The organism is Chitinophaga sp. (genome assembly GCF_039596455.1).
In the GTDB taxonomy this organism is placed as follows: domain Bacteria; phylum Bacteroidota; class Bacteroidia; order Chitinophagales; family Chitinophagaceae; genus Chitinophaga.
The window spans coordinates 173,015-288,357 of record NZ_JBCNJR010000003.1; the positions used below are offsets into that span (position 1 = coordinate 173,015).

The window sequence follows — 115,343 nt, forward strand, 5'->3', positions numbered from 1 at the left end:
GGCGCAGGGCTGGCAACCGCCGTTGAACTCATTGGTCAGCATGCCTTCCGCCTTGCTGTAGTAAAAATAATAGACATCAGGCTGCGTTCCGTCTGCATATGCCAGCAGGTCTTTCCGTGCCGCCTGGAACAGTCCCTTGTTGGTGGTGATCCAGTAGTACCCCCTGTTATCCGCGGTGATACAATGCGCGGTTTTCAGGTACTCCAGCCGGTCTGCCGGCATGGCCGTCCAGCGCCCGTGGCGGTAGAGGAAAAAACCTTTATCGTACGTAGTGACCCATACCTCCCCCGGCCGGGGGATGAACAGGCTGCGGAAATAACTATCGCCGAAGCCCGGTATGGTATCTATGCGCAACGGAGACAGCTGCACGCGGTACAGCCCGTTGCCTGCGCATGCCCACAAGATGCCCGGCGCTTCCTGCATCATGTAAACGGCGTTCTTTATTTTATTGCTGAACAGCAGGGGCACGGGAGAAGCGGCGCCGGTATCCAGGTAGTACAGCCCTTCCTGCTCGGTGCCTATCCACAAGCGGTTATCAGGCCCTGCGTACAGCTGGGAAATATTGTTGCCGAAAGAGCGCTGCCAGAGCAGCTTTGTAACGTCCGCATTGTATTTGTACACGGTATCCGCATGCCGGTACCAGTAATTACCGGCGGCATCCTGCACCAGGTTGTAGCGGTTGGCCTTTTTAAGATACTGCAGCAGCGGTATGCGGCCGGTTTCACCGTTCCCTTCAAACACAATGCCTTGCGCCGTTAAAATGCCGTTGTTACCGAAGGGCGCCTGTGCGTAGAAAACATTGTCTTCGTCTCCGGGTGAAACCAGCGGGCGGAACTGTTTTTTTGTAACCACAAACAATCCCCTGGAGCGGCTTCCCAGGAAGAGGCGTTCACAGGCTGCATCATAATAAAGCGAAATGATATTGTTCTTCTCGCAATCCAGGCCAGACATGATAAGCTTTGCCTGCAACATGCCGCCAGCGCCTGCAGTGAGATAATAACACCGGTCATCCTGGTAAATGAACAGCTGCTCCGCAGCGTAGTTCCAGAACAGTTGCCGCGGTTGCAGCCGCTCTGCGGGCACTTCCCCGGAAAGCTTCACTTCCTGCGGAACTGCTCCCTGAAACAGGAATATCTTCCCGTCTTCTCCCAGGTGATATAAATTACCGCCTATCGTGAAAAAACCCCAGGGGTCGCAATTGGGCCAGCTGAAACTGTATTGCGGCCGGCCGTTTTGCAGGAAGGTAACGGAATCCCTGGTGAGGGAAAAATACGCCTGCGGCCCTGCCGGCATCATGTATTTTTCCGTCAGCACCACTTCCGCGTACACATTGGGCAAGCCGGTAACGGGAACCGTGCGGGCCACTGTATCATTCAATACATAATATTCATAATCATTAAAGCGGAGCTGCGGCGAATCAGGGAGTGCCGTTGCCTGCCCGTTGTGCATGCGTATCACTTCATGCTCCTGCGTACAGGCATAGAGGTTATTACGCCCGTTACCGGGGTATATGTAACGGATGCGGCTGCTGTTGAACCGGCTGAACCGGTTGCCGTCAAACCTCACCAGGCCATTTTCCGTGGCCAGCCACAAAAAACCGGCATTATCCGGCGCAATAAACCGTACGCTGTTCTGGGGCAGCCCGTTCTCATCCGTAAAATGCCTGACATGAAAAGCATCCGTATCTATTTCATGGGCCAGGACCGTTACATGGAGTAATAACAATAAAAGGATAGGGCGCAATCGCATCCTCATGCAAGATTTACACTTAGACAGTAACACTTATAAACAGGACCTCATTAAAGATATGCCCATGTGGTTTCCATATACAATAATGTTGCTTATATAGCGGATAATAAAAGCATCATCATGCAAATATATAAACGGTTATTCGGATTCCTAATTTTTTTAACAGCAATGAGGGTTTGGGCCTGGCGCACGATACGCGGCGCGGCTGCATACCTTATTGCCGCAACACTTATTTGCGCATAAACCCTACCTTTGCCGCATGCAGCAAATTTTAGCTTCGCTTGGCATTCAAACGCTCAATGAGATGCAACAGGCGGCCATTGCCGCCGGGAAAACCGGGCAAGACGTAATTTTATTATCAGACACCGGCTCCGGCAAAACGCTGGCCTTCCTCCTGCCCCTGCTGGAGCGCCTGCAGCAGGGCGTTACCACCACGCAGGCCCTCGTGATCACGCCCACGCGCGAGCTGGCGCAGCAAATTGAAAAAGTGTTCCGCAGCATGAGAACGGGCTTTAAAGTGACCAGCTGCTACGGCGGCCACCTGCGCGAAACGGAAGAGAACGCCCTGAAAGAAGCGCCGGCCCTCATTATTGGTACTCCCGGCCGCCTGGGAGACCACATCCGCCGCGGCAGCATCAACACCGCCGGCATACACACGCTGGTGATGGATGAATTTGACAAATCTTTCGAGCTGGGTTTCCGCGAAGAAATTGCCTTTGTGGTCAATTCCCTGCCCGCGGTCAATAAAAGGATGCTCACCTCCGCCACCGAAGCCGCGGAAATCCCGGACTTCATCCGGCTGCAGGAACCGGTCACCCTCAACTTCCTGTCAGGGGAAGCGCCTGCCGCCCTCAGCATCAAAACGCTGCAAAGCCCGGAGAAAGACAAGGCAGACACCCTCTTCCGTCTTATCTGCATGCTGGGCAACCGCCCCACCATAGTATTCTGCAACCACCGGGAGTCAGTAGAGCGCACCAGCGGCCTGCTGCAAGACAAGGGCATTACCACCGTGTTCTACCACGGCGCGCTGGAGCAGGCAGACCGGGATGTGGCCCTCTGCAAGTTCAGGAACGGCACGGCCAACCTGCTGGTCACCACAGACCTGGCCGCCCGCGGGCTGGATATCCCGAACATCCGCTACATCATCCACTACCACCTGCCGCAGAACGAAGAAACCTTCATTCACCGCAACGGCCGCACCGCCCGCATGGACGCCAGCGGCACCGCCATCATCATTACCGGCCCGGAAGAAACCCTTCCCCCCTACATCCCCGCAGACGCGGAAACCATCACCCTGCCTGAAAAAGCCGTTCTGCCGGACAGGCCGCAATGGAGCACGCTCTATATTTCCGCCGGCAAAAAAGACAAGGTGAACAAGGTGGACATTGTAGGGTTCTTCTCCAACAAGGGGAAGCTGAAAAAAGAAGACCTGGGGCTGGTGGAAGTGAAAGATTACATTGCGTTTGCGGCCGTGCGGAAAACAAAGGTGAGCCAGGTGCTGCAGCTGATCAAAAATGAAAAGGTGAAGAATAAAAAGGTAAGGATAGAGGTGGTGAAGTAAAGAAACCATTTATCTTTATATACATGAAAAGAAACGCCGCAGACCTCCTCAATAAAATGCACCCCCTGCAGCGTGTGCTGATCAGCCTGGCGCTGGCTGCCGTTACCTTTTTCACCATCCTGCGCGCGCCCATGAACCCGTGGGTAAAATACATGCTGATATGGAACACCTTCGCGTTTTCGTATATTGCTACCAGTTGGGTCATTTTCCTGAAACGCACTACCGCGGAGATCCGCCACTTTGCGCGGATAGATGACGGCAGCCGCACCTTCGTAACATTGCTGGTGCTGATCACTTCCTTTTCCAGCATGTTTGCCGTGCTGCTGGTGATGCTTACCAAAAATGAGGCGGACAGGGCGCTGTACCTGCCCGTAGCCATCACCGGCATGATGGCTTCCTGGAGCATGGTGCATACCATCTATACCGCCCACTACGCCCACCTCTTCTATGACGATGCGGAAGACGATACCAACCGCCATGCCGGCGGCCTGGAGTTTCCCGGAGAAAAAAAGCCCAACTACATCGACTTTGCCTACTTCGCTTTTGTGATCGGCATGACGTTCCAGGTGTCTGACGTAGAGATATCCTCCCACAAAATTCGCCGGGTGGCGTTGTTACACGGCATCCTTTCTTTTTTGCTCAACACTTTTGTGGTGGCCCTGACCATCAACCTGGTGAGCGGGCTGCTGAACGGCTGATGCACAATACACGGCCGCCCCTGCACAAGTGTATGATTTCCATTCATTCCACCCGTTTTCCGGTTTGCGTGTAACGTAACCTGCCAATGGCAGCCAATCTCATTTTAAGCCTCATCCCGGCATTCTTTTACAAAAACAGATACCTTGCCTGGCGGCACGCCCAAACTGCCAAAAACGGCTTAAAACATCAAAATTGATCAAAACCGGTGCAACGCTGCTGACATGCTCCTGCCATCCTTCGGTGATCCTTCGGTGTTGTTCGGTGCCAGTCCGGGTTTGAGGGTGTTTAACCGAAGGTTGACCGAAGGATCACCGAAGGATGATCGAAGGATCGGCGTGTTGACAGGCGGTTACATTCCTGTACCAGGGCATTATCAAAAATATCATATAAAAAGGCCGCCTGTTTTCGATAACAAGCGGCCTTTTTATTATATGGGGCGAAGGCGGATCAGTTCGTATCCAGCCCCCTGTTCTTCAGTAAAAACTTCACCTCCGGCGCGCGCATGCGGAAGGCCTTGTAGAGGTCCATCGGCTCGGCGGTACCGCCTTTTTCCAGTACGTTCTTGCGGAAAGACTGCGCCGTGGCCGGGTCAAAAATATTGCCGGTTTCCTTGAAGGCGGCAAACGCGTCGCTGTCCAGCACTTCTGACCAGATGTAGCTGTAATACCCCGCGGAGTAACCGCCGGCAAAGATATGCTGGAAGTAAGTGCTCCGGTAGCGCGGCGCTATCTGGCTGATGAGGCCCAGCTTGTCCATTTGCTGCTTTTCAAACGTAAGCGGGTCTATTGGCTGGCCGGCCTTGATGGTATGATAGTTCATGTCCAGCAGGGAAGCGGCCAGGTATTCTACGGTGGCAAAACCCTGGTTGAATTTGGAGGCGGCTTTCATTTTCTCCACCATTTCAGCGGGGACCAGCGCTCCTGTTTTATAATGCTTCGCGTATAGCTGCAGCACCTGCGGTTCAAAGGCCCAGTGCTCCATGATCTGCGAAGGCAGCTCCACAAAGTCACGCGGAACGGAGGTGCCGCTCAGGGTTTCATATTTTACATTGCTGAGCAGGCCGTGCAGCGCGTGGCCAAACTCATGGAAGAAGGTTTCCACTTCATCGGGCGTCAGCAGCGCGGGCTCTGCAGCGGTGGGTTTGGTGAAGTTGCATACAATGGATACTACCGGCGCAATGCGGCCGCCTTTGTCTGTGGCCTGCTTGCGGTAAGATGTCATCCATGCCCCGCCGCGCTTGGAGCTCCGGGGGAAAAAGTCCATGTAAATAACGCCGATGTGCTGGCCGTTGGCTTCTTTCACTTCATACGCCACTACATCCTGCTGGTACACGGGGATGTCTTTCAGCGGGGAAAAAGTGATGCCGTACAGTTTTCGGGCCACGGCAAAAATGCCTTCCCGCACGTTCTCCAGCTGGAAATACGGGCGCAGGGCCTCCGCATCGTAGTTATATTTTTCTTTCCGCACTTTATCTGCATAGTAAAACCAGTCCCAGGCCTCCAGCTTTTCGTTTTTCCCTTCCCTGTCCATCACCTGCTGCATTTCAGCCGCTTCCTGTTTGGCAACGGGCAGCGCGGCGTTCCAGAGCCTGTTCAGCAGCTCATTGGCCTGTGCCGGTGTTTTGGCCATGTTCTCTTCCAGTACAAAATCCGCGTGGGAAGCGTAGCCCAGCAGGGCGGCCTTTTCTGCGCGCAGGGTGGCCAGGCGGCTCACTATCTCCTTGTTATCCCGCTCGTCTCCATTGTTGCAGCGGTTGGTGTACGCCTTGTACATTTTTTCCCGCAGGGCGCGTTGCTGTGAATACTGGAGGAAAGGCATCACGCTGGCGTTGTGCAGGGTAAAGCGCCATTTGCCTTCCTTGCCGGCTTCTTTGGCGGAAGCGGCCGCGGCGGCTACCAGCGAGGGCGGCAGGCCGGCCAGGTCTTCCTGCTTGTCGATGATCAGTTCGTAATGATTGGTTTCCGCCAGCAGGTTCTGGCCGAAGCGCACGGTGAGCAAAGACAGCTCCTTGTTGATCTCGCGCATCTTGGTTTGTTTCGCCGCATCCAGGTTGGCGCCGCTTCTTACAAAGGCCTTATACGTTTTTTCCAGCAGGCGTTGTTGTTCGGCGGTGAGCCGTTGTTTGCCCTGCTGGTCATATACCTGCTTCACCTTGGCAAAGAGGCCGGCGTTGAGGTAAATATCATCGCTATGCTGCGCCATGCGGGGCGCAATTTGCCGGGAAATGGCTTCCAGCTCGGGGTTGGTATGCGCGGAGGTGAGGTTGAAAAATACGGTGCTCACGTTGCGCAGCTGCTCCCCGCTGCTTTCCAGCGCTACAATCGTGTTCTGGAAGGTAGGCACGGCGCGCTGGCTGACAATGGCCGCAATGCGTTGCTGCTGGGCTTTCATGCCTTCCTCAAAGGCGGGCATAAAATGCTCCGGTAAAATGGACGCAAAGGGCGGTACTTTAAAAGCGGTCTGGTATTGCTGTAAAAGCGGGTTCTTTTCCGCGGGCGCCTGCTGCGCCATGGTGGTGGTGCCTGTCATACTCAATGCTACTATCAGATTGCGGGAAATACGGTTTAACTGCATTATTTTTTAAAGTTGGTCGGGGCAAAAATAGGGTTTTATTCCTTCCCCCTGAACGCCCCTCTCACCGTTACCCCCGCGTACCAGTTCCGCCCGGCGGCCACGTTGAAATACCGCCGCGCCGCCGCGTTGATGTCATTGCCCAGGCTGTATTGTACGTTCAGCAGGTTATCTGCCCCGGCATGGAACAGGAGGTCTGTTTTCCCGAAAGTATGCGTATAAGCTACCTTGCAGCCCAGCAGGTTGAAGCCCGCGGCCTTGTCCGTATTGGCATCGTTGAGGAAAAGGTCATCGTTGTAAGTGTAAGTAGCGTACAGGAACAGCCGCCGCGCCAGCTCCACGTCCACACCCGCGGCTACCGCGTGTTTGGGCGTACCGGGCAGCGTGTTGCCGTCATAGTTCTTGTCTACCTGCACAAAATCCTTGTACCGGAAATGGTTGCAGGTATAAGCGGCGCGGAGCTTCACGCGGCGGAGGCTGTAGGAAACAAAAGTTTCAATGCCCTGCTGCACCGTAGCGCCGGCGTTCTCGAAATAATCCGCCCCGCTGGCATCCCGCCGCTGTACAATAGCGTCTTTCAATCCAAAGTAAAACAGGCTCACATCATACCAGAAAGGCCCGGCGCCGCCGCGTGCGCCCAGCTCGTAGTTCCAGCCCTTTTCCGCCTGCAGCGTGGTGTTGATCACGCTGGTAGACGGCAATACTTCCGCTACCGTGGGCGGAGAAAAGCCTTTGGACACTACCGCGTACACATTCGCCGCCGGGTGGAACTTTTTCATCACGGCCAGGCGGGGCGCCCATTCATTCCGGAAGCGGCTGGTGAAATGGAACACCGGGTTGTCCGACTGGCGGGTGAAATGCATGGCGGTGTTGTTGAGGCTGAGGCCTGCGGTGATAATCCAGCCGCCTTCCAGCACTACCTCCGGCTGAATGAACAGGGAGATGTTGCGGTTGTTGATATCATCATCCGTTTGCAGCGTATCACGCTGCCCGGCCTTGTTGCCGTATACCGAAGTATTGAAAAAACCCTGCTGAAACTCACCGCCGGCCAGCACTTTCAGCCATTGCCGCTGCCAGGTGAACACCGTTCTGCCGCCAAAATGCGGCTCTGTGCGCCTTTCGTAATTGCGGATGGTGGGGTTTTTCACCTGGCTGTACGCGCCGTAGACGGAGGTGGCGTTCTTCCACTGTTCGCTCCAGGCATGCTGGTATTGCAGGCCGCCCCAGATGGTTTGCTGGTAAATGGCCGCGCGGCTTTCTTCGGCGGACGGAAAGGCGCCCGCTGCCGGCCTGGCCTGGCGGGCATTGGCAGCATATTGTTCAGGCGTGAGGCCGCCGGGTGTCTGGTATTGCAGGTTGCCATACAGCACGTGCGCTTCCAGCTGGCCTTTGGCCGACGGCTGCCAGTGGCCGCTCCAGCCTGCTACTGTACGCTGCATATAGGTATGCTGGCGGTAGCCGTTGGCTTCCTGCCAGGAGTAGTAGATCCGCTGGCCTGCTGCTTCCGCGGAAGCCTGCACCAGGTGGCTGCCAAAGCTGCCGCCGGTATAACCGGCTGAAAAACCGTTCTCCACCGGTCGGGGAGAGCCGGCCAGCAGCACCCCGCCCGTACCGGCGCCGTACAGGCTGCTGCCGGGGCCTTTCAGCACTTCCAGGCTGCTGAAGCTGCCCGCGCCGAACTGGTTCAGGTACGTATTGCCGCCCGGGTCTGTAAAAGGGATGCCGTTGTAATACATCTTCACGTTCCGCACCCCGAACGGCGAGCGCAGGGAGCTGCCGCGCACGTTCAGCCGGTAGCTGCCGGGCGAGCGCTCTTCCATTCTCACCCCCGGCATGCTGTTCACCGCGGGCAATACGGACGTGGGCGCAAAACGCAGCAGGTCCCGCTGGCCCACATAGTTGACAGCCGCGGGCACTTCCGTTAACAGGCGCTGCTGGCCGTAGCCCTGTACTGTTACTTCATTAAGCCGGGTGGTATCTTCCTGCGCATGGGCCGCGGCGGCAGCCAGGGTGCATATCAGTAACAAGCTGGTCCTCATTGGTTCGTCTTGAATACAAAGTTGTTGCCGGCCCTTGATCAACAACAGTTGCCGGCTGTTTTTCCTCCCTTAAAGATTCAAAATATTTGCCATTCCCGCCATTTAATTATTTAATGATAATTTTGCCTTTTAAACATTCCGGATTTGAGCGCTGCCGTTTTTCTGATCACTCCGCCTTTTACCCAGCTGAATACGCCGTACCCGGCCACTGCTTACCTGAAAGGGTTCCTGAACACCAGGAACATTTCCGCTTTCCAGGCAGACCTGGGCATTGAGGTCACGCTGGCCCTGTTCTGCAAGGAAGGGCTGGAGGCGCTTTTTTCCCGTATCAGCGGCCCGGTGTCTGACAACGCCGCCAGGATCATTGCGTTGAAAGACGATTACATGCATACCATCAACGATGTGGTGCACTTCCTGCAGGGCCACAACCCTACCCTGGCCCACCGCATCTGCAAACGGGATTTCCTGCCGGAAGCGTCCCGCTTTGCGCAGCTGGAAGACCTGGGCTGGGCCTTCGGCTCCATGGGCGTGCAAGACAAGGCCAAACACCTGGCCACCATGTACCTGGAAGACCTGTCTGACCTGGTGCAGGAATGTGTGGACGAGCACTTCGGCTTCAGCCGCTACGCGGAAAAGCTGGCCCGCTCCGCCAACAGCTTTGACGAGCTGTACGCCGCCCTGCAGCAGGAATACACCTTTGTAGACGAGCTGATGGTACGCCTGCTCAAAACCCGCATGGCGGAAGTACAGCCAAAGCTGGTGGCTATCTCTGTTCCCTTTCCCGGCAACCTCTACGCATCGTTGCGCTGCGGGCAATGGATCAAAAAAAATTACCCGCAGGTGAAAGTGGCCATGGGCGGCGGCTTTGCCAATACCGAGCTGCGCTCCCTCACAGATGCGCGGGTATTTGAGTTTTATGATTTTATTACGCTGGATGACGGGGAAGCACCTATAGAAAACCTCGTTGAACACATTGAAGGCCGCAAAACGGTAGAAGAGCTGAAACGCACCTTCACCCTGGTGAACAACGAAGTAGCTTATTTTAACAACAAAGCTTGTACGGATTATAAACAGGGCGAAGCAGGTACGCCTGACTACAGTGATTTTCTGCTGGACCGTTATATCTCCGCCATTGAAGTGGTCAACCCCATGCACCGCATGTGGAGTGACGGCCGCTGGAACAAGCTCACCATGGCGCACGGCTGCTATTGGGGCAAATGCACTTTCTGCGATATTTCGCTGGACTACATCCGCCTCTACGAGCCTATTGCCGCGCAGCTGCTCTGTGACCGCATGGAGGAGCTGATGGCGCAAACCGGGCAAACGGGTTTCCACTTTGTAGACGAGGCCGCCCCGCCTGCGCTCATGCGCGCGCTGGCCCTGGAGATCATTCGCCGCAAGCTGACCGTCAGCTGGTGGACGAACATCCGGTTTGAAAAAAGCTTCACCCGCGACCTTTGCCTGCTGCTCAAAGCCTCCGGCTGCATTGCCGTATCCGGCGGGCTGGAAGTGGCGTCAGACAGGCTGCTGGCGCTGATACAGAAAGGCATCACCGTAGCGCAGGTAGCGCAGGTGAACCGCAACTTCACAGACGCGGGCATTATGGTGCATGCCTACCTGATGTACGGCTTCCCCACGCAAACCGCGCAGGAAACCATAGACTCCCTGGAAATGGTGCGCCAGCTATTCAAGGCCGGCATTTTACAATCCGCCTTCTGGCACCTCTTCACCATGACGGCCCACAGCCCGGTAGGCCTCAACCCGGCCAAATTCATGGTGAAAAAAGAAACGGAACTGGTAGGCGCCTTCGCCAATAACGATATTGTACATATAGACGAAACCGGTACAGACCATGAGGCTTTCAACTTCGGCCTGAAAAAATCGCTCTTCAACTATATGCACGGCATCTGCCTGGATGACCCGCTGCAGAAATGGTTCGAGTTCAAAGTGCCCAAAACGAAGATACCGGCAGACTATATTGAAAACGCCCTCAGGGAAGACCAGCTGTCTGCCGCCAAACCCACCGCCAAAATAGTATGGCTGGGTAAAGCGCCGCAGGTGGAAACCATCACCAAAACAAAAAAAGGCAGCAGCTGGGAAGTAGCTTCTCTCACTTTCCAGGACAGGAAAGAAAAATTCAGCATCAGCACCACGCCGGAGCAGGGCCGCTGGCTGGCCGGCATGCTGGAAAAACTGTCTGTGCACCAGCCTAAAACCTGCACGCTGCAGGAAGTGATGGATGATTACGCAGCGGCGGGCCTGGAAGATTTTGAATTATTCTGGGATAACAAACCCGTGAGCACGCTGTATAAAGTGGGCTTGCTGAAGCTGTAGCGCCTACCGCTTCTTCCCTCTCGTTTTAGGCTTGCCGTACTTCAGCATCATTTTCTCCTTGTGGCTCACCTTCACGTTCACCTTTTTATTCTTCGCCTTCTTCTCATGGAATGCCGCGCCGGCTTCCCGTTTGGGCTGCTTCAGCACAATGTTCGGCACTATGGTCTCCGGCATTTCCGCTTTGGTGAGCACGCTTGATATTTCCAGGTTTTCCGGGAGCGGGGTAACCGGCACCGTGTAGTTCATCAATTGCTGCACGCTGTCCAGCCGCGCTGCTTCAGCGGGCGTTACAAAGCTGATGGCATTGCCTTTTTTGTCCAGCCGGCCTGTTCTGCCAATGCGGTGAATATAACTTTCCGGCTGCTCCGGCATGTCAAAGTTGAGCACATGCGTTACCTCTGCAATATCCAGCCCGCGGGCTATGATGTCTGTAGCTATCAGCAGGCGGAAAGTGCCGTTCTGGAAATTGCGCACGCTGTTGAAGCGGTAGTTCTGCTCCTTGTTGGAATGTATCAGCCCCACCCTGCCCGGCATGTCTGCTTCCAGCCTTTCGTACAGCTCGTCTGCCAGCTGTTTGGCAGATACGAACACCAGTACCTTCGTCATATCCGCCTGCTCGCGGAACAGCAGCTCCAGCAGGTTCACCTTGGTATTGAAGTTGGGCACCTGGTAAAGCGACTGGCTGATGTTGGCCACCGGCGTGCCTGTAGGCGCAGCCTCTATCACCACGGGGTTGTTGAAGAACTCATCTGCCAGCGCCTGCACTTCCGGCGTAATGGTGGCGGAAAACAGCAGGTTCTGCCGTTTGGGCGGCAGCAGGTCAAGAATATTTTTCAGCTGCGCCCGGAAGCCGAGGTTCAGCATTTCGTCTACTTCATCTATCACCAGTTTTTTGATGTTCTTCAGCTTCAGCGCACCGCTCAGCACAATGTCTACCAAACGGCCGGGCGTGGCCACCACCATGTCAAGCTTGCCGGCCGCCACTTCCATTTGCGGGTTCATATTGGTACCGCCGTAAAAACCTGCTACCTCAAAGCTCATGTAAGCAGTGAGCTTTTGCACGGCTTCCACCACCTGCACCACCAGCTCGCGGGTAGGCACCATCACCAGTATCTGCGGGAAGCGCTCTTTTGTGAACGTCCACTGCCGCAGGCAGGGCAGCAGGTAAGCAAAGGTTTTGCCCGTGCCTGTTTGCGCAATGGCACATACGTCACGGCCAGACATCACTACAGAAAATGCTTTCTGCTGAATGGTGGTAGGCGTGGTGAACTGCAGGTCTTGCAGTGCGTTCAGCAAAGGTTTGTTCAGGTTTAAATCGTCAAAGGTCATATGCGCATGAAAAAATGAGCCACAAAAGTACAGCTATTCCGTTAAACGGCATATGAAGCCCCGTCCCGGAGAGGTTTCCGGGAAACAATACGGGCGCGGGCGGGGTGCGGCTACTGTTTCTTGCTGTGGTCTACCCTGAACGATACCTTGCAGATAGCGCCATAAGTAGCAATTTTACCGTCTTTCACATGCACCTTGAAATCTTTCACGTAGACGGAATCAATGTTCTGGATGGTTTGAGACACTTCTGCCACAGCATTGCGTACAGCATCTTCAAAGCCGGTTTCTGAAGAGGCTATCACCTCTATTACTTTTACAATGGCCATAACTGGTAGTTTTTCTAGTTACAACAACCCCCGCCCCGTTTTGTTATGGCTGCCGGGGAAAAAAGGAGCGGGCTGCATGGCTATGCAGCGGCCACCCTGTTGCGGCGGCGGTGCAAAAAAAGGCCATCCCATTGTACCGGGACGGCCTCCGCTGGCAAAATGCGGGAAAGTTATTTGGCGTTGGCAACCAGTACCACGTCAATGGTAAAATCGTCATATATCGCTTTGTCTCCCAGGTTCTCAAAGAAGTTGGAAGAGCGGTACTTGATATCGAACTTGGTGCGGTCTACCTTGATGGTGGCTTTGGCTGTGGCCTTGCCGCTGGCTACCGTTACTTCCGCGGGGAAGCTGATGGTGTTGGTGATGCCTTTGATGGTGAGCTTGCCGTTCACGTCATAATTGCCGCCGCCCTTGCTGGTAGCGCTGGTGATCACGAACTGCGCGGTAGGGTGTTTTTCCACGGAAAAGAAATCGTCGCTTTTCAGGTGGCCGGTGAGCCGGGCGTTGGCATCCGCATTGGTGATGTCTGTTACCGTGAGCGAACGTGTGTCTATGGTGAAAGAGCCGCCTTTCAGCACGTTGTTGTCAAGCTCCAGCTGGCCGGAAGAAATGCTGATGTGGCCGTTGTGGGAGCCGGTCACTTTTTTGGCCAGCCAGCTCAGCTTGCTCTGCTGGCTGTCTACCTGGTACACCACGGCGCGGGCACTGGCATGCGTGGCCGCCTTTACAGGTTTTTCTGTAGCGGGAACGGCAAAAGACATCAGTACCGCAGCGCCGCCAATAAAAAATAAGGTTGCTAAACGTTGCATGTTGAGTGGTTTAAATTTAATTGTATGATTTGCCAGTTGGAAGGCATTGAATTTCGCATATGTAATGATAAGACTTTCCGGCAAATAATTTTCACATTTGCTTCACAAACATTTCACATATGTTTTGCACTTGGGCGTATAGTTTTAGCCTTGAGCTACAGCCGTCCTTTTCCATCCATACGTTTGCCGGTCCGGCGCTGATCAACGGCAAAGACAAAGAGATGGCCCTTGCGGAAGATCTTATCCGGAAACCATCGAAGTAGCTTATGCCGTGGCGGCCGGGGGCAAGACCGGCCGCCTTTTTCCACCGCTCTCCTAGCGGTTGATGTCTGTCAGCATCACTTTTCTTCTTTCGTTGAGGATGATGTGCGTGGTGTGGGTAAATACTTTATCGCCGTTGCCATATTCCAGGAACATTTCCAGCGGCATCACCACCGGCGGGTAAGAGCCGGCAATGCGCATCTTTTCTATCTGGTTTTTGAAATGCCCCGGCATCAGGCTGTAGCCGGGGAATACGGCATGCGGGTCCATCGGTATCCATACATAGGCCGTTACCTTGGCGTGGTTGGTGTTCACCACCCGCGGGTCGTGCCGCAGGTTGTGGGCTACATATTCCTCACAGGCCACGCCGGCAATCACTTTTTTGGAGCCCGTTCTGGTCAGCTGGCTGAGGTAGCCTATTTCACCGGGGTATACCGGCTCCATGCCTTTCAGCTCCAGCGCTGCCTTCTCCCCGCTTGAAATGCCGCCTACGCCGGAGAGCATGAGCTGTGACTCTTTCCCGAAATCGCCATAAAAATGATAACGCGCTCCCGTGCTTCTGCTGGTGAGCTGAATGCAGAAGGCCGCCGCGGTGCTGCTGTAATAGATCACAATGTCTTCCCCGCCGTCTATTACGCGCTGGCTGCCCTGGAAAGCCTCACTTTCCTGGTATACGGCCACGTCATATTCGTAAGAGGAATCTATCTGTACTTTTTCGTCACCGCCAATAAGCAGGGTGGCGTCTGGCTGCTGCGCTTTGGGGCGCAGCTGGGGGAAGGAACCGTCTACCGTTTCTTCTGTGTCTGCCGGCGTTTTTTGCTTACCTGTCAGTTTCTTCAGCAACTGGGCCTGCAGTGCAGGAACGCAAAGAAATAAAAACACTGCCAGGAGGATAGTTTTTTTCATAGGATCAGGCAATTCTGCCCGAAAGGTAAACATATTAAAGAAAATTACCTAACTCACCATCAGGCTGCAGCCGCGCAGCGCGGAATTATCCAGCCGCCCCAGCACTTCAAAGCTGCCATCCCCGTGCAGGCGGCCAATGTCTTCCGTGGCAATGAACGCGCAGGAGTGTATGTTGGCCAGGTCTATCACATTGATCACCCCGGCGGCATCGGCGGCGGCCAGCTGGAAAGGATCGTTCTCGTCCCGTACCAGCACCTGCATCCAGGGCGGGCAGCGGAACAGGCCTTTGCCGGCGGAATAGGCCTGGGAAAGCAGCTCCGTCATCCCGTATTCCGCATGAATGGCAGGCACGCCCAGGCGCTGCTGCAGGTAGGCATGCAGCTCTTCCCGCGTCCACTCTTCACGGCGGCCTTTCATGCCCCCGGTTTCCATCACAATAGTATGCTGCAGCTGCAGCTGGTACCGCTCTGCAAAATCGAGCAGGGCGAAGGTAACGCCTATGAGCAGCACCGGCTGGCGGCGGGCTTCCAGGGCTTGCAGGGTTTGGGCCAGCTTCTCATGTTCGTAGAGGTAAAAACCGCTTTCCGGGCGGCCGCTGCGGGCAATCATTTCCTGCACCATGTACACCAGGGAGGAATGTTGCCTTTCCAGGTAGGAAGGCAGCAGGCCCAGCACCACAAAATTCTCTACCGGCCCGTAAAAGAGCCGGAACGCCTCCATAAAACTTCGTATATAGATACCCGTGTCTTTCACCAGGTGGCGGCTGTTGGCCGCGCCGGTAGTGCCGCTGCTTTCAAATACCGCTGCCGGCTCAAAGCTGCCGGTGGTAACCCGGTGGGTCTTGAAAAACTGGATGGGAAGGAAAGGTATCTGTAAAACAGACCGCACCTGCGCCGGTTGTATGCGCAGCGCGTTCACATAAGCCCTGTACAGCTCATTGCCCCCGTACTGGGCCTGAAACAGCTCCAGCGCCAGGGCTTCCGTGCCCCGGGCGGTAAAGATCCGGTCTGCGTACAATTCGTTCATCGGGTGCAAATTTACAACCTTGCATGTAACAATCCGGGGAGCGGCAGCGTTAATAATACAGTTGCTTTGCCTTTTGCTTAAATTAATGTAGGTTTGTTATATGAAGAAAATATTTGTTTTATCCACTATATTGCTCACCTTCCTGGGTTGCAAGAAAGACCCGACGCTTGACGGGAACAAACCCAAGCTCACCTTCAAGTCCGTTTCCACGGAAGACGTGCCGGCAGACATGAAGATGCTCACCTTCACCTTCCAGCTGCAGGATGCCGACGGCGATACCGAAACCGCCATGTACGTGAACGATATCAGGTTTGAGGATGAAACAAAATTTGACGAAGTATTCATGCCCGCACTGGAAGCCCACAAAGGCACCAAGATAGACGCCGAGGTGGTGCTCTATGTGAGCGACCTGGGAGATGAGGTGCGCATGCGCCTGCGTGACGGCCGCGACCCTGACCTGGTGCCCAACCCGGACACCCTGCAATACCGCGTGTTCATCGTAGACAATGCCGGCAACAGCAGCGATACCCTTACCCTTCCTAAAGTAGCCATACACCGCTAACAGCGCTTTTCTTCATGTATTGCAACGGATTAGCCCCGCTTTCCGTATTTTTACACGTATGAGCAAGATCCAGGAACTACATTCCAAAATAGCCGCGGCCAAACTGGGCGGCGGACAGGTACGTATCGATTCCCAACATAAAAAAGGCAAACTCACCGCCCGCGAAAGGCTGCAGCTGCTGCTGGACGAAGGTTCTTTTGAAGAGATCGGCATGCTGGTGCACAACCGCAACAAAGGGCTGACCACGGAGCAGGAACAGTTTCCGGGAGACGGGGTGGTAACCGGCTTCGGCACGGTGAACGGCAGGCTGGTATATGTTTTCTCGCAAGACTTTACCGTGTACGGCGGCAGCCTCTCCGAACCGCATGCCCGCAAGATCTGCCGCATAATGGACCTTGCCATGGAAAACGGCGCGCCCGTAATAGGCCTCAACGACAGCGGCGGCGCCCGCATTCAGGAAGGCGTAGTGAGCCTGGCAGGCTATGCCGACATCTTCTACCGCAACACCCGCGCCTCCGGCGTTATTCCGCAAATATCCGCCATTATGGGCCCCTGCGCTGGCGGCGCCGTATACTCCCCCGCCATCACTGATTTTATTCTCATGGTGGAAAACACGTCTTACATGTTCGTAACCGGCCCCAACGTGGTAAAGACCGTTACGCATGAAGAAGTGACCTCGGAAGCCCTGGGCGGCGCGCACACCCACGCCACCAAAAGCGGCGTTACCCATTTTGCCTGCAGCAACGAAGTAGAGTGCATACAGCGCATCAGGGACATGCTCAGCTACATGCCGCAGAACTGTGAAGACACAGCGCCTGTATACCCTTACGAAGCCGGCAACGAAAGCCGCCCCGCGCTGAACACCATGATCCCGGACAATCCCAACCAGCCTTATGATATGAAGGAAGTGATTGCCGAACTCACAGACGCCGGCAGCTTCCTGGAAGTACATAAAGATTTTGCGGATAACATCATTGTGGGCTTTGCCCGCATAGCCGGCAGAAGCATCGGCATTGTGGCCAACCAGCCCGCCGTGCTGGCCGGTGTGCTTGATATTCACGCCTCCGTAAAAGGCGCGCGCTTCACCCGTTTCTGTGATGCCTTCAATATTCCCCTGCTGGTGCTGGTAGACGTGCCCGGCTTTTTGCCCGGTACAGACCAGGAGTGGAACGGCATCATCACCAACGGCGCCAAGCTGCTGTTTGCCCTGAGCGAGGCCACCGTGCCCAAGATCACCGTCACCACCCGCAAGGCTTACGGCGGCGCCTATTGCGTAATGAACTCCAAACACATCGGCGCAGACCTCAACTTCGCTTTCCCGCAGGCGGAAATTGCCGTAATGGGCCCCAAAGGCGCGGTAGAGATCATCTATAAAAGAGAGATAGACGCCTCCCCGGAGCCGGAAACGCGCATGAACGAGCTGGTGGCTGACTATACCGAACGTTTTGCCAACCCTTACCTGGCCGCGGAAAAAGGATACATAGACGAAGTGGTGATGCCGGAAGATACGCGGGAGAAGCTGATCAGGGGGTATAAAATGCTGGAGAACAAGGTGGTGGACCTGCCACGGAAAAAACACGGGAATATCCCTTTGTAACTAGGATGCCATCACCGGCAGCTCTCCTGCCGGAAGATATACCGTACAATGCGTGCCGGCCTCCGGCACGCTTTCTATTTTTATAGCGCCCCCGTTCTGCTGTGCAAACTCGTTGCTGAGCAGCATGCCCAGCCCCGTGCCGCGCTCGCCGGCAGTGCCGTAGCCGGGGTTTTGCCAGGCCGTGAACAAGGTGTTGAGCTGCGCGGGCGTCATGCCCTTGCCCTTGTCTGTGATATGCAGCGCCATCTGCTCCCCTTCCCGCACGGCCTGCAATAAAATATGCCCGCCGGGGTAGCTGAACTTTACCGCGTTGCTGAACAGGTTGCGGAGTATCACCAGCACCTGGTCACGGTCTGCATACACCGCCGCCACGGGAGATACCTGCACTTCCACCTCCAGCTTTTTTTCCTGTATCACCATCTGGAAAAACTGCAGCGTTTCGGTAATGAGCGGCGCCAGCAGCACATCTTCCGGGTTGGTGCGGATGCCTTTCATGCTGCGGGAGCTCCAGCGCAGCACATTGTCAAGCGCTCCGCCCAGCTGCGCCACCTTGCTGTGCAGCACGGCGGCGGCCTCCTCCATCATCTGCTGCGGGTATTCCCCTTTGCCGAACATGTCCAGCAGCACCTCCAGCGTAGCCAGCGGGCTGCGCACATCGTGCGTAACGATAGACAGCAGCTTCTCCTTGTCTTTGTTCATGCCCGCCAGCGCCTGCCGCTGCCGGTCTATTTCCTGGTGATAGTCACTCTGGATGCGTTTGAAAAAACTTAGTGCAATAGGTATGAAAGACAGCGCTACGGCTATGTTCAACCACACCCGCCCGGCCGGCACCGGCGGGGCCAGCCGCCATTCCTGCGGCATGAGCACGATGGTAATGAACGCACTGCAGATGAGCACGCTCAGGCCTGCTATCACCCATTTATTATCATACACCAGTATGGTGCAGACGAGGATGTTGAGCAGGAAATACTCCGACCCGTTGTGAAAATAAAGGCCGGTAAAAGTGTAGATAATGATGCTGAAAATAATGAGCAGCCAGCGCGCGCTGAGGTATTTCTGCTTTTTGTGCAGCAGCAGCACGCAACAGCAGGCCAGCATGATAGACAGATTGAGGGCAGAGAGCAGCCAGCGGCCCTGGAAGGCGTTCAGCACGGCAAAAAAGGCCATCGCCGGAATGCAGGGGAGCGCCAGCAGGTTCAACAGCTTGGTGCGCCGCGCCTCTACAAAAGACATGGCGGGAGAAACGCCCAGGTGTACAACACGGAACCAGGTGGCTTCAAAGAACCGGTATAGGATATGCGCAAGCCGCTTGAACATGACAAGTACAAAGATAATCTGAAAATTAACACCAATTCCCTGCCGTTCAAGGCCTATGGCTGTTTTGGCACGTTTGTGTAACAAATCCGTTTTTTACCTAATTTTAGCCCCCATGTTACGGGGCCTCTTCAATTTCATACTCTTCAGTTCCATCTATATTGCCGTTTGCGCCGTACTGATGGCCTGGGAATCTTCAGAGATACTCGGCCTGCAATATGACCGGGCCAACTATTTCTGCTTCGTCTTTTTCTCCACCATCTGCAGCTACAACTTTCACTGGTACCTTACGCCCGGCTCCATCAAACACTCGGAGCGCATTTTATGGGGCCAGCGGCAGCGCGCCCTGCAGCTGACCGGCTGCGTAATAGGGCTGCTGGGAGCAGGCTGGTTCATTATTCCCCTGGCGGAGCACTGGCTGCCCCTCAGCGGGGCCGTAGTGCTCACCTTCCTCTACTCCGCCCCCAAGCTGCCCATGTTCCGCTGGCTCAGCAAAATAGCCGTAGGCAAAACCATTTTCCTGGCCGGGGTATGGACGTACGTAACCACCACCCTGCCCGCGCTGGTGGCGGAAAACGTGCAGGCAGACCTGGTGTACCTCACCGTGTACCGCTTCTTCCTGGTATACGCCATCTGCATCCTGTTTGATTACCGTGACAGGGAGGAAGACCGCCAGGCGGGCATCCGCAGCCTCATCACCCATCTCAAAGACCCCCATCTCGACAGGCTGTACTACGCTTCACTGGTAGTAGCCTGGATATGCGCCTTCCTGCTGGCGCCCGCCGTACCGCTGTTTGTGCTGTTCAGCCTGCTGGTACCCGTGGTGGTGACGGGCATGGTTAAACGTTACGCTCAAACCCATACCTCGGATTATGTGTACTATTTTTTGCTGGACGGGCTCATGATGCTCTCCGCGCTGATACACGCCGGCTGGCGGCTGGCGGGCGGAATTTGAGGCGGAATACTTAATTTTGATCACTTAACTGAACAAGATGGCTAAAAAACAGAAATCGATATTAACGAAAGACTCGCTGGCTTTTTTAAAGAACTACCTCAACAACCCCTCTCCCACGGGCTTTGAAAAGGAAGGGCAAAAACTCTGGCTGCAATATCTCAAACCATATATAGACGATACGATTGTAGACCCGTACGGCTCCGCCGTAGGCGTCATCAACCCGGAAGCCGCCTTCAAGGTGGTGATAGAAGCGCATGCCGATGAAATATCCTGGTTTGTGAACTACGTTTCACCCGAAGGGCTGATCTACGTGATCCGCAACGGCGGCTCAGACCAGGCCATTGCCCCTTCCATGCGGGTGAACATCCACACGGAAAAAGGCATTGTCAAGGCCGTGTTCGGCTGGCCGGCCATTCACACCCGCCTGCGCAGCGCGGAAGGGAAAGACCCGCAGCCCAAGGTAGACAACATTTTTATTGACTGCGGCGCCCGCAACCGCAAGGAAGTGGAAGAGCTGGGCATTCACGTAGGCTGCGTGGTAACCTTTGACGCCAACTTTGAAGAGCTGGCCTACGATAATTATGTGTGCCGCGCCATGGACAACCGCGTGGGCGGTTTTATGATAGCCGAAGTGGCCCGCCTGCTGAAAGAGAACAAACAGCGCCTGCCCTTCGGCCTCTACATTGTAAATGCCGTACAGGAAGAAGTAGGCCTGCGCGGCGCGGAAATGATCGCCAAACGCATCAAACCCAACGTGGCCATCATTACAGACGTAACGCACGATACCACCACGCCCATGATCAACAAGAACATTGAAGGCGAGATCAAATGCGGCAACGGCCCCAGCATCACCTACGGCCCCGCCGTGCACAATATTCTCCGGGACCTGATCATCAAAACCGCGAAGAAGGAAAACATCCCCCACCAGCTGCACGCCGTAAGCCGCAGCACCGGTACCGATACGGACGCCTTTGCCTACTCTAACGACGGTACGCCTTCCGCCCTCATCAGCATTCCGCTGCGTTACATGCATACCACGGTGGAAATGATCAAAAAAGACGATATAGAGAACACCATCCGCCTCATCTACGAAACGCTGCTGAACATGACGCCGAAAACGAATTTCCAGTACCTGTAAGCGCCACCAGGCGTTTACAGATGCAAAAAATTTGACATAATTCAGGCTTCGCCGCTCGTTATTCGCAATTGATTTGTATGTTTGCCGCTAAATCCGAAGTTTTATGATCCGTCACGACTGGACACTTGAAGAAATAAAGGATATCTACAACACCCCCCTGCTGGAGCTGATGTACCGCGCTGCCACCCTGCACCGCCAGTACCAGGATACGGCGGAGGTACAGGTGTGCACCCTGCTTTCCATCAAAACAGGCGGGTGCTCTGAAGACTGCGCTTATTGCCCCCAGGCTGCCCGCTATAATACCGGTATTGACGTACAGGCCCTCATGAAAAAAGACGAGGTGCTGGCCTTTGCCCGCAAAGCCAAAGAAGCCGGCTCCACCCGCTTCTGCATGGGCGCGGCCTGGCGGGAAGTGCGTGACAACCGCGACTTTGACCGTGTGATAGAAATGGTGAAAGGCGTAAATGAAATAGGCATGGAAGTGTGCTGCACCCTGGGCATGCTCACCGAAAGCCAGGCGCAAAAGCTGGCAGATGCCGGCCTCTATTCCTACAATCACAACCTGGACACCTCCGATGAATACTACGGTGAGATCATCACCACCCGCACGTATGACGACCGCCTGAAGACCATTGACAATGTGCGCAAGGCCGGCGTTACCGTTTGCTGCGGCGGCATCATTGGGCTGGGAGAAAGCCATGAAGACCGTATCAACATGCTGCTCACCCTCTCTACCATGCCGGAACACCCTGATTCCGTGCCCATCAACGCCCTCACCCGCGTAAAAGGCACCCCGCTGGAGCATATGCCCAAAGTGGAGTTCTGGGACATGGTGCGCATGATAGCCACCGCCCGCATCCTGATGCCCCAGGCCATGGTACGCCTCAGCGCAGGGCGCGCGGAAATGAGCCTGGCTGAACAGGCCATGTGTTTTATGGCAGGCGCCAACTCCATCTTCACCGGGGAAAAACTGCTGACCACCAAAAACCCTTCTTTTGAAGAAGACCATATGATGTTTGAGCTGCTGGGCCTCAAGCCCCGCGAAGCGTTCAAAGAAGAAAAAGAATGCTGCGACCACTCTCACGCACATTAAGACATACATAAAAGGCCTTCTCCGCGAAGGCCTTTTTTAAAAATTTTCCGAACTTTAGCATACCATGTTGCAGCAGTTTAAAGTATACAGGCATAACATCCGTTTCAGGCAAATGCAGGAGCATAGCGAGGCTACGTACCAGCACTGGCTGGAGCAGGGCAAACCCCTGCCCGTACCCCACATTGCCAAGCAGAAGACCATCAGGGAATACAAAGACCGCTACGGCATCAAAACCCTGGTAGAAACCGGCACCTACCTGGGAGATATGGTAGCCGCGCAATTGCCGCACTTTTCCCGCATTCTGTCTGTTGAACTGAGCGAAGAGCTGTACAAACGGGCCAGGATACGCTTCCGCAGAAACCCGGAGGTAGAGCTGTACCAGGGAGACAGCGGCAAGGTATTGCATACCGTGGCGCCCCGGCTGAAAGAACCCGCCATTTTCTGGCTGGACGGGCATTACTCCGCCGGCATTACCGCCAAGGGAGACCTTATTTGCCCCATATACGCCGAGCTGGACGCCATTCTCCCCCTGCCCGTTCCCCATGTATTGCTGATTGACGATGCGCAGGACTTTACCGGGCAGTATGACTACCCCACCCTGGAAGAACTGACAGACTACATTAAAAAGAAAAACCCGGCGTACCAGGTAGAAGTGAAAGACTACGTGATCCGCGTCACGCGCGGGTAGAAGATATTGAGAGGGCCGGCTGAACACCGGCCCTTTGTTTTACCTGGACAAAAAATAATTCACTCCCAGTGCATACCCCTGCATGCCCAGGCCGCAGATAACGCCCACGGCCTTGGCCGCCGTCAGCGAAGTATGCCTGAACTCTTCCCGTGCGTAGATGTTGCTGATATGAATTTCCACCACCGGCGTTTTGATGCCGGCAATAGCATCGCGGATGGCTACGGACGTATGTGTGTAAGCCCCCGCGTTCAGTAAAATGCCGTCATGAGAAAAACCTGCCGCATGCAGGTGGTTCACAATCTCTCCTTCCACATTGCTCTGGAAATAATCAAAGCTCACGTTGGGGAACTGTTGTTTCAGCGTGTCGAGATATTGCTCAAAAGTAAGGCTGCCGTATACCTCCGGCTCGCGTTTGCCCAGGAGGTTCAGGTTAGGGCCGTTGATGATGGCTATTTTCATAAAGTGTTTAATTCAAGGTTACCGGCATCCGCCTTACTCCCCCCAGCGGAAGGTATCCTGCTCCAGCCCCGCCAGGTCTATCACCCGGTCTGTTACCGTGGCGGCCACTTCCTCAATGGTGGCAGGTTTGCTGTAAAAAGAAGGCGTAGCCGGGCAAATAATGCCGCCCGCTTCCGTTACGGTTTGCATATTGCGGATGTGCACGAGATTATAAGGCGTATCCCGCAGCACGCAGATCAGCTTGCGGCGCTCCTTCAGCACCACGTCTGCAGCCCGCGTGATCAGGTCATTGGAAATGCCGCCGGCAATGCGGCCCAGGGTGCCCATGGAACAGGGGCAGATGATCATGGTATTAAAACGCCCGCTGCCGGAGGCGAAAGGGGCGTGGAAATCGTGCTGCGTGAACATGGGAAAAGGCAGGTGCTCAAAGCCCCTGTCGTCCAGCTCGGTTTCCCATACTGTTCTGGCATTTTCCGTCATCACAATAGCCACCTGGTCTATCTGCTGCTGCAGGGCTGCCAGCTTGTTCAGCAGCTGCCTGGCATAAATAGACCCGCTGGCGCCCGTAACCGCCACAACTATACGATGTTTCATAGCAGCAAAGCTACTAAAAACAACTGAGGCGTACCGCCGCGGCACGCCTCTTTCAATTCTTTTTAATTCTGTAAAGCCAGCTCCTCCATACTGATGGCATAATGGCTTTCGTCGTATATGCACTCCCCGTTACGTATCACCAATACCTGGGGAGACTCATGTTCTATCTTGTACATCTCTGCAATACGGTTGCTCACAGAGCGGTACCGGATGAGGTCAAGATAATAGAACTCCATGCCCTCCGGCCCCGCAGACCTTTCCAGCCTGCTCTTTACCACACTGCTGATGCTGCAGCGGGTGCTGTGCTTGAATATAACAACCGGATGATCAAAGGAACGTTCCTGTATCTCATTCAACTGCTCTTCACTTTCCAGTGCTCTCCACATTATGTGCTGTTTTTAAATACTAACAATTTTTATCTTTCTCGTGCTGTACCTTGGTGATCTTCATTGGGCACCCCAGCTTCTGTGAGGCACAGGAAGAAAACATGGCAGCAATGACCACCATCACACAAAATGTACCAACTACGCGGTAAACTGATTTCATAGCTTGCTTTTTTGCAAATAAACGAAATTTCATAGCCTTGGATTATAGAACTTTGTGAATCGTATTTTGTAACGTTATTTTGCAAATATATACTTTATATTAAAAAAAACAATCTTATGTGATGTTAATTACTTGTTATAACAGGGAAAACACACACATAAAGACCTGAACAGCATGGCAAAAGTACATTTCATAGCGATAGGCGGGAGCGTCATGCACCAGCTTGCCATCGCCCTGCGGAACAAAGGCTACCAGGTGAGCGGCAGCGACGACGAAATTTACGAACCGGCGCGCACCAACCTTGCCAACGCCGGCATTTTACCCCCCGCCATTGGCTGGGACCCCTCCCGGGTTACGGCTGATATGGACGCTGTGATACTCGGCATGCACGCCCGCGCAGACAACCCTGAGCTGGCCCGTGCGCAGGAGCTGGGCCTGAAGATCTATTCCTTCCCCGAATACATTTACCAGGAAAGCCGCGGCAAAACGCGGGTGGCCATTGGCGGCAGCCATGGCAAAACAACCATTACCTCCATGGTGATGCACGTGCTGCAGCAATGCCGGCAGCAATTCGACTACCTGGTGGGCGCCAAACTGGAAGGTTTCCCCCAGTCCGTCAACGTGACCGACGCACCGCTGATAGTATGCGAGGCAGATGAGTACCCCGCCTCCGCGCTGGAAAAAAGGCCCAAATTCCACTTCCTGCATCCCCACATTGCCGTGCTCAGCGGTATTGCCTGGGACCATATCAACGTATTTCCCACTTTTGACATCTACCTGGAGCAGTTTGCCATTTTCATCCGCACCATGGAGCCCGGCGGCAAGCTGATCTACAACCAGGGAGACGAAACCCTGCGCACGCTGGTAGAGCGGGAAGGCGGCCACCTGGAGCGCATTCCCTACGGCGTGCCGGAACATACCATCATCAACGGCATTACGCGCGTGCGCTTCGGCAACGTGTCTACAGACCTGCTGGTGTTCGGCGAGCATAACCTCCTGAACATCCACGCCGCACTGCTGGTTTGCCGCGCCCTGGGCATTGGTGACATAGACTTCCTGGCCGCTATTGCCAGCTTCAAAGGAGCGGCCAAACGGCTGGAGCTGGTGGCTAAAAACGCAGATACGGCCATTTACCGCGATTTTGCGCACGCCCCCTCCAAGGTGAAAGCCACCATCAGCGCCGTGCGGCAGCAATACCCCGGCCGCAAGCTGGTAGCCGTGCTGGAGCTGCATACCTACAGCAGCCTGAATGCCGGCTTCATGACGGAGTACGCAGGCGCCCTGGCCCCGGCAGATACGGCGGCCGTTTTCTACAGCGCCCACGCCCTGGAGATCAAACGCATGCCAGACCTGAGCCCTGATGTGATCAAAAAAGGATTTGAGCGGGAAGACCTCACGGTGCTCACCAGCCGCGCAGCCCTGGAAGCCTTCCTTGACCAGCAGGATTTTGATAATGCCAACCTGCTCATGATGAGCTCCGGAGACTATGAAGGCCTCGATTTTGCAGGACTGAAAAAATATTTATCGGTTAAGAAACCATCATAAAACATGTCAGCTTTACAACTCACCCGCCCCCTCGCTATTATAGACCTGGAAACAACAGGTACCAATGTAGCCACAGACCGCATTATTGAGATCGCGATTATTAAAGTGATGCCGGACCGTTCCGTGCTCCGGAAAGTAAAGCGCATTAATCCCGGTATGCCCATTCCTGCCGCCACTACGGCCATTCATGGTATTACGGACGAAGACGTCAAAGACGCCCCGCTCTTCAAACAGGTGGCCAACGAGATGCGCCAGTTCCTGGAGCATTGCGACATTGCGGGGTACAATTCCAACCGCTTCGACATTCCCATGCTGGTAGAAGAGTTCCTGCGGGTAGACCTTACGTTCGACATCAGCAACCGCCGTTTTGTAGACGTGCAGAAAATTTTCCATCTCATGGAAAAACGCACCCTCAGCGCCGCCTACAAGTTCTATTGCGATAAAGACCTCGAAAACGCCCACAGCGCCGAAGCAGACGCCCTGGCCACCTTTGAGATACTGGAGGCCCAGCTGGTACGTTACGAAAGCCAGCTGAAGCCGGATATGGACGCGCTGGCCGCCTTCACCAAGGAAGACGACTACGTGGATTTTGCCCGCCGCATCGTGATGCAGAACGGCGTGGAAATGTTCAACTTCGGCAAGTACAAGGGCCGCCCCGTAAGAGACGTACTGAAAGTGGAGCCGCAGTATTATGACTGGATGATGAAAGCGGATTTCCCGCTCAACACCAAGCAGAAACTAACGGAAATCTACACCAGTATGATGCTAAAAAAATTGTAATGTTTGGCAAAACACACTATTTTGCGGCGGATATTCCCTATTTTCGCCATTCCTAAAAAAAGCTACCACTAATTGGAAAAGTTGGTTATCATACCTACGTACAATGAGAAAGATAACATACGTCAGATCATTGGCGCGGTATTCTCATTACAGCAAGATTTCCATGTGCTGATAGTAGACGATGGCTCCCCGGACGGCACCGGCAGTATTGTAAAAGAGCTGCAGGCGCAATACCCGCAACAGTTATTTCTCGAAGAAAGGAAAGGCAAGCTGGGCCTCGGAACGGCCTATATTCACGGCTTCAAATGGGCGCTGGCCAGGGGCTATGCGTACATTTTTGAAATGGACGCGGATTTTTCTCACAACCCTGCAGACCTCGTTCGCCTCCACCATGCCTGCGCCCATGAAGGAGCAGACCTGGCGGTGGGCTCCCGGTACGTAAAAGGCGGCAAAACGGAAAACTGGCCGTGGGACAGGGCGGTGCTCTCCTACGGCGCTTCCATTTACGTGCGCTTCATTACCTGGATGCCCGTCAGAGACGCTACAGCCGGTTTTGTCTGCTACAAAAGGGCCGTGCTGGAGAAAATTGAGCTGGACAAGATACAGTTTGTAGGCTACGCCTTCCAGATAGAAATGAAATTCACCGCCTGGAAACTGGGCTTTACTATCAAAGAGGTTCCCATCACATTCATAGACCGTAAAGAAGGCTACTCCAAAATGAGCAAGGGCATTGTGAAAGAAGGCATACTGGGTGTACTGAAAATTCAGTGGCAAAGCCTGTTCGGAAAATGAAAAAAGCGTTCCTTCAACTCCATCTTTCTGTATTCCTCGCCGGTTTTACAGGCATTCTTGGCAAACTCATCACGCTCAACGAAGGGCTGCTGGTATGGTACCGTTTGCTGATAACGGTCATCACCATGTTTTTCCTGTACCGGTTCCAGGGCACTTTGCGCAGGCTGCCGCGGCGGGCCGTGCTCCGCATCGGGGTCACCGGTTTTATTGTGGCGCTGCACTGGGTGTTCTTTTATGCCAGCATCAAATATGCCAACGTATCTATCGGCGTGGTCTGCTTTTCCCTCACCAGCCTCTTTACCGCGCTGTTTGACCCGCTCATCAACCGCCGCCGCTTTGATACGGTAGAGCTGCTGCTCAGCATGCTTACGCTGGGCGGCATCATGCTCATTTTCCATTTTGACACGCAATACCGCACCGGCATCATACTGGGCATCCTCTCCTCCATGTTTTGCGCGCTGTTCACCGTGCTCAACAAAAAACTGGTGGTGGAGTATGATACCCCCAATATCACCTTTTATGAACTGGCGGTAGGCTTCATCGGCATCAGCCTGGTGATGCCTTTCTACCTGCATGTGTTCCCCGTGGCCTCGCTGGCGCCTTCCGCCATGGACATTGTTTACCTGCTGCTGCTGAGCTGGTTCTGCACCGTGCTCATGTATTCCCTTTCCATGAACGCGCTGCAGAAAATATCCGCTTTCACCGTCAACCTCTGCTTCAACCTGGAGCCGTTGTACACCATTGCACTGGCGTTTTTGCTCTTCAAAGAGAACAAAATGCTGCACAACGGCTTCTATGCCGGGCTGAGCCTCATCCTGCTGTCTGTTGTGCTGCAAATGCTCCGCGTAGCGCGGCAAAGTCGCAGGGGCGCCATCACGGCCTGACCACTCATCCTGCTTCCTTTCCTTTTTGCTGCCGGAATTGTTATTTTGCAACGCAACTAAACCAACTAACGGCTTATGAAACTATCTCCAGGCTGGCTCCTGTCCCTGACCTTATTGTTACCGGCGGGCCTGAGCGCCCAATCCAAAAAACCGCTTGACCATAGCGTGTATGACGGTTGGCAGAGCATCGGCACAAAAACCATCAGCAACAACGGCAAATGGGTGGCCTACACCATCACCCCGCAGGAAGGAGACGCCACCCTGGTGGTGCGCAACCTTGACAACCGGCAGGAAATGACCATTCCCCGCGGCGCGGCGCCCGTTTTCACGGAAGACTCCCGCTATGTGGTGTTCAGCATCAAACCTTTTTTTAAAGACGTAAGGCAGGCCCGCATCAAGAAAAAAGCGCCTGACCAGATGCCGAAAGACTCCATGGGCATTATGCTGCTGGGTGGTGAAAAAAGCATTTACATGCCTGTGGCCAACGTAAAATCATTCAAAACACCTGAAAAAGGCAGCGGCCTGCTGGCTTACCTGATAGACGCGCCCAAAACAGATACGGCCAAAGGCGGCAAAAAAACCGCAGCGCCCAAAGACGGCGCCGATGCGGATGAAGATACCCCCGGCAGGCCCAGCGGCGCCGAAGCCGGCCACCTGGTGATCATGAACCTGCGCACAGACGCCGTAGATACGGTAAAAAACGTTACCTCCTACACCCTCAACAAACCCGGCACCAAAATAGCGCTGGTTGTAAACCCGCCCAAAAAAGACTCGCTGGCCCAGGCAGGCGTATGGCTCTGGGATGTGCAAAGCCGCAAGGCAGACACCCTCAGCCGCGGGCAGGGCACTTTTGCCCGGTTTGCCTTTGATGAAAAAGGGCAGCAGCTGGCCTACGCCGGCAGCCGGGACAGCGCCAAAGCGCCGCAGAAATTCTTTTCCCTGTATTACTTCAATACCGGGCAGGACAGCGCCCGTATTGCCGTCAGCCCCGGCACGCCCGGCATGCCGGCCAAATGGCACGTGTCTGACGACGCCAATATCAACTTCAGCAAAAACGGTACGGCCCTGTACTTCGGCACTGCGCCCGTGGCCCCGCCCAAAGACACTACCATTGTAGATTTTGAAGTGGCCAAGGTAGACATCTGGCACTATAAAGATGATTACCTGCAAACCATGCAGCTCAAAAACCTGACGCGCGACCTGAATAAAAGCTACGCCGCCGTATACTTCCCCGCCGCCAGGGAAAACCGCATGGTGCAACTCGGCAACCTTGACCTGGAAACCTTTGTGCAGCTGGATGAAGGCAACGCTCCTTACGGCATCGGCTATACGGACAAGGAGCACCGCATTGCCATGCAGTGGACCGGTAACACCGCCAAAACGGCTTACCTGGTGAACGTGCGTACCGGAGAACGCAAGCTGATCAAAGACAATTTGCTGGGTTACTTCTATCCCTCCCCGCAAGGCAAATACCTCATGTGGTTTGACCTGCCGGCCGGCGAATGGTTCACTTACGATATTGCCGGCGGCACTACCCGCAGCGTCAGCAAAGGCCTGCCGGTAAAAATGGTGGATGAGGAGATGGACATGCCTGACTACCCGCGCCCCTACATGCCCAGCGGCTGGCTGGAGGGAGACAGGTACATATATCTTAACGACCGTTATGACATCTGGCAGGTAGACCCCACCGGTAAAACCGCGCCCGTGATGATCACGCAGGGCCTGGGCCGCAAAACCAGAACGGAACTGCGCTACGTGAAGCTAGACCGCGAAGAGCGTTTCTTCAAACCCAAACAGACCCTGCTGCTGCGGGCGTTCAATGACTCCACCCGTTATGGCGGTTTTTACAGCCTGCAGCTGGGCGGCAAAAAAGGCCCTGAGCAGATCGTGATGGGCCCCTATTCTTACCTGGCGCCTGAAAAAGCGAAAGACGCCAACGTGTATACCTTCCAGCGGCAGAACTATGTGGCCTCCCCGGACGTGTATGCCGGCGCAAACATTGCCACCGCCGAGCGCCTGAGCGCCATCAACCCGCAACAGGCCAGCTACAACTGGGGCACGGCCGAGCTTTTTTCCTGGACTACCTACAACGGCAAAACCACCGAAGGCATCGTTTACAAGCCCGAAGATTTTGACCCGAAGAAAAAATACCCCGTGCTGATCTACTTCTACGAGAAGCTGACAGACGGGCTGTACAGCTACCAGCCGCCCGCCCCTACCCCCTCGCGGCTCAACATTTCTTTCTTCGTAAGCCGGGGTTACGTGGTGCTGGCGCCAGACATCCGCTACGAAACCGGCCGGCCCGGCAAAAGCGCCTATGACTATATAGTGAGCGGCGCAGAAGCGCTGGCCCGCCAGCCCTGGATAGACAAAGACAATATGGGCATACAGGGCCAGAGCTGGGGCGGCTACCAGGTATGTTACCTCATTACCGCCACCCCCATGTTCAAAGCCGCCTGGGCAGGCGCGCCCGTGGCCAATATGACCAGCGCCTACGGCGGCATACGCTGGGAAAGCGGTATGAACCGGCAGTTCCAGTACGAGCATACCCAAAGCCGCATTGGCGCCACCCTTTGGGAGAAACCGGAGCTGTACATAGAGAACTCTCCCCTCTTTCACCTGCCCAAGGTAACCACGCCGCTGGCCATTATGCATAATGATGCGGACGGGGCCGTACCCTGGTACCAGGGCATTGAAATGTTCACCGGCCTGCGCCGCCTGGGCAAACCGGTGTGGATGCTGAACTATAACAATGAGGCCCATAACCTCATACACCGGCAGAACCGGAAAGACATCCAGATCAGGGAGCAGCAGTTCTTTGACCACTTCCTCAAAGGCGCGCCCGCACCGCAGTGGCTCAAAAACGGCGTACCCGCCGTGGAAAAAGGCCGGAACTGGGGATTTGATTACTGATTTTCAACATTTTACAATAAACAAAGCCGGGTTTTAACGCCCGGCTTTGTTATTTGCCTGTTAACTGGAAGATTTTCAATGAATTGACCGAACGTTAAGAAATTTTCTAATTAAAATGTTTCACCATATGGTAATTTTGGTATATTTACATCGGTTTACTGAGCAGATGGGTTGAAAAATCAAATGCAATCAGACCTATGAACACCTATATCCTTCATCCCGACACTACGTTGCACCCCTTTGTGCAACAATACATTGTTCTGGAGAACATCACATCAGCGGCAGACATTGCGGAAAAGCGGCTTTTTACGGCCGGCAAACAGTACCTGGTATTTATCCAGCAGGGCGGGCTGGCGTTCAAGCCGGCAGACCATGCGGCATTTGAGCTGCCGGAAGCGGCGGTAACAGGGCCGTTCACCTGCAGGGTGGATGCGCGCGTAACCGGGCCGCTGAACGCCGTTATTGTACAGCTGAACGCTTATGCCAGCCATCGCCTGATGGGCATCAGCATGGAATCTGTGACCAATTATTACCGCAACCTGGCCAAAGTGCATCCCCGCTGGGCACAAACCGCGCAGGAGCTGCGCACGGCCATGGCGCTGGATACGGAAAGCGTGCGCCGGGTGCTTGACAGCGCGCTGGCCAGCCTGCTGGCTAACCAGACCTCGGCGCTGCGCCAGGTAGATGAAATTGTAGATTACCTGGCCGAACAGAAAGGAAAGGTAGCCATGCTTGACCTGGCCCTTCGTTTCAAAACCAGCCGCCACACCCTGGAGCGCCAGTTCATGGAAGTAACGGGGCTTACGCCGCAACTGTACAACCGTATATTGCGCAAACAACGTTATGCATAACCAACTAAGCGTACGGAATATTCAAAGCGCCGGAAGTGTATTCCGGCGTTTTCGTTATTTTTAGCGTGAACTTAAAACCGTACCATGCAACCCGCAGAGACCCGCCAAGACGCGTACATTATTTCATCAGACCCGGCATTGCTGCAGCTGAACGTGATTCACCGGTATCTTTCAGAAGATTCTTACTGGGCCAAAAACATCCCGCTTGATATTGTGCGCAGGTCTGTTGACAACTCGCTCTGCTTCGGCGTGTATCATGACGGGGCGCAGGTAGGTTTTGCCCGTGTTATCACAGACCGCGCTACCTTCGGTTACCTGGCGGATGTGTTCATTTTGCCCGCCCACCGCGGGCAGGGCCTCTCCAAGCGGCTGATGGAAGCCATCCTTTCCCACCCTGCGCTGCAGGACCTGCGCAGGATGGCGCTGCTCACGGAGGATGCGCAGGGGCTCTACAAACAGTTCGGCTTCAACGTGTACGAATACCCGGAAAGGTTCATGAGCCGCCGCATCGGCCCTGTTTATGAAAAATATCCAACAGCACCGTAATTTTTGCATATGAAAAGAATCATCCAATGGCTGGCAGTTATTTTGTTCATTGTATTCATCTTCTGGCTGGGACAGCGTTTCGGCGCACGGAACGTTAACGAGCAGGTAGTGTCCAACAGCCTCATTGTAAGAGAAATTGCGGAGCTGGCCAGCCTGGAGGTACAGGGCAACGCTTCCATCAAACGCAGCAATGTAGAGAACTCCGGCAACTGGACAGACAACCTGAAAAAAGTATTTGCAGAAAATACGGTATGGGTAACCGTACCCTACACGGCCAAGTATGGCGTGGATGTGAACGAACAGAATTTCTCCGTGAAGGCAGACAAGAAGAAGGTATTGGTAACGCTCCCTGCCCCGCAGCTGCTGAGTTACGAGCTGCGCCTCAACCAGATGGAAACCGCCAATAAAAAAGGCTGGCTGATGTTTTCAGATGATGAAACATACACTGACGTACAAAAAAAACTGTATGAAACCTCCCGCGGCCAGTTGCAGAACAATGCCGTCTACCTGGAGCAGTGCAAGGAAAAGATCCGCAACACGATGCGCACCTATTACGCGCCGTTGCAGTATGAAGTGGAAGTAAAATTCGGGAACGAGCCCGCCAAAACGCTGAAGCTGCCTTAGCCCTGCAGGTTGTTGGCGCTGATCTTACGGTCTGCAATAACGGCCAGCAGCGCAAACACCGCTTCTCCTTCTACCGCCTCATAAATGCCCGCTTCCAGCTGTGACGCCAGCTGCGTGGTGGCGCGGCCGCTCCGCAACAATATCATGTCCCCTATCAGCAAATTGATGATGCCCCACTCCCGCAGGTCCGGCTGGTGGCCGGTTGTGGCCACATATTGCTCCACCGCGCCGCGGCAGGCGTCAAAAGAATGTACAGCTTGAACGGTCAGTAACGGCATGATGTATTACGCAGGATTCACCGTAATATACTTCACCAGGCAACGTTTTGCAAATAGTAAGCGGGCGTTTACTGCATGTGCAATACTACGCAGGATTCACCGTAATATACTTCACCAGGCAACGTTTTGCAACCGGCAACAATGTTTCCGTTAGCGGGAACACCAGGTCTGTTTCTACCGTGTATACGGCAGGGTTGGGCAAGTGGCGCCGGTGGCGGATCAGGTCTGTTTTGATGCTGTTGCTGGTATGCGCCAGGTTGCGCGTGTAGGTGCTGATGTATTCCGTATGAATGCCGCGGTAACGCTCATCGTGCCGCTCAAAAATGGTGAGGCGGTATTGGTACACCAGCGTATCACTGGCCCGCCCGTCCGAGAGCAGCATGTAGCCTTCCTGCACATCCAGCGGAATAAGCCCTACGGGCGTAATGTTCAGTTGCTCTTCAACAAACTCGTAAATTTCCGCGCCTTCGCGGATGGTGTTGTTCATTTTTTGCAGGGAGTACTGGATGATGTTTTCCAGTTCTTCCATCAGCTCATCATCAGCAATCATCTGCTCATATAACAGTTGCAGCTTTTCCATGTTAACGGCGGTGAGCCGCTTGGGGAAATGCTGTTGCAAAAACTGTTTGTTTTCCTTGAAGGCCAGCAGGTTATTGTAGTGGAACACTACATCTCCCAGTTGCGGATAGAGCTTGTTTTCGTTGAAATAGCGGTTAATTTCCTGCAGATAGGCGAGTAAGGTGTATTTTTTCAGCTCAAAGTCTATGTACCCTTCTGCAAACCATGTGTCACTCAATGCTTTCATAAGTCCATGGGCCTTTAAGAACAGCCGTATTTGAATTTACGAAATAATCTAATATCTACCGCCGGCGGCGTTTAATTTCACATATTTTTACCATATATATAATCCGTGGAAAAGCTTTACAGCATTGAATCCGCCCAAATCCAAGCCTGTGCTGGGTATACGGCGGAGGAAGCAAAAAAACAAGCGGCACCTTTTTTTATTCGTTTAATTCCTTAACTTCAGTATTATTTTTCATTTTTTAATTTTTTTATCATGAACATCTACGTAGCCAACCTGCACTACAGGTTGAACGATGAGGACCTTCACCAAATCTTCAGCGAATTCGGGCAAGTAACCTCTGCAAAAATCATAAAAGACCATGAAACAGGTCGTAGCCGCGGTTTCGGGTTCGTTGAAATGCCTAACCAGGAAGAAGGAGCGAAGGCGATGGAGAGTCTGAACGGTAGTGAAGTGGAAGGTAAACAACTGATGGTTAACGAGGCCCGTCCCAAAGCGCCGAACGGCGGCGGGAACAGAGGCGGTGGTCCCCGCGGTGGCGGTGGATACGGTGGCGGTGGCCGCGACCGTCGTTATTAATCCGAATTCAAACTCATCGATTATAAAAGGCTTCCGGTTCCGGGAGCCTTTTTTGTTGCCATTTTGGAGCAAATCACTTTGGCTACCAACTGTAAAGTCTTTTCAGGATAAGATCACCAACTGTAAAGTTCTGGCAGGATTAATAGCCAACCTGTAAAGCCAAAGCCGTATTAACCTACCTTAGTGTAAAGTTTTTCCCGGATAAGACCCTGCCAGGTTCCTCCGTAGTTACTTCCACCTTACTAGTACCTTACTAGCACTTTACTAGCACCATACTCCCAGGATACTCCCAGGATACTCCCAGGATGGTGCATGGGGAGTGTATGTTTTAGGCATAAACGCGGTTTTAGCAAATTCTCAAATAACGCATTTCCAATAACTTATAGCGACTTTTTGCGAAAATGACCCTTTAAAGCACGCACTCCCCCGGAACCTCAAAACAAGACCGCCCGGCAAGCCGGGCGGTCTCATATATCCTAAACTATTAACAATCAATATCCTCTGCCTGCATCGAAGTTTTCCAGCTCCTGCGCTACGGCGCTCAGGAAGGTGGAGCCCAGGGAGCCGTCTACGATGCGGTGGTCGTAAGAAAGGGAAAGGTACATCATATGCCGGATGGCAATAGAATCTCCCTGTTCCGTTTCTACCACTACGGGGCGCTTTTTAATGGCCCCTACGGCCAGGATGGCTACCTGGGGCTGGTTGATGATGGGCGTGCCGGTAAGGCTGCCGAAAGTGCCTACATTGGTGATGGTGAAAGTACCGTTCTGGGTATCTTCCGGTTTGAGGCGGTTTTGGCGGGCGGCGCCGGCCAGGCTGTTCACCTGTTTGGTGAGGCCTACCAGGTTCAACATGTCTGCGTTGCGGATCACCGGCACAATCAGGTTGCCGCTGGGCAGAGCGGTGGCCATGCCTATGTTGATGTCTTTTTTCAGGATGATCTTGTCACCGTCCAGCGAGCAGTTCACCAGCGGGAAACGTTTGATGCATTTCACTACTGCTTCCACGAACAGGGGCATGAAGGTGATCTTCTCCCCTTCGCGCTTTTCAAAATCCTTTTTCACGTTATCTCTCCAGCGTACCATATTGGTAACGTCCGCTTCGGCAAAGCTGGTTACATGCGGGCTGATCTGTTTGCTGCGCACCATGTGATCAGCTATCAGCTTGCGCATGCGGTCCATTTCAATGATCTCTACGTTGCCGCCGTAGCTGTTGGCAGCGGGTACGGTGGCTATTTCGCGGGCGGGCTGCGGCTGCGGCGCTTCGTGTACCACTTCCGGCTCCTGCACGGCGTTGCCGCGGTGGGCCACATATTCCAGGATGTCTCTTTTGGTAACGCGGCCGTCTGCGCCGGTGCCGGGAATTTTTTCCAGTTCGGCAAAAGGAATGCCTTCCTGCTGGGCAATGGTCAATACCAGTGGTGAATAAAAACGCGGCTCGCCGGAAGAGGGTGCGGGGGTTTCGCGCGCAGGCTCCTGGCGCGGGGGCGCCGTCTGGAACTTTGTTTCAGGCGCGGCGGCCTTTGTCTCCTGCACGGGCGGCGTAGCGGGAGATGCGGCCACAGTTGCGCCGGCCTCCGTTTGCACACGGGCTATCACCGTACCCACAGGCACCACATCGTTCTCGTTGTACAATATTTCAGTGATCTCTCCTTCCGCAATGGAAGGCACTTCACTGTCAACCTTGTCCGTAGCGATCTCCAGCACTGTTTCGTCCACCTTCACCTTATCTCCCGGCTTTTTGTGCCAGCGCAGGATGGTGGCTTCCATAATGCTTTCTCCCATTTTGGGCATCACCAGTTCGACTATTGCCATAAATGTGCTCGTTTTTGTGAATTAGTTAGATGACAAAAATAAGGGAAATTAGTTCTCCAGCCATTTCCGCAGTTCATTCATGGCGGCAATGCAGGTCATGTCCGTATTCCGCTCACGGTCATACCGGAAATGATAACGCCTGGTGCGGAGGCTGTTTTTTCCGCCCACGGCTATCCATACCGTGCCCACGGGCTTTTCGGCAGAACCGCCGTCTGGCCCCATAATGCCAGACACGGCTATCACGCAGTCTGTTCTTAACACTTCCAGCGCGCCGGCGGCCATTTCTTTCACCGTTTCTTCGCTCACGGCGCCGTATTGCTCCAGCGTAGCGGCGCGCACGCCCAGCACATTCATCTTTGTTTCGTTGGCATAACTCACTACGCTGCCTTTGAAATAAGCGGAGCTGCCGGCCACGGCGGTTACCATACTGGCTATTTTGCCGCCGGTACAGCTTTCTGCGGTGCCCAGCGTAAGCCCTTTCGCCTTCAGCAGCGCTCCCAGGATGACGCCCATAGGCTCATCCTGATCGGCCACGCGGATGTCTGCCAGCAGGGTTTTGAGTTCGGAAAATGCCTTGTTCATATCTGCTTCAGCAGCGGCCTTGTGCGGCGCAAAAGTGGTGAGCCGCAGCTTCAGCAGGCCGTAACTGGGCAGGTAGGCCAGCCTGATATGAGCAGGCAGCGCCGCTTCAAAATCTTTGATGCGCTCCGCTACGGAAGACTCTCCCTGCCCGCTGGTAATGAGGGTGTGGTGCAGCAAGGCCGGTGTGGCAAAACGCCGGCGGAGCTGCGGTAGCACATACCCTTCCATCATGCCTTTCATTTCATGCGGCACGCCGGGCATAGACACGTAGATGCGCCCGTTCTTTTCAAACCACATGCCGGGCGCCGTACCGCGCCCGTTCTGGATAACGGTGGCCACATCGGGCACCATGGCCTGTTGCAGGTTGCGCTCCAGCATGGGCAGGCCGCGGGTGTGCACAATGTTCATCACGTTCTGCAAAGCGCCGGCATCTTCCACCATTTTACCGCCGAAGTACTCGCAAAGCACGGGCTTGGTAATATCGTCAGCGGTAGGGCCTAATCCCCCGGTAATAAGAATGATGTGGGAATCCGCCTCTTCTTCATCCAGCGCGCGGATGATGGCCTGCCGGTCATCTCCCACCGCTACGCGCCGCTGCACCCAGATGCCCGCATCGTTGAGCTGCTGCGCCATCCAGGCGGAGTTGGTGTCAATGGTCTGTCCTATCAGCAGTTCGTCCCCGATGGTAATGAGGCTGGCATAGATCTTTTCCATATGGTCTGTTAAACATTTCGGTCAGAAAAAAGCCGCCAGCTTCTGCCGCATCACTTCCGGCATATGCATGCGCGTCTTGTTTTTTGCGTCTATGAACGCCAGCGTGGTAACGCCTACGTTCAGCAGCTCCCCCTTCTGGTTGTACAGCTCCGAGTGGAACTGTATTTTGTGGTTGTCAGGCAGCGATTTTAGTATAGTCTTCACCGTTATTACGTCGTCGTAGTACGCAGGCCGCAGGTATTTCACCTGCAGCTCGGCCACCGGCATGATCACGCCCTGCTCTTCCAGCTCCCGGTAAGTAAAGCCCAGCTGCCGGATGGCGTCTGTACGCCCTACTTCGTAATACAATGCATAGTTGCCGTAATAGAGATACCCCATCTGGTCCGTTTCGCCATACCGCACGCGAATATCTATGGTTGTACTGTACATGATAAAAAGAAAATTTGGTGTGTAAATGTAGCATATCCCCCATGCTCTCCCAAAAAGAAAAAGGGCGCACCGTAGAGATGCGCCCTTCCCTTTTTTCTTTTCCGTATTACTTGCCGATAGCGCCGTCAATAGAATATTTGCCGGGTCCGGTAATGAGTATCACCACAAAAGCCGCCAGAAAAAGCGCCGGCATTTCCTGCTTGCCCCATCCGTCTGCCCGGTGAATCATGAAGATGATCACGCTCATGCAGATGATCAGCGGAATGGTAGCCAGCCTTGTTACCAGGCCCAGCACCAGCAGCACGCCGCAAAACAGCTCCGCAAAAATGGTGAGCCCCAGCGAGGCGGATTTGCCGATGCCGAAAGGATCTGCAAACTGGGTGGAGTACTGTGAGAAATTCATCAGCTTGGGCCAGCCGTGGCGGTACGCTATCAGGCCGCCGAATACCAGGCGCAACACCAGTTGCGATAAGTGAACGGCCCCGTTGCTGAACCGCGCAGATAATAGTTTTTTCATAGATCAGAATTGGTTTGATTCTTGTTGAATAAGCGGGATTTTGATTTTAACCGCCAACCCGGCTCAAATTTAGATACTTTGTAATGTATATTATAATAAAAGTCAAATTTCGGGATTAAACTGTGAAAATCAAGGCGCCGGCATGCAAAGGCCGGGATAGTTATCCACATCCGGCAGTTTATCCACATAGGGTAGATAACCTGCCGCCTGCAAAAAAAGTATAATCTTTTATATTTGCTTCGTTTGTAAACCCCATCTTTGCCAATTTTAGGAGCCCGGTCAGCCACCCGGAAAATGCCGGACAGTCTTGCGTTCGAAATAATTCCGGTGCTGCGCCGTTTTAGAAAAAACATTACGTAATAACTATAAACAGCATGAAGCTATTCACTCGAAAGAATTTCCCTCTCCCTCCATTGCGCATACTCTTCCTTGCCGCGGGTATGGCAGGCGCCACCGCCGCCGCCGGCCAGCAAACCCGTATCTATACGGAGCCAGACAAAACTTTCAAGGAAGCGCAGCAATTGTTCCGGGAAGGAAAATACGCCGTATCCATGCAATTGTTCAAACAGACCATAGACGGCATCTCTTATTTCAAAGAGACCAACCGCTCCCTGGTGAATACGGACGCGCATTACTACTATGCCATGTGCGCGCTCAAACTGCAGAACGAAGATGCGGAGAAAAAAGCGCTCGATTTCCTGAAGTACTTCAACAACAGCGCGCGCGAGCAGATGGTGAGCTTCCAGCTGGCCCGATTCTATTTTCACCGCAACAAACTGACGGAGGCCATTCCTTACTACGAAAAAGCCAGTATAGACAACCTCTCCAACGAAGATATTGCAGACGCCAAGTTTGAGCTGGCCTATTGTTATTTCAACGTGAAGGATTTCAAAAAAGCGCAGCCGCTCTTTGCTTCCATCAAGGAAATCCAGAACAAGTACTACATACCGGCCAACTATTATTTCGGCTTCATTTCGTATTACAACAAACAGTACGCCGCGGCGCTCAACAGCTTCCAGCGGGTGCAGAACGAACCGAAATACAGCACGGTAGTACCTTACTACATTGCGGAGATCTACTACTTCCAGGGCAAGCAAGACCAGCTGATCAGCTACGCAGAGCCCCTGATCCGCAAAGGCAATATGTATTACGAAAGCGAGCTGAAAAAGCTGGTGGGCCAGGCTTACTTCGAGAAAAAAGACTACCCGAAAGCCCTGCCCTACCTGGAAGAATTTAACGAGAACGCGGAAGAGGTGAGGAAAGAAGACGTATACCAGCTCTCTTACACCTACTACCAGACCGCCAACCTCGAAAAGGCCATTGCCGGCTTCAAACAGCTGAGCAGCGAAAAAGACTCCCTGGGCCAGAACTCCATGTACCTGCTGGGAGACTGCTACCTGCGTACCGGCCAGAAGGCCAACGCGCGCAATGCCTTTGCCTACAGCGCCCGCAACAGCTCCAACCCCAAACAGCAGGAGATCAGCCGCTTCAACTACGGCAAGCTTTCTTTTGAGCTGGGTTACCAGGATGCCGCCATTGCGGAACTGACGGGCTTCATGAACAAATACCCCAACTCCGAATACAACAAGGAAGCGCGGGAAATACTGGTGCAGCTCTTTGCCAACACCAACAACTACAAGGAAGCGCTGGCCATTATGGACATGCTGCCGGAGAAAAGTCCCGCGGTGCTCAAAGCTTACCAGAAAATTGCCTACGGCCGCGCCACCCAGCTGGTGAATGACCAGCAGCTGGCGGAAGCAGACCGTTTGCTGGACGTCTCCCTCTCCCACCCGTATGACCAGCAGCTGGTGCAGCTGGCCCAGTTCTGGAAAGGGGAAATTGCGCTGCGCCAGGGCAATGCAGACAAGGCCATCACCAGCCTGCAGGCTTATTTCAATACCGGTACCACGCCCGTATCAGGAGAGGCCAACCCGCAGAACGCAGCGTACAACATGGGCTACAGCCTGCTGAAAAAAGAGCAGTACGCCAGCGCCCTGCCCTACTTTGAGAACGCGCAGCGGGCCAGCGGGCCCAATGCCGGCCGCATTGCCACAGACGCGCTGCTGCGCGCGGCAGACTGCCACTACATGCTGCGTGACTTTCCGAAGGCCACCAGCCTGTATGACCAGGTGATCAATGCTAACCAGCCCGGCGCAGACTACGCGCTGTACCAAAAAAGCATCATCCTGGGCATCCAGGGCAAACACAGCGAAAAGCTCAACCTGCTCAAACAGCTGGGCAACCAGTTCCCCACCTCCGGTTTTAACAACGAAGCGGAAATGGAGATCGCAGATACCTACCTGAGCGACGAGCGGTATAACGAAGCCATTCCCCACCTGAAAAGCGTGCTGCAAAAGCAGCCGGAAGGGCAGGCCGCACCCCGTGCGCTGCTGAAGCTGGGCCTGGCCTATTTCAATACCAACCAGCATAACACCGCCCTGCAGTACTTCCGCCAGGTGGTAGAGAAATTCCCGAACTCCAATGAAGCCAACCAGGCGCTGCAGAACGTGCGCAATATTTATGTAGACCAGGGTAAAACGGACGATTACCTGGCGCTGTTGAAAGCCTCCGGCAAATCCGTATCCGCCTCCGCGGAAGATTCCATCACTTACGCCGCGGCCGAGACCCGCTTCAGCAATGGTGACTATGCCGGGGCCATCACCGCCTTCACCAGTTACCTGCAGAAGTACCCCAGCGGGCAGTTTGCCCTGCAGGCCAGCTTCTACAAAGCAGAATGCCTCTATAACAATAAAGACTACGCCGCCGCCCTGCCCGCGTATGAGTTTGTGCTCACCCGCGGCAACAGCCCCTTTGCAGAAAGGGCCGCCCTGCAGGCTGCTTACCTGAACTACTACCAGGTAAAAGATTATGCGAAGGCGAAAGAATATTACGAGCAGCTGAACACGCTGGCCACCACCAAAGACAATACGCTGGCCGCCACCCGCGGGCTGCTGCGCAGCAACTACCAGCTGAAGAACTGGGAAGCCGTGGCGCCGCTGGCAGAGCAATTGCTCTCTGCGGCCAACATCAGTACAGACGACCAGATCATTGGCCACTTCTACCTGGGCAAGGCCCAGCAGGAGAAGCAGGCGTATGATGAGGCCATCAGCGAGTTCAAGATCGTGACCGGCCTCACCAAATCGGAAATAGGCGCCGAAGCCCGGTACAACATTGCCAAATGTTACCTTGACAAAAACGACCTGGCCGCTGCAGAAAAAGCCGGTTTTGACGTGATCAAGAACACTTCCTCCTACGAGCTGTGGACGGCCAAAGCCTACATTCTGCTGGGAGATGTGTACTTCCGCCAGAAAGACTATTTCAACGCCAAAGCCACTTTCCAGAGCATTGCGGAAAACTGCCCCATACCGGAGCTGAAAGCGGAAGCCAAAGACAAGCTGGCCAAAGCGGAAGCAGAAGAAAAAGCAGGTTCCAAAATCAAACAGCCTTAATCAGAGAACATGAACTTAAAACATATCACAGCGCTATCAGTACTTGGCCTCAGCCTGCCGTTTGCCGCCATGGCCCAGAAGGATACGCTCAAGCAGGAAACGATAGACATCATCTCCAAATACCAGCCCAAGCTGCCCGGCGCGGCCAAGCTGAACCTCACGGCCTCCCTGCCGGGACTGGATACCAGCCGCCCCCGGCTGGGCTACCAGGTGCCCGCGCTGAACCTGTACTTTATGTACCAGCCGGTGCCCTTGCGGCCGCTGGCGCTGGGGAAAGACACTTCCTCCCTGCAGCTGCAGAATAATTACGTGAAGCTGGGCTACGGCAACCTCTCCACTCCCCTGGTGCAGGCCGGGTTTGGCAGCGGGCGGCAAGACAAGTACAACTTCGGCCTGTTCTTCAACTACACCTCCTCCCAGGGAGATATCGAGAACCAGGACTATACCAATATGAACGTGCTGGCCTCCGGCACTTACTTCAGCCCCCTGTTCGAGATCAACGGCAGCCTGGCCTACAACCTGAACCGCGTGCACTACTACGGCTATGACCACAGCGTGCAGGAGTTCAAAAAATCAGACATCCGGCAAACCTTCAATGAAGTGATTGCCAAAGTGGGCCTGAAAAACCGCCCGCAAAACGACTGGGGCTTCCAGTTCAACCCCAACGCCCAGTTCATTGTGTTCGGAGACTCGTACAAAAGGATGGAGAACACCGTGGTGCTGAAAGCCCCCATCCGCAAACAGCTCTTTGAAGACATCTGGATCAAGGCGGAAGGTATTGCAGCCCTGAGCACCTTCAAGCAAGACAATAACGAGACCATCAACAACAACGTGGCGGCCGTACACCCCGCCGTGGAAGTGACAAAACCGGGCTTTATGCTGCACGCCGGCGTAAACCCTACCTGGACCAACGGGAAATTCTACCTGCTGCCGGACATTGTGAACGAATCTCACCTGATCCGTAAAAAACTCATCCTGAGCAGCGGCTGGATATCTTACATAGACAAGAACAATTACCGCAACCTGGCCCACCAGAACCCTTTCATCAGCAACTTGCCCCCTACCATCTTCAACACCCGCGTGGAAGAAAAGTATACCGGCATCAAAGGCACCCTGGGCAGCCACTTTACGTACAACACCAAGTTTGCCTCTGTGATCTGGAGAGACCTGCCGCTGTTCGTGAACGATTCTACAGACGGCAAAAAGTTTAGCGTATACCGCGAAGAAGAGCTGAAGGCCTTCCAGCTGCATGCGGAAATAGGATACATACAGGAAGAGAAGTTCCAGGCCCGCCTGACGATGGACTGGTATAACTTCAACAAACAAAAAACGGAGCTGAAGCCCTGGGGCCTGCAGCCGTTCACGGCCAACCTTTTTGCCCAATACTCTTTCGGCAAAAAGTTCCACCTGAACGCCAACCTGTACACGCTCAGCGGCACTTACTACAAGCTGGTGCCCAGCAAAGACTTTGACAAAACCCAGCCCGCGCAAGACCTGAACGTGGGGGCCATCTACAACCTCACCAAAAATTTCAACCTCTGGCTGAACGCCAATAACGTGTTGAATTCCAGGTATGAGCGCTGGAACGGCTATGAGAGCTACGGGTTCAACATACTGGGCGGCATAACGGTTAAGTTTTAAATGCGTAAACTTGCACACAAATTGACCAGGCCTACATGTTACAGAACTATATAACAGACGTACTTTTCAAGCAGCAGACCTGTTCCATTCCGCAGGTGGGCACCTTCACCATCCAGCACATCCCCGCGCATTATTCGGTGGTGGAGCAGGTGCTGACGCCGCCCCGCCAGCAGGTGAACTTTGAGACCCGCTGGGAAGACGATGGCTCCTGCCTGCACTGGATATCCCAGAAGGAGAACCTCGTAGAGCAGGTGGCCCGGTTAAAAATGGAAAAATACCTGCAGGAATTCCGCGAGAGCCTGCAAACCGGCCAGCCGGTAGACCTGCCGGGCATCGGCAACCTGCGGCTGGACCCCTTCGGCCAGGTGCGTTTTACCCCGCAGGAGCTGCCAGACGCCTGGCAGCCCATTCCCCTGCAGCCCGTGCTGCGCCCGGAAGTGGCGCCGAAAGTATTGCAGGGCAATACGGAAGTGGTGAACCATGAAGTAGTAGAGCACACTACGGTAGTACCCGAAGAATTTGAGAGCCAGGGCCGCTTCAGGTGGTGGTGGGTAGCCGTGCCCGCCGTGGCGATAGCCGGCGTGGTGAGCTTCTTTTTACTGAAAGACCAGTTTTCCGGCTATACACCTGTACAGGAAACAACCGCTACCCCGCCTGCCGCCATCGAGGAAGAGGACAGCGTGCAGGCAGCGCCTGTTGTACCCGCGGAGCCGGTGAGTGACAGCATTACTTACTACGTGGTGTTCCAGACCTTCAAAACCAGGGAAACGGCAGAGAAGAACTACGCCAAACGCCTGGCATGGGGGCATAAGGAAGTAGTGCTGTATACCTCCAAAGATTCTACACAATACAACCTGGCGGTGAAGTTTCATACATTGCCGGCAGATACCGCGCAGGCAAAAGACTCCGTAGCGCTGAAATTTTCGGCGCCGGTGAGAATAGAATACTAGCACATCTTATAAAAGAAAAAGCCCTGTAACCAGGCTGGTTACAGGGCTTTTTTATGTGTTGCATCATGCGCCGTTGTCTTTTGCCGCGGGCCCCTCTCCCAGTATCGCCTTCAGCCCTTCTTCAAAACTGTGTGGCGAATAGCCCAGTTCCTTTTCCGCTTTCTCAATGATGAAGCCTGTTTTGGCCGGCCTTTTGGCGGGCTGCCGGAAGCTGGTGGCGTCTACCTTTTCAAAGAGGCGCGTGTCCAGGTTGAGGTAGTGGGCCACCTGTACGGCCATGTCGTACGGGGTGAGCATGTCTTTCCCGGAAAGGTGGAACACGCCCTGCGCACGTTTGTCTATAATGAGGCGGCAGCCTTCCGCCAGGTCTTGCACCAGGGTAGGCGTGCGCCACTGGTCATTCACCACTTTGAGCTTTTTCTTCTGCTCCAGGTTGTTTTTTACCCAGGTAATGATGTTGCTGCGGCGCGGGTCATCAGCCAGGCCGTATACGAGTACGGTGCGGGCAATGGCCCAGGGCACTTTGGCCTGTTTAACGATGCGCTCCGCCGCGGCCTTGCTGGCGCCGTAGTAATTAACGGGGTTGATGGGGTCATCTTCGCGGTAGGGGCCGCCCAGGCCGTCAAATACAAAGTCTGTAGACAGCAACAGAAAAAACGAGCCTGTTTTTTCCGCGCCCTGCAGCAGGTAGCGCGTGGCGGTAACGTTGGCCATCCAGCAGGCGTCTTTGTTGCGCTCGCAATCATCCGCCTGCGTCATGGCCCCGGCATGAATGATGGCCTCCGGCCGGTGGCGTTCCACCAGGCCTTTCACGCCCGCTTCATCTCCCAGGTTCACTGACTCGTAAAGGTACCCTTCCTGCATTTTCAGCCGGTTGGGCCCCCTGCCGGTGGCTACTACCTCATATCCCGGCATGGAGCAAAGGCGTTGTATGAGGTACTGCCCAAGGAGGCCGTTGCTTCCTGTTATTAAAACTTTCATTGGAATATAATTGGTCTTTTAGCCATTCATCATGTTAATATACTAAAACGCCGCGTAACTGTGATGGTACGCGGCGTTATTAGTCCTGAAAAATTGTTAAATGTGCATTCCCAGGTTATACATGGTGAAGGCCCAGATGTCTGTAGCCTCATCTATCAGTTTGGAAGTAGGCTTGCCCGCGCCGTGGCCCGCCTGCGTTTCAATGCGTATCAGCACCGGGTTGGGGCCTTTGTGCGCCTCCTGCAGGGTGGCGGCAAACTTGAAGGAATGCGCCGGTACCACGCGGTCATCATGATCTGCCGTGGTAACCAGGGTAGCCGGGTAAGCGGTGCCTTTTTGGAGGTTGTGGAGCGGTGAGTATTTCAGCAGGTAATCGAACTGCTCCGGTTTTTCGCTGGAGCCATATTCAACTACCCAGGCCCAGCCAATGGTGAACTTCTGGAAGCGGAGCATGTCCATCACGCCCACTGCCGGCAGCGCTACCTTAAACAGCTCCGGCCGCTGCGTCATGGCCGCACCCACCAGCAAACCGCCGTTAGAACCGCCACGGATGGCTATTTTGGAAGGGCTGGTATATTTCTCCCTGATGAGGAATTCCGCCGCGCCAATAAAATCGTCAAACACGTTCTGCTTGTTCTGCAGCATGCCCGCCTTGTGCCAGGCCTCGCCATACTCGTTGCCGCCCCGCAGGTTCACCACTGCATAAATACCGCCCTGCTCCATGAAGAAGAGGTTGGACACGGAGAAGCCCGGCGTCATGGGAATGTTGAACCCGCCATAGCCGTAGAGCAGCAGGGGGTTATTACCGTCCAGCTTGATGCCTTTTTTGTAGGAAAGGAACACGGGCACGTTAGTGCCGTCCTTGCTGCTGAAAAACACCTGTTTGGTCTCGTACTCGGCCGGGTTGAACTTCACTTCCGTTTTGCGGAACAAATCCGATTTCCCGCTGGCAATATCGTATTTGTAGATGGTGGGCGGCGCTACAAAAGAGGTGAAGGTGTAGAACAGCGTTTTATCTTCCGCCTTGCCGCCGAAGCCGCCGGCCGTACCAATGCCGGGCAGGTCTATTTTCCGCTCCAGCTGGCCGCTGCGGTCATATTGCATAATGCGGGTAGAGGCATGTTTCAGGTAGCTGGCAAACAGCTTGCCGCCGGCCGTGCCCACACCCAGCAGTACCTCCTCCTGTTCGGGGATGATGGTTTGCCAGTTTTCTTTGGCCGGGTTTTTCGGGTCTACCAGCACTACCTTGAAGTTGGGCGCATCCTGGTTCGTTTTCACCAGCAGCTTGTCTCCCACATTGTCTATCACATCAGGGTCTGTAGCAAAACCTTTGATCAGCAGTTTAAATTCTTTTTGTGATGCGTCCTGCAGATCGCGGTACCACAGTTCGTTGCCGCTGGTGCCTTCCGTAGTGCTCAGGATGAGGAAGCGCTCATCTTCCGTTAACCCGGCGCCGGCGTTGCGGAGCGGGTGCTCCTTGTCTACGTACACCAGCTCGTCCTGCTCCTGCGTATCTCCCACTTTGTGATAATACACTTTATGGAACTCGTTCTTTTTGGAGAGTTTGCTTTGTTCATCAGGCGCGTCGTAACGGCTGTAGTAGAAGCCGTGGCCTTTCCAGGAGAGGCCGGAAAACTTGATCCAGTCCAGCTTGTCTGCCAATACCTGTTTGGTGGCCACGTCCATCACAAACCCCTGCTGCCAGTCTGAGCCGGCCTTGGCAATGAGGTAAGCGCAGTACTTCCCGTCTTTGGAAAAGCTCAGGCTGCCCAGTGCGGCAGTGCCCTTGTCTGAGAGCTTGTTGGGGTCTATGAACACCTCCGGCGTACCGTTCAGGCCCAGCTGGCGGTACAGCACGGCCTGGTTCTGCAGCCCGTCATTCTTGTAGAAGTAATAGTGCTCCCCTTCACGGAAGGGCGTGCCGTAGCGCGGGTAGTTCCACAGCTCTTCCAGCCTTTTTTTGATCTTTTCCCTGTAAGGAATGGCAGACAGGTAGCCCTGGGTTACTTTATTTTGCGCTTCTACCCACTCCTTCGTTTCTTCGCTGTGGTCATCTTCCAGCCAGCGGTAGGGGTCTGCAATTTTTTTCCCGTGATAGTTGTCTACAGTATCCACTTTTTTCGTGACCGGGTAGGTAACAGGGATTTGTTGCTGCGCCAGGGCGGTACCTGCCGCAAAAGTTGTCATTACACTCATAGCAGCTAGCTTATTAATAATAGTTGGCATACGTAAGTTTTTAAAAAAAATTTACCCTTTATTTGATTAAAATTAAAAATTTAGGTTATTTCATCGAACAACCGATAGGAAACTACCAAAAAATGTTAATTTTGTGCGCCCTTTAAAAGGACGGGAACGTAGGCAAATTACTATGAAATACCATTCGATGTGGCGGCCATAGTAGAAAATATATAAGATCTCACAATGAAGAAAGTGAACAACATCGCAGTTCTTACCTCCGGGGGCGATGCACCGGGGATGAACGCAGCCATCAGGGCGGTAGTAAGGACCGGCATCTACAATCATCTGAATGTGTATGGCGTAATGTACGGGTATAAGGGGATGCTGACCGGCGAAATCTTTCCTATGGAATCCAAATCTGTGGCCAACATCATCCAAAGAGGGGGCACAGTGCTGAAAACGGCCCGTTGCAAGGAGTTCTATGAAGCCGATGGCCGCAAACGCGCCTATGAGAACCTGAAAAAATTCGGGATAGACGGGCTGGTGGTAATTGGCGGAGACGGCTCTTTCAAGGGAGCGCAGAAATTCAGCCAGGAGTTCGATATTCCCTGCATAGGCCTCCCCGGCACTATAGACAAAGACATTGCGGGCTCCGACTTCACTATTGGTTTTGACACGGCGGTAAACACGGCCGTGGAAGCAATTGACAAGATACGCGATACGGCGGATGCGCATGACAGGCTTTTCATCATTGAAGTGATGGGCCGGGACGCCGGTTACATTGCCCTTCACAGCGGCATTGCCACCGGTGCGGAGCACATCCTGATGCCGGAGCGCAAAACCGATATAGATGACGTGATCAACGAGCTGACCGCCAACGAGCGCCGCCAGAAAATGGTGAACCTCATTGTTGTGGCGGAAGGTGACGAGTTTGGCGGTGCGGACGAAGTGGCCCGCCACGTAAAAGAAAGAATGCCCCAGCTGGATACGCGGGTGTGCATCCTGGGCCACATCCAGCGCGGCGGCTCCCCTACCTGCATAGACCGCCTTATAGCCAGCAGAATGGGTTACGCCGCGGTAACCGCCCTCATGGAAGGTACCCACAACGTGATGATAGGCATCGTCAACAACAAAATCCAGTACACTCCGCTTGACAAAGCCGTAAAGGCCAAGCAGAAAATTGACCCGGAGTGGTTCAAAATTGTAAAAATTCTTGCGAGTTAAATAAACGTCTATGAGTACAAAAGATCTGTCCAAGTACTATCACAAAGGAATGGACAATGAAGCCGGACTGGCGCATTCAAAGCAGAAAACCAAGATTGTAGCCACTGTTGGCCCGGCTTGTGATACCTATGAGAAATTATTGGAGCTCGTAAAGGCAGGGGTGAACGTATTCCGCCTGAACTTCTCTCACGGCAGCCATGAAGACAAGCTGAGGATCATCGGTTACATCCGCGAGATCAACAAAACAGAACCTTACAACATTGCCATACTGGCAGACCTGCAGGGCCCGAAGCTGCGCGTGGGCGAGATCGAGAACAACGCCCTGCCGCTGAAAACGGGAGACATTCTCACCTTCACCACGGAAAAATGCGTGGGCAACATGGAAAAGATCTACGTATCCTACCATGACCTGCACAAAGACGTGCGCCCCGGCCAGAAAATATTGCTGGACGACGGCAAGATAGAAACCGTGGTAAAAGAAGTAACGCCTGACCATCTGATCAAAGCAGAAGTATTGCTCGGTGGCGTGCTCTCTTCCAAGAAAGGTTTCAACCTCCCTGATACCAAGGTATCCCTGCCGGCGCTGACCGAAAAGGACGTGGAAGACCTGGAGTTCATCATTGACCAGGAGTGTGACTGGGTGGCGCTGTCTTTTGTACGCAACGTAAAAGACCTGGGCCTGCTGCGCAAACGCCTGGCAGAGCGCCAGTCTAAAATGAAGATCATTTCCAAGATCGAAAAGCCGGAAGCTATCCAGAACCTGAAAGAGATCATCTGGGAAAGTGACGGCGTAATGATAGCCCGTGGCGACCTGGGCGTGGAGCTGCCCGTAGAGCAGATACCCATGATCCAGAAAGACATTATCCGCAAATGTATTCACCGTGCCAAACCCGTGATTGTGGCTACGCAGATGATGGAGAGCATGATAGACCGCACCCGCCCCAACCGCAGCGAGATCACAGACGTGGCCAACGCCGTGCTGGAAGGTGCGGATGCCGTGATGCTGAGCGGCGAGACCGCCACCGGCAACCACCCTACCCTCGTGATCCAGACCATGCGCAAGATCATCGGTGAAGTGGAAAAGGAAAGCATCATCTACAACCGCAACCTGATCCCCCACCGCCACTCGCCCACCTTCCTGAGCGACGCGCTGTGCTACAACGCCTGTAAAATTGCGGAAGACCTGGAATCTGACGCCCTGATAGGCATGACGCAAAGCGGCTACACCGGCTTTATGCTGAGCAGCTACCGCCCTAAATCGCCGCTGTTCATCTTCACGAAAGAAAAAACGCTCGTAAACCAGCTGAGCCTCAGCTGGGGCGTACGCGCCTTCTATTACGGTGAAGAGGAAAGCCTGGACGATATTTTCCATGACCAGATCAACATCCTGAAAGAACGCGGCTTCCTGAAAGGGAATGACGTGGTGGTGAACACCGGCAGCACGCCCATCAAGGAGCACCTGCCCACCAACATGCTGAAAATTACGAAGGTGCCGGAATAAGATACGGCGCTGATATAATTAAAACGGCCGGCTGCACAGGATGTAGCCGGCCGTTTTGTATGTATAAAGCTGTTTTTATGCTACACCGGCATTGTACCCTCCCGCCGGTATGTTGCACTGTAAATTCCCAGGCAGATCACCATCAGCCCCACTCCTGCCAGGCAAACGCCGCCCCATTTGGCGATGTCCCACACCCAGAGGCCAATGCCTGAACCCAGGGAGGTGCCTACGAAGCTCACCGTCATGTATACCGTGTTCATGCGGTTGCGCGCCTCGGGCAGCAGGGCGTAGATGCGCGTCTGGTTCGATACGTGTACGCCTTGCAAGCCCAAATCAAGCAGAATGATGCCCACCACGATGCCCGCAATGGAGCTGCGGAACAGCCAGAAGATCACAAAGCCCGCCAGTATGCAGGCAATACCGTAACCGATGGCTATGCGCGGGTTTTTCCTGTCCGCGATTCTGCCAATGAGCGGGGCGCCCAGCGCGCCGGTAGCAGCAGCCAGGCCCATGAGGCCAATTACGTCACTACCATAGCTGAAGGGAGGATTGGACAGCAGGAACACGGAAGTAGTCCAGAACAGCCCGAACACGGCAAAGGCGCAGGCGCTGATCAGGGATGCCTCGCGGAGCAGCGGCTGCTCTTTCACTAACGTGAACACGGAACGCATCAGCGCGCCGTAGCTGCCGGAAAAAGACGGTTTGCTGGAAGGGAAAGAAAAGAACATGACAACGAGCAGCAGCAGGGAAATACCGCCCGCTATCCAGAACATGGCGCGCCAGCCCAGGTGCTGGCCTACCACGCCGCTGATGGTACGGGAAAGCAGTATGCCTATCAGCAGGCCGCTCATGATGGCCCCTATCACCTTGCCGCGGCGCTCAGGCGCCGCCAGGCTGGCCGCCATGGGCAATATCAGCTGCGGTACAATGGAGGTGAAGCCGATGACAAAACCCATCACCTTCATCATGGTGATGTTCACAGAAAGCGCCGTGGCAAAAAGCGCGGCTACGGCCAGCGCCGTCATGGCCATGATCTGGCTTTTCCGCTCCAGCTTGTCTCCCAGCGGCACGCAAAACAGCAGGCCCAGCGCATACCCTATCTGTGTAAAAAAAGTGACCTGGCCGGCGTTCGACTCGGACACCGAAAACTCCCTGCTCATCAATACCAGCAAGGGTTGGGCGTAGTAAATATTGGCTACGATGAGGCCTGTACAGAGGGCCATCACCGCTATGTTCAACTTGCTTAAAGACATGTTCCGTTTACGTTAAGGCTGCAAAGTTATGCCTTTTGCAACAAGTGTACCGGCCCTCTAAATTCCTTAACTTTATAGAATGACGTTCAAGAGCATTTACCCTTTCACACAGGAGACCATTGCGGAATACCCCGCGCATACCAAAGAAGAGATAGAAAGCCGGCTGCAACACGGCTGGCAGGCCTTTTCCGCATTGCGGCAGGCGGGTACGGAGCAACGCGCCGCGTGGATGATGCAGGCGGCCGCCCTGCTGAAAAGCCAGGCTACGGAGCACGGCACGCTTATTTCCCGGGAAATGGGCAAAACGCTGAAAGAAGCAAAGGCCGAAGTGGAAAAATGCGCTTCCACGGCAGAATCCTACGCCAACAATATTGGCGCCATGCTGCAGCCGCGGCTGATCACTACCGAAGGAAAAAAGAGCTACGCGGCCTTTGAGCCCAAAGGCATCATACTGGCCATTATGCCCTGGAACTTCCCGTACTGGCAGGTATTCCGCTTTGCCATTCCCAACCTGCTGGCGGGCAACGCCGTGGTGTTGAAACACGCCAGCAACGTAAGCGGCTGCGGCCTGGCCATCGAAAAACTTTTCCTGGAAGCAGGCTTCCCGGAGGGGGCTTTCCAGGCGCTGCTGGTATCTTCCAAAGACATGGAGCCCGTCATTGCAGACCCGCGCATACAAGGCGTAACCCTTACCGGCAGCACGCCCGCGGGTATGAGCGTGGCCGCGCTGGCAGGCAAATACATCAAAAAGACCGTGCTGGAGCTGGGCGGCAGCGATCCCTTTATTGTACTGAAAGACGCCAACCTGGCCGAAGCGGCGAAAATTGCCGTAAAGGCCCGCATGCAGAACGCCGGCCAGTCATGCATTGCCGCCAAACGCTGGATAGTGGAAAAACCCGTAGCGGAAGATTTTATACAACAGGTGCAGTCTATCATCAGTTCCATGCAACAGGGAGACCCTTTTCTGCCAGACACAGATACCGGCCCCATGGCCCGCACAGACCTGGCAGATGAAATTGCCCGGCAAATGGAACAAAGCATTGAAAAAGGCGCGCAGCTGCTGGCTGGCGGAGAGCAGCAGGGCTGCAACTTCACTCCTGCCCTGCTCACGGGCGTACAGCCCGGCATGCCCGCGTTTGATGAAGAAACCTTTGGCCCGCTGGCCGCGGTGATCACCGCGCACGATGAGGCCGCGGCCATCCGCCTGGCCAACCAGACCCCATTTGGGCTGGGCGCCGCGTTATGGACAAAAGACCTGGAAAAAGCTGCGCGCCTGGCCACGCTGATAGACAGCGGCAATGTGTTCATCAACACCATGGTGCGCTCAGACGCACGGCTGCCCTTCGGCGGAGTGAAACAATCCGGCTACGGGCGGGAACTGTCAGTAGAGGGGGCGCATGAGTTCCTTAACATCAAGACGGTGTTTATAGCATAGCTGCGCGCGGCAGCGTGTTACCCGGACGGGGCTTATAGAGAGCCTGCTCACGTTCAGCAACGTCATGATGTTGCTGCTTTTCATTGCTCCTATTTCACCAGCTTGCCAGACACCTGCACGGGGTGCGCAAAATCATTCCAGTACGCTTCCGCCTGCTCTGCGGTCAGGTCTTTATCAAAAGTGATCACACGGTAAGACTGGGTGTAGGTTTTGCCGGGCTGCAACGTCCAGCTGTAGTCTTTAGTAGGGCTGAACATGCCGAACACCTGGCCGTGCTGGTCTTTTTCAGGCCATATGCGCACCGGCTGCGGCGCCCTGAAGTTGGCGGGGGCAGACAGCACCAGCAAGCCGGCCATACCTTCCTGCAGGTTGCCGGCTATTTTGAACCAGCGGGCGTGGGTAGAGTCTGCATTCTTCCTGGTCTTTCCTTCCGAAGTGAGCACGCTGCTGTTCTCATTGTTCCACTCCGCATTACCCCTGATGGCAAAGCCGCCGCCATAGCGGTATTTGTTAAGGGTGATAGGAGATGAAGTGGCGCACTGCAATTGTGACGTAAAATCCCACATAAACGTTTTGCCGTCAGAAGGGTATACGTCTACGTCCCACACTTCGTTCATGGCCACTTTTTCCGTGCCGTTCTTTTTGAACACCACATGCTCCTGCAGCGCGCTGAAACCGCCGGTTTTGGACAAGAACTTGCTGAAGCGCACGGTGCCGGAGCGTTTTTTCAGGTTCCAGAAATCTACCGTTTCTCCTTCAAACTCCGTATCCGTCCAGGGGTTCCAGATGCCGTAGTGATGGTAATGGTCTTTGGGCTGAACGTTGGTGAGCACCTTGCCGCCCGGCGTCCAGGCCGGGTGAATAAAACCGCCGCGGCGGAACGCCGTCTCCACTCCCGGAGGCGGTTCCATAATAGTGTACTGGTAGCGCAACACCGGGTGTTTGCCGGCCAGTACGGTGAGCGTGCGCTGGTCATCTTCTACCGTTACCTGCTTACTTTCCGGCAGCTCCGCGCCTTCCTTCCCCCTCACCAGCTCATATTGCAGGGTAACGCCGGGTTTCACTTCCCCGTCCAGCTGCCAGGTGATGGCCGCGGGACTGGTTTGTACGCGTACAGGCACGGCCTTGCGGCTGCCATTGTTCAGCTGGTATAGCACCAGGCCTTCAGGGCTGTACTTTTTTGCATTGCCCAGCAAAAAGGTGACCGGTGTATTGTACCGGGTGTAGGCGCCTGTTTTTACGGTGATGCGCGCAACCGTTTGTGCGCCTGCGAGGTGTACTGCCATCAGTAACAGGAATGAAAGGAAATAACGTGGTTGAAGCATATTGAATCCGGTTGAAAAGCTTTCTGTAAAATAGGTATTCCCGCGGGTTTATGCAATAATTCGTACCTTAATAGGGTTATACGCACCCCAAAACTATACCCCCAATGAAAAAGGATAAACTGATCGTTTCCAACCGGTCTGCCCTTGCCCGCAAATACGGCGCCGGGCACAAGTCCATCCTGGCGGACCTGCAATCTATCGTTCAATTCGACAAAAAACGCGGGCTCAGTACAGTGGTTGTTTTTGCTGACGATGCCGCGGCCATGAAAAAACACAAGGCCCCTGCCGTAAAAGACGCGGCCAGCGCACGCCAGAACAAATTGGCCATAGACGCCCTGTACCGGTACTTTGAGCCGGATTACCTGTTGCTGGCCGGCGCGCAGGACGTGATACCCTTCCAGCCGCTGACCAACCTGCTGTACAGTGAAGATGATGAGGACGAAACTATTCCCTCAGACCTCCCCTACGCCTGTGAGGCCGCCTACAGCACCAACCCCGGCAAGTTCATTGCCCCCACCCGCGTTGTGGGCCGCCTGCCTGACGTACCGGGCAGCGGCAGCACCGCCTACTTCCGCTCCCTGGTAAAAGATGTGACGGGCAGCAAACCCGGCAACGCCAAAGACTACCAGCAATACTTTTCCGTGAGCGTGCATGACTGGCGGCTGAGCACACAGGAAAGCCTCACCCGCATTTTCGGCCATCACAAACAACTACAAATATCTCCCGTAAAAGGCCCGAAATGGACCAGCGCGCAGCTAAAGCCCAAAACGCATTTCATCAACTGCCATGGTTCCCTTGAAGATCCTTCCTATTACGGGCAGAAAGGCAAGAACTACCCGGAAGCCGTGAATGCCGCGCTGCTGGCCAAAAAGATCAGTAAAGGCACCATTGTGGCCGCGGAATGCTGCTATGGCGCGCAGTTGTACGACCCGTCGCTGACGGAAACAGAACAGCTGAGCATTGCCAACAGCTACCTGTTGCATCACGCCCTGGCCTTCACCGGCAGCTCCACCATTGCCTATGGCCCCGCAGAAGGCCAGGGGCTGGCAGACCTGCTTACCCAGTACTTCCTTATCAATGTGATCAAAGGCGCCTCCACCGGCCGTGCGCTGCTGGAAGCGCGGCAACGTTTCCTGGATGAAATGGGCCCCACCCTTGACCCATATGAACTGAAAACGGTAGCGCAGTTTTACCTGCTGGGAGACCCTTCGCTGGTGATCACCGCCGCCGCCGCCAAAACCATGGAGCAACGCAGCAACCGCAGGGGCAACCTGGCCGCCAAAGGCGTATCTCTCAACAGCTTTATTACCGTACCCCGCAGTGTGGCCGCCCCCAAAAACAATACTACCATGCAAAAGGGCCTGCAATCGCTGCTGAGGGCAAAAAAATTCAGTAAGGCGCCCAATAAAAAGGTATTTGAGAATGCGCCCAAAGCCACGCCCCTGGCCAGGGGCCTAAAATCCATGCAGGCGCCGGTGAAATTTCATGTATATTCGGCATCGTCATTCCATGGAAAGTTCAAAGACACCAAAGTGCTGGTAGTAAAGGAGAAGAATGGCGATATAATCGGGTACCGTGAATATGTCAGACGATAAAAAGAAAATAACGACCGTAAAGGGACAACTGGTGCTGAGGACCTTTGCCCGCACCACCAAAAGCGAGAGCCTGGGCGTTTACCTGCGCACGGCAGACGGCAGCTTCGTGATACGCCCTGCCAGCGGCAATCCCTTTATGAACAACCCTTTGGCGGAACTGGCGGGTAAATACATCCGCGCGGAAGGCCGTAAAAGCGACTATGTTTTTTTTGCCCGGAAGTGGGAAGAAATTACGGAAGAAGAAGCCGGCCTGCCACCCGGCACATGATAACCATAGTGCCCGCCAACCGGCCCACAACCTTTGCCGGCAGTGCATTGCGGACATTTGTTAACAACAAAAACATCCAGTTCCGTCCACCCCTGTATATTCAGGTGGCCGCATGGGCAAAGCGTTGTACATTTAAGGTACAACAAATCTGTCGTCATGATCCGCCATTCTTCTACCCGACAGACTGTTACCTTTTTGGCAGTATTACTGCTAGGCATATCCCTGCAAGCTAACAGTCAGCGAACGCCTGGTATTATGCAGCAAAAAACCGCTGCGCTCATCGGCAAATACCTGGTGTCTTTCAAAAGCCCTTCCGGCACCCTCCGTTACATTCTGCACATAGACAGCGCCCACGGCGTTTTCTTCTACGGGAGGATGGAGAACGATACGCGTTACCACCCGCGCCGCCACGACTTCTGCCACATCAAAGGCATACTGGCAGAAAAGAAGCATTACGATTTTATTATGAAGCCGGTGTTTAACGGAGAGCAGCCCTTTAATCTTTCCTGTGCCCCGTATGAATGGTTGCTAAACAACAAAACGTACTTCCGTTTTGTGGATAAGGACATTATCAGGGGGTACATGCTGGTGAACAATGATCCCGATATACCGCAGTTTACCTTTTCCGGCATGAAACAGCAGCCAAGGCACTAGAACGCCCTGTGCAGCTCCGCGCCGGTGCCGTTGCCTTTGGCGTAATAGATAACGCCATTGCGGATCTCTACGCCGTCTGCAACGTCTTCCGCCAATAGCAGCGGCCCGTCCATGTCTACATAGTCAAGGTAAGGTAAAAGATGCGCTACCGCGGACGTACCTACGGTACTTTCGTTCATGCTTCCCGTCATCACCTTCATGCCGAAGGCTTTGGCCTGCATGATCATTCTGCGGGCAGGCGTAATGCCGCCGCATTTGGTGAGCTTGATGTTGATGCCGTGGAAATAGCCGTGGCATTTCTCCACGTCTGCCTCCACAATGCAGCTTTCATCTGCGATCAGCGGCAGCACAGACTCCTGGTATACTTTTTTCATGCCTTCCCAGTCTGCGGCCGGCATGGGCTGTTCTATGAATTCTACACCCAGCCCTTTGAAGGCGGCGGCGTTGCGCAACGTTTCCTCCACGCCCCAGGCGCAATTGGCATCTACGCGGAAGGTGGCGCTGGTGTGTTTACGCAGTTCGGTGATAATGGCAATGTCATCTTTAGTGCCCAGCTTGATCTTGTAGATAGGCCAGGGAAATTCCTGCAGCTTTTTCACCATGTTCTCTACCGTATCTATCCCGATGGTGTAGTCCGTCATCGGGTTGTGAGACGGGTCAAGGCCCCACACTTCATACAGTTTTTTACCCTGTTTTTTGGCGTAGAGGTCATGCGCCGCCAGATCAAGCGCGCAGAGGGCAAACATATTGTCTGCCAGCAGGGGGTACATAGCCTCCCAGAACGCCTCCGGCGTTTCAAGGCGGTATGCTTCTATGAATGCACGGTGTGTATTGATGGCCTTCACAAGGTCCGGCACGGTGATGTTGTAGTAGGCATTATCTGCTGTTTCACCCAACCCGCTGAAGCCATCCTGCTTCAGTTCAGCTACCAGCAACGGTTGCACGTCCTTGCTTTTCCGGGAAATGGTGAAGGTATGCCGGAATTTCAGTTCGAAGGGATACAGTGTCAGCTCCATGGGTTAAATATACATCGTATTCGTTGATTTCTTACCGGCCGCTATCCTTCACCAGTTGCCGCAACCGGGCGTTGAGGCCGCCTGCCTCCAACAGCGCTTCCAGGGTAAGCGGCATGCGGTAGCGCCAGTACCAGGGCATTACGGCCGGGTTGTTGATACGCTCCTGCTCCGGCGGCAGCCTGGGCAGGGAATCATCTACCGCCAGCCAGTCCTGCAGCTGCGGGATGCACCACATGGCCGGGGATTGCAGTTGTTCTTTTATCACATCCGCCGCGGGGCCGGCATGCCATGCACGGAGGGTAGGCATATCATGCGTGGAGGGCGTTACCACAGAAAGGTAGGGCGCATCCGCCGGGCGGCGGCCTTCATACCTGGGCATGTGCTGCACTTCGAGCGATAAAATGCCCAGCCGCTGCATCACCTCCGGCACACCGGCCGGCACCATGCCCAGGTCTTCCCCGCATACCAGCATATTGGTGGCTTGCTGCAGTACCGGCAGCTTTTTCATGGCCTCCTGCTCCCACAATACATTATGCCGGTGATAGAAAAAATGTTCCGCCAGCGCGGCCAGCCGCTGCTGCACTTCTACTTCCAGCGCTTCAAAAGAGCTGGTGAGATGCAGGTTGAAGCGCGGGTGAAAGCGGCCCGGCTCCGGCTCTATCAGCAATACATTGCCCAGCAGCCGCAGCAGGCCCTCTGTAATATCAGGGGCCAGGCCCGCCTCCACAACCGCTGCCTGCGTGCGGAAAGGAGGCAGCAGCCGGTAACGCCCGCCGCCCGAAGGTTCCAGGCAGATGGCCTTTACCGTAACGGCCTGGGTGCTGAAAATATGATACAGCACGATGTCTGTAATATAGGGCTCGCAATAACGCTCCCGGCTAAACGGGATGCCCCATTCCTGCAATTCGTTTTTGGAGAAGGGCAGCGCAGGCTCAAAATAACCCAGTATACCGTGTATGGCATGGCGGGGTATTTGCCAGATGCGGAAAAAACCCAGTATGTGATCTATGCGGAAAGCCGAAAAATAACGGGCCATGTGGCGCAGCCGCCGCTGCCACCAGGCATAACCCTCTGCCTCCATAGCGGGCCAGTTGTACGTGGGGAAGCCCCAGTTCTGCCCGTTCTCCGCAAAGTCATCCGGCGGCGCGCCTGCCTGCAGGCCGGTGTGAAAGAGGGAGGGAAAGGCCGCTACGTCTACGCTATGCGGGCTGAGGCCAATGGGCAGGTCTCCTTTTAGCGCAATACCCTTGCTGCGCACATCATCTACCGCAGCCGCCAGCTGCAGGTGCAGATGGTATTGTACAAAATGGTAAAAAGCCGCTTCCCTGCCGCCGTCCCGCTTACTGCAAAACGCCGCGTAAGGCTCCAGCCAGTAGCCGTTTTCCTCTACCCAGCGGTGGAAAGCGTCAGTAGCCGTGTGATGGGCGTACAGTTTTTCCAGGCATTGCATTTTGTATCGGATAACCGCCTCATAATCCAGCAGCGGGGAGGCGTTGAGGCGGGCGCGGGTGGTGGCATGGTCAGGAATAAGCTGGCTGAGGGGAAATGTTGTGGCATCATGCGCCAGTGCCTCTATATTCACATACACCGGGTGCAGCGCAAAAGCGGAGATCACCGCGTAAGGGTATGAATCTGTAAAACTGTAATTGACGGTAGTGTCGTTCACCGGCAGCAATTGTATGATGCGCTGACCGGTGGCCAGCGCCCAGTCTGCCAGCAGCCCGATGTCATTAAACTCCCCCACCCCGCAGCTGTTTTCCGAACGGAGGGAAAACACGGGCACAGCTACCCCGGCGGCCCTGGGCGGGGTTTCTGAAAAGCGGGCAAAGCCGTCATGCACCAGTGTTTGTGCGGCAGTGACGAGCCGGCGGTTTTCACCTGGCTCATATTCATGGCCTCGAAGGTATTTGTATTCTACGTGGCGGCCTTCGGGAAGTTGTACGGCGGCCGTGAAATAGCCGGCGGCGCTGCGGCGTAGCGGAACAGCCCGCTGCACGTTCCAGCAGCCCAGCTCCGGCAGGTTGCCGATAAGTTGTAAAGGCTCCCGTGTTAACGGCGCCCATACCCTGAATTCGCAATTTCCCTGCTGCGTTGGCACGGCTTCCCGCACCGGTTGCAGGAACGGCGCCGTTAGCCAGGTATTGCCCACCTCCCCCGGCGGTACCCAAACATCCCGGACGGTGATACGCGGATGATGCTGCAGGGAAATCTGACGGGCATGCCTTTCAGCCAGGCCGTTCAATATGTAACGGTAATGGAAGTCTGCAGGCGTTTCCACATCAATTTCCAGGCGCCACGTGGTTTCATTGAAGTAGGCCATGGGTAACACTTTGCTGGTGTGGCCGCAGGTGTATGACAGGTATAATTGTTCTCCCCAGGCAGATGAAAACTGAACGTAGAAGCAAAGCGTCATGCGGGGAAATTACAAGTTTTTTATGGTTATGTGGGTGCGTGTTTTTTTTATTCGTAATTTGAAAGAACGATTCAAATCAACCGCAGGTAGTCCCTGCGTTAACCCGGACTCCTGTATTTCCAGACCATATGGCCCATCATTTATTTATTCACAGTGATGGAATATTATTCTTATTTCCTGAACAATGTTCTACCTTAAAATTATTAAATAAATGGTGATCATTTCACCCTTTTTTGAAGGCGCTGTACGATTCTGAAAATAGATGCGGGCTTTTTGCTGGAGCACGCATAATCATGCAATATCTGTTTTTTATCAACCGGAATCCTCATCAACATGCAAAAACTGCTGACCACTTTCGCCCTTGCCTGCCTCTCGCTTTCGCTGCAGGCGCAAGACCTCCAGGCACAAATCAGCCAGAAGGCCTCCGCTATTCTGCCTGAAGTCATCAAATGGCGAAGGTACCTCCATCAACACCCTGAACTGTCTAACCGGGAGTTTAAGACCGCCGAGTATGTGGCTGCTCACCTGCGCTCCCTGGGCATCAGCGTGCAAACCGGCGTGGCCAAAACCGGTGTGGTAGGCTTGCTGAAAGGCGGCAAACCCGGCCCGGTAATAGCCCTGCGCGCAGACATGGACGCGCTGCCGGTGCAGGAAAAAGTGGATGTGCCTTTCAAATCAACGGTTACCGCGGAATACCTGGGGCAAACGGTACCGGTGATGCATGCCTGCGGGCATGACAGCCATGTGGCTATGCTTATGGGTACGGCCAGCGTGCTGGCAGGCATGAAAAAAGATATTGCCGGCACCGTGAAGTTTATTTTCCAGCCGGCGGAAGAAGGGCCTCCCGGTGATGAAGAAGGCGGCGCGCCGCTCATGGTAAAGGAAGGGGTGATGGACAATCCCAAAGTGGATGCCGTATTTGGCCTGCACATCAGCTCCGCTATTGAAGCGGGGCATATACAATATAAGCCGGGCGCGGCCATGGCTTCATCCGACTGGTTTACCATTGCCATCAAGGGCAAACAGGCCCATGGCTCTGCCCCCTGGAACAGCGTAGACCCTATTGTGGCCGGCACGCAGATCATTAACGCCCTGCAAACCATTGTGAGCAGGCAGGCCAATATTGTGGAGGCGCCGGTAGTGATTACCGTAGGCAAGTTCCACAGCGGCGTTCGCAACAACATCATCCCGGAAGAAGCACTATTGGAGGGCACTATCCGCACCCTTGACAGTAAAATGCAGCAGGACGTGCATCAGCGCATCCGGCGTACAGCCCTGCAGGTGGGCGCCGCCGCGGGCGCGGAAGTAAAAGTGACCATAGACACCAAAACGCTGGTTACTTTCAATGACTCTGCGCTGGTACAGCGCATGCTGCCTTCCCTGCAAAAAGCGGCGGGAGCCAACAATGTGTCAGTCATGAACTGGGTAACGGGCGCGGAAGATTTTTCTTTTTACGGCACCAAAGCGCCGGCTTTTTTCTTTTACCTGGGCGGCATGCCCAAAGGAGCAGATCCCCGCAAGGCGCCGGGCCATCACACCCCTGATTTCTATATTGATGACAGCATGCTGGATACCGGCGTGAAGGCCTTCTGCCACCTGGTGTTTGATTACGGCCAGACAACAAGCAACAGAAAATAGGAGCCTGTTCAAATAAAAAAGGCCCGGACACATTCAAGTGCCCGGGCCAATAGCTATTCAACTAAAACAAACTTATTTTACTTCTTCAAACTCGGCATCTGTCACAGTGTCTCCTGCCTGCCCTTGCTGGCCGCCTTGTTGCTGGCCGGCTTGTGCATCGGGGCCGGGTTGGCCCTGCGCCTGGGCTTTGTAAATTTCTTCTGAAGCAGCCGTCCATGCGGTGTTCAGCTCATTTACAGCAGCATCTATCTGTGCAATGTCCTGCGTTTTCTGTGCTTCGCGCAGTTTTTCCAGCGCAGTTTCTATCGGTGCTTTTTTATCAGCAGGGATCTTGTCTCCGTACTCTTTCAGCTGTTTTTCAGTCTGGAATACGAGGCTGTCTGCCTGGTTGATCTTTTCCACCTTTTCACGGGCGGCTTTGTCTTCCGCTTCGTGCGCCTTGGCCTCTGCCTTCATCTTTTCGATCTCGTCTTTGTTGAGGCCGCTGCCCGCTTCAATGCGGATGTTCTGAGACTTGCCGGTGCCCTGGTCTTTGGCCGTTACGTGCAGGATGCCGTTGGCGTCAATATCAAACACCACTTCAATTTTCGGCACGCCACGCTGTGCAGGCGGCAGGTCGTTCAGGATGAAACGGCCCAGCGTTCTGTTTTGGGCTGCCATGGGCCTTTCACCTTGCAGCACATGTATTTCAACACTGGGCTGGTTATCTGCCGCAGTGGAGAATATTTCGCTCTTTTTGGTAGGAATGGTGGTGTTAGACTCTATCAGCTTGGTAAACACACCGCCCATGGTTTCAATACCCAGAGACAGCGGGGTTACGTCAAGCAGCAGCACGTCTTTCACTTCACCGGTCAGTACCCCACCCTGGATAGCGGCGCCAACGGCCACCACTTCATCAGGGTTCACGCCCTTGTTCGGTTTTTTGCCGAAGAACTTCTCTACTACTTCCTGTATTTTGGGGATACGGGTAGAACCGCCCACCAGTATTACTTCGTCAATTTTAGACACGTCCATGCCTGCGTCAGCCAGCGCTTTTCTGCAGGGCTCCAGGGTCCTTTCCACCAGGGTATCGCTCAACTGCTCAAATTTGGAGCGGGTCAGCTTTTTCACCAGGTGTTTGGGCACACCGTCTACCGCCGTAATGTAGGGCAGGTTGATCTCGGTTTCCTGGGAAGAAGACAGCTCGATCTTTGCTTTTTCTGCCGCTTCTTTCAGGCGTTGCCATGCCATGGGGTCTTTATGCAGGTCTACCGCTTCGTCTTTTTTGAACTCATCGGCCAGCCAGTCCATGATCACCTTGTCAAAGTCATCACCACCCAGGTGGGTATCGCCGTTGGTAGATTTCACTTCGAACACGCCGTCTCCCAGTTCGAGAATGGAGATATCGAAGGTACCACCGCCAAGGTCAAATACGGCAATGATGCTGTCCGCATGCTTTTTATCAAGCCCGTAAGCCAGTGCAGCAGCGGTAGGTTCGTTGATGATACGGCGTACCGTGAGGCCGGCAATTTCACCGGCTTCTTTGGTGGCCTGGCGCTGGGCGTCATTAAAGTAAGCAGGCACGGTAATTACCGCTTCAGATACTTCCTGGCCCAGGTAATCTTCAGCCGTTTTTTTCATTTTTTGCAGGATCATGGCAGAAATTTCCTGCGGAGTGTACAATCTGCCGTCTATATCGATACGCGTAGTGTTGTTATCTCCTTTTGCTACCTTGTAGCTCCAGTGGGGGATCTCGTTGGATACTTCGTCATAATGGCGGCCCATGAAACGCTTCACCGACATGATGGTATTGATCGGGTTGGTGATAGCCTGGCGTTTGGCGGGGTCACCTACCTTTCTTTCGCCGTTCTTTAAAAAAGCAACAACGGAAGGCGTGGTACGGCGGCCTTCATCGTTGGCAATTACTACCGGTTCGTTACCTTCCATTACGGCAACGCAAGAGTTGGTAGTTCCTAAGTCAATTCCTATAATCTTTCCCATAATAATAATGTTCTCCTTTGTGAAACAGTGTAGCCTGAAAGGTTTCAGACCTTGATGGGTATTCAATGATTATGCCAAGGCATGGCAGTATGCAATTATGTCAGTTTCCGCGCAAATATACTTGTATAAGAATTAAAAAGATGTCTTCCCCATTACAACACAGTGGCGCAAAATTTGTTTTCCTTGCTGTACACCTAACCAAATTCATATGAACAGAACCATGAAATGGGTCTTCAGTATGTTGACCGTTTTACCCCTGGCAGGCCTGGCGCAGACCCCGCAGGCCACGGAACCCACCCCCACAGGAAAAGTGTTTGGCGGCAGCCAGCAATTCCGGACTTTCTCCATTGGCGTTAACGCAGGGGTGTTAATGCCCGTTGTTGCCACCGGCGGCAGTAACGACTTTACCAAATGGCAGCTCAACTATGGCTACGGCGCCAATGTTAAATGGCAAATCCTCCATTTCCTGGGCCTCCGTGCAGACTTTATGGGCGGCAAGGTAAAGGGAGACAACAGCCGTGAGCTGGGCAACGGCGCCAACCCCAACCGGCAGTACGAATCGTTCGAGACCACCCTCAAATGGTCAGGCAGCCTCAACGCCGTGTTCAATGTAGCCACCATCAACTGGCTGCACCGGCAGGGCGCCGCGCAGCTGTACCTCTCCGTGGGCGGCGGGCTGGCCGGGTACAACCCTGAAGTGACTACGCCCGGCGGCGTTACCACGGACTACAAGCCTTCCGGCACCATCAAGGAGTTTTATGTGCCCGTGGGCGCCGGCATCAAGTTCAGGCTGAGTGACATCACCAACCTTGACCTCGGCTACACCATGCATTATGTAGACGGAGACAACTTTGACGGGTATAACTACAACCCGCCTACGAAAGACAAGTTCTCCTACGCCCACGTGGGCATCGAGTTTGCCCTTGGCAACCGCGCCAAGCCGCAGCTGCAGTGGCATAATGCCCCCGCCGTGATGTATGACGACCTGGTGGCCCAGAAAGACCAGCTGAAGCTGGAGCTGGACGCCCAGAAGGAAGCCAACGCCAAACTGGCCGCCAGTGTTGACAAGCTGCAGGCAGACAGTGACGGTGACGGCGTTTCAGACCTGTTCGACAAATGCCCGAACACACCCAAGACTGACAAGGTGGACGGCTCCGGCTGCCCCCTTCCCAAGGCAGATACCGCCAAACCCGGCCCCGTACAGGTTATTATTACGGAAGACGACCGGCGCCTGGTGCGGGACGCTATTGCGAACCTGGAATTTGCCACCGGCAAGTCAGACATCAAACCGGCCTCCTACCCCTCACTTAACCGGGTAGCAGACCTGCTGAAACGTAAAAACCTCAGCCTGAAACTGGCAGGCCATACAGACAATGTGGGCAACGATGCCAGCAACATGCGCCTGTCTAAAGACAGGGCAGAGTCCGTAAAGGCTTACCTGGTTTCCCAGGGCGCCAACCCCAGCCGTATTGAGGCTACCGGGTACGGTGAAACCCAGCCCATTGCCTCTAACAAGACGGCAGCCGGCAGGCAGAAGAACCGGAGGGTGGAATTCACCATCTACTAGTGTATCTGACAATGATATGACAACATGACAAAGGCCTCCGCTCACCGCGGAGGCCTTTTTATCGGCACACTATTTGTTAAATGGAAGCAGGCAAGCTTTAACATATGACAAAAAGATTGTCTTTATTGATTTTATCCTTTTTTTCTCTCGGCAGGGCCGCTTCCGCGCAGGAAGTAAGCTTTGGAGCGAAGGGAGGCCTCAATATTGCAGACCTGACCAACGTTTCCGCGTCAAAAGCACGGGCGTCTATTCACCTGGGGGCTTTTGCAAAAGTGCGTTTTACGGAAGAGTGGGCCGTTCAGCCGGAGCTGGTCTATTCCGGCCAGGGCGCCAAAATAGACCCCAACGTACCGCTCCTGGGAGATTATACCCTGGCGCTGAATTACATCAACCTGCCCGTTATGCTGCAATACCACCTGATCCCCGAATTTCACCTGGAGGCAGGCCCGCAGATCGGTTTCCTGGTTGCAGCCAAAGCAAAAGAAGACGGCAACAGCATCAACCTGAAAGATGAATACAAGGGCATGGACTTTGGACTCGGTTTTGGCCTGGGTTATACGTTTGACATGGGGCTGGGTGTGAACGCGCGTTATAATTTCGGCCTTACGGACGTGTTTGACGGCAACGGAGACAGCCGCAAAAATTCTGTAGCGCAGTTTGGCGTGTATTATATTATCGGGAAGGCAAAAAGATAGTATCTACCTATAAAATCCGGAGCAGTGTACCATTCCTGGTGCACTGCTTTTTTTTGGGCGTAAGTATCAGGCAAACTCCAGTACCGGCCTGAAGCTGCGCTCATCCACGATCACGTCTGCCACTTCATTCACCTGCGCGCAGGTAGCGTTGAAAGCCACGCCGGTACCTGCACGGCTCAGCATGCAGATATCGTTCACACCGTCCCCGATGGCCAGTACGTCTGCCGCATCAATGGCAAACTGGCTGCTGATGTGGCGCATCATATTGCATTTGCAATAGTCGTGCTGGCAATCGCTGTGCTGCAGGCGGCGGAAGTTGTAGGGGATATGCACATTACCGGTAGCAATGTTATCTTCAAATTCCAGCTCGTTGGCGCAGCTGAAATCCATTTTCAGTTTGTTCTTCACGTATTCGGTGATGCAGGTGTAACTGTCACTGATAATGCCGCAGACATATCCTTTCCTGTGCAGTTCCGCTACTACAGCGGCGGCATCTTCCACTATCGGAATGGAGGCTACAACGCCCATCAGCTGCTCCTGGCGGAAGCCTTTGAGCAGGGCGGCAATTTTTTGGGTACGCTCAACGTCCGGGTAGCCGGCCGCAACAATGTTCCGCAATGCATCCGTAAAACCCAGCGAGGCGGCGGCAGTGTGAATAAAACTGCGCTGCAGCAGGGTGTTGTCCATATCAAAAATGGCCATCTTTTCGAATGTACGGGTCGGCTTTATCATATCAGGTTATTACATGAACAAAACAGGCAAGGGCATAAATGACTAGTGCAAATTTACGAAAAATAGCGGGAGCAGCCTTTAAAGGGGTGTTAAATTAGGCTTAATAAAATTACCTTTGCCCTCTAAGATCAATCCAGTATGAGTGTAGTTTCTGCCATCAAGAACGCCGCTGCTGCGGCAATACAGGCCCTTTACCAACAGCCTTTCACTGCTGCGGACATTGCGGTTAACACTACCAAGCCCGAATTTGAGGGAGAATATACCATCGTTGTTTTTCCATTTACAAAGTTCAGCCGCCAGAAGCCGGAAGAAACCGGGCAGGCGCTGGGAGCCTGGCTCACCGCCAATCATGCAGCACTGGTTACCGGCTTCAATGTGGTGAAAGGGTTCCTTAACCTGCAGGTAAACCACCAATACTGGGTCCGCTTTGTACAGCAGGCGCATGCCAGCCAGCACATAGGCCAGAAGCCGGCAAACGGTCGCAAGGTGATGATAGAGTACTCCTCTCCCAACACCAATAAGCCGCTGCACCTCGGCCACCTCAGGAATAACTTCCTTGGCTACTCGGTAGCGGAAATTTTCAAGGCCAACGGTTTTGAAGTGATCAAGGCCAACCTGGTGAACGACCGCGGCATTCATATCTGTAAATCCATGCTGGCATGGCAGCTGTTTGCACATGGAGATACACCGGCCACTACCGGTATCAAGGGAGACCACCTGGTAGGCGACTACTATGTGCACTTTGAGACCATTCTCAAGGAACAGGCGGAGCCCATTATTTCAGATGTGCTGGAAGGTGAGTTCAAGGATTTTGAAGGGGCGGAAAAAGAAAGGATCATCAAACTATACAACGCGCTGCAGAAGCCTGAAGTACAGGCAGACGAAGAGAAAAGCACGAAAATAAAGGACGAGATCAAGGAGATAAGCCGCAACCGCACGGAAATTATGCAGCAGGCCAAGATCATGCTGCAGCAATGGGAAGCCGGCAACCCCGACGTAAGGGCCCTTTGGCAGACCATGAACAGCTGGGTGTACGAAGGCTTTGACGAAACCTACCGCCGCCTGGGCATAGACTTTGACAAGATGTACTATGAAAGCCAGACCTACCTGCTGGGTAAAGACCTGGTAGAGGAAGGCCTGCGCAAAGGCGTGCTGTTCCGCAAGGAAGATAACTCCGTATGGATAGACCTCACCGCAGACGGGCTGGACGAAAAGCTGCTGCTGCGCGGAGACGGCACCTCCGTATACATGACGCAAGACCTGGGCACCGCCCGCCTCAAGTATGACGATTACCACATGGAACAAAGCGTGTACGTGGTGGCGGACGAACAGAACTATCACTTCAAGGTGCTGAAGCTCATTCTTGAAAAATTGCAGGAGCCTTGTGCAGATGGTATTTATCATCTTTCCTACGGCATGGTAGAGCTGCCCCACGGGCGCATGAAAAGCCGCGAAGGCACCGTGGTGGATGCGGATGACCTGGTAGACGAAATGATTGCTACCGCCGCCGCCAACACGGAAGAGCTGGGCAAGGTGAAAGGCTTTTCAGAAGAAGAGCTGCGGGAGCTGAATGAAACCATTGGCCTGGGCGCTATGAAGTTCTTCCTCCTGAAAGTAGACCCGAAGAAAAAAATGATCTTCAACCCGGAAGAGTCTATAGACATGCATGGCTTCACCGGCCCTTTCATACAGTACAGCTACGCGCGCATCAAATCCATCATGCGCGAGTTTTCCACGGCAGACCTGGCCGCACTGGCAGATTATATGCACGAAGAGGCGCTGCTGCCCATGGAAAAAGAGCTGATCATGCTCTGCGAACAGTTTGACAGCATCATAGAAGAGGCCCAGCGTGAAATGAGCCCCTCTGTAATTGCCAACTATGCCTTTTTGCTGGCGCAAACCTTTAATTCTTTCTACGCCAAAAAGGAACAGGGCAAATACATTTATTCTGTAAGAGATGCGGAATCTGACAGCAAGCGGAAACTGCGTTTGCAGATTGCGTCACTCACGGCCAGCACTATCAGGCAAAGCATGAAGATGCTGGGCATTGCGGTGCCGGAGCGGATGTAGTTCCGTCAGTTCGAGATTTTCAATGCCTGATCGCAGATGGCCTGCCCTTTTGCCAGTTCCCCACAGCCCATGTAAGATTTTCCCAGCATGAACATGGCGAAGGCGTTCTGCGGCTGCATCACCAGTATTTTGTTCCATTGCGTAGCGGCTTGCCGGTAGTCTTGCTTGTTGTAGCAGGCGTTGGCCAGGCTCAGCATTATCTGTATGTCTTTCGGTCTTAAGCTGAGAGCAGTTTGCAGGTGTTGGATGGCATTGTCATAGTCGGCCTGTCTGAGGTGGGCCATTCCCAGGTTCAAATAAAGATCCGCATCTACCGGGCGGCCAGACCTGGCTGCCTGCTCAAATGCCCCGGCGGCGTTTTTGTAGTTTTTCATATTAAAATACATCATTCCCAGTTCGTAATATACCTCACGCGGGTTGCTGCCCGCTTTCAGTGATTCTTCGTAGTATTGAACGCTTTTCTGATAATTTTCCAGTTGTGCATAAAGGCGGGCCAGCCGGCACAGTTCCTCCCCTTCCAGCTTTTTCTCCCGGTGTGCTTTTTCCAGCGCCTGCACCGCTTCTGCGGGGTGGTCCAGGAAACCGTAGCTGAGGCCGATGATGCGGTGCATATGCGGCTCTCCCAGCTCCTGCGCGCGGAAAGCGCAGGTCAGCGCGTCTTCCCAGGCCTGCTGTTCATAATGCAGGGCAGCCAGCATGGCCAGGGCCTCCCTTTGTGCAGGGAACTGGCGTAACAGGGTTTGTAACTGCTGTTTGGCGGGTTCCGGCTGTTGTTGCTGCTGGTAAAGCGCTGCCAGGGCAAGGTAGGCGTCTGTATAAAGCGGGTTCTCCCTGATGGCGGCCTCATAATGCTGCTGCGCCTCATCCAGCCGCCCGCTTCGCTGCATACGGCGGCCCTCACGGAACAGCTGCCGGGCAGGGTTGCCGGGGGCCTCTCCCAATAATTCATCTCCTCCCTTAAAAATCATAAAAGAATTAGCCTGTGCGGGAGGCGCGGTACAAACCGGCGCCAGCAGGCTGGTATTCAGCAGGATAAGGTATAGGTTCATAGTTGGCAGCGCATTAGCGCCACACAAATATAAAAAAAGATAATTTATACAAAAGAATTATTTCTCATATGGGAAGCTGCATTTTGGGGCGCATGGATATCCCGGAGAACGGTCGGGAAGGAGAACAGACAGGAAAACGCCTCTCTTTCCAGGCTCCTATTTCATATTCTCAGAAGAAAAAGACAGCGGCAGCAGCAAAACCGCATCTGGTATTACAATCACTTTTCCGCTGAGGCCGCCCAGCACCAGGCGGATGGGCGCTTTGAAGCGCTGCTGGTACTCTGCCAGCGTTTGGCGGCAAATACCACAGGGAGTAATGGGGTGCTGGCTGGGCCCCAGTTCGTTATCATAGCTGACGGCCAGTGTTTCAACCGCTACGCCGGGGTATAGTGAAGAAGCGGCGGAGAGGGCCGTGCGCTCCGCGCAGATGCCTACGGGATAAGACGCGTTTTCCTGGTTGGCGCCCGTTATCCGCTGGCCGTTAGCCAGTTGCAACGCAGCGCCCACCCGGAAACGGGAGTACGGGGCGTAAGCCTGCCGTGCGGCATCTTTTGCGGCCTGCAGCAACGAAGCGTCTGCCGGGCCCAGGTCGGCAGCACTGGCGTATTCCTCATAGCTGAACTGTTGGGTATTGATTTTCATACTGCTGGTATTAAAAAGGCCGGGAGCAGGCATGCTGCTTTCCGAAGATAAGGAATTTCAGCATGGCTGCTCCCGGCGGGGAAGGCGGGCCCTCCTTATTATTTGATGGTCCTGAACAAACGGCTCCAGCGGATGCCGCCCTTGCCGTAGCTCATCCAGATGAGCCAGGCCTTGCCCACTACGTGGTCTTCAGGAACAAAGCCCCAGTAGCGGGAGTCCAGGGAGTGATGGCGGTTATCCCCCATCATCCAGTAATAGTTCATTTTGAAAGTGTACTGGTCTGTAGGCGTGCCGTTGATCACAAAGCGGCCGTCTTTGGTTTCCAGCGTGTTCTCTTCATAAACGGCAATAATACGGCGGTACAGCTCAATATTGCTGCTGTCAAGCTTCACCGTGGCGCCCTTTTTGGGCACATAGATGGGCCCGAAATTGTCTACCGTGTATTTGTAGTACGCGGTATCCTGCGGCCATACGCCGTCTTCGTTGCTGTCAACAAAAGGTTCTACAGCGCCGTTCACGGCTTCCAGCTGTTTCACAGAGGTTACTTCAGAGGGTGTCAGGTTATAGCTGATCTTGCCGGAAACCCTTACTTCGGGCACGTCTTCGATATTCATTTCCTCCAGCCGCATATGGTTCAGGCGGTCTCCCGTAGTAGTGGTTACATGGTACAGGCGCTCGCTGGCGGGCGGGGGTGTTTCGGGCACACCGTTCACCACCACTATGCCTTCGCGCACGGCCAGGGTATCTCCGGCAATGGCCACACAGCGTTTAATATAGTTCTCCCGTTTGTCTACCGGGCGGGAGATCACTTTATACTGGCTCCATACCTGGTCACGGCCCATGCGGCGTACCAGGTCATAATAACTCTCGTCTGACCGCTCCAGGGCCACCGTGTCTCCCTCCGGAAAGTTGAACACTACCACATCGTTCCGCTTTATTTCGCTGAAACCGGGAATGCGCCTGTATTTCCATTGTACTGCCTCAGAGTAGGCCTTGGTATATTTGGTAAGCGGAAGCGTATGATGTGTAAAAGGCACGGCCAGCGGTGTCATAGGGATGCGGGGGCCGTAGCTAACTTTGCTGACAAACAGGAAATCGTTTACCAGCAAGGTTTTTTCCATGGAAGGTGTAGGGATGGTATATGCTTCAAAAATGAAGGTCCGAATCAGCGTTGCCGCAATCACCGCGAAGATTGCCGCATCGAGCCACTCCCGTAATGCGGATTTCTTCTTCTTCGGCTGACCGTCCTTCTTCTTCCAAAATGCCAGGTTCATGCTGTTCTTTTTAGTTGTTTAAGGAACAAATATAATATTCTGTTAATTGTAAGCCAGAAAACGGCTACAAAAGTTTTCTTAAAAAAATCCCACATAAGTTCCCGGAAACTACTGGAGCAGGATGCAACTTTTTTCTATTTTTGTTTAATCTGCAATCCGGAACATTGAACAGTTTCACCATAAAAGACATCGAAAGCCTCACCGGTATCAAGGCGCATACCATCCGCATATGGGAGCAACGGTACAAACTGCTGCGGCCCAAGCGCAAGGATACCAACCACCGCGTTTACAGCAATGCCGAACTGAAACACATGCTCCGCATAGCTTACCTGTACCGCCACGGCTACAAGATATCCAAAATTGCGGTGATGACGGAAGAGGAGATCCGCCGGCAGTCCCTGGACGAAGCGGGCCAGAAAGGCCCTCACCTGCAGCAGGTGTACGTGAACCAGCTGGTGGAGGCCATGATAGATTTTGACCAGGTAAGGTTTGAGAAAATATTTCATAACACCTTGCTGCGCATGGGTTTTGAGCAGGCCATGCTGAAGGTGATATATCCTTACCTTGAAAAAGTAGGCCTCCTGTGGCTGGCAGACTGTGTAATACCGGCGCAGGAGCATTTTGCCTCCAATATTATCCGTAAAAAGCTGATGGTAGCCATAGACGGGCTGGACATGCCGCCGGAAGACGGGGAAAAGTTCCTGCTGTTCCTCCCGGAGGGTGAGTTCCATGAAATTCCCCTGCTCTTTGCCCAATACCTCATGAAAAAACACGGCTGCGCGGTGGTCAACTTCGGGGCCAACGTGCCGCTGGAAGACCTCCGGTTTTATGTAGAACGCAAGCGGGTAGACCATGTGTACACGCACATCATCACCAACTTTCCCCAAAAAACGCTGGATCATCTCGTTAAAGACCTGGGCAAACACTTCCCTTCCGTTCCCGTCACCATATCAGGCCCGCAGGTATCCCGCATTACAGCTTCCCTTCCCGCCAACATCATGTTGCTGAACACGTTGACGGAAATGGTAGACTTTGCGCGGCGCAAGGTGATGTTATAATTCTCTTTCCAAAATGCGGCTGATCTCTGCCGCGCGGTTCATAACCATGAAGTGGCCGCCGTTCACAATAGTGTGGGTGGGGTTTACATACCGGCGGGGAAAAGGCCTGTCTGCACTGCCGTGAATATGCACATAATGCCGCGGCACCCATTCGTTCTGCCATTGCAGGATGGCATTGAGCGCCCAGCGCATGTAGGAAAAGTCTTTTTTCTGCATGTAGTCCCGCAGCAGCGCCAGCTCTTCTTCTGTTTTGCTTTGCATGAAAAGGCGCACAATGTATTGCCGCCGCTGGAAAAGGATACGGTCAGGCAGCCGGCGCAGCAGCATACGGGCCAGGCCGTTATAATAAGGGGGCAGTTCCTGTTTCTGTTTTACGGAAGATAATAATACCACCCTTTCCACCGGAATATGGCGGGCCATTTCAATGCTCATCATACCGCCAAAAGAAAGGCCCAGCAGCACGGGGTTAGGGTGAAGGATGCGCCGCGCCATGCGGGCCGCATACTCTTCAATGGGTTCTGCCGGCGTCAGCGGCTGTATCCAGGGTAGAAAGTGGGTTTCATACCCGGCGGGGAACTCCAGCCGGCTGAATACTCTTTCATCTGCACCAAGGCCACTGATCAGGTAAATGTGTTTGTTATTCATCTTCTGCCGCTTTGCGGATACCGTACCGCTCCATCTTGTTATAGAGGTGGCTCCGCTGTATATCAAGCTCCTGCGCTGTTCTGGACACGTTCCAGCTGTTTTTGTTCAGCATGAACTCAATGAAGATCTTTTCTACTTCGTCCCTGAAATCGTGCAGGCGCGTCAGCACCAGCAGCTCGTCATTCAGGAAGTGACTTTTTTTTTGTCGTGGTTAGGCACCACGTAATTCTCTACATCATCTGCCGTAATGGTTTTGCCGGAGAGGATCACCAGCCTTTCCACCACGTTGCGCAGCTCGCGGATGTTGCCCGTCCACTGATGCGCCTGCAGTGCCTTGATGGCGTCTTTATCAACCCCCTTGCGGGCCGTGCCGTATTCGCTGCAAACGGAATCCAGGAAATGGTCTACCAGCAGGGGAATATCTTCTTTCCGGTCATTGAGAGAAGGCACGTGAATGAGTATGACGCTCAGGCGGTGGTACAGGTCAAGGCGGAAGTTCTTTTCCTCCACTTCTTTCAGCAGGTCTTTATTGGTAGCCGCAACTACGCGTACGTCTACACTGATCTCCTTGTCTCCCCCCACGCGGGTGATCTTGCCTTCCTGCAGGGCGCGCAGCACTTTGGCCTGCGCGGAGAGGCTCATGTCACCGATCTCGTCCAGGAACAGCGTGCCGCCGGAGGCCTGTTCAAACTTGCCGATGCGTTGTTTTACGGCGGAGGTGAAAGAACCTTTTTCGTGGCCGAAAAGCTCGCTTTCTATCAGTTCGCTGGGAATGGCCGCGCAGTTCACTTCCACCAGCGGGCCGGAGGCACGGTTGCTGTACTCGTGTATCCAGCGGGCCACCAGCTCTTTGCCGGCGCCGTTATCGCCCGTTACCAGCACGCGGGCGTCTGTGGGCGCTACCTTGTGGATGGTGTCTTTTATTTTCAGGATGGGGGCAGATTCCCCTATCATGTCTGGCGTTTTGTTCACCTTTTTGCGCAGCACTTTGGCTTCCGCCACCAGGGTGGTTTTGTCAAGCGCGTTGCGCAGGGTGATGAGCAGCCTGTTCAGGTCAGGCGGTTTGGAAATGTAGTCGTACGCTCCTTTTTTCACCGCTTCCACGGCCGTATCTATATTGCCGTGGCCGCTCACCATAATGATCGGCACGTCTGCGTTGATCTCTTTTGCTTTCTCGAGAAACTCCAGGCCATCCATCTTCGGCATCTTGATGTCGCACAGCACAGCATCATAGGCTTTGCCCTGGTACATTTTGAACCCTTCCGCCCCGTCTGCCGCCTCATCTATCTTGTAGCCCTCGTAGGTCAGGATCTCTGACAGCGTTTTCCGGATGCTTTTTTCGTCGTCAATAATCAGGATATTGGCCATAGGTTGTCTATTATTTTAAACAGTGCCAAAATTAAGAAAAAGAAGCCAACCACCGCCGGCCGCCTTAAAATACTCCCGTATAATTGCAGTAAGAATGAATAATTTGTGTACTGTAAAAGCTTTGCCGCTAAACAGTCTACTAATTATACCGGTTTTATATGTAATTTTAGCCCGTTGAGGTAACTATTCACATTTATGAAAAAATTGCTGGAACAACTGAAATTGCGGCATGCGGCTGCAGCTGCCAATGCCTATCCTTCATCGGAGCAGGTATGGGCCTTTTGCAGGGACCTGGTGAACTGGTTGTTCCCGGAACATACCGGCAGGGTGATGAGCGGGGCGGAACTGGAACTGTACGCCACGCAGCTGGAAGACAGGCTGAAAGACCTGCTGACGCCCATGGAGGGCAGCCTTCCCCAGCCGGCTGCTGCTACGGCACGCCTTTTTATGGAGCAGGTGCCGGGCATTTACACCAATCTTACCAAAGATGCGGAGGCTATTTTGCAGGGAGACCCTGCGGCCACCTGCCTGTATGAGGTGATACGTGCCTATCCCGGCTTTTACGCCATTGCCGCCTACCGCGTAGCGCACGGCCTGCATACGCTGGGCGTGCCCCTGCTGCCCCGGGTGATCACAGAATTTGCGCATGACCGCACGGGCATAGACATTCACCCCGCAGCCCAGATTGCGCCGTATTTCTGCATAGACCACGGCACCGGCGTGGTAATTGGCGAAACAACCGTAATTGGCCCGCATGTGAAGATATACCAGGGCGTAACCCTGGGCGCGCTGAGCATTGACAAAACCATGGCCATGAACAAACGCCACCCCACCATAGAAGAGCATGTAGTGATCTACGCGGGCGCCACCATATTGGGTGGAGACACCGTAATAGGCCACCACAGCATTATTGGGGGTAACGTATGGCTGATCAAATCCACAGAACCGTATTCCCGCATCTATTACAAGGCAGACGGCAGCATCAAGGTGGTATGACTTTTTTTGAACGAAATATTTTATGACCAAACGATGAAAACAGTACTGGACCTGGTGGGCAATACCCCTATGGTGGCCCTGCAACGCATACCTGAAAACCCGAACGTTACCATTTACGCCAAGCTGGAAGGCACCAACCCAGGCGGCAGCGTAAAAGACCGCGCCGCCTACGGCATGATCAAGGGGGCGCTTGACCGCGGGGAGCTGAAACCCGGCATCAAGCTGATAGAGGCCACCAGCGGCAATACAGGCATAGCCCTGGCCATGATAGCCAAACTGTTCAACGTTGACATAGAGCTGGTTATGCCGGAAGACGCCACCCGCGAGCGGGTGCTGACCATGGAAGCCTTTGGCGCTAAAGTGATACTCACGCCCAAAGAGCAGAGCATGGAAGGCGCTATCGACTATGCCCACGCGCAGGTGGCCAAAGGCGGTTATCACATGCTGAACCAGTTTGCCAACCCTGACAACTACGGCATGCACTACCGCACCACCGGCCCGGAAATATGGCGGGATACCGGCAAAAGCGTCACCCATTTTGTATCCGCCATGGGCACCACCGGCACCATCATGGGCGTAAGCCGTTACCTGAAGGAAGTGAACCCCTCCATCCAGATTGTTGGTTGCCAGCCTACAGACGGCTCCAGGATACCCGGTATCCGCAAATGGCCGGAAGCCTACCTGCCCAAAATATTTGAAAAACACCGCGTAGACCGCACCATGGACATTTCTGAAGAAGAAGCCCGCACCATGACGCGGCGGCTGGCCAAAGAAGAGGCCATTTTCTGCGGCATGAGCAGCGGCGGGGCCGTTGCGGCGGCGGTGAGAGTGGCCCGGGAGCTAAAGCACGGCGTGATTGTCTGCATTATTTGCGACCGGGGAGACCGGTACCTGAGCAGCGACCTGTTTGGGGAATAACCGTTAATCAGCCAGTTTTCGCAGTATTTCCTCCACCCTTTCATCTGAAGGGCCGGGCGCATTTTGATGTACCACCTTTCCCTCCCTGTCTGCCACCAGGTAATGAGGCACGCCCTGCAGCCGGTACGTTTCCCGCAGTGCATCATATTCCGCCTGGGTCAGCAGAAAGTGCTCGCCCCGTATGTCCATTTTTGATACTACAGATTTCCAGGTTTTCTCCGGGGAGCCCACGCAGAGATAAACAAACACCACGCTGTCTTTTTCCAGGCGCTGGCGCAGCTGCTGGGAGGCAGGCATTTCCTCCCGGCAAGGCACGCACCAGGTGGCCCAAACATCCACATATACTGCCTTCCCGGCATAAGGAGCTATAAATTTCTGCAGAACGGAGTCTGCCGTCATTCCAGGTGTTTCCATCCGTTTTGCCTCTGCAAGAGAAGCGCCACGGCCTTCATTGTCAGCTGCGTCTTTATATGCCTGCCGCACATACCCGCTAAAAACCGGGTGGGTGAGCATGCGTTTAATTCTGGCCACATCCGGTTTCAGTACAAGACCCATCAGCGCTTCTTTCAACGCATAGACATATCGGGTCAGCATCATGTCACGCATGATGCCGGCCGGCAGCGACTCGCAGTACGTAACAAAATTACGCCCGTGGTTAATCACTTTCCATAGCTGATAGTTGCTGTATTCATCCACAAAGCTGCTGCGGGAAATGGAGAGGATATTTTCCGGCCGGGCGGCCAGCGGCTCCACGGCGTCAAACCAGTTACCTGGCACCTTATAATCTTTAAAAGACGCATACCGCAACAGCTGGTCTCCCACCTCATACCGCAGGCTCTGCCATGCCCATTGGCGCAACAGCGTATCCGGTTGTTCCACCCGGATGAATGCGGCCAGCACAGCACTGTCGCGCACAAACCGGCTCTGCAGGAATGTTTTTACCGGGGCCGCGCTGCTATCCGGAATATACCGGTTTAACTCCCTGCCGCGGTCATACACATCCGGGCCGAACAGTTGCAGGCGGTATGCCTGCAACTGTTCGTTGGCCCTGGCGCGTGCGCCGGCAAAACGAAGACTATCACCATTGGCAGCCACTTCCAGCGTATCTCCCGGAACAAGCAGCAGCGCCGTCCATTTCTTGCCGTAGTGGAAAAACACCTCGCCAGGCATCAGTTGCGTGAACGAAATAACCATGGCATTACCTTGTTTCTTTGCCTTGTGCTCCACTGCCTCACCGGTAACGGGGTCATAAGCAACGATGAATATTTTGCCGGGAGATTCGCGGAACACAGTTTTCACGACAGTTGCAGGCTGCGCGGACAGGGTATAAACGGGCAACAGCAACAGAAAGAGCAGGCGGATGGAACGCATAGGGAGATTTTAGTACCCCAATATAAAAAATAAAGCCCGCTTCTCTACGAAGCGGGCTTTTATACTTCCTGACCGGGTAGTTATTTTTTCATGTACATCACCTCTTTCACCAGCTTCACTGTTCTTTCCACATCGGGCAGGTACAGTTTCACCAGGTTGGGCGCGTAGTGCATGGGCGCGTCTGCAGCGGTGATGCGGCGGATGGGCGCGTCCAGGTAATCAAATCCTTCTTTCTGGATGCGATAGGAAATTTCGGAAGACACGCTGGAGAACGGCCATTGTTCTTCCACTATCACCAGGCGGTTGGTCTTTTTCACAGATTCCAGGATGGTGAACCAGTCCAGCGGACGGATGGTGCGGAGGTCTATCACCTCGGCCTCAATGCCTTCCTTGGCCAGCTCTTCTGCGGCGCCCAGCGCTACTTTCATCATTTTGTTAAAAGAAACGATGGTAACGTCTTTACCGGCGCGTTTGATATCGGCCTTGCCGATGGGGATGATGTATTCCTCTTCGGGCACTTCACCCATATCTCCGTACATCTGCTCGCTTTCCATGAAAACCACCGGATCATCATCACGGATGGCGGCTTTCAGGAGGCCTTTGGCATCGTAAGGGTTGGATACGGAAATCACTTTAAGACCCGGGATGTTGGCATAATAACTTTCAAATGCGGTAGAGTGCTGCGCGCCCAATTGACCGGCAGAGCCGTTAGGCCCGCGGAACACGATGGGGCAGCCTACCTGCCCACCGCTCATGGCCAGCATTTTGGAGGCGGTATTGAGTATCTGGTCAAGCGCCAGTACAGCAAAGTTCCAGGTCATAAATTCCAGTACGGGACGGAGGCCGTTCTGTGCAGCGCCCACGCCTATGGCGGTAAAGCCCAGCTCTGCGATAGGGGTGTCTATTATTCGGCGCGGGCCAAACTCATCGAGCATTCCCTGGCTAACTTTGTACGCTCCGTTGTACTCTGCCACTTCCTCTCCCATCAGGAATACCCGCTCGTCGCGGCGCATTTCTTCCTGCATGGCTTCTCTTAAGGCTTGTCTGAAGGCTATCTGACGCATTTGAATCTTTAATATATTTTGAACATTACACCCCTTTCTCAAAAAAGGCAGGGCAAAAATATCGTTTGTTGGTGAAAAAGCAAAGCATTTACATTTTCTCTATTACCATGGCGCTGGCCCCCCCGCCCCCGTTGCAGATGCCGGCCACGCCGTAGCGGCCGTTCTCCCGGTGCAGGATGGACGTCAAAGTAACCATAATTCTGGCCCCGCTGCAACCAATGGGATGCCCCAGGGCCACCGCGCCGCCCCAGATGTTGAGCGTGCCGGGTTTTACGCCCAGGTCTTTCTCATTGGCCAGCGCCACACAGGAAAAAGCCTCATTGATCTCCGTAAAGTCCATATCCGCCATGCCCAGGCCGGCTTTTTTCAAGGCTTTGTTCACCGCCTTCACGGGGGTGGTGGTAAACCACTCCGGCGCCTGTGATGCGTCTGCAAAGCTGATGATCTTTGCCAGCGGCTTCAGCCCCAGCTCCTTCAGCTTCTCACCGCTCACCAGCACCACGGCCGCCGCCCCATCGTTGATCTTGGACGCGTTGGCCGCCGTAATGGTGCCGTCTTTCTGGAAGGCCGGCTTCAGCGTGGGCAGTTTCTCAAAGTTCACTTTTTTGAACTCTTCGTCTTCGCTCACCGTAGTTACCTGCCTGCCGGGTATTTCCACCGGCACTATTTCGCCCTGGAAATATCCTTTCTCATAAGCTTCCGCGGCCCTTTTATAGCTCTGAACCGCAAAATTATCCTGGTCTTCCCGGCTGATCTTGTACTCCGCCGCGCAGATCTCGGCCGCGTTACCCATATGAAAATCTTTATAGGGGTCCCACAGCCCGTCACGGATAATGCCGTCAATCACGGCCCCATGCCCCAGGCGGTAGCCGCTGCGGGCCTTGTCAAGGTAGTAGGGAATATTGCTCATGCTTTCCATGCCGCCGGCCACCACCACGTCATTGTCTCCCAGCAGAATGCTCTGGGCGCCCAGCATAATGGCTTTCATGCCGGAAGCACATACCTTGTTCACCGTAGTGCAGGGCACGGTATTGGGCAGACCGGCGTACAGGCTGGCCTGGTTAGCCGGCGCCTGGCCGGCGTTGGCGCTGATCACATTGCCCATGTATACTTCCTGCACCTGTTCCGGGCTTACGCCCGCCCTTTCCAGCGCGGCCTTGATCACCGTGGCCCCCAGCTGTGTGACGGGCACGGCGGCCAGGGCGCCGCCGAGGCTACCAATAGGCGTTCTGGCGGTGGATACTATGAATACTTCTTTCATCCGTTTCGTTTGTTTTGTGTTTTGGTGTTTTTCCCTTTGCCGGGAATCTCCAAATTTAGGCAATTGTTGCTCCGGCGCCAAAAGATGAAACCGGCGCCTCCCTATTCCGCATTTTGTACTATGTTTGCCAATGGTAAACCCGTGAACATTTGATTTCCCAGAACACCATACAGCAGATACTCAACAGGATAGATATTGTTGAAATAGTTGGCTCTTTCGTAAAACTGAAAAAAAGGGGGGCCAACTACCTGGGCCTGTGCCCTTTTCACAATGAAAAGTCGCCCTCCTTCACCGTATCCGGCACCAAGGAGATCTACAAGTGTTTTGGCTGCGGCAAAAGCGGCAACACCATCAACTTCCTCATGGAGCACGAAAAGTACTCCTATGTTGAAGCCCTCCGCTGGCTGGCCCAGAAATACAACGTGGAAATAGAGGAAAAGGAGGTTAGCCCGGAGGTAAAGGCCCAGCAGCAGCTGGCAGACAGCCTTTTTATCATCAACAACTTTGCGCGTGACTATTTCGTCAATACCCTGCATGAATCGGAAGAGGGCCAGAACGTAGGCCTGAGCTATTTTGAAGAAAGGGGCTTTACGGAAGAAACGGTGCGCAAGTTCCAGCTGGGTTACTGCCTCAACGAACGGGACGCTTTCGTGAAAGCCGCGCTCGCCAAAGGCTACAACCAGGAATACCTGCTCAAAACAGGCCTGGTGGCCATGCGTAATGAACAGCCGGCAGATAACTACCGTGGCCGCGTCATTTTCCCCATCCACAACCAGAGCGGGAAAGTGCTGGGCTTCGGCGCCCGCATACTGGTAAAGAGCGACCGGGCGCCCAAATACATCAACTCCCCTGAAAACGAGATATACGTCAAAAGCAAGGTGCTATATGGCACCTACTTTGCCCGCCATTCCATAGACAAGCTGGACGAGTGCCTGCTGGTGGAAGGTTATACGGACGTAGTATCCCTCCACCAGGCTGGCATTGAGAACGTGGTAGCCTCCAGCGGTACCTCTCTCACCACTGACCAGCTCCGCCTCATCAAAAAATACACCCGCAACCTCACCATCCTCTATGACGGGGACAATGCCGGCGTAAAAGCTGCGCTGCGCGGGCTGGACATGGCCATTGAAGAAGGCCTCAACGTAAAGCTGGCCCTCATCCCCGACAAGGAAGACCCTGACAGCTATGTGCGCAAAATAGGCGCCGAAGGTTTCCGGCAGTTCATTGCAGAGAACAAGCAGGATTTCATCCTCTTCAAGCTGCAGGTATCCCTGAAGGAGGCCGGTAATGATACCACCCGCAAGTCCCAACTGGTGAACGAAATTGCGGAAACCATTGCCCGGATAGACAAGGTGGAAGATTTCACCAAACAGCAGGATTACATCCGCCAGTGCAGCCAGTTGCTGAAGATTGATGAGGAAGGTATGGTAACGCTGGTGAACAAATACATCCGTGACCGCATCAACAAACAGGTTACCCAGCAGCAAAACAGGCAACAGCAGGCCCGGCAGGGAGAAGAAGACGGCCCTTCCCTGGCGGAGATGTACCCGGAGTATTTTGAAGAAGGCGTTACAGACGCCCCCCCTTCAGACAATCTTTTCAACAGAGACGAAAAGCAGGAAAGGGAACTGGTGAAGATATTGCTGCGCTTTGGCGATAAAATATTCAATGAAGAAAATAACAACACGGTAGCAGACTATATCTTCCACCTGCCCTACGATTTTGAGTCGCTGGCAGACAGCGAGATCGTGAAAAAGATACTGCGGGAATACAAAGCGGGGTACGACCAGGGGAACGTGCTGGATAAAAAGTGGTTCCTCTACCACCAGGATGCAGAAATAGCCCAGCACGTGGCCCAGATACTGGAAGACAAGGAAGCCGAACTAAGCCACAACTGGCAGGAGCGCTTCGAGATCAAAACCGTGTACGGTGACGATGCCTATCTGAAAGACACCCTCTCCACCACCAACTACCTCATACTGCGCAAGATCAAAAAGCTGATCGTTGAAAACCAGCAGGAAATGGAACGGCAAACAGATATGGAAGAAATGATGAAATGCCTGGAAATGCACCAGCACCTGAAGCAGCTGGAACGCGAGCTGACGCAGCAGCTGGGGATGGTGATATTTAAGTAGCCGGCTGCCTCCGCTCCCACCGCTCAAACGTATACCCGTACGCGTGCTTCTCATCCGCCTCATGCGGCTCGCTATGCACCCTCACCCATTCTTCCGGGCTCAGCTCCGGGAAAAACGCGTCCCCTTGCAGCGTAGCATGCACACGCGTAAGATAGATGCGGTTCACCAGCGGAAAGGCCTGCAGGAATATTTCCGTGCCCCCCGTAATGAATATCTCGTTCACATCCTGCTCTTCCGCGGCCTTGATGGCGGCGTCTATAGAGGTCACCACTGTAATGCCGGGGCGGCTGTAGTCAGCCTGGCGGGTGATCACGATATTTTGCCGGCCCTTGAGCGGGCGGCCCATAGATTCAAAGGTTTTGCGGCCCATGATGATGGGGAACCCCCACGTGGTATTCTTGAAAAACTGCAGGTCTGCCGGCAGGTTCCAAGGCAGGCGGTTTTCAATGCCTATCACGTTGTTTTCCGATGCAGCTACTATGATGGAAATGGTCATACCGCAACGGGGGCTTTAATATGAGGATGGAACTCGTAGTGTTCCAGCGTAAAATCTTCGTACTGGAAGCTGAAAATGTCTTTCACGGCCGGGTTCAGCTTCATGACCGGCAGGGGGTACGGCTGGCGGCTGAGCTGCAGCTTGGCCTGCTCTATATGATTGCTGTACAAGTGTACGTCTCCGAAGCTGTGAATGAACTCACCCGGCTCCAGGCCGCATACCTGTGCTATCATGAGGGTGAGCAGCGCGTACGAAGCGATATTGAAAGGTACGCCCAGGAACACGTCTGCGCTGCGCTGGTACAGCTGGCAGCTCAGGCGGCCGTTGGCCACGTAGAACTGGAAGAGGCAATGGCAGGGGCTGAGGGCCATCTGCGGCAGGTCTGCCACATTCCACGCGCTGACAATGAGGCGGCGGGAATCAGGGTTCTTTTTGATCTGCTCCACCACGTCCCGCACCTGGTCAAAGGTCTGGCCGTTGGCCCCTTCCCAGCTGCGCCATTGTTTACCGTATACCGGGCCCAGGTTGCCTTGCCCGTCTGCCCATTCATCCCATATCTTCACGCCGTGCTCCTGCAGGTATTTCACATTGGTGTCTCCGTTCAGGAACCAGAGCAGCTCGTAAATAATAGATTTCAGGTGCAGCTTCTTGGTGGTAACGAGGGGAAATCCTTTCTGCAGGTCAAAACGCATCTGGTAACCGAAGCAGCTGCGCGTACCAGTGCCGGTACGGTCAGTTTTTTCCGCCCCGTTATCCATTATATGTTGCAATAAATCAAGGTATTGTTGCATAACCCTGCAAGTTACAGGTAAAACGCCATACTGCCTAGCAGCGTCTGAAAATGTGGATTTCGCGTGGATTTCGCAGTATTAATAATATAACGAAAAGCACGATAATAAACAAATCTGATTTCCATCAAATTTGCTTAATCTGCGGTATTCCAGAACAGTGAGTTTGAAAAACCCAAAACTGATTAACATCAACCAAAATCTAAAACGGCATCAATCCAAAATCAACGGCAACGTCATTCCATGAGGCACTACATATCTTAAGCGGAAAAACTGTTACAGCAAATCGGACCTCATACAAACCCCGGCTCTATTCAACGCACCCTGGCGGATGACACTGCGTAAACGTAAAATTTTATCAACCTCTAAATCTTTTCTTATGCAGATCTGATCTATGCAGCAGCCCGTACGGCTGTGCTGCGTTTCACCATTCAACCTTCATTTTATCACCTCTAAATCGCCAGAACATGTATCTGATCAAAAACTGGACGCTGCTGCTATTATTGATATGCAGCGCACTCACGGCTGCCGCCCAGCAAAAGGTAACCGGCCGGGTTACTGACGCCGCGGGCAACGGCATACCCGGTGTTACCGTGCGCATACAACAAAGCAACCGCGGCACCATTACTGACGTGAACGGCCGGTATTCCCTTGACGCGGCCGCCGGCAACACTCTCATCTTTTCGTTTACCGGCTACAAGTCTCACCAGGCTATAGTAAGCGGCACTGCTATGGACGTGCAACTGCAGGAAGACTACGCCAATCTTGACGAAGTGGTGATCACCGGCCTGGCCACCTCCGTAAAGCGGAGTAACCTGGCCAATGCCGTAGCCACCATATCCGCCAAAGAGCTGTACGGCGTGGCCCCTGCTCAAACCTTTGACGCCGCCCTCAGCGGCAAAATACCCGGTGCGCTCATCACCGCCAACTCCGGCGCCCCCGGTGGCGGTATTTCCGTGAAGATGCGCGGCATCACCTCTATTTTCGGCAACTCACAGCCGCTGTACGTAGTAGACGGCGTGTTCATCAGCAACATCAGCGTACCGGCGGGTCTGAATATTGTAACAGCCGCAGCATCGGCAGGCAACCCGCAGAACCAGGACAATCCCTCCAGCCGCGTAGCAGATATCAATCCAGACGATATTGAGAACATAGAAATTCTTAAAGGCGCTTCCGCCGCAGCCATCTACGGCTCCAAGGCCGCTGCCGGCGTGATCATCATCACCACCAAAAAAGGATCTTCACTGGGCAAAACTACCGTGCGGCTCATGCAAGACATCGGTTTTACCAAAGTGCGGAAGCTGCTGGGCATGCGCCGTTTCACGGAAGAAACCGCATTTGAAAAAGGCGGCGCTACCGACCGGGACCTGTTTATTGCCGCGCGTGACGCCGGCAAGCTGTACGACTATGAAAAAGAACTATACGGTGAAACCGGCCTCATTTCCAACACCGGCGTAAGCGTAAGCGGCGGTAATGAACGCACCGGCGTATATTTTTCCGCTAACCGCCGCAGTGAGGAAGGTATTATCAAAAACACCGGCTATCTCAACAACTCCGTTCGCCTGAATGTGGACCATAAGCTGAACGACCGCATCAGCGTAGGTATGCGGGCTACTTATATGAACACTTCCTCAGACCGTGGCCTCACCAACAACGACAACAATTCCGTTACCTACGGTGTAGCCCTTTCCAACACGCCGGAGTATGTTGAATTGCACCCTGACGCCCTGGGTAACTATCCCGCCAATCCCGCCGGCACCAACTTCATTGAAACCAGGGACAAACTGCGGAACAACGAAACAGTGAACCGCGTCATCACGGGCGGTGAGATGAAGGCCGTATTGCACGAGAACGATCAGACCAATACCAAACTGATTGTACGCGGCGGTATCGACTTCTTCAACCTGAAAACGGAGGCCATTTTTCCCAGAACGCTGCAGTTCATGAAAGGCGGCCTTAACGGCGTATCCATCCAGGGCAACACCAACAACCTGAACACCAACCTGATGGGCATACTCGTTAACTACATGGAAGCAAACCCCAACCTCAGCCTCACTACTTCCGTAGGCGCCACGCTTGAAACCAGCTATATGGACAACCTGATAGCTACCGCCACCAACCTGCTGCCGCAACAAACCAATGTAGACCAGGCTTCCAATTCACAACTGTCACAGTTCAGGCAGAAGTACCGCGACAATGGTATTTTCATCCAGGAAGACGTGCTGATCATGGATGCCATTACTGCCTCTGCCGGTGTGCGGTTTGACCGCTCCACCAACAACGGCAATTACAAAAAGTACTTTGTGCTGCCAAAAGCCTCCCTATCCTGGAACCTTGCGAAGATGGACTTCTGGAACATTCCCGCCATTAACAGCTTCAAGCTGCGCGCCGCCTATGGAGAAGCAGGCAACGTACCCCCGTATGGCGCAAAATTCCTGGCGCTCACGGCCAGCAATATTGGCGGTCAGCCCGGCTCCCTGGTAGATATACAGCTAGGTAACGAAGCTATTGAGCAGGAACGGCAAACGGAGCTGGAGGCCGGGCTTGACATCAGCTTCTTTAACGGCCGCCTCAGCCTGGAGGCCACCTATTACCAGAAAAAGATCAAAGACCTGCTGCTGCGCCGCTCCGTACCGCCTTCCAGCGGGTTTGCACAGCAGTGGGTGAACGGTGGCGATCTGCAGAATAAAGGCGTTGAGCTGAGCCTGAACGCCACGCCGGTAAACACCCGGAAGGTAAGATGGCAGTCTACCGTTAACTTCTGGAAAAATACTTCCGAAATAACCAGGCTAGACATACCTGCCTTTCCGCTGGGCGCATTCGGCAATTCGTTAGGCAACTTCCTCATCGAAGAAGGCAAATCCGCCACACAGATCATAGGCACCATAGGCACCGGTAAGGGCATTGGCGTATTAGGGAATTCGGAGCCGGACTTCCAGATGAGTTTTTTCAACGACCTGACGTTGTTTACCAACCTCAGCCTGCGGGTAATGATGCACTGGAAAAAAGGAGGAGACAATATCAACCTCACAGAATTTCTCTCTGACGCTGCCGCCACCTCTCATGATTATGACGATGATGATGACGGCAACGGCGTAAAGGACGGCCTGGACCGTATGAACGCCTTCGGCGCCGGTGAGGCCAGGTACTTTGTGCAGGACGCTTCATACTTCCGCATCCGGGAAATAGGGCTGTATTACAACATCCCCATCCCGCAAAACAGGATCATTTCTGCCGTTAACGTGGGCGTATCTGCCAACAACTGGTTCACTTTCACGAAGTACAGGAGTTACGATCCGGAGTCCTCCAACTTCGGGAGCAATACCATCTCCACCTCCACGTCTCGCGGCAGCACCGGCATATCCACGGGCGTGGAAGTAACGCCTTACCCGGCCTCCAAACGCGCCATGTTCCACCTGGGCATTACATTCTGATCACCCGCTTTAAAAAAGACATTATGAAACAATATAAATTCCTGCAGACCATTTTTCTCACCGGCGCTTTGCTGGCGGCCTGCCAGAAGGGAGAAATACCCAACCTGAACACGCCTGTGGCGGGCAGCACGGATTCCAAAGAGGAAATAGACAACCTTGTAACCGGCCTGGAATCCAGCATGCGCTTTACTTTGAACACATATTTTGATGCAGTGAGCATACTGGGCCGGGAAATTTACCGCTTCTCCAGCTCCGAACCCAGGTATGTAACGGAGCTAATGGGACAGGGCGAACTGAATAACAATACGTTCTATATCACCAACCCCTGGACCTCCCGTTACCGCGCCGTACGGCAGGGTAACACTATACTGGACGCAGCAGCCAATGCATCCTTCCTTACCGAAGAGCAAAAGAAGGGGTACAGTGGTTTTGTCAAAACGATAATGGCGCACCAGTTGCTGATGAACCTGACCCTGACCCACTCCAACGGCATCCGCACAGATGTAAAAAACCTCAGCCAGCTGGGGCCCATCAAACCGGCGGCGGAGGCTTTGGCAGACATTGCCGCCCTGCTGGATGAAGGCAAGGCAGACCTTACGGGCAGCGCTATTGACTTCCCGCTGTCTGACGGTTTTGCCAATTTTAAAACCCCTGCCGGCCTGCTGCGGTTCAACCGTGCATTGGCCGCGCGTGTGGCCGTGTACCGGCAGCAATGGGCAGCAGCGCTCACTGCACTGAACGAATCGTTCTTTGACCTGAACGGCCCGTTCAGCACCGGCATATACCACGTATTCAGCAACGCTTCGGGAGATCAGCTCAACAACCTGTTCCTTCCCCGGAATAATACCGGTGAAAGCCGGCTTGCGCACCCCTCTTACGCTACAGACATTACAGCCGGGGATGACCGCATTGGCAAAGCCGCGCTGCGCACTGACGCGGTAACCCTAAACGGCCTCACCTCCAACCGCGATGTATGGATCTATACCACCAACACCTCCCCCATTGCCATTATCCGCAATGAGGAGCTGATACTGATCTACGCGGAGGCCAAAATAAACCTGAACCAGTTTCCTGATGCCGTGGTGGCCATCAACCGTATCCGCACCGGGCATAACCTGCCGGTATACGTTGGCGCTATCAGCCAGGCTGCGCTGATCACGGAAATGCTGCGGCAAAGAAGGTACTCGCTGTTTGCGGAGGGGCACCGCTGGGTAGACATGCGGCGGTATGGGCGCCTGGCTGAGTTACCCAATACAAGGCCGAATGACAAGGTATGGGAGAATTTCCCTATTCCGTTGACGGAATCAAATTAGGCATGTTCAAAAAACGGGGCTGACCAGTATTTTCCTGGTCAGCCCCGTTTCGTTTTACAGCCCTCTCCGCTTCAGCTCTTCCCTGATCAGGCTCAGCTCCCGGCCCATCTGGCCAGCAATGGAAGTATTTTCCTGCGCACGGCGTATCAGGTAGGGCATTACGTCTTTCACCGGCCCGTAAGGCAGGTACTTTGACACGCGGTAACCCGCATGGGCCAGGTTGAACGTAATGTTGTCACTCATGCCGTATAATTGGGAGAAGCTTACCCTGTGGTGATTGTGGGGAATACCTTTGGCATGCAGCAGCTCAGCGGCCAGCATGCAACTATCTTCGTTATGGGTGCCAATGAACAGGGCCAGGTGGTCCAGCCGGTCAAGGCAAAAACGAACTGCGGCGTCATAGTCTTCATCTGCCGCGTCTTTATTGGGTTGTATAGGCGAGGTGTAATTTTCTTCTTCAGCGCGTTTCCTTTCTTTTTCCATGTACGCGCCGCGCACCAGTTTGGCGCCGAGCAGGTAGCCCGCGGCCTGCGCCTTATCAAATGATTTTTGAAGGAAATCCAGCCGGTCATGCCGGTATAGCTGGAACGTGTTGTAAACGATCACCTCCTGTTTGTTGAAGAGAGCCATCATCTCGTCTGCCAGGTCATCTACCGGCTGCTGCACCCAGCTTTCCTCCGCGTCTACCAGCACGGCCGTGTCTGCCTTGGCGGCGGCGGCGCAGATGGTATGGATGCGTTTGCGCACACGTTCAAATTCTTCCTGCTCTTCCGTGCTGAGCGCGGCGCCGCTGTGTATCTTTTCCAGCAACCCGAAACGGGCAAAACCGGTTACTTTAATGGCAATAAAAGGGATGTGGGGTTTGCCGGCGGCAGACTGGATGGCCCTTAAAAATTCAGGAACTGCGTTATCGTAATTATCTTCTCCTTCAACAGCTTCCACGCCATAGTCAAGCACTACGCCTACGCCGAATTTGCCCAGCGCTTCCGCCGCATGTACCGCCTCTTCGAGTGACTCACCGCCGCAGAACTGGTTGAAGATGGTGTTTTTGATAAGGCCTTTCACCGGCAGGTGCAGTTTGAAGGCCAGCGGAGTAACTATGGCTCCCAGCTTCACCAGCCAGGGCCTGCCAATGTTGCTGAACAGGAAATTGGCTCTCTTCAACGCTTTGTCAGACATGTGCTCAAAGGCAATGGCCGTATTCTCGAACGATAACGATAGTTGTTGCTCCATGGCGGGCAAAATTAAGGGGATGCCGGTATTCTAACAAAAAACAGCTTCATCTCATGATAATTCCCTGACATATATGTAATTTTCGATGGGGTGATTTTGCGAACTTTTTTTTATTATATTTATCCCCGGACAGCACAACAAATCTCTTTACGCCTAAACATGAGCGCAGCACAAAAGCAATTCAGACGGCCACGTTTTCCACTGTATATGAAAAAACGCCGCAACTGGCAACCGGTTGCGTTGGGTCTTATTTTGGCCATGCTCATTACCGCAGGTGCTTTGTATTACGCGGCAGGCCGCCACACCACGCCTTCCGTGCTGCTGGAGCCCGGCCAGCGTTATACCATGTACCAGTGCCCCTACGGCAAACGCAAGGCCGTTACCCTGGCAGACAGTACCGTGGTATTGCTCAACTCCCGCTCCCGGCTCTATGTGCCCGCAGGCTTCCCGCAAGCCCGCCGCGAGGTGATACTGGACGGGGAGGCTTTTTTTAATGTACGCCAGGCCCTTCCGCAACAGTTCACGCTTCATACAGACAAACTGAACATAACTTCCCCTTCCGGCAACTTCCGCATCCGCTCCCTGGAAAAACAGTCAGGCGCTACCATGTACCTGCTGGCCGGGAAAGCCAACGTGGGTAAATCTTACCATTCAGACACGGATAACGAGCGGGAGAACCTCTCCGCTGGAGAAATGATACTGGCCAATAAAGACATTGACCTGATGGAGAAAGAAACGTTCACTCTGGCCGAACAGCAGGATTGCCTGGAAGGAAAACTGGTGTTTGACAATACGCCGCTGCCTGCAGCGTTAAAGAAGATGGAAGACTGGTTTGGGGTGGAGGTGGAGCTGAAAGGCCGCAGCAGCAGTATATCAAAAGCTGTTTCAGGGGTGTTCCGTAATGATTCCCTGCAAGATATGCTGGCCACGCTGGGAGACAGCATCGGCTTTACCTACCGCATCACGCGTGACAAAGTGGTGATCAAATTCTGACAATTCCATATCCTGATACCATTAAGTTCAAAAAAAGCCGGCTGACGATCTGCAGCCGGCTTTTATTATTTTGTTCAGAACTCCCGTTCCTCCATGGGTAGCTTTTTGATGAACTCGTCAAACACATCGCCCTCATAATCACTATACGCGCCATAGGCGTTGATGATATAGCCGATGCTGCCGCTGGTATGCTCCAGCAGGTACAGCACCGCAGCATCTGAGGGGTTAGACTCGCCTTCAAACCGGTATGTGCGGATAATTTTCAGATCTTCCGCGCTGTATAAGGCCGTATGGTCAGCCAGGCTTTGCACGCGCCCATCTTCCAGCAGGCGGAATTCCGTGTCATATCCTCTTTCTTTCAATACTTCCAGCACGCCTGTAAGCGTGGTCATACCACCGGGATTTGTCTGCATAAGCTATGTATTTGATGATAGTCCAGAAAAAACAAAACGGGCAGCCTGTTTGTTCGGTCAGCCAAGTTCCGCGCCTACTTTTTTCAGCAGCTCCAGCGTTTTGCGAACGCCGGTGGCCTCATCGTCTTTCACGCCTTCGTACTCAATGCCGATGAAACCGGTGTAGCCCGCGTCTTTTACTATTTTGAGCATTTTGCGGTAGTCTGTTTCAATACAGTTGCCGTCCGCGTCAAAATCGTGCGTTTTGGCGCTTACGCCTTTGGCAAAAGGCATCAGTTCCGTTACGCCCTTATAGCGGTCATACTCTTCCAGGCATTTGGTGTTGTGCCATGCTTCCGGCGTATCGTTTTCCGGTTTGGAGCGGTTGATGCAGAAGTTGCCAAAGTCAGGCAACGTGCCGCAGCCGGGCTTGTTCACCCCTTTCATGACGTCGCTGAGCCAGATACCGTTGGAAGAATAGCTGCCGTGGTTCTCTACTATTACGCTGATATTGAAGTCTTTTGCAAAGTCTGTCAGCCTGCCCAGCCCGTCTATGGCGGCTTTCTGTACATCGGCGGCAGACCCGGAGCCGGCGGCGTTTACGCGGATAGCGTGGCAGCCCAGGAACTGGGCGGCTTCCACCCATTTATAGTGGTTCTCTACGGCCTGTGTACGTTTTTTATTGTCCAGGTCTCCCAGCTCTCCTTCACCGTCACACATAATGAGCACGCTGGTCACGCCATTGTCATCCGCACGCTTTTTCATGTCTGCGAGGTAGGTTTTGTCTTTCGCCTTGTCTTTAAAGAACTGGTTCACATATTCCACCCCGGTAATGCCGTAGTCTTGTTTGGCTTTCTGGGCAAAATCAAGATTGGTCATTTTCCCGGAGAAAAGGGCGTTATGGAAAGACCATTCCGCCAGTGATATTTTGAAGAACAGGTCTTTGGCGGTGCCTGCGCCGCCGGTGGTGTCTGTTTTGGCAGAATCTGCGCCGCCAGCGTTGCCTGCATTATTGCAGGCTGCCAGGAAGGCCGGGCCCAGCGTTGCACCTGCGGTGAACATACCAAGCTGGCGTAAAAAATGTCTACGGTTCGTGGATGATGACATTGGATTAAAAATTTGAAATGGGTAATGATTTGAATAACTGAGACGAATATACGCTTATCACCAAAAACGTGGAAGCATAGAACAAAGTAAGCAAAAATCCCAATAATATCAACTCTGTTCCTGCAGCCAGAAGTAGTAATTGAGCACGGCCCGTATTTCCCCGTAGGTAATATCGTTGCCCAGTTTTTCCTTGATGGGGCCTATGGCGTAGCCTCCCATGGTTTCCACGGTTTTGAGGATGGCGGCCACACGCTGTTCGTCAGGCACCAGTTCCCGCACGTCCAGCTCGCCCTTACGCACAAAGCCGGCCAGGTGGCTTTCTATGGTGCTGACGGAGAGGCTGCGCTGGGCCGCAATTTCTTCAATGGCATACCCGTCCATAAACAGCTCCAGGGACTGGCGCTGGCTGCCGCCCGCATCGGGCCGGGCTTTGCGGCTGCGCTGCCGGCCGGGGGCCTTCAGGTGCATTTGAGACTGGAGGCGGTGGCGGATGCAGAAGGTTTGCACCGCGTCAAGGAACACGTCTCCATATTTGGCCAGCTTCACATCACCGAAGCCGGAAATTTTGGCCAGGTCAGTACCGGTGAGCGGCAGGTAGGTAACCAGCTCCGCCAGGGTGGCGTCTGAAAAGATGATGTAAGGCGGTACGTTCTCCTGCTCTGCCAGCTGGCGGCGGAGCTGCTTCAGCTCCTGGAACAGGGCGGGATTAGACATTTCCGCCGCTTTTTTGTCAGGCGCCGCTTTACCCGCGGCGGCCGGCGCCGCCACGTCAAACATCACCCGCTCCTCTCCTTTCAGTACGTTCCAGCTGGTGCCGGTCAGCTGCAGCACGGGGTACTCCCCGCCGGATTGCTGCAGGTAGCCCAGCTGCATCAGCTCCCGCCCGTATTTTTTCCATTGTTCCTTTGAAATGTCTTTGCCTATGCCGAAAGTTTTGATAGACTGATGCGCCTCCCTGACGGTGGTGCTGCCTCTCAGGAAGTCTACCACGTAGTTCATCCCGAACCTTTCCTGCAGGCGGTATACGGCGCTGAGCATTTTTTGCGCGGCAATGGTGCCGTCTTCCCGTTCTATCTGCCCCTGGCAGATATCGCAGTTGCCGCAATGGTCAGGCGCGTCTTCCCCGAAATATTGCAACAGGTATTGGCGGCGGCACCGGCGGGTTTCACAGAGGCCCGCCATCTGCTCCAGCTTTTTGAGCATCACGGCGGTTTGCGCTTCATTGCCTTCTACCGTGGCAAAATTGCGGAGCTTGTATACGTCACCCGCGCTGAAAAAGAGAATGGCCTCACTGGCCAGCCCGTCTCGCCCAGCGCGGCCCGTTTCCTGGTAATAACCTTCTATGTTCTTGGGCAGGTCTGCATGCACTACAAACCGCACATTGCTTTTGTTGATGCCCATGCCAAAGGCAATGGTGGCTACCATGATGCGCACCTCATCCCGCAGGAACTGCTCCTGCCGCGCTTCCCTCACATCACGCTCCAGGCCGGCATGGTAGGCAGCGGCGGAAAAACCCTCCGCCTGCAGGTCTGCCGCCAGTGACTCCGTAGCCGCGCGGGAAAGGCAGTAAATGATGCCGCTGTCTTCCCGGTGCTCCTGGAGGTAAGCCGTAAGCTGTTCAAAATAGTTCCGCTTGGGGCGGATGCCGTAATAGATATTGGGGCGGTTGAAAGAGTTTTCGAATACGGTGTATTGCCGCAGGTTCAGCTTCTCCAGGATGTCTTGCCGTGTAACGCCGTCTGCCGTGGCTGTGAGCGCAATTACCGGCACATGCGGAAAGCGGTCTTTCAGCTGGCCAAGGTAGAGATATTCCTGCCTGAAATCGTGCCCCCAGTGGCTGATGCAGTGGGCTTCGTCTATCGCAAAGAGAGACACCTGCAGCTCTTCCAGCAATTGCAGGAAGTTGCCCTCGCCAATGAGGCGCTCCGGGGCCAGGTATAGTAATTTGAGCTGTCCGCTGCGGAGCATCTGCACTACCGTTTGCTGTTCTGCCATGGAGAGCGTGGAGTTGAGGTAGGCTGCGGGGATGCCGTTCTGTTTCAGCGCGTCTACCTGGTCTTTCATGAGGGCAATGAGTGGAGACACTACAATGGTAACGCCCTGCAGCGCAAGCGCAGGCAACTGGTAGCAAACAGACTTGCCGCCGCCCGTTGGCATCAGCACCAGGGTATCTTTCCCCTGTAGCACATTTTCAATAATAGCCTGTTGGTTATGCCTGAAATGCGTGTAGCCGAAATGTTGTTTTAACAGAGTTAACAATGATGATTGTTGCATGCTCAAAAACTTGTATTAGCCCCCGGCAAATATACGGGATAAGGGAACAGGTAAAGGAACATTTTTAGTATATTTATCGCAGCGTCATTTACAACTGTACACTTTTAACCCGAAACTTTATTGTGTTTATGAAACTGTTATCACCAATCCCCCAGTTAACGGCTCCGTCATTAAAGGACACCGTGGATTTTTATGTGTCTGTGCTTGATTTCACCTGCAACACGCTGGATGAAGAATGGAAGATAGCGCGCATTAAAAAAGACAAGGTAACGGTAGAGCTGGTACATCCGCAAGCCCGCTTTCCGTACAACAGCGGAGAACCTTTTAACGCTCCTGTTTTTACCAGCGGCATTTACATTCACCTGGATGAAGGCAAAGGTATTGACGAGTTGTGGGAGAAGGTGAAAGACAAGGCGGAAATATGTTTTCCCGTGCAGGATTTTGATGACGGCATGCGCGAGTTCGGTATATACGATAACAATGGCTACCTGCTGCAGTTCGGCCAGGAGATCCCGGCATAAAAAAACCGCAGCGTGGGCAACGCTGCGGATATTATCCTTTTAACTCACTTTTCCTGCTGCGCATGAGGGTTTTCGAGGACAATGCGTTCAAATGAAAATACTTTATATATTTTCAGAATATCGTAATTAAAGGTATTGGAATGGATGGCAGGTGTATATCGTCCTATAAATATAGTCTAATTTGCTGAAACAAACGCCGAACTTTTTAAAAACCCCATGGAACAGATGAAACCGGCCTTACTGTTGTTACATGGCGCTCTGGGCGCACACACGGATTTTGACCCCATTGTACCTGCGCTGGCCGCGCATTATACCATTTACCGTTTCAATTTTCACGGCCATGGCGGCGCGCCGCTGCCGGTAATGCCGTTGAGCATCCCCATGTTTACCAGCCAGTTGCTGGATTTTATCGGGGAACAAAAGCTGGCGCCCGTAGCTGTATTCGGTTACAGCATGGGCGGCTATGTAGCGCTGCAGGCCGCGCTGGAAGCCCCCGAAGCCTTCAGCCGTATCCAGACCCTGGCCACCAAGTTCAACTGGACGCCGGAAACCGCCGCCAAAGAAGCCCGGCTGCTCAATGCCGCCGCGCTGCGCCAGAAAGCGCCAGCGTACGCCGCCGCGCAACAGCAGTTGCATGGGGAGCAGGAATGGGAGCCCCTGCTGGAGGCCACGGCCATTATGATGGAAAACCTGGGCAGCGAGCCTCTCCTCACCGCAGATACCCTGAAAAACATAACAGTACCGGTACGGATAATGGTGGGAGACCGTGACGCCATGGTGAGCATAGAGGAAACAACGGCAGCCTACCGGCAGTTGCCGCAGGCCTCGTTAACGGTGCTGCCAGATACCAAACATCCGCTGGAAAAGGTAAACAGTGCTGTACTCATCTGGGAGATCAGGTCTTTTATGACGGTATGATCAGCATCATCTTACCACCAGCACCCCGTCTGCCACAATCACGATATCTTTTTTGGGCGCGTTGATCTTTGCGATCTCTTCCTTGCTTTTGCCGGCATCTTCAGCAAAATGGCGCAGGCGCTCTACAGAAGTTTCATTCACCCTGGCTACGCCTTCCACTACTACTGTTTTGCCAACAATATCCTGGGGCATAAAAAATGCATAGTCGGTAAACTTCACCATAATGGCGTCGCCCGTGGGCCTTTCCAACTTCATGAAGCAGCCTTTCTTTTTGCACACCTCCACTACCTTTCCTTCAATTTTACCGGTAAAGGCCGTGTCTGCCTGCAATTTCTGCTGCAGTTCGGGAATGGCCACCGCTTGCTCCGCGGTAACGGATTTGCCGTAGGTAACGCCCGGTTTGGCGGGTTCAATGGAAGACTGTGCATATGTGGCCGCGGCAGCAAACAAACCGGCTGCCAGCAACAGGATGGATTTTGTCATTGTCGGTTTAGATTTAAGTTCAAAGATACAGCATTCTGCAGGCGGCGGCAATAGAAGAAATTTTTAAATTATAGTTAGATATAATATATCTTTACCGCAGATTTAAGTGTTGACCGAATACACTTTACAGGAAACGGGCTTGCTTTCTGGCGACGCCCGTTTTTTTTGTTACACGGCATCGGGCGCTGCGCCGGCAATACGCGCCACCGCCTCCCCGTAAGCCGCGCCAATAGGTATCACCGCCTGGCGGATGTACACGCAGGTACGGTCTATCCGGTCTACCTGGTGGTTGGCCACAATAAAAGAACGGTGCACACGGGTGAACTGGGCTGTGGGCAACAATGCCAGCGCCTCCTGCATGGAGAGGCGGGAAATCACTTTTTTGTCTTTCAGCACAAAGTTCACATAGTTGCCTGCGCTTTCCAGGTAGAGCACCTCAGCCAGTTCTACTTTATATTGTTCATACCCGCTCTTGATGAAGATATAGTCCTGCTGGGGCCGCTCCTGCCGCAACAGCAAAAGGCTGTGCGCCTTATTGCAGGCCTTCAGAAAACGCGCGAGGGAAAAGGGTTTCAGCAGGTAGTCAATAGCGTCCAGCTCAAAGCTCTGCACCGCATGCTCCGAATAGGCGGTAGTGAAAACCGTCATGGGCGGCTCATGCAGGCTGGCCAGGAATTCCAGGCCTGAAATATCAGGCATTTTAATGTCAAGGAAAATGAGGTCTATTTTCTCCCGGCGCAGCAGCTCCATGGCCTCAAAGGCATTGGTGAAAACGCCCTTCAGCTCAAGGTAAGGCACCTTGGCGGCATGCGCCTCTATCACGGAAAGGGCAACGGGCTCGTCATCAATGGCAATGGCTGTCATTTTCATATTTACAAGGTACGCTTTATTGGGTGTCTATGGTCAGGTGCACAAAAAACTCGGTGTTCGTTTCCCGGATGCTCAGCTCATGCTTGCCAGGGTAGAGCAACGCCAGGCGCCGCCGTACATTGTTCAGGCCAATGCCAAGGCTGGCCTTCTCCGGATCATTCTCCAGCTTGGGATGCACGCTGTTGTACGCGTCAAAATAAATATGGCGCTGGCTGCAGGAGAGAGATACCACTATCCAGGAACGGCTGCGCAAACTGATGCCGTGCTTGAAGGCGTTTTCCACAAATGGGATCAGCAGCATGGGCGCAATAAAATGATCACAATGCTCTTCCCGGATGTTCACTTCAATTTTAATGTCAGGGGATGCCTGTGTGCGCAGGCGCTGCAGGGATATATAATTCTGCAGGTAACCTACTTCCTTGCTCAGCTCTATTTTTTCCTGGTGGTTCTCGTGCAGCATGAAGCGCATCATGTCTCCCAGCTTCTGCACCCCTTCGCTGGTGCGGGGCGCGTTTTCCTGCAGGGCCGTTCCGTACAGGGTGTTGAGCGCATTGAAAAGAAAATGAGGGTTGATCTGGGAGCGCAGAAAGTCCAGATTGGCGGAAGAACGACCCAGCGCTTTCTCCAGGTTCAACACCTCATTCTTTTGTTTCATTCTGATCCTTGACAGGATAAAGGCAAGCGGCAGCACAAACAGCACCTCGCCGAATATGGTAACGGTGACCACCACGCTCATGTCATTGATGCGTGTGGTGGTTGCTATGATAATGGTAGACAACCCGCAGAAAAAGATCATGATCAGCAGCAGGTTGCGCCAGAGGAGCGGCCATCGCTGCTCTTTCCGGTGGTAGGGAGGGAATATGAAATAGTACAGGATGATGTAAACCATCAGGTAGTTGAGCCCTGTCCAGAACACAGCGCTGAAGGCCGCGTAGCGGTTGTCTTGCGTGAGCATCACCAGCCATACCACCCAGGCCGCCAGCATGAGAACGATCTCTACCGTGACCTTTTTCCATACCTGCCATTCCGTGAACTGCGCATGCAGGAAACGGAAATACAGGTATTTGGCGCCGTAGTAGAGGGCGTATGCCGCAGCCATCACAATAGTGGTCACAAAAGCCCTGCCGGCACACCAGTCATGGAAATTGCCCACCGTTTTGTACCCCAGCATATACCCGTAGCGGTAGCTGTAGGCCACCATTACAAAGGTGAAAAAGCCCAGCGCCACGGCCGCCAGCTGCAGGATACCGGCCACATATTTCCGCTGCTCCATAAACGCCGGAACTATCTGCTGGTTCACGCTCACAAAACTCAGGTATACCAGGGTGGCAATGAGCACTTTGGGCATAATGAAGTGCGTGAAGTTGTCAAACGCCATATGGTTGTCTTCAAACAACCGTTCCACATGATAGCCATATGCAAAGGGCTCGGATTCATGAAAGAGGGTGGGATATAAAATAGCGAAGAGCATCATCAGGTATAACCCCGATGCCAGCCATAACTCCGCTTTCCTGATAGTATGCATGTTCGTTTCTTTCCTGCAATAATAATAAACCCTGCGTATGCCGTACGCCGAAATGGGACGGAATAGACGGAATATGGGATGAAAACACGGGTTTTTCATACCTTTGTACCCGTTCAATAACGGGCATTTCAATGGCAAAAGTAAAAGTAGGATTCGTTCAGATGAGCTGTTCTGCCAACAAGGAGCAGAACCTTTCCAAAGCCATCAGCAAAGTAAAAGAAGCCGCAGCAAAGGGCGCGCAGGTGGTATGCCTGCAGGAGCTGTTCACCTCCCTCTATTTCTGCGACGTGGAAGATTATGACAATTTCAAGCTGGCGGAGCCCATTCCCGGCCCTTCCACGGAGGCCCTTGGCAAGGTGGCCGCGGAGCTGGGCGTGGTGATCATTGCCTCCCTGTTCGAGAAGCGGGCGGAAGGACTGTATCATAACACTACCGCCGTGCTGGACGCAGACGGCAGCTACCTGGGCAAGTACCGCAAAATGCACATCCCTGATGACCCGGCGTATTACGAGAAGTTCTACTTCACGCCCGGAGACCTTGGCTACAAAGTGTTCAAAACAAAGTTCGCCACCATAGGCGTGCTCATCTGCTGGGACCAATGGTACCCCGAAGCCGCCCGCATTACGGCGCTCATGGGTGCGGAAATACTCTTCTACCCCACCGCTATTGGCTGGGCCACCAGCCAGGACGAAGCCACCAATACCGAACAGTACAACGCCTGGCAAACCATTCAGCGCAGCCATGCCGTGGCCAACGGCGTACACGTGGTAAGCGTGAACCGCGTAGGGCTGGAGCAGAACGGGCTGATGAAATTCTGGGGCGGCTCCTTCATAGCCAACCCCTTCGGCACCATCCTGTACCAGAGCAGTCATGAGGAAGAAGAAATTGTAGTGCAGGAGCTTGACCTCTCCAAAACCGACCGCTACCGTACGCACTGGCCTTTCCTGCGTGACAGGCGCATAGATTCCTATCAACCGATCACTAAAAGATACATTGACGAAGAAGCATGACGCATCCTACTCCCCAGCAACTGGGCTACTTTTTTCCTGCAGAGTTCCATCCCCATACCGCCACATGGCTGAGCTGGCCGCATAAAGAAGCGAGCTGGCCGGGGAAGATCCATACCATTTTCCCGCATTACAGCCGGTTTGTGAAGTACCTGGCAGAGAGCGAGCTGGTGCGCATCAACGTGGTTGATAGCGCCATGCAGGCCTTTGCAACAGAACACCTGCTGAAAGCGGGCGTGAACATGAACAGGGTGGAGTTTTTCGAACACCCCACCAATGACGCCTGGTGCCGTGACCATGGCCCGGCCTTTCTCATCAACCCCTCCGCCGCGGAAAAAAAGGCGGTGGTAGACTGGAACTACAACGCATGGGGTGGCAAATACCCGCCCTTTGACCTGGACGATATTATTCCTACCCGCATAGCCCAACACTTCAACCTGCCGCTGTTCAACCCCGGCATTATCATGGAAGGCGGCTCCGTGGAGTTCAACGGTAAAGGCACCATTCTGACTTCTACCTGCTGCCTGCTGAACGAGAACCGCAATCCCCACCTGAACCGGGAGCAGGTAGAAAACTATCTGCACCACTATTACGGCGCCAACCAGGTATTGTGGGTGGAAGACGGCATCGTGGGTGATGATACGGACGGGCATATTGATGACACCATCCGCTTTGTGAATGAAGACACCGTGCTTACTGTAATAGAAACAGACAAACAAGACGAGAACTACGAGCTGCTGCAGCAAAACCTCCGCCAGCTGCAACAAATGCGCCTGCTCAACGGCAAGCAGCTGAACATTGTAACGCTGCCCATGCCTGACGCGGTGGTGTTTGAAGACCAGCGTCTGCCGGCCTCTTACGCCAACTTCTACATCTGCAACAAATACGTGATAGTGCCAACCTTCCAATGCCCCAAAGACGATGAGGCCCTGGGCATCATTGCCGGTTGCTTTAAAGACCGGGAAGTGGTAGGGATAGACTCCACAGATATTATCTGGGGGCTGGGGAGTTTCCACTGCCTGAGCCAGCAGGAGCCCGCGGTGTAAAGAGATAAAATATTGAAAAACAGGCTATATGCCTGTTTTTTTTGCCCGTTTGTCCAGCTGCATATCCCAACACTGCTACCTCACTCACATTTTTGTTGCCATTTCCCCTGATGGCCGGGCCATAAGCGGCCGGCCAGGTACTTTCAATATGCCAACCTGTTGGCAGAAAGCACAACCTGCCTGCTGCCATCTTGTTCCGCATAAACACCACGGGTGCGCCTATTACAGGCACACCCGCTTTTTTATAGGATAGTGATGAAACAATGTTACGCCGGTACTCTTCTCTCCTGCTCTCTTTCCCAGAAACGGTGTTGTGCCACCGCGTTCACAAACTCGTTGGCCAGCGCAGTGGCATCAGCGCCGGTAATAACACCGGGGCCAGGCGCATTGCCGAAGTAGGTGGCTTTCAGTACCTCCATGGCATCAGCATCCGCGGCAATAGCTTTGCAATGCCGGTAGGCTTCGTTAAGAAAGTGAATGGCATCTGCATTGATGCTGAGCGCCGCCACGCTGTTTTCGCCACCGGGCACATACACGGCATCGTACAAGACGGAGGCGGCGGTGAGGAAACTTTTATCTATAGCCAGGTGGGCGCCTTTGTCTGGTTGCAGGTTGCCCAGTTTGGGCGCAATGATTTCCGCCATGGCGCCACCGGCAGTGAGGGTTTTCTTCATGGCGTCAATGCTGGCGCCGTTGGCCCCGTCTGCGGCCAATATGGCTATTTTCCGGCTTTTGATGGTGTTTTTCACGGTGTTGGCCATGCTGAGCGCTTCGGAGCGCTGTACAGACAATTTCACTTTCACCGGTTGAAAATCTTTTGGCTCCCCGTCTGCCGGAATGCTGTGGTTCACCGGTTGGTCCGGCCCGGTAGGTACCTGCATGCCCAGGTTTTTGGCCACGCTGGCGGCCAGGTTGCTATCTATCTGGGTAAGGATGCCTACCATGCGGTGACGGATGGTAATAGTGCCTACCTTGCCCAGTTCAAAGCTGAACGCGTCTATGATGTGCTGTTTTTCCGGCTCTGACTGGCTGTTGTAGAACAGGGTGGCCTGGCTGAAATGGTCGAAGAAGCTGCGGCTTCTCTCCCGTATTTTCTTTCCTTCCACTTTTTCGGGATAGGTCACAAAACCTCCATCCGCCATCTTGGCCTGGAAGGGACAGCCGCCGCCCAGGGAGTTGGGGTTGTAGTTGGCCTTGCCCCTGTTGATCTGCTGGCGCATAAAACCGTCCCGCTGATGATTATGGATGGTTTCTGTAGAGCGGTTGATGGGTATTTCATGAAAATTGGGCCCACCCAGGCGGATGAGCTGGGTATCTGTGTAAGAAAAGAGACGCCCCTGCAGCAGCGGGTCATTGGTGAAATCTATGCCGGGTACAATATGGCCGGGGTGCATGGCTACCTGCTCCGTTTCCGCAAAGAAATTATCCGGGTTGCGGTTGAGCGTGAGCTTGCCGATGCGCTGCACGGGCACCAGCTCTTCAGGAATGATCTTGGTGGGGTCCAGCAGGTCGAACTCGAATTTATGTTCATCTTCCTCCGCCACCAGTTGCACGCCCAGTTCATATTCCGGGAAGTTGCCGGTTTCGATGGCTTCCCACAGATCGCGGCGGTGAAAGTCAGGATCTTTACCGGATATTTTCTGCGCTTCGTCCCATGCCACGGAGTGCACGCCCAGCAATGGCTTCCAGTGGAACTTCACAAAGCAGCCCTTGCCTTTGGCGTTCACGAAACGGAAGGTGTGCACGCCAAAACCTTCCATCATGCGGAAGCTGCGGGGAATGGCCCGGTCGCTCATAGCCCACATGATCATGTGCGCAGATTCGGGCATCAGGGAAATGAAGTCCCAAAAGGTATCATGCGCGGTGGCGGCCTGCGGCATCTCATGGTCTTGCTCAGGCTTGGCCGCGTGAATGAGGTCAGGGAACTTCACGGCGTCCTGTATAAAGAACACGGGCATGTTATTGCCTACCAGGTCAAAGTTGCCTTCCGGCGTGTAGAATTTTACGGCAAAACCTCTCACATCGCGGGCCAGGTCTGTGGAGCCGCGGGAGCCTGCCACTGTGGAGAAACGCACAAATACCGGCGTTTCAATAGAGGGGTCAGTAAGGAAAGCGGCCCGGGTATGTTTGGCCATGGAGTTATCATATACTTTGAACACACCGTGAGCGCCTGAGCCGCGCGCATGCACAATGCGTTCCGGGATACGCTCATGGTCAAAGTGGGTGATCTTTTCACGGAGAATAAAGTCTTCCAGCAGCGAAGGCCCACGGTTGCCGGTTTTCAGGGAATTCTGGTCATCATTCACCAGCAGGCCCTGGTTGGTGGTCAGCATTTCGTTGGTGCTTTCTTCCGTGTGCGCGGCCAGCTGTTCCGTTTTTGCATTGGGTTTTGCATTGGGATTTTTTTGCCCGGGTTTTTCTTTTGCCATAACATTCTATTTTAGTCAGAAGCCCCAATGAAGGTGCCAAACCCGCTACAGTTGTTTATTTATGGGCTAAACCGGCAATTCTGTTGCAAATTGGCAGCATGTTCGTTTCCCGCTAAAAAGATCTATGTAGAAATAATTACCCACAACATTTCTTTAGGTTTTTCTGGCACGGGCATTGCCGTTTTGTTTTCGGACCAAAAATCATTCGTCATGAAAAGTATCATCATTGCAGCCTCCGTATTAGGCGCCACAGCAGCAGGTGTTTTCTGGTACATGAAAAACCGCCACCGGGCAGACGCAGCGTTGAACGACGTGAAAGAAGCTGCCAGGAATGCGTACAACAGGATGTACAAACAAGGCAAAAAAGCCGCCCGTAAAACCAATGCCATGGTGAATGAATCACTGGCATAACTTATTTATCTTCCCGCAAGTGTATATATTCAAACGGCCCTCGTGCTTTTGAACAGGGCCGTTTGTATATATATTCTTCATCTTCCCGGTACGGCAAAAGTTAAATCCATGTTAAAAAACCCCGGATCAAACGCAGGCAAGCCTTCAGCTACAATATCCGTTGACCACAATCATTGCTCATTTACAAAACAGGATTTACTTTTGACGTATGAACAACACAAAACCGACAGGTAAGGGCACTAACTGGCTCCATGAACTGGATTTTATAGGGATGCACTTTGTGCCGTTCCTGGCCTTCTTCACGCACGTAACAACATTTGACTGGATCTTGTGCGCCGCGCTGTATGTTGTGCGGATGTTTTTTGTGACAGGCGGGTACCACCGGTATTTCTCGCACCGTTCTTATAAAACCTCGCGGTTCTTCCAGTTCATACTGGCATTTGGCGCGCAAAGCAGCTTTCAGAAGGGAGCGCTCTGGTGGGCAGCCAACCACCGCGTACACCACAAGCACAGCGATACGCCGGAAGACCCCCACTCCGCCAAAATATACGGTTTCTGGCATGCACACATTGGCTGGATCATGGACAAGGAGCATAAAGAAACCCGCTATGACCTTATCAAGGATATGAAACACAAAGAGCTGTTCTGGCTCAATAAATATCATTGGGTACCACCGGTGATACTGGCCGTTGCGGTATATTTCATCGGCAACAAAGTGAACGGCGCCGGCTGGTTTGACTGGTCTGCAGGGCTTTCCACCCTCTTCATCGGTTTCTTCCTCAGCACCATCCTGCTGTTTCACGGTACCTTCACCATCAACTCCCTCATGCACACCATTGGCAGGCCCCGTTACAAAACCGGGGACGAGTCTCGCAACAGCTTCATACTGGCGCTGGTGACCCTGGGAGAAGGCTGGCATAATAATCACCACTACTACCAGAGCGCGGCCCGGCAAGGCTTTTACTGGTGGGAGATAGATATCACCTACTACATCATCCGCATGCTGGGCTGGATGGGAATTGTATGGGAGATCAGGGGCGTACCCGAAAAAGTAAAGGAAAGCAATAAAGTGATTCAGGGATAAGACCGGCCATACACGGATGAAGGAGCGGTGCGCAACGGCTGTACAACAGTTTGCGCACCGTTTCTTTTTTAATAACTTGGACAGGAAATATTACTATCTGGTATCCCTAAATCCTGATACATGTCTGGAAAACCTGTTATCAACTGCCATACGCATATTTTCACGGGAGACAGCGTACCGCCCTGGCTGGCGAAAAAGTTCCTTCCCTGGCCGTTTTATTACCTGCTGCCCGTTACGCTGCTGGTAAAGCTGTGCCGGGCCTGGTTCCGCGGGCCGCACCGCTGGCGCCACCGCGCCTGGCATAAAAAGCTCACCCGCGCATTATACCGCTTCTGGATATTTGTCAACCGCAACTATATTGCCACCACGCTGCATACCATTGTTGGCGTAGTGCTCACCTACCACATCCTGTTCTGGCTGCAGAACCTGGTCAGCCCTGACAGCTGGGTGTACGGCCCCTTGCAGCGGCTGCGGCAGCTGGCGCAAACCTATCACCTGGAAGTACCGGTGGAGAGCATCTGGCTGCAACTGTTGTGCATACTGGTATTCCTTACCCTCTTCCCTTCCGGCCGCAACCTGATATTTTTTGTGCTGCGCCAGGGCTGGAAGCTGCTGCGCAGCCTGCCGGGAGAACAAACCCTGCGGCTGGCGGAGCGCTACATGAACCTGGGGCGCTTTTCCTTTCACACCAAACAACGCACCATCCTGGGCCGCCTGATGCGCCAGTATGAAACCGGTACCCGCTTCATCATTCTGCCGATGGACATGGACTACATGGGCGCGGGCACGCCGCCGGTACGCTACCGGCAGCAAATGGAAGAGCTGGCCCGGCTGAAAGAAAAGAACGATCTGAAGGAGCTGATACATCCCTTTGTATTTGCAGACCCGCGGCGCATAGCAGCGGAGCCGGATTACTTCCGGTACCGGGTGGAAGAAGGCCGTGTTGTGCTGGAAGATTGTTTCCTCAAAACTTACCTGGAAAACAAGGCCTTCAGCGGCATCAAGATATACCCCGCGCTGGGCTACTTCCCCTTTGATGAAAAGCTCCTGCCGCTTTATAAATACGCCGCAGACAATGGCATCCCGGTTATGACGCACTGCATCAAAGGCACCATTTTCTACCGGGGTCGCAAGGAAAAAGACTGGGACCAGCACCCGGTTTTCAAACAGGCCATGGGAGACAACACCTACCAGCCGCTGCTGCTGCCGCAAAAAAAGAATATAGACTTTACCCTCAACTTCACCCACCCGCTTAATTACCTGTGCCTGCTGCATCCGGAACTGCTGCGGCAACTGGTAGCATCGTCTGCCAACCCGCTGCTGCACCAGGCCTTCGGCTACAACCCTGCAACAGGCGCCATGAGCGGCAACCTGGAGCAGCTGAAGCTCTGCTTCGGGCATTTCGGCGGGGAAGACCAGTGGGAACTATTCTTTGAGCACGACCGTGAAAATTACAGCGCCCGCCTGTTCACTCACCCGGACCGGGGTGTGGAGTTTTTGACGGATGATGACGGGCGCCCCTCTCCCGGCAAGCTGGAGCAGGTCTGGAAGTGGGTAGACTGGTACACCATTATCTGCAGCCTGATGCTGCAATACCCGCAGGTATATGCGGATATCAGTTATATCCTGCATGACGGGGAGGCCGTATTCCCCCTGCTGAAACAAACTTTGCAGCACCCCGTACTGCGCCAGCGGGTGCTGTACGGTACGGATTTTTATGTGGTGCGCAACCACAAGAGTGACAAGCACCTGCATGCCGCCATGCTCACCGGCTTGTCTGAAGAAGAGTTTGCGCTTATTGCCAGCGTCAATCCAACGAAGTATCTTAGGTAAATGAAACTGACCTGCTTTATTTTGCTGCTGCTGGTTGCCCCTGCCACACTGCTGCATGCCCAGCAAACCCAGAAACCGCCGTTGCACGGCAAGCACTGGATGGCCATTACCGGCAAACCGCTGGCGGCCACTGCGGGCGCCGCTATTTTCCAGCAGGGCGGCAACGCGGTAGACGCAGCCTGCGCCATGCTGGCAGCCACCTGTACCATGTGGGACGTGCTGAGCTGGGGCGGGGAAACACAGGCGCTCATCTACCATCCCAAAACAGGAAAAGTAATTGCCATCAACGCCCTGGGCGTGGCCCCTACGGGCGCTACACCGGCTTTCTATAAAGCAAAAGGCTACAATTTTCCGCCGGAGTACGGCCCCCTGGCCGCGGTTACACCGGGTACGCCCGGCGGCCTCTGCTATATGCTGGCCCAATACGGTACCATGAGCCTGCAACAGGTGCTGGCGCCGGCCATTGAAATGGCGAAAGGTTACCCCATGGAAGCGCAAACGGCCAACAGCATAGAAAGAGATAAAGCCCTGATCAAACAATGGCCTTACAGCAAAGCCGTGTTCCTGACCCATCCGGGGGAAAAACGCGAAGCGCCGGAAGCGGGCGAAATATTTGTGCAACGTGATCTGCTGGCTACGCTGGGCAAAATGGTGGAAGCGGAACAGCAGGCGCTCAAAAGCGGGAAGAACCGCAAGCAGGCCATCATGGCGGCGTACGACCGTTTTTATAAAGGAGACATAGCGCGAGAATTTGTACGCGGCTGCCGGGAGCAGGGCGGCCTCATTACCATGGAAGACCTTGCCCGCTGGAAACCGGTAGAAGAAGAACCGCTGCACGTCAACTACAAAGGCATAGACGTATACAAACTGCAGGAATGGACGCAAGGGCCCGCGCTGCTGCAAAGCCTCAACATGCTGGAGAATTTTGACCTGAAGGCCATGGGCTATAACTCCACCCGGTACATTCATACGCTGTACCAGGTGATGAACATGGCCTTTGCCGACCGGGATTTTTATTACGGAGACCCTTCCTTTTCTCCGAAACCTCCCATCAAAGGCCTGCTGAGCAAGGCCTACGCCAAACAACGCGTGCAGCAGATGCTGGCAGACAGGAATGATGCTGATGTACAGCCGGGAGACCCCTACCCTTTTGAGGGGAAAATGAACCCCTTTTTGTCTTTGCTGAAAGAAAGAATGAAACTCTCTGATACCGCCGCGCCGGCCAAACCGGGGCAGGTGGTGCCGAAGCATGATGTGGTGGCGGCAGCCGAAGCCGAATACCAGTCACGCCTCTGGCGCGGCACTACCACCGTAGAAGCCGCTGATGCCGAAGGCTGGGTGGTATCTATCACGCCCAGCGGCGGCTGGATGCCCGCCTGCATTGCCGGCCGTACCGGCGTTGGCATGAGCCAGCGGGCACAGAGCTTTGTGCTGGACGCCGTGATCAATCCCTTTAACGTCATAGCTCCCGGCAAACGCCCACGCGTAACGCTCACCCCTTCTCTGGCGCTGAAAGACGGCCGGCCCTACCTGGCCTTCGGCGTGCAGGGCGGCGATACGCAAGACCAGAACCTGCTGCAGTTTTTCCTGAACATGGTAGAGTTTGACATGACGGTGCAGCAAGCCACGGAAGCCGCCAACATCAACAGTGAGCAGCTGTGGCTTTCACTGGGCGGAGACAGCCTGAAGGCGCGCCTGCCCCGGCCGGGGCACCTGCTGCTGCAGGCCGGCACGTCTGCGCAGACAAGGACGGAGCTGGAAAGGATGGGCTACAAGCTGAACTTCAGGCAGCGCACCAGCGGGCCCATCAACGCCATTTATTTTGACCGGAAACACGGCTCCTTATGGGGCGGCAGCAGCAACCACGGGGAAGATTATGGCATAGGGTGGTGATTTTCCCGGTATTATTCCTTACAATTGTTAAAATATCCATCGTTCATGAAAACACTGGCACTGCTGTTTTGCATCTTTCAACAACCTGATTCACTGCCTGGCGTAGTAGCCCCTGGCGCCGTACCGGAACTGGTTTCCAAACAGTTCAGCTTCACGGAAGGCCCCGCGCCGGACAAAAAAGGCAACATCTATTTTACTGACCAGCCCAATAACCGGATATGGAAATATGATACGGAAGGCAAGCTGAGCCTTTTCCTGGAACCTGCCGGCCGTTCCAACGGACTGTACGTAGATAAAAAAGGCAACATCATAGCCTGTGCCGATGAAAATAACGAGATGTGGAGCATTACGCCGCGCAAGAAAATAAAAGTGATGATGAAAGATTATGCCGGCAAAAAGTTCAATGGTCCCAATGACCTCTGGATAGACGCCAAAGGCGGCATCTACTTCACAGACCCGTACTATCAGCGCAATTACTGGACGCGGCAAAAAGGCGAAATAGAAGGCCAGAAAGTATACTACCTGCCCAAGGGTAAAAACCAGCCCATACCGGTGGCAGACGACATTAAAAAACCTAACGGCATTGTAGGCACGCCCGACGGCAAACATTTGCTGGTGGCGGACATTGGAGACAACAAAACCTACAAATATGAAATCAATCCAGACGGCAGCCTGGGCAACCGGGTGCTGTTCGTGAACAAGGGAGGAGACGGCATTACGCTAGACAACCGCGGCAATCTCTACATCTGCGGCAACGGCGTGAGCGTGTTCAACCCGCAGGGCGAGCAGATAGCGCAGATACCGGTACCCGAAAAATGGACGGCCAACGCCTGCTTCGGCGGCAAGAACCGCGACATCCTTTTTATGACCGCCTCTACGGCCGTGTACGTACTGAAGATGTCGGTGCAGGGCGTGGAATAGCCCGCCGCTATGCGGGCATGCCCTGTTTCGTTGAGATGTACGCCTTGTGGTACTTATACAACGCCCCGATGATCTTGCGCGGGCTTTTCCACTCAAATAAAAAGATGATGAAGGTGGTGAAGCGCACCAGCCCTTTGGGTTTCTTAAGCGCTTCCGCCAGCTTTTTGATAGACGCGTCCCGCGCTTGCAGGCATTCTTCCCTTTGCGTGCCCTGCTTGCCGCTCAGCTCTTCCGCAAACCCCCAGGCCCCGTCACGCGCGTTGCTGATGCTGAACTGAATGAGGATAGACTGCCCGTTTTGTGAATGCAGGCCAAACAGGGAAAGCAACGGGGAAATGCGGCTGATCTCGTTGGTTACCTCAAAAGTGAGCGATCCAATAATGTTGTTGATGCTGATGAAATCCCGGTGCATGGCCTGGATGTCTCCCCCGGCCGCACAATCTACAGCGGCAATGCCCAGGTCATAGTTGATATGCGCGTTCATGCCCAGCAGCAATTGCTGCAGCAGCACCACCGTTATTTTGCGGGTACCGGCAAAGGCCACGGCCCAGGGGCCGGAAGGCGGCTGCCCGTGGCGCCACTGGTGTACCGCCTCCAGGTAGCGGTTGGCAAAGAACACGTCCAGCCGTTCCATACGGGCGCCGTCTTCAAATTCGTTGTTCAGGATGCCTTCTTTTACGCGTACGGTCACCTTATGGTACAGGGAAGCAAAGTAGCCGATGCGGTCATTTTGCTGACGGGCATTTTCAATAATGCCGTTCAACTGGTCAATCACTTCATCTATGGAAGCGGCAGGGGTAAATACAGGCGTGTTCATATGTTGGGGTTAGTTGATCTTTACACTTTCATCAATTGCTCCACGGCTTTTTGCAGCGTTTCTTCCTTTTTGGCGAAACAGAAACGCACCACCTTATGGTCTTTCCCCGACTGGTAAAATGCAGATACCGGTACGGTGGCTACGCCTGCTTCTTTAGTGAGGCGAACGGCAAAATCAGCATCCCCTTCATCACTGATGCGGTGGTATTGGTAGCATTGGAAGTAGCTGCCATGGCTGGCCAGGGGCGTAAAGCGGGTGTGGCTCATCAACTCCGCGAAATAGTCCCGTTTGGCCTGCATGAAGCTGCCGAGCTGCAGGTAACTGTCCCGCTCCCGGAGGAAACCGGCCAGCGCCACCTGGGAGGGCGTATGGCAGGAGAAACAGTTGTATTGATGCACCTTTCGGAACTCCTGCATCAATGCCGGGGAGCTAACGCAGTAGCCCAGCTTCCAGCCGGTGCAGTGGTAGAGTTTGCCGAATGAAAAAGTCACAAAGCTGCGCTCCAGCAGGTCTGGATAGCGGAGCATGCTCTGGTGGGGAATGCCGTCGTATATCAGGTGCTCATACACTTCGTCACTCAGTATAAGTATAGACGTATCTTTCACTATGGCGCGCAGCTGCTCAATATCTTCCCCGGAAAGCACCGCCCCTGTAGGATTGTGCGGGGTATTGAGCATGATCATGCGCGTGCGGGGCGTAATGTTGCGTTTTACTTCTTCCCAGTCAATTTTATATTCCGGGAACTGCAGGTCAATCAGCACCGGCACCGCGCCGTTGATGCGGATGTTGGGAATGTAGCTGTCGTAACAAGGCTGGAATACGATCACTTCATCTCCGGGATGCAATACTGTGGTAAGCGCGGTATAAATGCCGTAGGTGCCGCCAGGGGTAATGGTGATCTGTGTATCAGGATCGATCTGGCTGCCGTAAAGGTACACCGCTTTTTCAGCCAGCACTTCGCGCAGCGGCATATGGCCCTGCATGGGCGCATACTGGTTAAACCCCTGCTGCATGGCCTCATTTACCTGTGCTATCAGTTCCGCGCTCATGGGAAAATCAGGAAAACCCTGGCCCAGGTTCACGGCCTTGTGCTGCGCGGCCAGTGCGCTCATGACGGAGAAAATGGTTGTGCCGGTATCCGGAAGCCTGGAAGTGATCTGCATAATGGAGCAAAATACAACATCTTCCCCTAATTCGCCAGCGCCACATGCACCGTGTCTCCCGGCTTGATGCTGCTGTCTATGGTGCGGATGGTTACCAGTTCGTTGAGCAGCATTACTTCCAGCTCAAAGGCGTTGCCCAGGTAGTGCACCTTTTTCACTTTTCCCATCAGGGTATCCGGTGTGCCGGTCACAATGTGCAGGTCTTCCGGCCGCACAAACATGGTTTTACCACCGGAGGCAATCTGGTTGAACTTGCCGAAGAGGCCGGCGGCGTATTCGTTCACCGGGTGTTTGTATACCTGCCGCGGGGAGCCTTTCTGGATCACCGCCCCGTCTTTCATCACCATGATCTGGTCTGCCCAGGGCAGTATGTCTGTAGGGTCGTGAGATACCAGCAGGCAGGTGATCTTCAGCTTTTCGCTCAATTCGCGGATGACTGATTTCAGGATGTTCTTGTTGATGAGGTCGAGGTTGGAGAACGGCTCGTCCAGCAACAGGAGCCGCGGGGCCGTTACCAGCAGGCGGGCCAGGGCAATACGCTGCTGCTCCCCGCCGGAGATCTGGTCGTTCTTTCGGTTCAGCAGGTGGTCTATACGGCATACCCTGTACAGGGCAGCCGCATCCGCAGCGGACAGCTTGTTGGCATATTGCAGCAGCTCCGCCATTTTATAATTATTGCGCAGCTCGTAGTGCTGTGAGAGGTAGGCAATGCCGGAATGACCCGGTATCAGCTTTTCCATGGGGCCTTTCACCTTCTGCTTTTCAAATAAAACCTCCCCTTCGTCTGCCTGTGTAAAGCCTGATATGATCCTGAGTAAAGTGCTTTTGCCGGAGCCTGATTCGCCCACTATGGCTATATTCTGGAACCTGTCCTGTTTAAAAGAGATGCCTTTCAATATATGTTCCCCGCCTATCCATTTCTGGATGCCCGATACAGTTAATAAATGCATAATTTCGATAATACCTTTAAAACTAGCAATTCCGGGCTAAAATCCGGAATTTTCGCTTCTTTCAGCAATTATTATTCCTAACAGGCGGAGGAGGGGCTGTCATCATACATTAATTAATCATTTATATAAATTAAGCCTCCTGTGTACACAGGAGGCCTGTCCGAAGTAAGTTGATCCTAATGTATCCCGAATGAAGAACGATTGTTGTCTTCACTATCAGTGCAGTAAAAATACCAGGGTAATATTTGTATTTATGTAGAATATTTATAAAATTTACCTCGAAATATTTCTACAAATAGAAACATTTCTACATCCTTACACCGGAATCATGCCCTATTTGGTAACCATATTTTTTTCCCATGCCTCATTTTCTCATTGCCGAAGATCATAGCGTAGTACGCATGGGCGTTATTATGCTGATCAGGGAGATGTACCCCACCGCAGATATTGCAGAAGCCGAAACATTTGACGACGTTATAAGAATGCTGCCCAGGCAGCGTTATGACGTGCTGTTGCTGGACATTCACATGCCGGGAGGGGATAATATCCAGATGATAGACGCTACCAGGTTGCGTCAGCCTGACATAGCCATCCTGGTCTTTTCCAGTTATGATGAGTTGCTTTACGCCCCGGGTTACCTGAAGGCCGGGGCAGACGGGTACCTGTCGAAGAAATCTCAACCGGAGGAAATGAGAACCGCTATCCAGAAAATGCTGAACGGGGAAAAATACATCAGCACGCCGGTACAGGACATGCTGTTGAATGACCTGCGGCGCCCGGCGCGCGGCAACGGGAACGGACGGAAGGCGGCCGTTTTGTCTGACAGGGAAACGGAGGTGATGAACCTGCTCATCAAAGGGGCCACCGCAAAAGAAATAAAGCTGGCGCTTAACATCCAGCACTCTACTGTGAGCACCTATAAAAACAGGATATTCGAAAAGCTGAAGGTATCAAATGTGATAGAGCTGGCCCATAAGATACGGATATCTTCTTCCCCATCGTCTAACACCTGATGCGGAAACAGGTGCCCTGACCTTTTTCTGCCGTTACGCTGATTTCCAGCTCCAGCATGGCCACCAGTTCCTTTACGATCATGAGGCCGATGCCGTTCACCAGGTGCAGGCCTTCCCGGGTAGTGCCGGGCGTGTTGATCCATTGTTGTATGGCTGGCTTCAGGCCCGGGCCGGTATCCCGTATTGTGATGCAGACGCTTCCCTCTTCTCCTTCCCCGGCATCAATATCAATGCTGCCGTTGCGGGTAATTTTCACCGCGTTATCTACCAGGTTATGCAGGATAACGGAAATCAATTGTACATCCCCATTCAGCTCCAGGCTTGCCGGTATATGATTGCGCAATGCCGTTCCCCTTTCTGCCGCCAGCCCTTTGAATATCATCAGTGTTTCATCTGCCGCGGGCGCCAGCGCAAAACGCTCAATACGATTGGGCCGGTCTGCCACCTCCACTTTCAGATATTTCAGCAGGTTGTTCACCATATAGTACAGCCGGTGAGTATGCTCATGCATCACTTTTGCGGCCGGCGCCATGGCGGCCTGCTGTTCCTGCAATTCTTCATATATTTTCCCTGACAACAGGTGCTGGTATTGGAGGGGTGTCTGAATGTCGTGGCTCACGGAGCGGATGATCTTTTCCTGTATATCCGTACGGCGCTGCAGCTCTTCTGTTTTCAGAGCTACGGCGGCTTTCAGCGCACGGTTCCTTTCTTCGGTATACCTTACCCGCAGCTTCATCAGCAAATAAAAACAGGCCAGGCAGCCCAGCAGGCAGGCAACATAAAACCACCTCGTCTGGTACCAGGCCGGCAGTACGCGCAGCAAAATGCTCTTTTCCGTAAAATTGTCCCTGCCAAACCCGTTCATCTTCCTGATCAG

Annotated in this window: 97 protein-coding genes (2 of these 97 running past the window's edge); 48 read left to right on the plus strand and 49 right to left on the minus strand. The window is 53.9% G+C overall.

What is annotated here, in order from left to right; translation table 11 throughout:
• Nucleotides 1-1,755: the 5' portion of an ATP-binding protein gene (locus tag ABDW36_RS13470; RefSeq protein WP_343702430.1), read on the minus strand. 1,254 nt of this gene lie to the left of the window's left edge; 1,755 of the gene's 3,009 nt are visible here — the first part of the coding sequence; it begins with the start codon at nt 1,753-1,755; the stop codon falls past the left edge of the window.
• 253 nt (nt 1,756-2,008) lie between these two features.
• Here ABDW36_RS13470 and ABDW36_RS13475 point away from each other — a divergent pair, with 253 nt between their 5' ends.
• Nucleotides 2,009-3,310, plus strand: a complete 1,302-nt coding sequence (locus ABDW36_RS13475; protein ID WP_343702431.1) for a DEAD/DEAH box helicase — start codon at nt 2,009-2,011, stop codon at nt 3,308-3,310.
• 23 nt (nt 3,311-3,333) lie between these two features.
• A complete protein-coding gene (locus tag ABDW36_RS13480; RefSeq protein ID WP_343702432.1) occupies nt 3,334-4,008 on the plus strand; it encodes a DUF1345 domain-containing protein in 675 nt (224 codons plus the stop codon).
• 448 nt (nt 4,009-4,456) lie between these two features.
• Here the strand turns inward: ABDW36_RS13480 and ABDW36_RS13485 are convergent, their stop codons facing one another.
• Complete coding sequence (locus tag ABDW36_RS13485; protein WP_343702433.1) at nt 4,457-6,583, minus strand: M3 family metallopeptidase; 2,127 nt, start codon at nt 6,581-6,583, stop codon at nt 4,457-4,459.
• Nucleotides 6,584-6,618: 35 nt separating this feature from the next.
• Nucleotides 6,619-8,619: a TonB-dependent receptor gene (locus ABDW36_RS13490; RefSeq protein WP_343702434.1), complete on the minus strand. Its 2,001-nt coding sequence runs from the start codon at nt 8,617-8,619 to the stop codon at nt 6,619-6,621.
• Between the two features lie 144 nt (nt 8,620-8,763).
• On the opposite strand from ABDW36_RS13490, the gene ABDW36_RS13495 reads away from it, so the two are divergent.
• Complete coding sequence (locus ABDW36_RS13495) at nt 8,764-10,953, plus strand: B12-binding domain-containing radical SAM protein (RefSeq protein ID WP_343702435.1); 2,190 nt, start codon at nt 8,764-8,766, stop codon at nt 10,951-10,953.
• 3 nt (nt 10,954-10,956) lie between these two features.
• Here the strand turns inward: ABDW36_RS13495 and ABDW36_RS13500 are convergent, their stop codons facing one another.
• From ABDW36_RS13500 to ABDW36_RS13520, 5 genes are all read right to left on the minus strand, one after another.
• The gene (locus ABDW36_RS13500) at nt 10,957-12,282 is read right to left on the minus strand and encodes a DEAD/DEAH box helicase (protein ID WP_343702436.1); all 1,326 of its coding nucleotides are present in this window, start codon (nt 12,280-12,282) and stop codon (nt 10,957-10,959) included.
• Nucleotides 12,283-12,392: 110 nt separating this feature from the next.
• On the minus strand, nt 12,393-12,608 hold the full coding sequence (locus ABDW36_RS13505; protein ID WP_343702437.1) for a dodecin family protein: 216 nt from the start codon (nt 12,606-12,608) through the stop codon (nt 12,393-12,395).
• Nucleotides 12,609-12,778: 170 nt separating this feature from the next.
• Nucleotides 12,779-13,417, minus strand: coding sequence for a YceI family protein (locus tag ABDW36_RS13510; RefSeq protein ID WP_343702438.1), 639 nt, complete (start codon nt 13,415-13,417; stop codon nt 12,779-12,781).
• Between the two features lie 315 nt (nt 13,418-13,732).
• Nucleotides 13,733-14,584, minus strand: a complete 852-nt coding sequence (locus ABDW36_RS13515) for a hypothetical protein (protein WP_343702439.1) — start codon at nt 14,582-14,584, stop codon at nt 13,733-13,735.
• A gap of 48 nt (nt 14,585-14,632) precedes the next feature.
• Nucleotides 14,633-15,610, minus strand: coding sequence for an acyl transferase (locus tag ABDW36_RS13520; RefSeq protein ID WP_343702440.1), 978 nt, complete (start codon nt 15,608-15,610; stop codon nt 14,633-14,635).
• Nucleotides 15,611-15,710: 100 nt separating this feature from the next.
• Here ABDW36_RS13520 and ABDW36_RS13525 point away from each other — a divergent pair, with 100 nt between their 5' ends.
• Nucleotides 15,711-16,172, plus strand: coding sequence for a hypothetical protein (locus ABDW36_RS13525; RefSeq protein ID WP_343702441.1), 462 nt, complete (start codon nt 15,711-15,713; stop codon nt 16,170-16,172).
• A 58-nt stretch (nt 16,173-16,230) separates the two neighbouring features.
• Nucleotides 16,231-17,769 (plus strand): acyl-CoA carboxylase subunit beta, encoded by a 1,539-nt coding sequence (locus tag ABDW36_RS13530; RefSeq protein WP_343702442.1) that lies wholly within the window; start codon nt 16,231-16,233, stop codon nt 17,767-17,769.
• On the opposite strand, the gene ABDW36_RS13535 is transcribed toward ABDW36_RS13530, so the two are convergent.
• Nucleotides 17,770-19,086: a HAMP domain-containing sensor histidine kinase gene (locus ABDW36_RS13535; RefSeq protein WP_343702443.1), complete on the minus strand. Its 1,317-nt coding sequence runs from the start codon at nt 19,084-19,086 to the stop codon at nt 17,770-17,772.
• A 112-nt stretch (nt 19,087-19,198) separates the two neighbouring features.
• On the opposite strand from ABDW36_RS13535, the gene ABDW36_RS13540 reads away from it, so the two are divergent.
• From ABDW36_RS13540 to ABDW36_RS13555, 4 genes are all read left to right on the plus strand, one after another.
• Nucleotides 19,199-20,038, plus strand: a complete 840-nt coding sequence (locus tag ABDW36_RS13540) for a UbiA family prenyltransferase (RefSeq protein ID WP_343702444.1) — start codon at nt 19,199-19,201, stop codon at nt 20,036-20,038.
• 37 nt (nt 20,039-20,075) lie between these two features.
• On the plus strand, nt 20,076-21,176 hold the full coding sequence (locus tag ABDW36_RS13545; protein WP_343702445.1) for a M42 family metallopeptidase: 1,101 nt from the start codon (nt 20,076-20,078) through the stop codon (nt 21,174-21,176).
• 103 nt (nt 21,177-21,279) lie between these two features.
• Entirely contained in the window at nt 21,280-22,269 is a 990-nt protein-coding gene (bioB, locus tag ABDW36_RS13550; protein WP_343702446.1) for a biotin synthase BioB, read from the plus strand.
• Between the two features lie 64 nt (nt 22,270-22,333).
• A complete protein-coding gene (locus ABDW36_RS13555) occupies nt 22,334-22,957 on the plus strand; it encodes a hypothetical protein (protein ID WP_343702447.1) in 624 nt (207 codons plus the stop codon).
• Between the two features lie 39 nt (nt 22,958-22,996).
• Here the strand turns inward: ABDW36_RS13555 and aroQ are convergent, their stop codons facing one another.
• The 3 genes from aroQ to ytxJ all read right to left on the minus strand — a co-directional run bounded on the left by aroQ (nt 22,997) and on the right by ytxJ (nt 24,396).
• Complete coding sequence (aroQ, locus tag ABDW36_RS13560; protein WP_343702448.1) at nt 22,997-23,416, minus strand: type II 3-dehydroquinate dehydratase; 420 nt, start codon at nt 23,414-23,416, stop codon at nt 22,997-22,999.
• A 33-nt stretch (nt 23,417-23,449) separates the two neighbouring features.
• The gene (locus tag ABDW36_RS13565) at nt 23,450-24,010 is read right to left on the minus strand and encodes a UbiX family flavin prenyltransferase (RefSeq protein WP_343702449.1); all 561 of its coding nucleotides are present in this window, start codon (nt 24,008-24,010) and stop codon (nt 23,450-23,452) included.
• A 62-nt stretch (nt 24,011-24,072) separates the two neighbouring features.
• Nucleotides 24,073-24,396, minus strand: a complete 324-nt coding sequence (gene ytxJ / locus ABDW36_RS13570; protein ID WP_343702450.1) for a bacillithiol system redox-active protein YtxJ — start codon at nt 24,394-24,396, stop codon at nt 24,073-24,075.
• Between the two features lie 334 nt (nt 24,397-24,730).
• Here ytxJ and ABDW36_RS13575 point away from each other — a divergent pair, with 334 nt between their 5' ends.
• The 8 genes from ABDW36_RS13575 to ABDW36_RS13610 all read left to right on the plus strand — a co-directional run bounded on the left by ABDW36_RS13575 (nt 24,731) and on the right by ABDW36_RS13610 (nt 33,491).
• Nucleotides 24,731-26,101, plus strand: a complete 1,371-nt coding sequence (locus ABDW36_RS13575) for a Mur ligase family protein (protein ID WP_343702451.1) — start codon at nt 24,731-24,733, stop codon at nt 26,099-26,101.
• Nucleotides 26,102-26,104: 3 nt separating this feature from the next.
• The gene (locus ABDW36_RS13580; RefSeq protein ID WP_343702452.1) at nt 26,105-26,881 is read left to right on the plus strand and encodes a 3'-5' exonuclease; all 777 of its coding nucleotides are present in this window, start codon (nt 26,105-26,107) and stop codon (nt 26,879-26,881) included.
• 72 nt (nt 26,882-26,953) lie between these two features.
• On the plus strand, nt 26,954-27,673 hold the full coding sequence (locus tag ABDW36_RS13585; protein ID WP_343702453.1) for a polyprenol monophosphomannose synthase: 720 nt from the start codon (nt 26,954-26,956) through the stop codon (nt 27,671-27,673).
• On the plus strand, nt 27,670-28,557 hold the full coding sequence (locus tag ABDW36_RS13590; protein WP_343702454.1) for a DMT family transporter: 888 nt from the start codon (nt 27,670-27,672) through the stop codon (nt 28,555-28,557). Before ABDW36_RS13585 ends, ABDW36_RS13590 begins: the two co-directional genes overlap by 4 nt.
• Nucleotides 28,558-28,632: 75 nt before the next feature.
• Entirely contained in the window at nt 28,633-31,470 is a 2,838-nt protein-coding gene (locus ABDW36_RS13595; protein WP_343702455.1) for a prolyl oligopeptidase family serine peptidase, read from the plus strand.
• Nucleotides 31,471-31,667: 197 nt separating this feature from the next.
• Entirely contained in the window at nt 31,668-32,321 is a 654-nt protein-coding gene (locus ABDW36_RS13600; RefSeq protein WP_343702456.1) for a DUF6597 domain-containing transcriptional factor, read from the plus strand.
• A gap of 84 nt (nt 32,322-32,405) precedes the next feature.
• The gene (locus tag ABDW36_RS13605) at nt 32,406-32,867 is read left to right on the plus strand and encodes a GNAT family N-acetyltransferase (protein ID WP_343702457.1); all 462 of its coding nucleotides are present in this window, start codon (nt 32,406-32,408) and stop codon (nt 32,865-32,867) included.
• Between the two features lie 9 nt (nt 32,868-32,876).
• Nucleotides 32,877-33,491, plus strand: a complete 615-nt coding sequence (locus ABDW36_RS13610; protein ID WP_343702458.1) for a DUF4230 domain-containing protein — start codon at nt 32,877-32,879, stop codon at nt 33,489-33,491.
• Here the strand turns inward: ABDW36_RS13610 and ABDW36_RS13615 are convergent.
• Both ABDW36_RS13615 and ABDW36_RS13620 read right to left on the minus strand, forming a co-directional pair.
• The gene (locus ABDW36_RS13615; protein ID WP_343702459.1) at nt 33,488-33,769 is read right to left on the minus strand and encodes a hypothetical protein; all 282 of its coding nucleotides are present in this window, start codon (nt 33,767-33,769) and stop codon (nt 33,488-33,490) included. The two genes, ABDW36_RS13610 and ABDW36_RS13615, sit on opposite strands and share 4 nt — an antisense overlap.
• An 85-nt stretch (nt 33,770-33,854) precedes the next feature.
• On the minus strand, nt 33,855-34,574 hold the full coding sequence (locus ABDW36_RS13620; RefSeq protein ID WP_343702460.1) for a hypothetical protein: 720 nt from the start codon (nt 34,572-34,574) through the stop codon (nt 33,855-33,857).
• Between the two features lie 252 nt (nt 34,575-34,826).
• On the opposite strand from ABDW36_RS13620, the gene ABDW36_RS13625 reads away from it, so the two are divergent.
• Nucleotides 34,827-35,150 (plus strand): RNA-binding protein, encoded by a 324-nt coding sequence (locus ABDW36_RS13625; protein ID WP_119075427.1) that lies wholly within the window; start codon nt 34,827-34,829, stop codon nt 35,148-35,150.
• A gap of 491 nt (nt 35,151-35,641) precedes the next feature.
• On the opposite strand, the gene ABDW36_RS13630 is transcribed toward ABDW36_RS13625, so the two are convergent.
• The 4 genes from ABDW36_RS13630 to ABDW36_RS13645 all read right to left on the minus strand — a co-directional run bounded on the left by ABDW36_RS13630 (nt 35,642) and on the right by ABDW36_RS13645 (nt 39,206).
• Entirely contained in the window at nt 35,642-36,964 is a 1,323-nt protein-coding gene (locus ABDW36_RS13630) for a dihydrolipoamide acetyltransferase family protein (protein WP_343702461.1), read from the minus strand.
• A gap of 48 nt (nt 36,965-37,012) precedes the next feature.
• The gene (locus tag ABDW36_RS13635; RefSeq protein ID WP_343702462.1) at nt 37,013-38,260 is read right to left on the minus strand and encodes a CinA family nicotinamide mononucleotide deamidase-related protein; all 1,248 of its coding nucleotides are present in this window, start codon (nt 38,258-38,260) and stop codon (nt 37,013-37,015) included.
• A gap of 21 nt (nt 38,261-38,281) precedes the next feature.
• On the minus strand, nt 38,282-38,689 hold the full coding sequence (locus ABDW36_RS13640; protein WP_343702463.1) for a thioesterase family protein: 408 nt from the start codon (nt 38,687-38,689) through the stop codon (nt 38,282-38,284).
• Nucleotides 38,690-38,795: 106 nt separating this feature from the next.
• Entirely contained in the window at nt 38,796-39,206 is a 411-nt protein-coding gene (locus tag ABDW36_RS13645) for a DoxX family protein (RefSeq protein ID WP_343702464.1), read from the minus strand.
• Between the two features lie 374 nt (nt 39,207-39,580).
• On the opposite strand from ABDW36_RS13645, the gene ABDW36_RS13650 reads away from it, so the two are divergent.
• From ABDW36_RS13650 to ABDW36_RS13660, 3 genes are read left to right on the plus strand one after another with little or no spacing between them, the layout of a single operon-like run.
• Complete coding sequence (locus tag ABDW36_RS13650) at nt 39,581-42,655, plus strand: tetratricopeptide repeat protein (protein WP_343702465.1); 3,075 nt, start codon at nt 39,581-39,583, stop codon at nt 42,653-42,655.
• A 9-nt stretch (nt 42,656-42,664) separates the two neighbouring features.
• A complete protein-coding gene (locus ABDW36_RS13655; protein ID WP_343702466.1) occupies nt 42,665-44,296 on the plus strand; it encodes a hypothetical protein in 1,632 nt (543 codons plus the stop codon).
• 35 nt (nt 44,297-44,331) lie between these two features.
• The gene (locus tag ABDW36_RS13660) at nt 44,332-45,246 is read left to right on the plus strand and encodes a hypothetical protein (RefSeq protein ID WP_343702467.1); all 915 of its coding nucleotides are present in this window, start codon (nt 44,332-44,334) and stop codon (nt 45,244-45,246) included.
• A gap of 63 nt (nt 45,247-45,309) precedes the next feature.
• Here ABDW36_RS13660 and ABDW36_RS13665 read toward each other — a convergent pair whose 3' ends face one another.
• Together ABDW36_RS13665 and ABDW36_RS13670 are read right to left on the minus strand one after the other, a co-directional pair.
• Complete coding sequence (locus tag ABDW36_RS13665; protein ID WP_343702468.1) at nt 45,310-46,227, minus strand: SDR family oxidoreductase; 918 nt, start codon at nt 46,225-46,227, stop codon at nt 45,310-45,312.
• A gap of 96 nt (nt 46,228-46,323) precedes the next feature.
• A complete protein-coding gene (locus ABDW36_RS13670; RefSeq protein ID WP_343702469.1) occupies nt 46,324-48,423 on the minus strand; it encodes a prolyl oligopeptidase family serine peptidase in 2,100 nt (699 codons plus the stop codon).
• A gap of 225 nt (nt 48,424-48,648) precedes the next feature.
• On the opposite strand from ABDW36_RS13670, the gene pfkA reads away from it, so the two are divergent.
• Nucleotides 48,649-49,629, plus strand: coding sequence for a 6-phosphofructokinase (pfkA, locus tag ABDW36_RS13675; RefSeq protein WP_343702470.1), 981 nt, complete (start codon nt 48,649-48,651; stop codon nt 49,627-49,629).
• 10 nt (nt 49,630-49,639) lie between these two features.
• Complete coding sequence (gene pyk, locus ABDW36_RS13680) at nt 49,640-51,130, plus strand: pyruvate kinase (RefSeq protein WP_343702471.1); 1,491 nt, start codon at nt 49,640-49,642, stop codon at nt 51,128-51,130.
• An 80-nt stretch (nt 51,131-51,210) separates the two neighbouring features.
• On the opposite strand, the gene ABDW36_RS13685 is transcribed toward pyk, so the two are convergent.
• Entirely contained in the window at nt 51,211-52,383 is a 1,173-nt protein-coding gene (locus ABDW36_RS13685) for an MFS transporter (RefSeq protein ID WP_343702472.1), read from the minus strand.
• Between the two features lie 79 nt (nt 52,384-52,462).
• On the opposite strand from ABDW36_RS13685, the gene ABDW36_RS13690 reads away from it, so the two are divergent.
• Nucleotides 52,463-53,818, plus strand: a complete 1,356-nt coding sequence (locus tag ABDW36_RS13690; RefSeq protein WP_343702473.1) for an NAD-dependent succinate-semialdehyde dehydrogenase — start codon at nt 52,463-52,465, stop codon at nt 53,816-53,818.
• Nucleotides 53,819-53,907: 89 nt separating this feature from the next.
• On the opposite strand, the gene ABDW36_RS13695 is transcribed toward ABDW36_RS13690, so the two are convergent.
• Nucleotides 53,908-55,143, minus strand: a complete 1,236-nt coding sequence (locus ABDW36_RS13695) for a PmoA family protein (protein WP_343702474.1) — start codon at nt 55,141-55,143, stop codon at nt 53,908-53,910.
• 104 nt (nt 55,144-55,247) lie between these two features.
• Here ABDW36_RS13695 and ABDW36_RS13700 point away from each other — a divergent pair, with 104 nt between their 5' ends.
• The 3 genes from ABDW36_RS13700 (at nt 55,248) to ABDW36_RS13710 (ending at nt 57,660) form a co-directional block, all read left to right on the plus strand.
• Entirely contained in the window at nt 55,248-56,738 is a 1,491-nt protein-coding gene (locus ABDW36_RS13700) for a hypothetical protein (protein WP_343702475.1), read from the plus strand.
• A complete protein-coding gene (locus ABDW36_RS13705) occupies nt 56,725-57,006 on the plus strand; it encodes a hypothetical protein (RefSeq protein WP_343702476.1) in 282 nt (93 codons plus the stop codon). Before ABDW36_RS13700 ends, ABDW36_RS13705 begins: the two co-directional genes overlap by 14 nt.
• A 255-nt stretch (nt 57,007-57,261) precedes the next feature.
• Nucleotides 57,262-57,660, plus strand: coding sequence for a hypothetical protein (locus tag ABDW36_RS13710; RefSeq protein WP_343702477.1), 399 nt, complete (start codon nt 57,262-57,264; stop codon nt 57,658-57,660).
• Here ABDW36_RS13710 and ABDW36_RS13715 read toward each other — a convergent pair.
• Both ABDW36_RS13715 and ABDW36_RS13720 read right to left on the minus strand, forming a co-directional pair.
• Nucleotides 57,657-58,676: a dipeptide epimerase gene (locus ABDW36_RS13715; protein ID WP_343702478.1), complete on the minus strand. Its 1,020-nt coding sequence runs from the start codon at nt 58,674-58,676 to the stop codon at nt 57,657-57,659. The genes ABDW36_RS13710 and ABDW36_RS13715 overlap by 4 nt on opposite strands.
• Before the next feature lie 31 nt (nt 58,677-58,707).
• The gene (locus ABDW36_RS13720; RefSeq protein WP_343702479.1) at nt 58,708-61,089 is read right to left on the minus strand and encodes a 4-alpha-glucanotransferase; all 2,382 of its coding nucleotides are present in this window, start codon (nt 61,087-61,089) and stop codon (nt 58,708-58,710) included.
• 333 nt (nt 61,090-61,422) lie between these two features.
• Between ABDW36_RS13720 and ABDW36_RS13725 the strand changes: the two genes are divergently transcribed.
• Complete coding sequence (locus ABDW36_RS13725) at nt 61,423-62,727, plus strand: amidohydrolase (protein ID WP_343702480.1); 1,305 nt, start codon at nt 61,423-61,425, stop codon at nt 62,725-62,727.
• A gap of 72 nt (nt 62,728-62,799) precedes the next feature.
• On the opposite strand, the gene dnaK is transcribed toward ABDW36_RS13725, so the two are convergent.
• On the minus strand, nt 62,800-64,707 hold the full coding sequence (dnaK, locus tag ABDW36_RS13730; RefSeq protein ID WP_343702481.1) for a molecular chaperone DnaK: 1,908 nt from the start codon (nt 64,705-64,707) through the stop codon (nt 62,800-62,802).
• Between the two features lie 238 nt (nt 64,708-64,945).
• Between dnaK and ABDW36_RS13735 the strand changes: the two genes are divergently transcribed.
• Nucleotides 64,946-66,274 (plus strand): OmpA family protein, encoded by a 1,329-nt coding sequence (locus tag ABDW36_RS13735; protein WP_343702482.1) that lies wholly within the window; start codon nt 64,946-64,948, stop codon nt 66,272-66,274.
• A 104-nt stretch (nt 66,275-66,378) separates the two neighbouring features.
• A complete protein-coding gene (locus ABDW36_RS13740; RefSeq protein ID WP_343702483.1) occupies nt 66,379-66,969 on the plus strand; it encodes a porin family protein in 591 nt (196 codons plus the stop codon).
• A 66-nt stretch (nt 66,970-67,035) separates the two neighbouring features.
• Here the strand turns inward: ABDW36_RS13740 and ABDW36_RS13745 are convergent, their stop codons facing one another.
• Nucleotides 67,036-67,701, minus strand: a complete 666-nt coding sequence (locus ABDW36_RS13745; protein WP_343702484.1) for an HAD family phosphatase — start codon at nt 67,699-67,701, stop codon at nt 67,036-67,038.
• A 138-nt stretch (nt 67,702-67,839) separates the two neighbouring features.
• Between ABDW36_RS13745 and ABDW36_RS13750 the strand changes: the two genes are divergently transcribed.
• The gene (locus tag ABDW36_RS13750) at nt 67,840-69,771 is read left to right on the plus strand and encodes an arginine--tRNA ligase (RefSeq protein ID WP_343702485.1); all 1,932 of its coding nucleotides are present in this window, start codon (nt 67,840-67,842) and stop codon (nt 69,769-69,771) included.
• 5 nt (nt 69,772-69,776) lie between these two features.
• On the opposite strand, the gene ABDW36_RS13755 is transcribed toward ABDW36_RS13750, so the two are convergent.
• The 3 genes from ABDW36_RS13755 to lepB all read right to left on the minus strand — a co-directional run bounded on the left by ABDW36_RS13755 (nt 69,777) and on the right by lepB (nt 72,736).
• A complete protein-coding gene (locus ABDW36_RS13755; RefSeq protein WP_343702486.1) occupies nt 69,777-70,820 on the minus strand; it encodes a tetratricopeptide repeat protein in 1,044 nt (347 codons plus the stop codon).
• A 156-nt stretch (nt 70,821-70,976) separates the two neighbouring features.
• A complete protein-coding gene (locus tag ABDW36_RS13760; RefSeq protein ID WP_343702487.1) occupies nt 70,977-71,462 on the minus strand; it encodes a cytidine deaminase in 486 nt (161 codons plus the stop codon).
• Nucleotides 71,463-71,560: 98 nt separating this feature from the next.
• A complete protein-coding gene (gene lepB / locus ABDW36_RS13765; protein ID WP_343702488.1) occupies nt 71,561-72,736 on the minus strand; it encodes a signal peptidase I in 1,176 nt (391 codons plus the stop codon).
• Between the two features lie 164 nt (nt 72,737-72,900).
• Between lepB and ABDW36_RS13770 the strand changes: the two genes are divergently transcribed.
• Entirely contained in the window at nt 72,901-73,794 is an 894-nt protein-coding gene (locus ABDW36_RS13770; RefSeq protein WP_343702489.1) for a MerR family transcriptional regulator, read from the plus strand.
• Here ABDW36_RS13770 and ABDW36_RS13775 read toward each other — a convergent pair.
• From ABDW36_RS13775 to ABDW36_RS13785, 3 genes are read right to left on the minus strand one after another with little or no spacing between them, the layout of a single operon-like run.
• Nucleotides 73,789-74,439, minus strand: a complete 651-nt coding sequence (locus ABDW36_RS13775) for an alpha/beta hydrolase (protein WP_343702490.1) — start codon at nt 74,437-74,439, stop codon at nt 73,789-73,791. The two genes, ABDW36_RS13770 and ABDW36_RS13775, sit on opposite strands and share 6 nt — an antisense overlap.
• A complete protein-coding gene (locus ABDW36_RS13780) occupies nt 74,432-74,608 on the minus strand; it encodes a helix-turn-helix domain-containing protein (protein WP_343702491.1) in 177 nt (58 codons plus the stop codon). The genes ABDW36_RS13775 and ABDW36_RS13780 overlap by 8 nt, the downstream gene beginning before the upstream one ends.
• A 14-nt stretch (nt 74,609-74,622) precedes the next feature.
• Nucleotides 74,623-75,807 (minus strand): sigma-54 dependent transcriptional regulator, encoded by a 1,185-nt coding sequence (locus tag ABDW36_RS13785; protein ID WP_343702492.1) that lies wholly within the window; start codon nt 75,805-75,807, stop codon nt 74,623-74,625.
• 195 nt (nt 75,808-76,002) lie between these two features.
• Between ABDW36_RS13785 and ABDW36_RS13790 the strand changes: the two genes are divergently transcribed.
• Entirely contained in the window at nt 76,003-76,803 is an 801-nt protein-coding gene (locus ABDW36_RS13790) for a serine O-acetyltransferase (protein ID WP_343702493.1), read from the plus strand.
• Nucleotides 76,804-76,836: 33 nt separating this feature from the next.
• Nucleotides 76,837-77,721, plus strand: coding sequence for a cysteine synthase CysM (cysM, locus tag ABDW36_RS13795; protein WP_343702494.1), 885 nt, complete (start codon nt 76,837-76,839; stop codon nt 77,719-77,721).
• A gap of 3 nt (nt 77,722-77,724) precedes the next feature.
• Here the strand turns inward: cysM and ABDW36_RS13800 are convergent, their stop codons facing one another.
• The 3 genes from ABDW36_RS13800 to ABDW36_RS13810 form a co-directional block, all read right to left on the minus strand.
• A complete protein-coding gene (locus tag ABDW36_RS13800) occupies nt 77,725-79,092 on the minus strand; it encodes a TlpA disulfide reductase family protein (RefSeq protein WP_343702495.1) in 1,368 nt (455 codons plus the stop codon).
• An 80-nt stretch (nt 79,093-79,172) separates the two neighbouring features.
• Nucleotides 79,173-80,156, minus strand: a complete 984-nt coding sequence (locus ABDW36_RS13805; protein ID WP_343702496.1) for a pyruvate dehydrogenase complex E1 component subunit beta — start codon at nt 80,154-80,156, stop codon at nt 79,173-79,175.
• Nucleotides 80,157-80,244: 88 nt separating this feature from the next.
• A complete protein-coding gene (locus ABDW36_RS13810; RefSeq protein WP_343702497.1) occupies nt 80,245-81,417 on the minus strand; it encodes an acetyl-CoA C-acyltransferase in 1,173 nt (390 codons plus the stop codon).
• Nucleotides 81,418-81,566: 149 nt separating this feature from the next.
• On the opposite strand from ABDW36_RS13810, the gene dnaG reads away from it, so the two are divergent.
• Nucleotides 81,567-83,552, plus strand: a complete 1,986-nt coding sequence (dnaG, locus tag ABDW36_RS13815; protein ID WP_343702498.1) for a DNA primase — start codon at nt 81,567-81,569, stop codon at nt 83,550-83,552.
• On the opposite strand, the gene folA is transcribed toward dnaG, so the two are convergent.
• The gene (folA, locus tag ABDW36_RS13820; protein ID WP_343702499.1) at nt 83,545-84,048 is read right to left on the minus strand and encodes a type 3 dihydrofolate reductase; all 504 of its coding nucleotides are present in this window, start codon (nt 84,046-84,048) and stop codon (nt 83,545-83,547) included. The genes dnaG and folA overlap by 8 nt on opposite strands.
• Nucleotides 84,045-84,839: a thymidylate synthase gene (locus ABDW36_RS13825; protein WP_343702500.1), complete on the minus strand. Its 795-nt coding sequence runs from the start codon at nt 84,837-84,839 to the stop codon at nt 84,045-84,047. Before ABDW36_RS13825 ends, folA begins: the two co-directional genes overlap by 4 nt.
• A 464-nt stretch (nt 84,840-85,303) precedes the next feature.
• On the opposite strand from ABDW36_RS13825, the gene ABDW36_RS13830 reads away from it, so the two are divergent.
• Together ABDW36_RS13830 and ABDW36_RS13835 are read left to right on the plus strand one after the other, a co-directional pair.
• Nucleotides 85,304-88,270, plus strand: a complete 2,967-nt coding sequence (locus tag ABDW36_RS13830; RefSeq protein WP_343702501.1) for a SusC/RagA family TonB-linked outer membrane protein — start codon at nt 85,304-85,306, stop codon at nt 88,268-88,270.
• 23 nt (nt 88,271-88,293) lie between these two features.
• The gene (locus ABDW36_RS13835; protein WP_343702502.1) at nt 88,294-89,583 is read left to right on the plus strand and encodes a RagB/SusD family nutrient uptake outer membrane protein; all 1,290 of its coding nucleotides are present in this window, start codon (nt 88,294-88,296) and stop codon (nt 89,581-89,583) included.
• 54 nt (nt 89,584-89,637) lie between these two features.
• Here the strand turns inward: ABDW36_RS13835 and ABDW36_RS13840 are convergent, their stop codons facing one another.
• On the minus strand, nt 89,638-90,816 hold the full coding sequence (locus tag ABDW36_RS13840; RefSeq protein ID WP_343702503.1) for a proline dehydrogenase family protein: 1,179 nt from the start codon (nt 90,814-90,816) through the stop codon (nt 89,638-89,640).
• 207 nt (nt 90,817-91,023) lie between these two features.
• Here ABDW36_RS13840 and ABDW36_RS13845 point away from each other — a divergent pair, with 207 nt between their 5' ends.
• Nucleotides 91,024-91,809 (plus strand): FecR domain-containing protein, encoded by a 786-nt coding sequence (locus tag ABDW36_RS13845; RefSeq protein ID WP_343702504.1) that lies wholly within the window; start codon nt 91,024-91,026, stop codon nt 91,807-91,809.
• A 74-nt stretch (nt 91,810-91,883) separates the two neighbouring features.
• Here the strand turns inward: ABDW36_RS13845 and ABDW36_RS13850 are convergent, their stop codons facing one another.
• The 3 genes from ABDW36_RS13850 to recQ form a co-directional block, all read right to left on the minus strand.
• Nucleotides 91,884-92,222, minus strand: coding sequence for a hypothetical protein (locus ABDW36_RS13850; protein WP_343702505.1), 339 nt, complete (start codon nt 92,220-92,222; stop codon nt 91,884-91,886).
• 57 nt (nt 92,223-92,279) lie between these two features.
• On the minus strand, nt 92,280-93,263 hold the full coding sequence (locus tag ABDW36_RS13855) for a sugar phosphate isomerase/epimerase family protein (RefSeq protein WP_343702506.1): 984 nt from the start codon (nt 93,261-93,263) through the stop codon (nt 92,280-92,282).
• Nucleotides 93,264-93,416: 153 nt separating this feature from the next.
• Nucleotides 93,417-95,582, minus strand: coding sequence for a DNA helicase RecQ (recQ, locus tag ABDW36_RS13860; RefSeq protein ID WP_343702507.1), 2,166 nt, complete (start codon nt 95,580-95,582; stop codon nt 93,417-93,419).
• Between the two features lie 128 nt (nt 95,583-95,710).
• Between recQ and ABDW36_RS13865 the strand changes: the two genes are divergently transcribed.
• Together ABDW36_RS13865 and ABDW36_RS13870 are read left to right on the plus strand one after the other, a co-directional pair.
• Entirely contained in the window at nt 95,711-96,103 is a 393-nt protein-coding gene (locus ABDW36_RS13865) for a VOC family protein (protein WP_343702508.1), read from the plus strand.
• 225 nt (nt 96,104-96,328) lie between these two features.
• Entirely contained in the window at nt 96,329-97,021 is a 693-nt protein-coding gene (locus tag ABDW36_RS13870; RefSeq protein WP_343702509.1) for an alpha/beta hydrolase, read from the plus strand.
• Nucleotides 97,022-97,027: 6 nt separating this feature from the next.
• Here the strand turns inward: ABDW36_RS13870 and ABDW36_RS13875 are convergent, their stop codons facing one another.
• The 3 genes from ABDW36_RS13875 to ABDW36_RS13885 form a co-directional block, all read right to left on the minus strand.
• Nucleotides 97,028-97,504, minus strand: a complete 477-nt coding sequence (locus ABDW36_RS13875; protein WP_343702510.1) for a DUF4920 domain-containing protein — start codon at nt 97,502-97,504, stop codon at nt 97,028-97,030.
• 168 nt (nt 97,505-97,672) lie between these two features.
• Nucleotides 97,673-98,374, minus strand: a complete 702-nt coding sequence (locus ABDW36_RS13880) for a LytTR family DNA-binding domain-containing protein (RefSeq protein WP_343702511.1) — start codon at nt 98,372-98,374, stop codon at nt 97,673-97,675.
• A gap of 16 nt (nt 98,375-98,390) precedes the next feature.
• Nucleotides 98,391-99,899, minus strand: coding sequence for a histidine kinase (locus tag ABDW36_RS13885; protein WP_343702512.1), 1,509 nt, complete (start codon nt 99,897-99,899; stop codon nt 98,391-98,393).
• Nucleotides 99,900-100,030: 131 nt separating this feature from the next.
• On the opposite strand from ABDW36_RS13885, the gene ABDW36_RS13890 reads away from it, so the two are divergent.
• A complete protein-coding gene (locus ABDW36_RS13890; RefSeq protein WP_343702513.1) occupies nt 100,031-100,909 on the plus strand; it encodes a carbon-nitrogen hydrolase in 879 nt (292 codons plus the stop codon).
• Nucleotides 100,906-101,952: an agmatine deiminase family protein gene (locus ABDW36_RS13895; protein WP_343702514.1), complete on the plus strand. Its 1,047-nt coding sequence runs from the start codon at nt 100,906-100,908 to the stop codon at nt 101,950-101,952. The genes ABDW36_RS13890 and ABDW36_RS13895 overlap by 4 nt, the downstream gene beginning before the upstream one ends.
• A gap of 266 nt (nt 101,953-102,218) precedes the next feature.
• Here the strand turns inward: ABDW36_RS13895 and ABDW36_RS13900 are convergent, their stop codons facing one another.
• On the minus strand, nt 102,219-104,381 hold the full coding sequence (locus ABDW36_RS13900; protein ID WP_343702515.1) for a catalase: 2,163 nt from the start codon (nt 104,379-104,381) through the stop codon (nt 102,219-102,221).
• Between the two features lie 210 nt (nt 104,382-104,591).
• On the opposite strand from ABDW36_RS13900, the gene ABDW36_RS13905 reads away from it, so the two are divergent.
• From ABDW36_RS13905 to ABDW36_RS13925, 5 genes are all read left to right on the plus strand, one after another.
• Complete coding sequence (locus ABDW36_RS13905; protein ID WP_343702516.1) at nt 104,592-104,792, plus strand: hypothetical protein; 201 nt, start codon at nt 104,592-104,594, stop codon at nt 104,790-104,792.
• 208 nt (nt 104,793-105,000) lie between these two features.
• Nucleotides 105,001-105,876: an acyl-CoA desaturase gene (locus ABDW36_RS13910; RefSeq protein ID WP_343702517.1), complete on the plus strand. Its 876-nt coding sequence runs from the start codon at nt 105,001-105,003 to the stop codon at nt 105,874-105,876.
• Between the two features lie 120 nt (nt 105,877-105,996).
• Complete coding sequence (locus ABDW36_RS13915; RefSeq protein WP_343702518.1) at nt 105,997-107,709, plus strand: amidohydrolase family protein; 1,713 nt, start codon at nt 105,997-105,999, stop codon at nt 107,707-107,709.
• Nucleotides 107,710-109,602 (plus strand): gamma-glutamyltransferase, encoded by a 1,893-nt coding sequence (locus ABDW36_RS13920; RefSeq protein ID WP_343702519.1) that lies wholly within the window; start codon nt 107,710-107,712, stop codon nt 109,600-109,602.
• Nucleotides 109,603-109,647: 45 nt separating this feature from the next.
• On the plus strand, nt 109,648-110,523 hold the full coding sequence (locus ABDW36_RS13925; protein ID WP_343702520.1) for an SMP-30/gluconolactonase/LRE family protein: 876 nt from the start codon (nt 109,648-109,650) through the stop codon (nt 110,521-110,523).
• 7 nt (nt 110,524-110,530) lie between these two features.
• On the opposite strand, the gene ABDW36_RS13930 is transcribed toward ABDW36_RS13925, so the two are convergent.
• The 3 genes from ABDW36_RS13930 to ABDW36_RS13940 are packed head-to-tail and all read right to left on the minus strand — an operon-like array spanning nt 110,531 to nt 113,453.
• The gene (locus ABDW36_RS13930; protein WP_343702521.1) at nt 110,531-111,340 is read right to left on the minus strand and encodes a DUF5995 family protein; all 810 of its coding nucleotides are present in this window, start codon (nt 111,338-111,340) and stop codon (nt 110,531-110,533) included.
• A 20-nt stretch (nt 111,341-111,360) separates the two neighbouring features.
• Nucleotides 111,361-112,503, minus strand: a complete 1,143-nt coding sequence (locus ABDW36_RS13935) for a methionine aminotransferase (RefSeq protein WP_343702522.1) — start codon at nt 112,501-112,503, stop codon at nt 111,361-111,363.
• A 26-nt stretch (nt 112,504-112,529) separates the two neighbouring features.
• Nucleotides 112,530-113,453, minus strand: coding sequence for an ABC transporter ATP-binding protein (locus ABDW36_RS13940; RefSeq protein ID WP_343702523.1), 924 nt, complete (start codon nt 113,451-113,453; stop codon nt 112,530-112,532).
• Between the two features lie 359 nt (nt 113,454-113,812).
• Here ABDW36_RS13940 and ABDW36_RS13945 point away from each other — a divergent pair, with 359 nt between their 5' ends.
• On the plus strand, nt 113,813-114,466 hold the full coding sequence (locus ABDW36_RS13945; RefSeq protein WP_343702524.1) for a response regulator transcription factor: 654 nt from the start codon (nt 113,813-113,815) through the stop codon (nt 114,464-114,466).
• Here ABDW36_RS13945 and ABDW36_RS13950 read toward each other — a convergent pair.
• Nucleotides 114,456-115,343, minus strand: the final stretch of a protein-coding gene (locus ABDW36_RS13950) for an ATP-binding protein (protein ID WP_343702525.1). It continues 2,127 nt past the right edge of the window; the window shows 888 of its 3,015 coding nt (coding positions 2,128-3,015); its start codon lies off the right edge, out of view; it ends in the stop codon at nt 114,456-114,458. The genes ABDW36_RS13945 and ABDW36_RS13950 overlap by 11 nt on opposite strands.

Coding starts and splice junctions, on each gene's coding strand:
- ABDW36_RS13775 (WP_343702490.1), bottom strand. CDS start 74,439: ATGAATAACAAACACATTTACCTGATCAGTGGCCTTGGTGCAGATGAA.
- ABDW36_RS13755 (WP_343702486.1), bottom strand. CDS start 70,820: ATGAACCTATACCTTATCCTGCTGAATACCAGCCTGCTGGCGCCGGTT.
- ABDW36_RS13710 (WP_343702477.1), top strand. CDS start 57,262: ATGCAGCAAAAAACCGCTGCGCTCATCGGCAAATACCTGGTGTCTTTC.
- ABDW36_RS13650 (WP_343702465.1), top strand. CDS start 39,581: ATGAAGCTATTCACTCGAAAGAATTTCCCTCTCCCTCCATTGCGCATA.
- cysM (WP_343702494.1), top strand. CDS start 76,837: ATGAAAACAGTACTGGACCTGGTGGGCAATACCCCTATGGTGGCCCTG.
- ABDW36_RS13930 (WP_343702521.1), bottom strand. CDS start 111,340: ATGAACACGCCTGTATTTACCCCTGCCGCTTCCATAGATGAAGTGATT.
- lepB (WP_343702488.1), bottom strand. CDS start 72,736: ATGAACCTGGCATTTTGGAAGAAGAAGGACGGTCAGCCGAAGAAGAAG.
- ABDW36_RS13880 (WP_343702511.1), bottom strand. CDS start 98,374: ATGAAAATGACAGCCATTGCCATTGATGACGAGCCCGTTGCCCTTTCC.
- ABDW36_RS13690 (WP_343702473.1), top strand. CDS start 52,463: ATGACGTTCAAGAGCATTTACCCTTTCACACAGGAGACCATTGCGGAA.
- ABDW36_RS13555 (WP_343702447.1), top strand. CDS start 22,334: ATGTTGCAGCAGTTTAAAGTATACAGGCATAACATCCGTTTCAGGCAA.
- ABDW36_RS13605 (WP_343702457.1), top strand. CDS start 32,406: ATGCAACCCGCAGAGACCCGCCAAGACGCGTACATTATTTCATCAGAC.
- ABDW36_RS13735 (WP_343702482.1), top strand. CDS start 64,946: ATGTTGACCGTTTTACCCCTGGCAGGCCTGGCGCAGACCCCGCAGGCC.
- ABDW36_RS13720 (WP_343702479.1), bottom strand. CDS start 61,089: ATGACGCTTTGCTTCTACGTTCAGTTTTCATCTGCCTGGGGAGAACAA.
- ABDW36_RS13625 (WP_119075427.1), top strand. CDS start 34,827: ATGAACATCTACGTAGCCAACCTGCACTACAGGTTGAACGATGAGGAC.
- ABDW36_RS13925 (WP_343702520.1), top strand. CDS start 109,648: ATGAAAACACTGGCACTGCTGTTTTGCATCTTTCAACAACCTGATTCA.
- ABDW36_RS13665 (WP_343702468.1), bottom strand. CDS start 46,227: ATGAAAGTTTTAATAACAGGAAGCAACGGCCTCCTTGGGCAGTACCTC.
- ABDW36_RS13790 (WP_343702493.1), top strand. CDS start 76,003: ATGAAAAAATTGCTGGAACAACTGAAATTGCGGCATGCGGCTGCAGCT.
- ABDW36_RS13525 (WP_343702441.1), top strand. CDS start 15,711: ATGAAGAAAATATTTGTTTTATCCACTATATTGCTCACCTTCCTGGGT.
- ABDW36_RS13945 (WP_343702524.1), top strand. CDS start 113,813: ATGCCTCATTTTCTCATTGCCGAAGATCATAGCGTAGTACGCATGGGC.
- pyk (WP_343702471.1), top strand. CDS start 49,640: ATGAGTACAAAAGATCTGTCCAAGTACTATCACAAAGGAATGGACAAT.
- ABDW36_RS13855 (WP_343702506.1), bottom strand. CDS start 93,263: ATGTTCACCGCAGGTGCAACGCTGGGCCCGGCCTTCCTGGCAGCCTGC.
- ABDW36_RS13615 (WP_343702459.1), bottom strand. CDS start 33,769: ATGCCGTTACTGACCGTTCAAGCTGTACATTCTTTTGACGCCTGCCGC.
- ABDW36_RS13695 (WP_343702474.1), bottom strand. CDS start 55,143: ATGCTTCAACCACGTTATTTCCTTTCATTCCTGTTACTGATGGCAGTA.
- ABDW36_RS13910 (WP_343702517.1), top strand. CDS start 105,001: ATGAACAACACAAAACCGACAGGTAAGGGCACTAACTGGCTCCATGAA.
- ABDW36_RS13885 (WP_343702512.1), bottom strand. CDS start 99,899: ATGCATACTATCAGGAAAGCGGAGTTATGGCTGGCATCGGGGTTATAC.
- ABDW36_RS13545 (WP_343702445.1), top strand. CDS start 20,076: ATGGCTAAAAAACAGAAATCGATATTAACGAAAGACTCGCTGGCTTTT.
- ABDW36_RS13850 (WP_343702505.1), bottom strand. CDS start 92,222: ATGCAGACAAATCCCGGTGGTATGACCACGCTTACAGGCGTGCTGGAA.
- ABDW36_RS13700 (WP_343702475.1), top strand. CDS start 55,248: ATGAAAAAGGATAAACTGATCGTTTCCAACCGGTCTGCCCTTGCCCGC.
- ABDW36_RS13800 (WP_343702495.1), bottom strand. CDS start 79,092: ATGCGTTCCATCCGCCTGCTCTTTCTGTTGCTGTTGCCCGTTTATACC.
- dnaK (WP_343702481.1), bottom strand. CDS start 64,707: ATGGGAAAGATTATAGGAATTGACTTAGGAACTACCAACTCTTGCGTT.
- ABDW36_RS13895 (WP_343702514.1), top strand. CDS start 100,906: ATGACGCATCCTACTCCCCAGCAACTGGGCTACTTTTTTCCTGCAGAG.
- ABDW36_RS13595 (WP_343702455.1), top strand. CDS start 28,633: ATGAAACTATCTCCAGGCTGGCTCCTGTCCCTGACCTTATTGTTACCG.
- ABDW36_RS13920 (WP_343702519.1), top strand. CDS start 107,710: ATGAAACTGACCTGCTTTATTTTGCTGCTGCTGGTTGCCCCTGCCACA.
- ABDW36_RS13890 (WP_343702513.1), top strand. CDS start 100,031: ATGGCAAAAGTAAAAGTAGGATTCGTTCAGATGAGCTGTTCTGCCAAC.
- ABDW36_RS13825 (WP_343702500.1), bottom strand. CDS start 84,839: ATGCAACAATACCTTGATTTATTGCAACATATAATGGATAACGGGGCG.
- ABDW36_RS13565 (WP_343702449.1), bottom strand. CDS start 24,010: ATGAAACATCGTATAGTTGTGGCGGTTACGGGCGCCAGCGGGTCTATT.
- ABDW36_RS13620 (WP_343702460.1), bottom strand. CDS start 34,574: ATGAAAGCATTGAGTGACACATGGTTTGCAGAAGGGTACATAGACTTT.
- ABDW36_RS13610 (WP_343702458.1), top strand. CDS start 32,877: ATGAAAAGAATCATCCAATGGCTGGCAGTTATTTTGTTCATTGTATTC.
- ABDW36_RS13575 (WP_343702451.1), top strand. CDS start 24,731: ATGGCAAAAGTACATTTCATAGCGATAGGCGGGAGCGTCATGCACCAG.
- bioB (WP_343702446.1), top strand. CDS start 21,280: ATGATCCGTCACGACTGGACACTTGAAGAAATAAAGGATATCTACAAC.
- ABDW36_RS13685 (WP_343702472.1), bottom strand. CDS start 52,383: ATGTCTTTAAGCAAGTTGAACATAGCGGTGATGGCCCTCTGTACAGGC.
- ytxJ (WP_343702450.1), bottom strand. CDS start 24,396: ATGTGGAGAGCACTGGAAAGTGAAGAGCAGTTGAATGAGATACAGGAA.
- ABDW36_RS13500 (WP_343702436.1), bottom strand. CDS start 12,282: ATGACCTTTGACGATTTAAACCTGAACAAACCTTTGCTGAACGCACTG.
- ABDW36_RS13670 (WP_343702469.1), bottom strand. CDS start 48,423: ATGAGTGTAATGACAACTTTTGCGGCAGGTACCGCCCTGGCGCAGCAA.
- ABDW36_RS13590 (WP_343702454.1), top strand. CDS start 27,670: ATGAAAAAAGCGTTCCTTCAACTCCATCTTTCTGTATTCCTCGCCGGT.
- ABDW36_RS13845 (WP_343702504.1), top strand. CDS start 91,024: ATGAAAAAACGCCGCAACTGGCAACCGGTTGCGTTGGGTCTTATTTTG.
- ABDW36_RS13750 (WP_343702485.1), top strand. CDS start 67,840: ATGAGTGTAGTTTCTGCCATCAAGAACGCCGCTGCTGCGGCAATACAG.
- ABDW36_RS13520 (WP_343702440.1), bottom strand. CDS start 15,610: ATGAACGAATTGTACGCAGACCGGATCTTTACCGCCCGGGGCACGGAA.
- ABDW36_RS13870 (WP_343702509.1), top strand. CDS start 96,329: ATGAAACCGGCCTTACTGTTGTTACATGGCGCTCTGGGCGCACACACG.
- ABDW36_RS13805 (WP_343702496.1), bottom strand. CDS start 80,156: ATGCGTCAGATAGCCTTCAGACAAGCCTTAAGAGAAGCCATGCAGGAA.
- ABDW36_RS13640 (WP_343702463.1), bottom strand. CDS start 38,689: ATGTACAGTACAACCATAGATATTCGCGTGCGGTATGGCGAAACGGAC.
- folA (WP_343702499.1), bottom strand. CDS start 84,048: ATGACCATTTCCATCATAGTAGCTGCATCGGAAAACAACGTGATAGGC.
- aroQ (WP_343702448.1), bottom strand. CDS start 23,416: ATGAAAATAGCCATCATCAACGGCCCTAACCTGAACCTCCTGGGCAAA.
- ABDW36_RS13530 (WP_343702442.1), top strand. CDS start 16,231: ATGAGCAAGATCCAGGAACTACATTCCAAAATAGCCGCGGCCAAACTG.
- ABDW36_RS13485 (WP_343702433.1), bottom strand. CDS start 6,583: ATGCAGTTAAACCGTATTTCCCGCAATCTGATAGTAGCATTGAGTATG.
- ABDW36_RS13510 (WP_343702438.1), bottom strand. CDS start 13,417: ATGCAACGTTTAGCAACCTTATTTTTTATTGGCGGCGCTGCGGTACTG.
- ABDW36_RS13835 (WP_343702502.1), top strand. CDS start 88,294: ATGAAACAATATAAATTCCTGCAGACCATTTTTCTCACCGGCGCTTTG.
- ABDW36_RS13655 (WP_343702466.1), top strand. CDS start 42,665: ATGAACTTAAAACATATCACAGCGCTATCAGTACTTGGCCTCAGCCTG.
- ABDW36_RS13635 (WP_343702462.1), bottom strand. CDS start 38,260: ATGGAAAAGATCTATGCCAGCCTCATTACCATCGGGGACGAACTGCTG.
- ABDW36_RS13785 (WP_343702492.1), bottom strand. CDS start 75,807: ATGGCCAATATCCTGATTATTGACGACGAAAAAAGCATCCGGAAAACG.
- ABDW36_RS13490 (WP_343702434.1), bottom strand. CDS start 8,619: ATGAGGACCAGCTTGTTACTGATATGCACCCTGGCTGCCGCCGCGGCC.
- ABDW36_RS13515 (WP_343702439.1), bottom strand. CDS start 14,584: ATGAAAAAAACTATCCTCCTGGCAGTGTTTTTATTTCTTTGCGTTCCT.
- ABDW36_RS13760 (WP_343702487.1), bottom strand. CDS start 71,462: ATGAAAATCAATACCCAACAGTTCAGCTATGAGGAATACGCCAGTGCT.
- ABDW36_RS13810 (WP_343702497.1), bottom strand. CDS start 81,417: ATGAAAGAAGTATTCATAGTATCCACCGCCAGAACGCCTATTGGTAGC.
- ABDW36_RS13535 (WP_343702443.1), bottom strand. CDS start 19,086: ATGTTCAAGCGGCTTGCGCATATCCTATACCGGTTCTTTGAAGCCACC.
- ABDW36_RS13540 (WP_343702444.1), top strand. CDS start 19,199: ATGTTACGGGGCCTCTTCAATTTCATACTCTTCAGTTCCATCTATATT.
- ABDW36_RS13725 (WP_343702480.1), top strand. CDS start 61,423: ATGCAAAAACTGCTGACCACTTTCGCCCTTGCCTGCCTCTCGCTTTCG.
- ABDW36_RS13830 (WP_343702501.1), top strand. CDS start 85,304: ATGTATCTGATCAAAAACTGGACGCTGCTGCTATTATTGATATGCAGC.
- ABDW36_RS13475 (WP_343702431.1), top strand. CDS start 2,009: ATGCAGCAAATTTTAGCTTCGCTTGGCATTCAAACGCTCAATGAGATG.
- ABDW36_RS13935 (WP_343702522.1), bottom strand. CDS start 112,503: ATGCAGATCACTTCCAGGCTTCCGGATACCGGCACAACCATTTTCTCC.
- ABDW36_RS13865 (WP_343702508.1), top strand. CDS start 95,711: ATGAAACTGTTATCACCAATCCCCCAGTTAACGGCTCCGTCATTAAAG.
- ABDW36_RS13900 (WP_343702515.1), bottom strand. CDS start 104,381: ATGGCAAAAGAAAAACCCGGGCAAAAAAATCCCAATGCAAAACCCAAT.
- ABDW36_RS13480 (WP_343702432.1), top strand. CDS start 3,334: ATGAAAAGAAACGCCGCAGACCTCCTCAATAAAATGCACCCCCTGCAG.
- ABDW36_RS13645 (WP_343702464.1), bottom strand. CDS start 39,206: ATGAAAAAACTATTATCTGCGCGGTTCAGCAACGGGGCCGTTCACTTA.
- ABDW36_RS13715 (WP_343702478.1), bottom strand. CDS start 58,676: ATGGAGCTGACACTGTATCCCTTCGAACTGAAATTCCGGCATACCTTC.
- ABDW36_RS13630 (WP_343702461.1), bottom strand. CDS start 36,964: ATGGCAATAGTCGAACTGGTGATGCCCAAAATGGGAGAAAGCATTATG.
- ABDW36_RS13940 (WP_343702523.1), bottom strand. CDS start 113,453: ATGCATTTATTAACTGTATCGGGCATCCAGAAATGGATAGGCGGGGAA.
- ABDW36_RS13915 (WP_343702518.1), top strand. CDS start 105,997: ATGTCTGGAAAACCTGTTATCAACTGCCATACGCATATTTTCACGGGA.
- pfkA (WP_343702470.1), top strand. CDS start 48,649: ATGAAGAAAGTGAACAACATCGCAGTTCTTACCTCCGGGGGCGATGCA.
- ABDW36_RS13745 (WP_343702484.1), bottom strand. CDS start 67,701: ATGATAAAGCCGACCCGTACATTCGAAAAGATGGCCATTTTTGATATG.
- ABDW36_RS13875 (WP_343702510.1), bottom strand. CDS start 97,504: ATGACAAAATCCATCCTGTTGCTGGCAGCCGGTTTGTTTGCTGCCGCG.
- ABDW36_RS13505 (WP_343702437.1), bottom strand. CDS start 12,608: ATGGCCATTGTAAAAGTAATAGAGGTGATAGCCTCTTCAGAAACCGGC.
- ABDW36_RS13600 (WP_343702456.1), top strand. CDS start 31,668: ATGAACACCTATATCCTTCATCCCGACACTACGTTGCACCCCTTTGTG.
- ABDW36_RS13905 (WP_343702516.1), top strand. CDS start 104,592: ATGAAAAGTATCATCATTGCAGCCTCCGTATTAGGCGCCACAGCAGCA.
- ABDW36_RS13740 (WP_343702483.1), top strand. CDS start 66,379: ATGACAAAAAGATTGTCTTTATTGATTTTATCCTTTTTTTCTCTCGGC.
- ABDW36_RS13840 (WP_343702503.1), bottom strand. CDS start 90,816: ATGGAGCAACAACTATCGTTATCGTTCGAGAATACGGCCATTGCCTTT.
- ABDW36_RS13660 (WP_343702467.1), top strand. CDS start 44,332: ATGTTACAGAACTATATAACAGACGTACTTTTCAAGCAGCAGACCTGT.
- recQ (WP_343702507.1), bottom strand. CDS start 95,582: ATGCAACAATCATCATTGTTAACTCTGTTAAAACAACATTTCGGCTAC.
- ABDW36_RS13705 (WP_343702476.1), top strand. CDS start 56,725: ATGTCAGACGATAAAAAGAAAATAACGACCGTAAAGGGACAACTGGTG.
- ABDW36_RS13580 (WP_343702452.1), top strand. CDS start 26,105: ATGTCAGCTTTACAACTCACCCGCCCCCTCGCTATTATAGACCTGGAA.